The sequence below is a fragment of the Achromobacter sp. genome (assembly GCF_032102605.1).
In the GTDB taxonomy this organism is placed as follows: Bacteria; Pseudomonadota; Gammaproteobacteria; order Burkholderiales; family Burkholderiaceae_B; genus Achromobacter.
Map to the genome: position 1 here is coordinate 1 of NZ_DAMDGT010000014.1, position 113,370 is coordinate 113,370.

Consider the following 113,370-nt stretch of genomic DNA (forward strand, 5'->3'; position numbering starts at 1 on the left):
AATCGTACCCACGTTCACGTGCGGCTTGGTACGTTCAAACTTGCCTTTTGCCATGGCTGACTCCTGACCTGGATTGCGCTTCTGACTGAAGAAAAGAATTTGGAATTCGTGGTGCCCATGGCGCGGATCGAACGCGCGACCTCTCCCTTACCAAGGGAGTGCTCTACCACTGAGCCACATGGGCATTTAAAAATCTTGGAGCGGGTGAAGGGAATCGAACCCTCGTCGTAAGCTTGGAAGGCTTCTGCTCTACCATTGAGCTACACCCGCGGCAAACCCTTTCACCTTCTCTGTCCCAAACCTTTCAAATCCAAGGCTAAAGGAACCGTACCGCCTTCTTTGCGAAGGCCGCCTAGTTCCTCTAGGCCTTACATTGCAAATCCAGGCAAACCGCGCCTGGATTTAGGTATGGGTCTCTGGTGGAGGAGGTTGGATTCGAACCAACGTAGGCGCAAGGCCAACAGATTTACAGTCTGCCCCCTTTAACCACTCGGGCACCCCTCCAGCGGAGAACTTGAGATTATGAACACTTTCAAATCCGCTGTCAAACCATTCGGATGAAAAATTCAAAATTTCCGTTCCACCTCCGCCGCGTTTCCGCGCAGAGGGGGCGAAGCTTACAGGTTTCCGCGAATTGCTGCACGGAAAAGCTGAGAATATTTTTCGGCGGTGTAGTTGACGGGGTTGGTTCCGGCCGACGGATCCTCGCTTGCCATGCGCCCCACCCGCTCCGCCTGGGCGTCATCCAGACCGATTTCTGCCAGGGTGTGCGGGATGCCAACGGTCTGTCGCAGTGCCAGCACCCAATCCAGCACCGCGTCCGCCCCGGCTTGCGGCAATCCGAGGTAGCGCGCCAGCGCTTCCAGGCGCGGCGCCACGGCCTGCTGGTTGGCCTTGAGCACGTACGGCATGAGGATTGCGTTGAGCAGCCCGTGATGCGCGTCATAAAGCGCGCCTAGAGGATGCGCCAGTGCATGCATGGCGCCCAGCCCGCGCTGGAAAGCCGTGGCGCCCATGCTGGAGGCCACCAGCATCTGCTGGCGCGCCTGCAGGTCCGAGCCGTCGGCCACTGCCTGGGGCAGGTATTCCTTCACCAGGCGCATGCCTTCCAGGGCAATGCCCGCCGCCATGGGATGAAAGAACGGCGAGCAATAGGCTTCGAGGTTGTGCGAAAGCGCATCCATGCCGGTGGCCGCCGTGATTTTCGGGGGCAGTCCTACCGTCAGTTCGGCGTCCAGGATCACGATGGACGGCAGCATGCGCGCATGGAAGATGATGCGCTTGATCTGGGCCGATTCGTCGGTGATGACGGAGGCGCGCCCCACCTCGGATCCGGTGCCTGCGGTCGTTGGCACGGCCACCACGGGAGCCATGCCCGCGACGTTCACCCGCAGGTAGTTATCGCCTATGTCTTCGAAGTCCCAAAGCGGACGGCTCTGGCCTGCCATCAGGGCGATGGCCTTTGCGGCATCGAGCGCCGATCCCCCGCCAAATGCGATCACCCCATCGTGGCGCCCCCGCTTGAACGCCACCACCCCGTCTTCGACATTGCGGCCGGTCGGATTTCCCTTGATGTCATGGAACACGGCGCATTCCAGGCCAGCATCGCCGCAGGCTTTCACGGCGTTGGCGATCATCGGCAAGGCGGCGAGCCCCGGATCGGTGACGAGCAAAGGACGCGCCATGCCGAGTTCGCGGCAGCAGTCGGGCAGTTCCTTGACGCGGCCTGGGCCGGCCTTGATGGCGGTGGGGTAGTTCCAGTTGACGGAGGGCACGGACATGGTTTGGTTCCTGAAGGCGTGCGATCAGACGCTGCGCAAATGGAAAGATTTGGCGCGGGTGAGTTGCTCGTACCCGACGGCCGACAGCGACACTCCGCGCCCAGAGTTCTTGACACCCGTCCAGGCTAGCGCCGGATCCAGGTAATCGCAGCGATTCATGAAGACGGTGCCTGCCTGCAGCTGGCCGCCCACCTGCAAGGCCGCCTCTTCGTCCTGCGTGAACACGGCGGCAGTCAGGCCATAGGGGCTGTCGTTCATCAGCGCGACGGCCTGCTCGTCCGTGTCCACCGGCATGATGCCGACGACCGGCCCGAAGCATTCGTCATTCATGATGCGCATTCGGTGATCGACCTGGGTCAGCACGGCCGGCGCCACATAAGGCGAGCCTTCACTCGCTTCTCTAAAATGTGATGGATCAATCATGTTTCTCGCGCCGGCGTCCACGGCCTGCGATATGACGTCGCGTATTTCAGCGGCGGCTCGGGCGCGCACGACGGGCCCCAGCGTTGTCTCCGGCTGCAGGGGATTGCCCAGCACATAGCGATGGGTCAAGGCGACGGCGCGCACGACAAACTCTTCGTACAGGGAGCGCGCCACATAGATGCGCTGGATGCCGCAACACGATTGCCCCGAATTGAAGAAGGCGCCGTCCACCAGCGTATCCACCGCGACATCCAGCCTGGCGTCAGCGCGCACATAGGCCGGATCGTTGCCGCCGAGCTCGAGACCCACGCCGATGAACCGCCCGGCTGCGTTCTCTTCAACGACTCGGCCGCCGCGCACCGATCCCGTAAACGACACATAGCCGATCTCGGGCGCGCGCACCAACCGCTGTGCGATGTCGTGGCTGGCATGCAGGTACTGAAATACGCCCCTTGGCGCCCCCGCGTCGCGAAATGCGCGGTCGATGAGCTCCGCACACAAGGGCGTCTGGTCCGAATGCTTGAGGATGACGGCGTTGCCTGCCATCAACGCGGGCACGATGCTGTTCACGGCGGTCAGCAAAGGGTAGTTCCAGGGAGCGATCGTCAACGCCACGCCGATGGGCTCGCGGCTGATGAAGCGAGTGAACCCGGCCTGTTCGGGCGCGCGGATTGGCGCCAGGGCTTCGCCCGCGATCGCGATCATGTGGCGGGCGCGAGCTTCGAACCCGTCCACCTCCGACGGCGCGTATCGCAGAGGCCGCCCCATCTGGATGGTGATCGCGCGAGCGATCTCATCCTTGGCCGCCACGAAGCGGTCGACGGCGTCCGACACGATGCGCCCCCGCTCCTGGACGCCCAAGGCATGCCAGGCGGGCTGGGCGGCCTGCGCATTGGCCAAGGCCAGCGCAACCTGCGCTTCGGTGGCATAGGCTCGGCGGACGACTTCGCGTCCGTCGATCGGGCTGATGGTGATCAGTTCATCGGTCATGGTGGTTTGGCGCGGGGTTGGACGATCAGATGATTTCAAAGTAGCGCGCCAGCTCCCAATCGGTCACGTGGCGACGGAACTGCCGCTCTTCCCACTCGCGCGTTGCGGCGTAGTGGTCGACGAAGGCGTCTCCAAACAGAAGACGCGCGGCTTCGGATCCGCGCAGGCGCTGCGCGGCCTCCCACAGCGTTGCGGGCAGATGCAGGTGCGCGGGAAATTGCTGGGTGTAGGCATTGCCCTGCACCATCGGATCCGGAGAAAGCCCCTGCTCGATTCCGTAGAGTCCCGATGCCAGCGCCGCCGACAGCGCCAGGTAGGGATTGGCGTCAGCCGACCCGATGCGCACCTCCACGCGCTGCGATTTGTCGCTGCCCGGGATGAGGCGCAGAGCCGTCGTCCGATTTTCCATGCCCCAGGTCGCGTCCAGCGGCGCCCAGTACCCGGGCACCAGGCGCGAATAGCTGTTGATGGTTTGCGCATACAGCGCCATGAACTCGGGCAGGTAGCGCTGCACGCCGGCCATGAAGGACGCCTGCGTGGCGCTGATGCCGTGCGGTTGGGACTCGTCGTAGAAGGCGGAACGGCCGGTCTTGCGGTCGCGCAGCGACAGGTGGATATGGCCGCTCTGCCCCGGATGGTCGTGCGACCACTTGGCCATGAAGGTGGCCATCAGTCCGTTCTGCTGCGCCAGCGCCTTGGCGAAAGTCTTGAATAGAAAGGCCTTGTCGCCCGCAGCGGCGGCAAGGTCCACGGCGATCGCTGCCTCCAGGACGCCGGGGCCGGTCTCGGTATGCAGGCCCTCGATCGGCATGTCCATGCGTTCGCACATATCGAGCAGCTTGCGATAGAAGTCGCCCTCGACCGTGCTGCGCAGCACGGAATAGCCGAAATTGCCGGGCGTCCAGTTCTCCATGTTGCGGTAGTTTTTCGCGCGGACGGAGTGCGGCGTCTCGCGGAACATGAAGAACTCGTACTCCAACGCCGCATAGGCGTCATAACCCATGCCGGCGGCGCGATCGATCACCCGGTGCAGCAGGCGGCGCGGACAGATCGCGCTGGCGTCCCCTTCGAATTCCGCCAGGAACAGCAACATGTCTTCGCCGCCAGGGCCCTGCTCCAGCGGAAGCCGGCGCGCGCTCTGCGGCACGATCCTCATTTGCGCATCGGGGTATGCGGTGTGCCAGCCGGTGTACTTGGTGTTGTCGTAGAGCTGGTCGTCGAGATCCCAGCCCAACACCACGTCGCAGAATGCGAGGCCCGAGCGCAGGGCGCCCAGAAACTTGTCGCGCCGCAGGTATTTTCCGAGCATGACGCCGTCCACGTCGGACAATCCCACCTTGATATGCGAAAGCGGGCTGGACTGCACCAGACGCTCCGCATCTTCCACCGTTGCTACCCCTAGTGCATGCATGCTTGTTCACCTTATGGCTGAAGCGTTGCGTTGAACTGCGGGTGGGCGCGCCAATCAAGCCACGGCCGCTCCCAGCACCCGCATCGCCTGGCGATGCAGCTGCGGTGTGGCGGCGGCGATCACGCGGCCCTGCGATCCGAGGCCGAGCGGCTGCCCGGCCCAATCCGTGATGACGCCGCCCGCGCCTTCGATGACGGGCATCAGGGCCAGATAGTCATACGGCTGCAGGCCGGACTCCACGACGAGGTCGACATGGCCGCTGGCCAGCAAGCCATAGCTGTAGCAGTCGCCACCGTAGCGGCGCATGCGCGCGGCGGCGGTCAGCGCGTCAAAGGCGGCAAGCTCGCTGCCGCTGAAGATATCCGGAGACGTGGCGTAAAGAATGGCGTTGCGCAACTCGGAACACGTTGCGGCCTTGCACGCTTGTCCGTTTAGCCGTGTGGGCGCATTGCCCACCCCGATCCAGCGTTCGTCCAGCATGGGAATATCGATGAGGCCCAGCACGGGCCGCCCCCGGTGGAGCAAGGCGAGCAACGTGCCCCAAAGCGGATTGCCGGATATGAAGGCGCGCGTGCCGTCGATTGGGTCCAGCGACCACACGAATTCGGCTTCGGCATGGGACGCGCCGAACTCTTCACCGAAGATTCCGTGGTCGGGATGATGCTGCGCGATGGCGTCGCGCAGGGCGGCCTCGACTTCCCTGTCGGCCTGAGTGACGGGGCTTTCGTCGGCTTTGGTGTCGACGGCAAGTTCATGCCGGAACCACTTGCGCGACAACGGCCGGACCAGATCCGCCAGCGACTGGGCGAAGGAGGAGAACGCCGCCAGCTGCGGCGCGGACAAGCTAGAGGAAGCCTGCATCGATGTCCCCTCCCGGATCGGCGAAGGCGGGATGACTACGCCAAAAAAACGCCTGCATGCACGTTTGCCCCAGTCTAGACACGTTGCCACAAATTTGCAAACATGCTCAAAACTACAACCTCGCGCGACCCATGCGCGAGTCGCTTTCCGCATATCTGGCTTGCCACCGTTGCCGTGTATTCCCAACCGGAGTCCCATCATGCAATGTATGAAGAAGCTCAGTCTTGTGGTTGCAGTAATTTCCCTAGGTTATGCACAGGCCCACGCCGGCGCCATCACTGTCTACACCGCGCTGGAAGAAGATGAGATCGCGGCCTATCTGAAAGCAGCCAATGCGGCCATGCCCGATGTGAAGGTCAATGTGCTGCGATTGTCGACCGGCGACCTTGGCGCGCGCCTCATCGCCGAGGCCGCGAATCCGCAGCAGGACGTCATCTGGGGTTTCGCAGTCAGCAACATGCTGGACCCACGCCTGCAGAACCTGCTTGCGCCGTACGCCGCCAAGGGCATGAACGCCCTGCCCGCCCAATATCGCGGCGCGGACGACAAATGGTTTGCCGCCACGGGCTACGTCGCCGCCTTCTGTGTGAACACGGACAGGTTGAAGTCGAAGAATCTTCCGATGCCGACCTCTTGGGAAGACCTGACCAAGCCCGAATACAAGGGCGAAATAGTTATCCCCAGCCCTGCAGCGTCGGGCACCGGTTATCTCCAGATCGTGGCGCTGTTGCAGGGCCTGGGCCAGGAGAAGGGATGGGCGCTTCTGAAGGACCTGGACAAGAACGTGGCGCAATACACCCCGTCGGGATCGCGGCCCTGCAAGATGGCGCGCGCCGGTGAATACGCGATCGGCGTGTCGTTCGCTTTCCCCGCCATGCAATCCATCGAAGAAGGCTACCCCATCAAGATGGTGATCCCGTCCAAATGGGTGGGTTATGAGCTGGAAGCCTCGGGCCTGATGAAGACCGCGAAGAATCCCGAGGACGCCAAGCGCTTCCTGGACTGGACGCTATCGGCGCAGGCGGGCGGCCTGTACAGCAAGTACAAGGAGCTGGTCACCCTGCCCGGCTCCGCCCCCAACAAGGCCGCGGAAGCCGCCGGTCTGCCCAAGGACCTGACGGCCGTGCTGTACCCCGTGGATTTTCAGAAGTCCGCCGCCGAACGCGACGCCACGATCAAAACGTGGCAGAACACCATCAAGCGTTGATGTCGGCGGCAGGCGCCTGATACCGGGAGACGCCATGTATCTGGAATTGCGAGGGATACGAAAGACCTTCGATGGCGCCGTCGCGCTGGACGGCATCGACCTGTCGGTGGGGGAACACGAATTCGTCTGCCTGCTGGGTCCTAGCGGTTGCGGCAAGACCACCCTGCTGCGTGTGGTGGCGGGCCTCTTGCCGTTCGATGAAGGCGTCCTTACGCTGGGCGGCCGCGACCTGAGCGCGGTGCCCGCGCGAAAGCGCGGCTTCGGCATCGTGTTCCAGTCCTATTCGCTCTTTCCGAACATGACGGTGGCGGAGAACGTGGGATATGGCCTGCGCATACGCGGCGAAGCGAGCGAGCGCATCGCCACCCGCGTCCAGGAACTGCTGGCGCTGATCAAGCTGCCCGGATTCGCCCAACGTTATCCCCACCAGCTTTCCGGCGGACAGCAACAACGCGTCGCCCTGGCGCGGGCGCTTGCCGTGGACCCGGCGCTGATCCTGCTGGACGAGCCGCTATCCGCGCTGGACGCCAAGGTGCGCACGGAAATGCGCGCCGAAATCCACGACGTGCAGCGGCGGCTGAAAATTCCCACGATCATGGTGACGCACGACCAGGAAGAGGCGCTCACACTGGCCGACAAGATCGTCTGCATGAACGACGGGCGCATCGAGCAGGTGGGATCGCCGTCCGACTTGTACCTGAAGCCGCGCACGCGCTTCGTGGCGACGTTTGTGGGTCTGTGCAACCTGCTGCCAACCGACTGGGTGCGCGAAGCCATGCCGGAACTGCTGGCCTCCAGGCCGGACGGAGCCAGCGAGCGCTACGACGCCTGCCTGCGACCGGAAAACCTGCGTGTTGCGGCCGATGCGCAAGGCGCAGGCCGCGTGCAGGACCTGAGCTTCATGGGCAACCTCACACGCTTGCGCGTGGCCTGGAAGGGCCGCGAACTGACGGTGGAGCAACGTGGCGCCACGGGTCTGTCGCGCGGCGCGCCGGTAAGCCTGGCCCTGGAGCCCGGGCAATGCGCGTGGGTCAGCACATGAACACGCGGACAGGAGCGGCTGCGTGAGCGGCGCGAATGCAAGCATGCCGCTTGCCGCGCCGGCAGGCCGCGCCCCCTGGTCGGCGGACCGACTGCTGCTCTGGACGTGCGTCGCCATTCCCCTGGCGGGGCTGGCGCTGTTCTTCCTGTATCCGCTGGCCACCGTGGCGTGGCGCAGTCTGATTCAAAAGGATGGCGCCATTGGCTGGGACAACTATGCCGAGGTTTTTGCCACGCGCGGCATCCTGACGGCCACGCTGAACAGCCTGGTCATGAGCGCGTCGACCACCGTGATCAGCATTGGACTGGGTTTCTTCATCGCCTACGGCCTGGACCGCAGCTGCATGCGGGGCAAGACCATAGTGCAATTCGCGCTGGTGTTGCCGCTGCTGGCGCCGTCACTGGTGCAGGGGCTGGGGCTGATCTTTCTCCTGGGCCGCAATGGGCTGGTGCATCGCTGGACCGGATGGGACATCGATATCTACGGCTTCTGGGGGCTGCTGATCTCCAACGTGTTCTACGCCCTGCCCCAGGCGGTTCTGATCCTGCAGGCGGCGCTGCGCAACATGGACGCCCGCTACTACGACGCAGCCGAAGTCATGGGAGCTTCGGGCCCCCGGCAGTTCTTCGACATCACGCTGCCCAACTGCAAATTCGGCCTGCTCAGCGCGGCGTTCGTCGTGTTCGTCATCACGATCACCGACTTCGGCAATGCGGCGGTGATTGGCGGCAACTACCGCGTGCTTGCCACCGAAATCTACAGCCAGGTGTCTGGCCAGATGAACTTCGGGATGGGATCGGTGGTGGGTATCCTGCTGCTCCTGCCTTCGCTGATTTCGGTGCAGATCGAGCGCGTGGCCTCGCAACGCCAGTTCGGGTCAACAGCCGCCGGCGCCCTGCCGGTGACGCCGCAGCCCTCGGCGGCACGTGATTTGGCGTTTGGCGCGGGGGTGCTGGCGGCCGTTGGCATGATCATCCTCACTGTCGGCACCGTCGTCTTCGCCAGCTTCATGCGGCTGTGGCCCTACCGCATGGAATGGACGCTGAAGCACTACGACATCACGGTCAGCGGGGGCTACACGCCACTGTGGACATCGCTGTACCTGTCGCTTGCGGCGGCTGGCGGCGGCGTGTTGCTGTTGTTCTTTCTTTCGTTCGGCGTATGCCGGATTTCGCGCGCCTGGGCCAAGCTGATCTACATGGTGTCGGTGCTGCCGGTCGGCGTGCCGGGCCTGGTGCTTGGCCTGGCGTATATCTTTGCGTTCAATGCGCCGGACAACCCGCTGTACGTGCTGTATGGCAGCGCGGCATTGATCGCCCTGTGCAACTTCTACCACTACCACACGCAGGGATTCCTGACGATGATGACCGGCATGCGCGCCGTGCCGCAGGCCCTGGAAGAAGCCGTGAGCTGCATCGGTGGCGGCACGCTGCACGTGTTGCGCGACGCTGTGCTGCCGTACATCGCACCGACCGTGCTGGGCGTGTTCTTCTTTCTGTTCATGCGCTCGATGGTGACGCTGTCAGCGGTGATATTCCTGGTGACGCCATCGGTCAGCGTGGCGCCGGTATCCGTGCTGCGACTGGACGAGGCCGGCTTCGTGTCACAAGCCGCGGCCTATTCAACCCTTATCATGCTGGTCGTGGGGGGCTCCCTGCTGGTGATGCGAGCGCTGATAACAGCGGTCGCGCGCCGGCGGGCATAGATAGAACAGGAAGCATCGGATATGTGGCAAGAAGAGCGGCATCAAAGAATCCGCGCCCTGCTGTCTTCATTGCAGCAGGTATCGACCGACCGCATCGTCGGCGAGCTCGGGGTTTCCCGGGAAACCGTACGGCGCGATCTGCTGGAACTCGAAGCGCTGGGCGAATTGCGCCGCGTGCACGGCGGCGCCGTTCCCGTGCATAACGAACCGCCCATCGCCGAACGCGTGCATACCCGCGTGAAGTACAAGCGCGCGATAGCCCGCGCGGCCGCGGGCCTCGTCGCCAGCGGCCAGACGCTGTTCCTGGACGCCGGCAGCACGACGAGCGTGTTGGCCGATGAGCTCGCCAAGCTGTCCGGCCTGACGATCATCACGAATTCGTTCGACGTGGCCCTGAAGGTCGGCGCGGCCGGCAACGGCGCCAACCAGCTCATCATGCTGGGCGGATCGGTGGGCGGCCCGGTTTGCGCCACGGCCGGCGACATCACCGTTGCCGAAATCCACCGCTACCGCGCCGATCTGGCGCTTTTGTCACCCGTGGGCGTCGATGTGGACTGCGGCGCCACCAATTACGACCTGCGCGAGGCCGAGGTGGCGCGTGCGATGGCGGCCAACGCCAAGCAACTGGTGTTGCTGGCTGACTTCAGCAAGATTGGTCTTTGCAGCCGCGTTTCGTATTGCAGCGCTGACCGCATCGACCACCTGGTCACCAACGGCAGCGCGCAGAAGTCGCCGGCCTATGCGGCGTTGAAGTCGGCCGTGGGCAACACGCTGGCGGTGTGACCTCGGCCGGATCCGCGCTCAATCCAGCGAGACGCCTGCCGTCTTGACCATCTCGGCCCAGTACGCGGTGTCCTTCTGCAGACGCGTCTTGAACGCTGCGGGCGCACTACCCACCGGCTGGCTTCCGCCGCTGTTGATCTTGGCGATGACGGCGGGCGACTTCATGGCCCGGTCAACGGCCTGGGCCAGATAGGCGACTCGATCCGGCGGCGTCCCGGCCGGCGCGAACAAGCCGTACCAGTCGTCCGCGGTAATGCCATCCATGCCGGCCTGCTGCAAAGTGGGCGCGCTCTTGAAGACGCCCACACCGTCTCCATGGCTCATCGCGAGGATGCGCAGCTTGCCCGCCGCCACCATGGGTTCCGCCGACGCTGGCGAAGTAATCAACATGTCCACCGTTCCGCCCATCAGGTCCGTGATGGCGGGAGCCGCGCCGCGGTATGGCACGTGCACCAGCTTGACGTTTGCCTTCTGCGAGACCAGCGCGCCCATCAGGTGGCTCATGGTGCCGTTGCCGGGCGTCGCATAGGTGATGACGCCGGGTTGCTTGCGCGCGGCCGCCAGATAATCTTCCAATGTCTTGTACGGGCCCTCGCCGCGCGACACGAGGACAAGAGGCGCCGACGTGATCTGCGAGATCGGGACGAAATCCTTCAAGGGATCGAAACCTACGTTCTTGTACAAGCGCGGATTGACAGCCATGACGCTGGTCTGCGACATCACGAGGGTGTAGCCGTCGGGTTTGGCGCGCGACACCTGCGCCGTGCCCACATTGCCGCCCGCGCCCGAGCGGTTTTCAACGACGACGCTCTGTCCGGTGATGGTCCCGAGCTCTTGCGCAATCAGACGCGCCACGCCGTCGTTGCCGCCGCCCGGCGGGAACGGCGAGACCACGGTAATGGCCTGCTTCGGATAGTCAGCCAGCGGCGCAGGCGTCTGTGCCTGCGCCGCTGTTCCAAACATCAGAGCGGCTGACACTGCGGCGGTCGTCACCGCGGCGGCTCTGCAAGCGTGCAATGCGTAATGCTTCATCTGGATTTCCCCTTGGTATGGCGGCCGGATACTCGGCCGTCCTTTGCAATCCGGTTCGCCATGAACCGTCCGCACCCCGCCGGCATCGGCCGTCGGGGCGTAAAGATCAGGTTGAAGCGTCTGTCAGGCCGCGGGCAGCGCCGCAGCCGCGTCGTCAGCCGACAGGAAACCGGTACGCCGCGCGTTCCCGCTCGTCGATCTGCTTGACCAGGTTGGTTTCCCACGCCAGGTACTGGCGCGCGGCGGCCTTGTTGCCGTCGTGGCGGTCGTGGACGAAAAACAGGTAATCGATGCAATCGGCGTCGGCCGGTTCGGCGGGCGTCGATTCCAGCGCGATCCCGTGCGCCGACCAACTTTCGGGCGTGCCCGTGTTCATCTTGACGTCCGTGACGCCCGACGCGCGCAAGTCGCCGGCCGCCCAGGCGGCCGGCGCCGCATCTTCCGCAAGAAGCACCACTGGCCGCGCTGCGTCGAGCGCCAGGCGATTCAGGCGCGGGCGAACAGACCAGCGCGCACCGGCGATATGGCAGGCCCGGAAACGCATGCTGGGGCGGATATCCACGAGCTGCGCGCCTTGCGCAAGCGCGCGCGCCAGATCGGCGTCGGAGAGCGTCTCGACCTGCGGCGCATGCGTGACGCGCGCCATGTGCGGCAGCGCAGCGCGCACGCCTTCTTGCAGGGTATGGGCGTCCCAACCCATCTGCCTGAGCCAGCTGGCCACGACGGGTGCGCGTACGCCTTCGCCATCGAACACCACGATGCGCGCAGCACGAACCGCCACGTATTGGTCCGTTGCCTGGATCAGCTGCCCGCCCGGCGCGTGCTGCGCGCCTGGCAGCGAACCATCGGCGAACTCTTCGGCACTGCGCACGTCGCACAGAAACGTGGTGCGCAGGGGGTCCTGGAGCCAGGTTTCGAGCTCTTCGGCGCCAATGGCTGGCACGCCATGGCGCTGGGCCAGTTTCGCGGAGCGCTGCGCCAGCGCGGGGACGTCTTCCTTTGCGACATTCTCGGGATAGCGGCGTCGCGCCCCGTGCTCCAGCTGCAAGTCTTCCAGGTACCAGCCCTGCGTGCCATTTTCCAGCGCATAGACAGGATTGGGCACGCCCAGGTTGATGAGCGTCTGCGCGCCGATGATGCTGCGAGTGCGGCCCGCGCAATTGACCACGATGGTCGTGTCCGGGCGAGCCGCCAGCGTGTGGGCGCGCAGCGCCAGTTCGCCGTTGGGGCAGCAGATGCCGCCCGGGATGCTCATCTTCTGGTATTCGGTGAAGGGCCGGCCGTCCAGAATGATCAGATCGTCGCCCCGCTGCTGGCGTTCGGCGAGCTCACGTGCGCCGATGCGCGGCGTGTGGAAAACCTCTTCGGCCAGTTCACCGAACGTCTTGCTGGGCACATTCACGCCGGCAAATACCGCGTATCCGTCCCGCTGCCATTGAGCGAGGCCGCCGGCCAGGCAATGCACGTGTTCATAGCCCAGCGCGGCAAGCGCACGCGCCGCGCGGACCGCCGTATCGTCCGCGCCGCCATTGTCGTAGACGACGGTGCGCACGCTGCGGCGCGGCGCCAGGCGCACGACGTCGACCTCCAGCCTGCTGTAGGGCACGGGAGCCGCGTAGAAGAGGTGCGATTCGCCGTATTGGCCATGCTCGCGCACGTCCAGCAACGCGATTTCCCGGCCATCGTGCAGCCATTGCTTGAGGGTGTGCGAATCAACGTCGGCTTGGTTTTGGTCGTTATGGGACAGCATCATGAGATTCGGAGCGAGCGTAGGGGTTGAGACATCGCGGCCAGGCCACGTTCTAGGTCGGCGATCAGGTCCTCGGGATCTTCCAGGCCGACATGCAGGCGCAACATGGGGCCGCGCGCTTCGTTGCCGGGCAGCGAGCGAGACGACTGCAAGGAGACCGGAATCACCAGGCTTTCGAAGCCTCCCCACGATGCGCCGATGCCAAAGAGCTGGAGGCTGTCGATCATGCGTTCGGCATCGTCGGCCGAGCAGGCGTCGGACAGTTCGATGGTCAGCAGGCCATTGGCGCCGCGAAAGTCTCGCCGCCATATTTCGTGCGAGGGATCGCCGGGCAAGGCGGGACAAAGCACGCGCGCGACCTCGGTCCGCGATTGCAGGTATTGGGCCACCCGCATGGCGCTGCGGGCGTGCTGCGCCATGCGCAGCGGCAGCGTGCGCATGCCACGCAACACCAGGAACGCATCGTCTGCGCCCACGGTCTGGCCGAAGTCGATCGTCGCGCGTTCAAGCGCGCGCCAGGCGCGTGCATTCGTAATGACTGCTCCCATCATGACGTCGGCGTGCCCGCCCAGGTATTTGGTGGCCGCGAGAATGGAGATATCGGCGCCGAGCGAGAGAGGCTTATGCAGCAATCCGGACGCCCACGTGTTGTCCACAGCCAGCCAGCAATCGTGTTTGCGCGCAGTTGTGGATAACTTGGAGAGGTCCGGCATCTCGTAGGTCAACGATCCCGGCGACTCGGCGTAGATCATCCGGGTGTTGGGCCGAATCAGCGATTCGATGCCGACGCCATCGGGCCGGTAATACGTATGCTCGATCCCCAGGCGCGCCAGATGTTCCGAGCAGAACCTGCGCACCGGTTCATAGACGGCATCGGTCAGCAGGACATGGTCGCCGGCGCGCAGATAGGCAAGCAACACGGTCGCGATCGCGGCTTGGCCTGTGGGATACAGCTTGGCGCGAAAACCCTCTTCCAGTTCCACCAACGCGTCTTCTAGCGCGTGCGTGCTGTCGGTGCCGCGGGCGCCATAGGACGGCAACCGCTCTTCTTCGCGGCGCGCCCGCGTTTCGCGCCACGCCTGCACGCTGCCGAACACATAGGTGCTGGCGCGCGAGACGGGGGTGTTGACCCATCCTTCATGGGGACGCCCCGCACGCAGCAGGCGTGTCGTGGACCGATAGGGCTTGCTCATGATCAGCGCCGCGTCTGCACGCCGATGGGCATGATCTTGCACGTGCCGGCCTCGAGGTCGAAGCCCAGGCGCTCGTTCAGCGTTTCCAGCGCGCGTCCGTACATGTGGAGATGACGGATGACGCTGTCGCCCTGAATCTCCACGGCGTGGATGTCGTCGGGCATCAGCGCAATGCCGGCGCCGGGGCCCACGACAACGGTGCCCGTCTGTTCCAGCTTGCCCACGCCGGGCACGGAGCCATCGTCGACGCGGTCATAGACGTAATTGTGTTCGACGCCCTCCACTGCCGCGATACAGGCCCACGTCGTGTGATTGTGGGGCACGATCTTCTTGCCCGGGCGCATCACGTTCAAGTAAAGCGCATAGCTTTTGTCGGAATCTTCGGCGATGAGGTAGCGCGCCTGACGCTCGTCGCCTTCGGGCGCCGGATAACGGTCTGCGCTCCACCATTCGGTGTTGCCCGCGAGCGCCACCAGGTCATCTAGCACTGCCTGCAGGCTGTCGCGGGTCAGGCCCTTATTTCCTACAGTTTTTTTAATATTTTCAACCGTGCTGTCGATGCCGGATTGGTGGGGGTGTGCGGTGCTCACGTTGATTTTCCCTCTTGCTGGATGAGTTATTGCAATCACTGTATCGCCCGACGTACCCTCCAAACAATTTAAATTGCCTTAACATTCCATTAGCGATGCTAATGTGTCGGGTTATCCCTGAACTCCCAGACTTAAAACCAAATGCGCAATCTCGACCTGGATCTACTCCGCACGCTGACAGCGATCGCGCAGCATGACACGTTCTCGGAAGCCGCCAATCGGCTTCACAAGACGCAGTCGGCAATTACCCAACAGATGCAGCGGCTCGAATCCATGATCGGTTTGCCGCTGTTCGAAAAACAGGGGCGCAACAAGCTGTTGTCATCGCATGGCCGACGGCTGGTCGAGTACGCCCGGCACATGCTGGCCATCAACGACGAAGCGCTGCGCGCCTTGCAGGACGGCCCACTTGAGGGAGATCTAAGATTGGGCGCGCCGCTCGACGTGGCGGACACGATCCTGCCCACCTTGTTGACGCATATCGCCCGGGTCGCGCCGCGGGTGAAGCTGGAGATCCGCGTGGATCGCAGCCCGTTCCTGATGGATGCGTTGCGCGCCGGTGAAATCGACCTGACGATTTCGACGCGCTTCGACCAGGATTTCGAGGGCGTAGCCCTTCGCACGTCGCCGACCGTCTGGCTGGCTTCAGCGGACTATGTTCATGATGCGCATGCGCCGGTGCCGCTGGTGCTGGCGGATGATCCCAGCATCTTCCGCCGCCTGGCGCTCAATGCGTTGGAACAGGCGCGAGTGCGCTGGCACACGAACTACGTGGCGCCCAACCTGGTGGGGATTAAAGCCGCGTTGCGCGCCGGCCTGGGCGTGACGGCGCGCAGTGTGGAACTGCTGGGACCTGAAATGCGGGTGCTTGGGGAAAAGGAAGGACTGCCGCCCCTGCCGGATGTGACCTATTTCCTGTGGATAAGGCGTGATCTGATCAATCCGCTGACACGGCAGGTGTACGACATGCTGAAGACCAACCTGGGGCTGGCGCAACAGGCCGACGCCACGGCGCAGCCCGTGAGGCCGGGCGCTCAGTAACGGTCGAAGATCTGTTGCAGCGCGACGGGGTCGCGCGTGATCGTCAGCGCCAGCATCAGCAGGATGCGGGCCTTTTGCGGGTTCAGATCGCGCGCGGCGACAAAACCCTGGTCGGAGTCGTCGATTTCGACATTCGGCGCGACCAAGCCGCTGCCGGTGCGGCTGGAGCGCACGACCGCGACGCCGTCATCGGCAGCGCGGCGCAGGCCTTCAATGGCGAGGTCGGTGGCATTGCCGTCGCCCACGCCGGCAAGGACGATTCCATCGGCCGCGCTGGCCAGGAAATCGATCAGGTCGGCCTGCAGGTTGGCGTGCGCGTAGACGATGTCCACACGTGGCCATCCAGCCTTTTCCAGCAATGCGAGTGAAAACTCGCTTTGCGAGCCGTGCGTGGTGGCGTTGCGGGAATAGAAGCATGGCGCGCCGCCGTGCATGACGCCCGCGCGGCCGCGATTGGGCGATGCGAACGCGCACAGGCCGGCGCTGGCGACCTTCTGGATTTCGCGTGCATAGTGCACGTCTTCGTTCATGACGACCAGCGGCCCGCGACCGCGCGCGTCAGGATGAAGGGCGAGCGCGACCGCGTTGTAGAGATTGGCCGGGCCTTCTGCGCCCAGCGCCGTCGCCGGCCGCATGGCGCCTACCAAAACCACGGCCTTGTCGTGACGGTTCACCAGGCTGAGGAAATAGGCGGTTTCCTCGAGCGTATCCGTGCCGTGGGTAATGACGATGCCCGCCACCGACGCGTCCTGGCACAGGGCATCGACACGCGCCGCGAGCGCGCGCCATACGTCATGCGTCATGTTCTGGCTGCCGACATTGGCAACCTGCTCGGCGCGGATATCGGCGATGCCGGCCAGTTGCGGCACCGCCGCAAGCAGGTCGTTCACCGAAAATGCGCCGGCCTTGTATCCCGCAGCGGTGGCATCGGCTTGGGCGCCAGCAATCGTTCCGCCCGTAGCCAGCACCGCAATGACGGGCAAGGCGCGCTCAGGCATCCACGGCTCCGGACAGGCCTTGGCGTTCCAGCAGCGAATTCAGGTGCTCCCAGCCATGAAAATCGATGACGATCTGTCCCTTTTCCTTGGCCCCTACCTTCAGGGCGACGCGGGTGCCGAGATGGTCGGAAAGCGCTTCTTCGAGTCGAGTCAGATCGCGTGATACGCCGTTGGCTTTTTTCTTGGGCTGTGCCGACGCTTCGGCTTCCTTCGCGGTCTTGGCGACGAGCTTTTCGGCCTCGCGCACCGACAGACGGCGCGCGATGATCTGGTTCGCAAGCTGGATCTGCGTGGCCGCGTCGACGGCGAGCAGCGCGCGCGCGTGACCCATGTCCACGTCACCCGCCAGCAGCATGGTCTGGACGGGCGCAGCCAGGTTCATAAGACGAAGCAAGTTGCTGGTGGCCGACCGCGAACGGCCGATCGCCTGGGCGGCTTGTTCGTGCGTCAGGCCGAATTCGTCGAGCAGACGGCGAACGCCGTGCGCTTCTTCCAGGGGATTCAGGTCTTCGCGCTGGATGTTTTCGATCAGCGCCATCACGGCCGCGTTCTCGTCGGCCACTTCACGCACCAGCACAGGCACTTCTTTCAGGCCTGCCAGTTGCGCAGCGCGGAAACGCCGCTCGCCCGCGATGATTTCATAGTGGCCAGGCGCGGCCTCGCCAAGCGCGCGCACCAGAATGGGCTGCATGATGCCCTGTGTGCGGATCGATTCGGCCAATTCACCCAGGGCGCCCTCGTCCATGCGCGTGCGCGGCTGATACTTGCCGGCGCGCATTTTCGAGATGGGCAGGGTGGACGGGGGACCCTCGGGCTTGGCCGCGGCCTTGCCGATGTTGTCGATGGCAGGCGCGTCGGCGCCCAGCAAGGCGTCCAGTCCGCGACCCAATCCCTTGGGTTTCTTGGTGGCCATAATTAAATCCTCTTTCCTTCTGTCTTTGTATCCCGAGCCGAGGCTCAGGTGTCCGTCTGCTCGGCGGGCAAACGGTACCAATACGCGTAACAGTCTTTGAAACCGTAGCGGCCATACAAGGCCCGCGCGGCCGTGTTTTCCGGCTCAACCTGTAGATAAGCCGTGGTGGCGCCGCCGGCGGCGCCTTCGGCCAGCAAATGCTCGACCAGAACGGCGGCGTAGCCTTTACGCCGATGTCCGGGGTCGGTGACGATGTCGAACAGGCCGAGCAGGTCGCCGTCGCGAACGGCCAGGCCGCCTGCGACGCACTGCCCCGCCGCGTCGATTGCGAGGACCGGCTGCTTATCCACAGCCAGGCCTTGCAAGCGCGATTGGTGTTCATGAATATGCCCGGCGGACGAACCGCGCATGGCACCGACCGCCGCCGCGAAGCGATCGGAATCGACGATCCTGAAAAGCAGATCGCCCCCGACGCATGGCCGGGGGGCGAGCGGCATGCTCATGACTCGGGTCTCACCGGTGTAGATATAACCGCGGGCCTCCAGGTCGGCGTCGAGCGAAAAATCGGGGCCGATGGAGGTGACGCGCATGACCATGGGCAAGCCATGGCGCGCATACAACGTTGAACAATACGCCAGCCGCTCATCCAGGGGACGTGTGGATAACCCCAGCACATTCACGCTTCGGACGCGCTTGGCCGGCGAGCGCGCGAAGCGCACCAGCCAGCCATCATAGAGCACCTGAGAGCCGACCGCCGTGGCGTTGAGCGCCGCCTCTTCAAGCCGCACGTGCAGCGCACTACGCACGTCGGCGGGCGGCGTGGAGAGCGTGTTCTGTGTCGGAATAAAGAGCGCGGCGTCGGACATCTGAAGCGGCTAGTTCAAGTCCCTTTTGACGCGTTCGATCATTTCGGCGCCGAACGAAATGTACGCCTGCGCGCCGCGTGACGCACGGTCATAAACGACACCCGGCATACCGTAACTGGGTGCTTCGGCCAACCGCACGTTACGCGGTACGACCGTCTTGAAAACTTTGTCGCCGAAGTGCGATTCAAGTTGTGCGGACACTTGCTGTTGCAGCGTCATGCGCGGATCGAACATCACACGCAACAGCCCGATGACGCGCAGGTCATCGTTGATATTGCGATGCACGCGCTTGATGGTGTTGACCAGGTCCGACAGCCCCTCCAGCGCGAAGTATTCGCACTGCATCGGGATGATCACGCCATGGGCCGCGGCCAGGCCGTTCAGCGTAAGCAGGGACAGCGTGGGGGGACAATCGATCAGCACGAAGTCGTACTGTGTGGCGACGGTGTCGATCGCTGCCTTCAACTGGCGTTCACGCTCGTCCATCTGAACCAGGTCGATCTCGGCGCCCGACAGTTCCCGATTGGCTGGCAGCACGTCGTAGCCGCCGGACTCCGACTTCACACGGGCCTGCTCGATGGAGGACTCGCCGATCAACACCTGATACAGGTTCGATTCAAGCGAATTCTTGTCGATGCCACTGCCCATCGTGGCGTTGCCTTGCGGGTCCAGGTCCACCAGCAGCACGCGTTGGTTGTGCGTGGCAAGACCCGCCGCCAGATTGATGGCGGTCGTCGTCTTGCCAACGCCGCCCTTTTGATTGGCAATGCAGAATACGCGGGCGGATGTGCTGGGGGGTATGTTGTTCATAGGGTTCCTTGACTGCGGCGCATCCAGATCAGGCAGCGTTCTGCTTGCAGCTCCGGCACTTGGAGCGGCTGAATATGGTCGACTTGCCATTCCCCACGCGCATGCAGCGCCTGGATTTCTTCTTCGGGGACCTTGCCCTTCATGGCGACGAGGGTACCATTCTTGGCTACGTGCCGACCCCCGAGTTGCGCAAAATCATCTAATGATGCAAACGCTCGCGACGTGACGATGTTGCACTCGGCGGGAGCCAGTGTTTCGATGCGGGCGTGTCGCGACTGCAGGTTGGGCAAGGCAAGCGCGCCGCTCATCTGACGCACGAACGCGGTCTTCTTTTCGACTGCATCGACGCAGGTCACCGACCACTGCGGCCGCATGATGGCCAGGACGACGCCAGGCAGGCCACCGCCCGATCCGACGTCGTAGACCTTGGCTGCCGTGTCGGGCGCAGCCAGCGCCTCGCTGAAGGGCTTTACGGCTGCCAGACTGTCGAACAGATGCTGCACGAGCATCTGTTGAGGATCGCGTATGGCGGTCAGGTTGTACGTGCGATTCCAGCGCTGCATCTGCGCCAGGTAATTGAGCAGCTTGGCTACGGCCTCGTCGTCGGCGGGCAAGCCCAGTTGCTCGCATGCGCGAGTGAGTCGGCCGGCCATCTGCGTGCCGGCCTGATTGGCGGGCGCGCTCATGCCGCTTGCTTGCGCGAGCCGTAATGCAGGCGCTTCAGGTGAATGAGCAGGAGCGAAATGGCGGCTGGCGTGACGCCCGAGATGCGCGCGGCCTGGCCGATGGTTTCCGGACGGTGGGTCTTGAGCTTCTGGCGCACTTCGAACGACAGGCTGGTCACGGCGTCGTAGTCCACATCCGCCGGTATCGGCTGCTGTTCGTGCGCCAGGTGCTTTTGCACCTCGTCTTGCTGTCGGGCAATGTAGCCGGCGTACTTGACCTGGATTTCGACCTGTTCAGACAGGACCTCGTCATCCGACACGCCGGGACCCGCCAGCAGCGAGCCGTCGACGTTGCGGGCGGCCATGAGGGCTTCATAGGAAACACTCGGGCGCTTCAACAGATCAGCTAGTGAGTACTCACGTTCAATTGCCTTGCCCAGCAGAGGTTCAGAGACCTCGGCCGGCAGCAACCGCGGATTCACCCAGGAAGCCTTCAGGCGTTCGACTTCGGCAGCGACCGCGTCGCGTTTGCGGTTGAAGGCATCCCAGCGCATATTGTCGACAATACCGAGCCGGCGACCGATTTCAGTCAGGCGGAGATCGGCATTGTCTTCCCTCAAGCTAAGACGGTATTCAGCCCGCGACGTGAACATGCGGTAAGGCTCGGTCACGCCGCGCGTGACCAGGTCGTCCACCAACACGCCAAGATAAGCTTCGTCGCGACGCGGGGTCCACTGTTCGCGGTCCTGCGATTTGAGTGCGGCATTCACGCCAGCCAACAGGCCCTGGGCCGCAGCCTCTTCGTAGCCCGTGGTGCCGTTGATTTGGCCCGCGAAGAAAAGCCCGTTGATTGCCTTAGTCTCAAGCGTGCTCTTGAGTCCACGTGGATCGAAGTAATCGTATTCGATGGCGTAACCGGGCCGCATGATGTGTGCGTTCTCCAGTCCCGGCAGCGAATGGATCAGGTCGAGCTGAACATCGAACGGCAGGCTCGTCGACACGCCATTCGGGTAGACCTCGTGGGTGTCCAAGCCTTCAGGTTCGAGAAAGACCTGGTGCGACTGCTTGTCGGCAAAGCGATGGATCTTGTCTTCGATGGACGGGCAGTAGCGCGGGCCCACGCCTTCGATGACACCACTGTACATAGGGGACCGGTCCAGTCCGCCCCGGATGATGTCGTGGGTGCGCGCATTGGTGTGCGTGATCCAGCACGGCAATTGACGCGGGTGCATGGCCACGCTGCCCATGTACGAGAACACGGGAACCGGGTCCAGGTCGCCCGGTTGTTCTTCCAGGATGGCGTAGTTGATCGTGCGACCGTCAATGCGCGGCGGTGTGCCCGTCTTCAGGCGTCCTTGGGGCAGCTGCAGTTCCTTCAGCCGTTGGCCAAGGGAAATCGCCGGAGGATCGCCCGCGCGGCCGCCCGAGTAATTCTGCAGCCCGACATGGATCAGTCCGTTGAGGAAAGTCCCCGCCGTCAGCACCACGGTCTTCGCCCTGAACTTCAACCCGACTTGCGTCACTGCGCCTACGACGCGGTCGCCCTCCACCATCAGGTCTTCGACAGCCTGCTGGAACAGCCAGAGATTGGGCTGGTTTTCCAAGCGGCCACGGATGGCCTTGCGATACAGGACGCGGTCTGCCTGCGCGCGCGTGGCGCGCACCGCCGGGCCCTTGGAGCCGTTCAGGATGCGGAACTGGATGCCCGATTCGTCCGTGGCCAGCGCCATGGCCCCGCCCAGGGCGTCCACCTCTTTCACGAGGTGGCCCTTGCCAATACCGCCGATCGACGGGTTGCAAGACATTTGACCAAGGGTCTCGATGTTGTGCGTAAGCAGCAGCGTCTGTGCGCCCGTGCGGGCCGCAGCCAAAGCGGCCTCGGTGCCGGCGTGGCCGCCGCCGACGACGATGACATCGAATTCGCGGGGATAGTCCATGATGGGGGGAAGTGAAGAAGAGAGCGTTCGGCGCTCATTATAGAGGCAGGGGTTCCATGTTTCACATGAAACATTTTGGACTCAGTGCAGACCTGTGTAATTTCCACATCGTTCGGCGACCGATGCCCCGGTTGGCCGGGCGTCGTCAGAAGATACAGGCACGTGCCGATGTTGTGTTTCACGTGAAACAGGGGACGATGGGTCACTGGCGGATGTCGACCTACGATGTTTTTCGCCCGCCGGCCGCAACGCGCTATGTGTGTCTACCGCGCAGTCGCATGTTCTGCCTTAAAGCGACGTCACGGTGCGGCACTTTCCAGCAATTGTTGCTAACAGCGCTCCGTATCTTGTCGCGTCTACACCGTCCAGGCGGACTGGGTGATAGAGGAGCCCGGGTGCGAAGCCGGGCATGTTTCACGTGGAACGCACCGTGGTCGAGGAGGCAGCCTCCACCCAAGACTGGAGGACTTTCGTGTACTCCGCATTAGAGGCGTTTCGACCAGGCGTCTCAGTGTCTGTATGCCAGCAGTACTCAACAGCCGGACACGGAGCGCGGAGGTCACTGTTTCACGTGGAACATCAGGTCCTCCCCTGCCCGCTTCGGCGCCACAGATTGTCTGAACTCGATGTAGTAAACAAAGCACCGGCACGCGGGTCCTCGGTTGGGTCTATGCCCGGAACCGTTGGCAAGTAGCTGCGGATAGCCTCAACCGGGCCCCCTCTGCCCAGAGTAATTGCAGCAACGGATCCCGCTGGGCATCAAGATGAATCTGCAGCAACTGCCCGACGGGCTTTGATGTTTCACGTGAAACATGCAGACCCATTGGTGAGCCCGGCTGAATATGCGCCATCCGTAGTCGATGCCATGCACGACGCCCCAGCTCGCGGGTCGCACCAGCACAGCATCGAACTCGAATTCAATGGCGTGTCTGGCGGTGTCTATAGCGCCAACTGCACTGAGCTCGACTGTGGATGAGAATGAATTCGCTGAAAGCCGCGGCTGACCACGTCGCAGTCAGGCACCACACAGTTGGCGCAGCGACTGAAAGCCAGCACGTTGGAATATGGCACATCGGTGTCGGACTCGGACCGTCCTTTCACCTGCTGAAGAGTTGGTTTCACGTGGAACACCTCTTTCGCGTAACAATTAAAGGCCGCATGTCATCACGTTGGCTCGGCCCTCCTGCCCTAATTCCGATCTCACTTAGTCGCACGTAAAACACACAAGGCCGCCGTGACTCGCCCCTGTAAAGTTTCACGTGGAACATGCGCTTAGCTGAGCGCCGCGATTCGGGTGGCCTCGGTGTTTCACGTGAAACGTTGGCAGAGACACACGCCCTATCCGCCTCCCCGCGACGAGACGAGGACGCCGCTTGGACCACCTAAGCGCCGCCTAAGTCCCCGGATGTAGAAGTTTCGGAAAAGGTAAGAAAGCAGAAAAATATCGATTTATTCCACCCTGGCCTACCCCTAGGCCGAAAAAAACGAATTTTTTCTGAAACCAGTGAATCGACGAACGCGAACTTCAAGCCAGGCAAGGGCGGGATGAACCGAAGCAAGGACAGGCCAGGTGCAAAGATTCTTCACGTCCAAGACAACGCCGACTACGCGCCACAGCCCCGTTGCTTCGTTGGGCAATCATGTTCAGCACTTTGAGCGGCCGACAGAACGCGGCACTTGATACGCTGGGCGGTGCTCAGGCTACCGTCAGCCGCGCACTATGGCTTCGTCGTTATCCACAGGAAGCGAAGACCGACACAGCGCGTCTCTTCCTCTGAAAACCATCCTATCGACTACGGCGACGGGGAGGTTACGCACATTCTTATCAACAGGCGAAAACATCGACTCTTGGGCGACACCTGGTTTTCCACACTTCTGGGGCTTTTGCTTCGCATTAAGAAACCGCGCGACCACCATGAAATCCATGCGCGAACGACGGCAGATCTTTTTAGCTAGAAAACCGAGCCTCCCGCCAGCTGAAACGTTGGCTGCACAACTTGTCTTTATCCCCAACCCGAAACGGGATCGCCCTGTATGTTGCGTCCCAGTAACGCCCGGAGCCGCGAATACCAAAACAGTATTCGCGCATCGTTCAAGCCCTTCGCCAATGACGTGACTTCCGGAGGTTGCGTTATACACATCGTTGTCCCCACCGGTCCAATCAACGCGATCGCCAAGAGCGCACGTTGATTGTCACGTCAATTATCTTGCTCGCACTTTTCCGAAGACACCATCATCCATATGGCGGAGACGACGAGACTTCACGTGAAAGCCTGTGGAAAAGTCGCTGATCAACTTTTCAGGAATATCTCAAACCTGAGAATGGCGGACCCCGGCACGCAAACTGGCGCTGCGGTCCAAGGGGGAACGCATCCGCAATTTGCGTGCCCGACCCCAACTCCAGCTCTTGATATCCCCATTTCTATCCACAGGCTGACTCCCCGAATTTGGGCAGCTGAAGGACTAATTCTGTGCATAACAGGGGTGGGGATATCTTTGTGAACAATTACCCAACCATGCGTGCGGACCGGGGATAAAAGGCGGGGAATCAACCATCACTATTCCCGGCAGGCGCCCTGTGGAGGGGGCGGGGATACACGCAAAACGTGCCATTTCCCCCGGGAATAGCGACCAAAATGACTATTTGGATGATATGCGGCGTGTGTTGAGGAGATTCGTGCAGGAAACCGGCAGCACTCAAGTCGAACCCCAAAAAAATGTGCAAAACCGAGTAAGGACAATACCCTTTGCTTCATAACTGAGCAGCCGAATACTCATTCCCGAAAATAATTATCCACAGAGTTATCCAATGATCGAGAATAAGTTAGTGAATACTAACTTCCTCGATTGAATCCGTGGACGGTGCACCGCAAATAGGCGCGCCAAAAAACACAACGCCCCAGACCCGGGGGTCTTGGGGCGTTGTAGCCAGGCCTAACCTGGCTAACGGGAAATTGGGATTTCCCGATTCAGAGCGGGCGAATTTCGGCCGCTTGAGGTCCTTTCGGACCATCTTTGACTTCGAATTCGACTTCCTGACCTTCATTCAGGCTGCGATAGCCGCGACCCTGGATGGCGGAAAAGTGTGCGAACACATCGGTGCCGCCCACGTCCGGCGTAATGAAACCGAAACCCTTGTCAGCGTTGAACCACTTGACTTTGCCCTTCTGAGCCATTTTTTCTAGCGTCCTGTAAATAAATCGAAATGCAATGAATCAAGGACGCCGTGCGAACTGAACGATCGGTGCAAAACCTGTGTTCCCGCTTGTCGCCAGCGCGGCAGAACGAGTCCGCGCGCTGCTTGAATCAACTGCGGAATCAGCATACTCATCCGGCATTACAGAGTCATATAGTTGTTTACCCCAATGTGGCGTTTTTTTCACTGGAACGGCAATACCGCTACGCGGAATTCGCCTGCCGCCGCACCAGGAACGCATAGATGGGCCCGGTCACAATCACGACAAAAACCATGCGGGTAACGTGAAACGCCGTTACCACCGGCACGCCTAACTGCAGCAGCTTGGCGGTAATGGCCATTTCTGCGATGCCGCCAGGCGTGGTGCCGAGAATCAGGGTGGGTATGGGAGCCGCAGACCACCACGAAAGAAGCGCTCCGACGCCGAATGCAAGCGTCAGGGCCAACATCGTGAAACCAGCGACCGCCGCCATGAAACGTGGCGCGGCCCTGAAGAAATCCGGCCGATAGCGATCCCCGAGAGACCACCCGATCAACAGCTGGCCCGCCTTCGGCACGTAGTCGGGCAATGCGGACAGCTCGATACCATTCGCGGTAAGCACCATCGCCACAAGCATCGGCCCCAACACCCACGGATTGGGCAACCGCCATTTCACGAACACCGCGCCGCCGATGATGGTCAAGGCGATAAGGCCGGCCAAGCCCGGGCCATGTACGTCTCTGGGACCCGGCACGGTGGGATCCAGGCCGGCAACACCCCACCACTGGAAGATGAAGGGCACCGTGACCACGACCAGAAGCACGCGAACGCTGTGAGCCGTTGCGACGCGGTCGATGCGCGCCCCGTGCCGCTCGGCCAGATTCGCCATTTCACTCGCGCCGCCAATGGCCGACGAGAACCACGCCGTCTTGAAGTCGACGTCGGTGTAGCGGCGCAGAATGGCGGTGCCCATGAACGCCAGCACCAGCGCGAACAGCATGCCGACAATGATGGGGCCGGCATTGCCGCCGATGTGGCCGAGCACCTGCGGCGTGAAGTACAAGCCCAACGACGTCCCGATGACCCATTGCCCCGCATTGCGCGCGGGCCGGGGGCACGCGGTTCCCACGCCGGCTATGCGCGTGGCTGCAGTCAGCAGCAGCGCTCCAAGCATCCAGGGCAGGGGCATGTGCGCCCGTACCGCCAACAACGCACCGATCAGCGCAATGGCAAAGCCGCCGATCACCCGCAACAACATGTTCTGGCCCACAATCTTGTCCGCGTTAGAAGCTCATGAAAAATGAATTATGAGTTAGTGGGATACTTACGAGAACTTTCCTTGCCTACCCGCGTTCATCCTTGCGTCCAACATGATCCGATCCAAACTTCCCGACGTCGGCACCACCATATTCACCGTGATGAGCCGCCTGGCCATCGAGCACAAGGCCATCAACCTGGGTCAAGGCTTTCCTGACTTCGATCCGGACCCCGCGTTGTGCGCGCTGGTCACCAAGGCCATGGCCGAAGGCCACAACCAGTATCCCTACATGCCCGGCGTGGCGCCCCTGCGCGAAGCCATCGCGGCCAAGACGCGCGAACTGTACGGGCATTCCTACGACCCCGAGACCGAGATCACCGTCACCAGCGGCGCCACCGAAGCCTTGATGGCCACGGTGCTGGCCGCTGTCGGAAGCGGTGACGAAGTCGTGGTCATCGAGCCCTGCTACGACTCCTACCTGCCCGCAATTCGCCTCGCGGGCGGCACCGCAGTGCCTGTGCCGCTGCGCGCGCCTACGGAAGCCGACCCGTACTACCGCATCGATTGGCAGCGCGTGCGTGACGCCATCACGTCCAAGACGCGCCTGTTGATGTTGAACTTCCCGCACAATCCCACGGGAGCCGTGCTGGAAGACAGCGACCTGGATGCGCTGGAAGCCATCGTGCGCGATACGGGCGTGCTGCTTGTGTCCGACGAGGTCTACGAACACATCGTGTTTGACGGAAAACCGCATGCCAGCGTGGCGCGCCGTCCTTTGCTGGCCGAGCATGCGTTCGTTATCTCTTCTTTCGGCAAGACCTACCACACCACCGGCTGGAAGATCGGCTATTGCTGCGCGCCTCGCCACCTGAGCGCCGAGCTGCGCAAGGTGCATCAGTTCATGGTGTTCACGGTTCCTTCGCCGATGCAAATCGCACTGGCTGAATTCATGCGTGATCCCAAGCCCTACCTGGAATTGCCGGCCTTCTACCAGGCCAAGCGCGACCGTCTTTCGCAAGGCCTGGCCCAGACGCGTTTCCGCCCCCTGCCCAGCCCCGGCACGTTCTTCCTGTTGGCCGACTACAGCCAGATATCCAAGCAGAGCGAAGCGGATTTTGCGCGCGACCTCACGGTCAAGCACGGCGTCACCGTGATCCCGGTATCCGCGTTCTATCGCCAGCCCGACGCGCCCGAATCCAATCATCGGATCGTGCGTTTCTGCTTTGCCAAGAAAGACGCCACGCTCGATGCCGCACTGGAACGGCTGAAGCAGGTGTGATTTTGTAATATACGAGCAAAGACTCACATATTTGAAAGACCGGCTCGCATCATCATCGCTTAAAAAAAAGGGGCGCCAAATGGCGCCCCTTCAAGTTCCGGCTTGGACTACATCCCCGACCGAACGCCCTCCGGCGTTTCGATCCGCGCGTCATCAAACCGGACCAGCGGCAACCTTTCTTGCAGCGCGCAACCGGCGCAGAAGCTGCGGCACGATCACCACCGCTGCCGCCCCCGACCACAATGCGATCGACACCGGGCTGGCGAACAGCACACCGACGTCGCCGTCAGTCATGGACAGTGCGCGGCGCAGGTTCTGCTCCATCATGTTGCCCAGCACCACGCCCAGCACCAGCGGCGCCATCGGCACGCCGAACTTGCGCAGGAAATATCCCAGGGTTCCGATGCCTGCAACCAGCAGAAGATCGAACGTACCGGCGTTGATCGCATAGACCCCGATGTAGCTGATGCAAAGAATGCCCGGAACCATCAGCCACCCCGGCACCGACAGCACCTTTGAAAAGAACCGCACCAGCGGCACGTTCATCACGAACAGCAGGACGTTGGCCACGAACAGCGAGGCGATCAAGCCCCAGACAAGTTCCGGCTTGGTGTCGAACAGCACCGGACCCGGCGTGATGTTGTAGAGCGTCAATGCTCCCATCATCACTGCCGTAGTGCCCGAGCCCGGCACGCCCAGCGTCAGCATCGGCACGAAGGAGCCGATCGCCGAGGCGGTTGCGGCGGCTTCCGGCGCAACCAGTCCGCGCATGTCGCCCTTGCCGAACTTCGCTTCCGGATCCTTGGCTTCGATGATGCGTTTTTCCTGCGAATACGCCACTGCCGCCGCGACGCTGGCGCCCGCGCCCGGCAGCACGCCCACGCCGAAGCCCACCAACGCGCTGCGCACGACGCTCCACCACGTGTACGCCAACTCTTTCAGGTTGAACAGTTTGCGGCCGCTGGGCTTGACCTCGACGCTGTGGCCGGCCATCACCTTCTCAAGCATTTCCAGCATCTCGCTGACCGCGAACAAGGCGATCACGACGACGACGAAATCAATGCCATCGGCCAAGTGCACGGATTCGAAGGTATAGCGATAGACGCCCGAATTGGCATCGACGCCCACGACCGAGATCGACAACCCGATCATGGCCGCCAACACTCCCTTCACGGGTTGTTTGCCCAACAAACTGGTCAGGCAGCAGAACGCAAAAATCATCAGCACGAAGTACTCGGCCGGACCGAAGGCAAGCGCCCATTTCGCGAGCATCGGCGCCAGCAGGATGATGCCCACGACAGATACGATCGCGCCGAAAAACGCAGACCACGCCGAGAGCGACAGTGCGACGTTCGCGAGCCCCTGGCGGGCCAGCGGATAGCCGTCCAGCGTCGTCATGATCGCGCTGGCCTCGCCCGGCACGTTCAACAGAATGGCAGTGATGCGGCCACCGTACTCCGCCCCTACGTACACGGCGGCCAGCAGGATGAGCGCCGTCTCCGGCGGCAGGTTCATCGCGAATGCGATGGGAATCAGCATCGCCACGCCATTGACGGGGCCCAGGCCCGGCAACACGCCCACCATGGTTCCGATGAAAGAACCAATGGCCGCGACCAGAAGATTCGTGAGCGAAAAGGCAACGCCAAAGCCAATCGACAGATGATCGAGAATGCCGCTCATATCAGGTTCTCCAGCAGTCCGCCGGGCAGGACCACGTCCAGCACCTTGTCGAACAGCACGAAAAAGAAAAGGCTCATGACGACGCCGCCGATGGCGCACTTGACCCAGCTACCACCGAACAGGCGGCCCACGAAGACCGTCATCAGGGATGTGGCGATCACAAAGCCCAACCACTGGAACAGGAAGGCATACGCCGTGACGAACACCACCATCAACGCGATGCGGCCATTTGCGCCCGCGGGATTCGCCTCGACGGCGTGCCCGCCCTTGTAGACCAGCCACAGGCCGCACAGGCCGATGATCAGCGCAACCAGCAGGGGAAAGGCGCGCGGCCCGACAGGTTCATAGGCGAATGGCGCCTCGATGCTCCAGCCGGCGGCCGTCATGAAGACGGCAAGCGCCAGGGCGGCAATGCCCAGGATTCGATCATTCATGATCCAGGTTTCCGTAGTAGTCGGATCGCGCGGCGCGTCACGCCCCGCCGCCGGCAAGACTGGCGGCGGGCATTCCCTTTCGGGCGCGCGATCGGGTGGGGTTGGCCGGGGGCGGCCGGCTTACTTTTTGATCAGGCCGAACGTGTCGGCGAGTTCGCCGTACTGCTTGACCTGGTTCTTCACGTAGGCGTCCAGCTCGGGCCCGGTCTTGTTGAACGGGAACAGGCCTTGTTGCTGGCGCAGCTTTTCGAACTCGGGGGCGGCCGTCGTCTTGTTGAACGCGTCGACCCAGAACTGGTAGTCGGTATCGGAAACCTTGGGTCCCACGTAGAAGCCGCGAATGATGGGCCAGACGATGTCGTAGCCCTGTTCCTTGGCCGTGGGCACCGTGCCCAGCTTGCCCGGCAGCCGCTGGTCGTTGAATACGGCCAGCACGCGAATGGGCGCGCCGCCTTCCAGCATCGTGAATGCCTCGGCCGCATCGCCCATGTAGGCCTGGATATGGCCACCGCGCAATGCCGTCACGGCCTCGCCGCCGCCCTCGAACGCCACGAAGCGCATTTTCTTGAAATCGACGCCGGCTGCCTTGGCGGTCAGCGCTGCCTTCATCCAGTCCTGGCTGCCCACGGTGCCGCCCGCGCCAAGCACGATCTTGGTGGGATCCTGCTTGAAGGCGTCCATCAGGCCCTTCAGGTCGGTATAGGGGGAGTCATTGCGCACCACGGCCACGCCGTAGTCCGTGCCGATGGCGGCCAGCCAACGCACGTCATTGACGTTGTACTTGCCGAACTTGCCCTGCGCCAGGTTGAGCAGCGACCCACCGGAGAACGCGACGATGGTGCCGGGTTCGTTTGGATGCTGCGCAACGATGTTGTTGTACGCGACGGCGCCGATGCCACCGGGCATGTAGACGATGCGCATGGTGTTCTTGAGCGCCCCGCTTTGTTTGAGGCCTTCGGTGGCCAGGCGGCACGTCAGGTCAAAACCCCCACCTGGCTGTGCCGGTGCAATGCACTCCGGGCGGCGGGGTTCGTCGGCGGCGCGGGCCACTCCGAAGGACAGGGTAATCGCGCCAAGCGCCGCCACGGCGGCAATGCGCAGCTTCAGGCTCGTCTGCATTCTTGCGTCTCCAGAATTTCTAGGTCTTGGTATGGCTGGCAGCATCGATCGGGCACGGATTGCGCGTCGGCAGCACCAGTGGACGCCACCGTACAAAACCGAACCTTTCCGTTAGCTTTCAATTGCCGTCGTTTTCGTGACGCGGCGCAGCATCACGGCGCTATTTCAGGGAAAACACCAATGCGGCACGCAGGCCTGGTTGCCCTGCCCGGTTCTCCAGCACCAGACGCGCACCCAGGATTTCGGCAATGGTGCCTACGATCGCAAGCCCCAGCCCGGCGCCGGAGGTGTTCTTCCCCGCCGCTCCCCGGCGAAATCGGACACATGCCCGGGCAATATCCTCTTCCGACATGCCGGGCCCGTCGTCTTCCACGGCCAAACGGGCTTCATCGGGAGTCGATCCGATCCGGACCGTCACCACGCCGCCCGGCGATGCGTACCGGATGGCGTTGTCCACCAGGTTGCTGACCGCCTCGCGCAGCAGCCACTCGGCGCCGCTGACCGCCACGGGACGATTGTCCGCCTCCAGGCCGATGTCCAGCTGCCGGGCGCGAGCGTTGGGCAACAGGGTGCGGATCACCCCGTCGGCCAGGTCCACGAGGTCTACCGGCTCCGGGGTGAATCCGCCTTCGGCCAGCGAGGCGTCTTTAGCGCGCGCCAGAGCGAGCATCTGGTTGGTGGTGCGTACGGCCCTGTCCAAGCCTTCTTGCATCGCCTGAAGGGCTGTACGGACCTCCTGGGGGTCTGTTTCGCGCAAGGCATAGGCCGTCTGGGTCCGCAAAACCGACAACGGCGTGCGCAACTGATGCGATGCGTCATCCAGGAACTGGCTTTGCACCCTCCCCAAGGCCGCAAAACGGGCCATGTGGAGGTTTACCGCCGCAACGAGGGGTAGGACCTCTCCTGGCATCTCGGACGCGCTGACGGGGCTTAAATCGTCTGCAGACCGGCTTTTGACCTCTTGGCGCAGCCGCTCCAGGGGGCGCAAGGCCATGATAACGCCCAAAACGATCACCAGGACGCTGATCAGGATCACGGCCAGATCGCGCTCTACCGAGCGCACCAGCGCCTTGTGGAGAAACGCCTGGCGGCTTTCCAGGCCTTCGGCGACCTGCACGATAACCCGTCCCCCTTTGTTGGCATACAGCGGAGGATCCATGGGGCGCGCCAGCGCCGCAAGACGTACCGGCGTGCCCTGGTAGGTCGCGTCGAAAAAACGCGGTTCCCCGGAAACCAGGGGTTGTTCAGGCAGCGGCAGGTCGGGATGGCCAATTTCAGCCAGCCCGTCCTCCGTCGCCACCCGGTAGAACACGCTTCCATTGGCCGTCAGTTCGAAAAATTCCAGCATCAGGTACGGCTGTTCCATGGCTAATCCACCGCTGGCTGTGGATATGTTGTGGTCGATGGCGCGCAGTGCTCCGGAAAGGGATCTGTCGTACGCAATGTCGACCTGGTTGCGCAGTTGGTGGTTCGACAGCCACAGCGCGCCCATCATCACCAGAACCAAGGTGGGGATCAGCCACCAGAGCAACTGCGCTTTCAGGGTCCGGCTGCGCTTTTTTCCCGCGAAAACCGAGTTTTTTTCCGAACTTCTAGTTGTCAACAAGGTTCTCCAGGCAGTAGCCCATGCCCCGCATGGTCACGATCTGCACACCGGTTTCCGCCAATTTTTTACGTAGCCGGTGAACCAGGACTTCGATGGCTTCCAGGTTGATGTCCGCATCGTCCGTCAGGATCCGGTCGAGGATTTGCTGCTTGTTGATGGGTTCCCCGCTTTTCTGGATCAAGACCCGAAGCACCGCATGTTCACGTGGGGATAACTGCAAAGGCTGTCCGTCGACCGTGAATTTTTGCGCGGAAGTTTCGAAAACCAGGTTTCCAAGAGCCAGCCGAGGGTGTTCGCGTCCCCGGCTTCGTCGGATGAGCGCAATCAGTCGCGCTTCCAACTCTTCCACAACAAAGGGTTTTGGCAGGAAATCGTCCGCTCCTTCGTGAAGTGTTCCGATTCTCTCGGCCAGGGAATCGCGCGCGGTCAAGACCAGCACCGGCGTACGGTCGTCCCGCGCGCGAATCTTCGCCAGCAAAGTATGGCCATCCATGCCCGGAAGTCCGAGATCCAGGATGACCGCATCGAATTCTTCGACGGCAAGTCTTCTTTCGGCGATCAATCCGTCATCAGCCCACTCAACGACAAAGCCAGCATGTCTGGCCAGGCTTCTTGAAAGCCAACGGGCAAGTTCAGCTTCATCTTCGATCAGGAGGATACGCATGGACGCAGTCCGGGGGGCGGTGGATGGGCGGGATAGGAAAGCATGTTTGGCTTTTCCTTTATTTCTCTTTATATAAAGACTAATGATTAATAAGGGCTGTGGATAACTACCTTAACCTTGAAAACCTCTTTTTTTTCATCACCTTGCAGCCGTTTTTGCCTGTGCAAGAACTCTGTGTGGGAAAAAAGTTGAAGTTGGACAAGATTTTGGACCCTGTCTGAAACCCCTGCTTGTTCAACATGCCTCCACAACATGTGCACAAGCGCGCTGCTTAGGAGTTATCCACAGGCCCTTTCTGGCAATCGGACCCTGAAAAGCGCACTTTTACTCCGAAAATTGGCTTGGCGGCACCCGAGTTTTTTGCCTCTCCAGAGGGGTAAAACGGGCCTGTGAGGCGCTGGCGAGAGTGGCCATTCGGGGGGAGATGTTCAGGCTTTCATTACAGGGGACTGAACAAAAAGTGAGCAGAATTCGCCGTAGAATTCGGCCATGGACAAGGACTTGAAAATCCGGAAACCCGCCTGGGCCAGGCGGGCAAGAAGCGCCCTTTTGGCTGAAAATCTGACAGTCACGCTGTGCGCCGTAGGCGTGATAGGCGTGCTGGGCGCCCTGGCGACGGTGGTGTTCCGCGAGCTGTTGGGCTGGACGCAAATGGTGCTCAGCGGTGGGGATATCCCGCAAGGCATGGTGTCGCTCGCTCGCGGACTGGACGCCTGGCAACGTTTCCTGATGCCGGCCGTGGGAGGCGCGATTGCGGGCGTCATCCTGCAGTCCGCCACCAGATGGCTGCCTCGACGCGGCGCCGCCGACTATATGGAAGCCATTTCGATCGGTCGTGGCGTCATCGGCTTTCGCCAGACCGTTGCCCGCAGCCTGTCGTCCATTTTTTCGATCGGGTCCGGCGCATCCATTGGGCGTGAAGGCCCGATGGTGCAACTGGCGGCCATGTGTTCCTCGCTGACGGGCCGTTATCTGGTGTTGCCGCCCAGACATCTGAGGCTGCTGGTGGCCTGCGGGGCGACGGCGGGCATTACGGCCGCCTATAACGCACCCATCGCGGGTGCGCTTTTCATTTCGGAAATCGTCTACGGCGTCATTTCAACGGCCACCCTGGTTCCCCTGGCCGTGGCTTCCGTGGTTGCCAATATCGTCACCCGGCAAGTGCTGCACTATGACGCGGTCTTTCATATGCCCCATTTCGATTTCGTGTCCGGGTGGGAGGTCGTCAATTACCAGGGACTGGGTTTGATCGCCGGCCTGGTCGCGCCCCAATTCCTGCGATTCCTGGATCTGTCCCGCGCGGCATTTCGGCGGCTGCCGTTCCGGCTCTGGGCCAGGATGGCTTTGGGCGGGCTGATCGTCGGCGCACTGTCCGTGCTGAATCCCGCCGTTTGGGGCAACGGGTATAGCGTCGTGAACAGCATGCTGCATACGCAATGGGCGTGGCAGGCCATCGCGGCCATCCTGTTTCTCAAGGTTCTGGCCACCGCGGCCAGCGTCGGGTCGGGCGCTCTGGGCGGCGTCTTCACGCCGACGCTTTTCGTGGGCGCCGCGCTGGGCGCGTTGTATGGGAACGCGTTGCAGGGGCTATTTCCGGCGGGCAGCCTGTCGGCGGTGTCGAGTTACGCCGTCGTGGGCATGGGGGCGCTGCTGGCGGCAACCACCCACGCGCCGCTGATGTCGATTCTGATGATTTTCGAAATGACGCTGAGCTATGAGGTCATGTTGCCGTTGATGCTTGCCTGCATGACGGGGTATGTCATCGCGCAGCGCATACGGCCGGAATCGGTGTACGCGAAATCGCTGGCAAGCAACCGGATGGCAAGAAGAATGACCGACCTGAAAGACGTTCGTTCAAAAATATGAGTAAATGCTCGTGTAGTTGAACGAGCGAATAAGGCGCGGTCGGAAGGTGTCTGAATGTGCGTCTGAAATGCTGGAAAGTCCCTTATTCAAGGGGTTTTTGCATGAATACCCGATTGAGACCGATCTCCGTGGCGCGATGGGTTTCGACGTAACCGTGCCGCATATAGATGGCGATGTTCTCAACCATCACTTCCTGCGTGTAGAGCCGGATACTTGAAAAACCTGCCTTCCGGGAAATCTCTTCGGCCCAGTCGAGCAACGCCCGGCCAAAGCCGTTGCCCTGCGCCGACGGTGAAACCGCAATGTTGTCCAACAGCATGCAGCCCGCGTCGGGTTCGGGAATCAGCACGGTCAGCCCCTGGATGACGCCGTCCGATTCCAGCACGTAAACCGCACCCTGCGCCACGCGAGCCGGATAGTCGTCGCGCATAGGACCGGGCGTGGCGCCGTTACGCGCGATATAGGGCGAGTAGGCCTCGCGAACGATGCGTTCGATGTGGGCCACATCGCGGGAAGTCGCGGGCCGGATACGATGGGGGGCGGGTTTCGTATTCACGGCGGCGCGCCCTCTTCCTATTTGCCGATGCAGAAACTGGAGAAGATCTCGCCCAGCAAATCGTCGCTGGTGAACTTGCCGGTGATGCTGGACAGGCTGTCATGCGCCAGCCGCAGCTCTTCGGCGAACAGGTCCAGCACCCGGTCGTCCTGGCTGGCGTGCGCGCCGGCCAGTTCCAGGTGTTCGGCCGCATCCTGCAATGCATGCAGATGTCGCTCGCGCGCCAGCCACGGCGACTCGGCGCCAGGATTCCAGCCTGCGATGCGCAGCAATTCCGCCCGGAGCTGATCCAGTCCGCCCCCGCGCTTGGCCGAAATACCCAGTTCGCCGGGGCCGCCGGCAAACGGCGCAGGCAGCAAATCGACTTTGTTGAAAACCTTGAGCACCGGCGTTCTGGCCGGCAGGCGCGCGGTGATCTGGGCGTCGAGTTCGTCGCCCGGCTGGGTGGCGTCCTGCAGGTGCAGGATGACGTCAGCCCGTTCGATTTCCTGCCAGGTGCGCGCGATACCGATGCTTTCGACGGTGTCTTCCGTTTCACGCAGGCCGGCCGTGTCGACAATATGCAAGGGAACGCCATCGATGTGGATTTCCTGCACGACTTTGTCGCGTGTAGTGCCGGCGATGGGCGTGACGATGGCGATGTCGTCGCCGGCCAGGGCATTCAGAAGGCTGGACTTGCCCACATTGGGCTGGCCGGCAAGCACGACGTGAAGTCCTTCGCGCAGGATCACGCCCTGGCGGGCTTGCGCGATCAACGCGCCAAGGTCGGAAGTCAACGCGTCCAGTGTGGGACGGGCCTGGTACTTTTCGAGGAAATCGATCTCTTCTTCCGGGAAATCCAGCGTCGCCTCTACCAGCATGCGCAAATGGATGATGCGGTCGGACAGATCGTTGACCCGCGACGAGAATTCGCCAGACAGGGAGGCCATCGCGCCGCGCGCGGCCGCGACCGACGAGGCTTCGATCAGATCGGCGACGGCTTCAGCCTGAGCAAGGTCCATGCGATCGTTCAGGAAGGCGCGGCGGGTGAATTCGCCGGGTTCGGCCAGCCTGAGGCCCAGGTCCCGGCCGGCGGCCAGACAGCTGTCCAGCACGCGCCGCAGCACGGCCGGGCCGCCATGGCCCTGCAGTTCAAGCACGTCTTCGCCGGTGTAGGAATGCGGCGCCTGAAAGTAGATGGCGAGGCCTTCGTCCAGCAATTCGCCTTCCGTGGACTTGAAAGGCAGATAGTGCGCGTGACGCGGCGTCAGGTCGCGCTGGAACAAGCGCCGCGCCAGTCCGGACAAGTCCGCGCCAGATATGCGCACGACGCCGATGCCACCTCTTCCAGGGGCGGTGGCAATGGCGGCAATGGGGGCGTGGGCGGACATAACGGAGGGATGGCGATGCTAGGACAATAGGGGAATATAACTGTTGCGCGGCGCGTTGTTTGCTGGTTACTGTGGCCCGGAGGTTCAAAACCCGAAACAACTCTGGGAGATCACAATGGCATCTCGGTTTTCGCGTGTCTTGGCCTGCGGCGCAGCCGCGGTAGTGCTGGCCTGTGGCGCGTTCAGTTCGGCCATGGCTCGCGACCTGGTGATTGGCCTGAAGACCGAACCGTCTTCAATGGATCCGCAATACCACGCGTTGACGCCCAACACGCAGATCTCCCAGACCATCTTCGACACGCTCGTCGCCACCGACGCGCAGCTCAAGCCGCAGCCTTCGTTGGCGGAATCCTGGACCGTGGACGGCAAGGTCTGGACATTCAAGCTGCGTCCGAACGTGAAATTTTCGGACGGCACGCCCTTTACCGCCGAAGACGTCGTATTCACGTATGACCGCGTGCCGAAGGTGCCGAACAGCCCGTCGCCGTTCACGCTGTACCTGGGCTCCGTGGCGAAGACCGAAGCTGTCGACCCGATGACCATCCGGATCACCACCAAGGATGTCGCGCCGAATCTGCTGGTGAATTTGGCGCAGTTGCCGATCATGTCGAAGAAGGCGGCTTCCGGCCCCGCGGCGGAAGGCAAGACGACGACGGAACTGAACAGCGGCGACGGCCTGATCGGCACCGGGCCTTACAAGTTCGTGTCCTGGAAGCGCGGCGCCGAATTCGTGCTGGCGCGCAACGACAATTACTGGGGCAAGAAGCCGGAATGGGATCGGGTGGTCTACCGCCCCATCAGCAATGCCGCCGCCCGCGTGGCCGCGCTGCTGGCGGGTGACGTCGACATGATCGAAGATCCTCCCACCGACGACCTTCCCAAGCTCAAGTCCGACAAGAAACTCTTTGTCGAGGAAACGCCGTCGGTGCGCGTGGTGTACGTGGCGCTGGATCAGTATGCGGAGCCCTCGCCCGGCGTCCAGGGCACCGACAAGAACCCGATGAAAGACAAGCGCGTGCGGGAGGCGCTGTCGCTGGCCATCAACCGCGACGCCCTGGTTGAGCGTGTGATGGGCGGCGTGGCGCTGCCGGCGGGCAACCTGTTGCCGTATCCGATGTTCGGATCCAGCAAGGAGCACTCCAAGGCGCCCAAGGCCAATGTCGAAAAGGCCAAGGCGTTGCTGAAGGAAGCGGGCTATCCCAACGGATTTTCGATCACGCTGGGTTCTCCGTCTGGCCGCTACGTCAATGATTCCAAGGTGGCGCAGGCGATCGCATCGATGTGGACGCGTGTGGGCGTGAAGACCAGCGTGGACGCCATGGCGCCCCCGGTGTTCTTCAAGAACCGCGACAGCTATTCTTTCTCGGCTTATCTGGCGGGCTGGTCCGTGACCAGTGGTGAAATGTCCAATGCGCTGACCTCCTTGCTGATGACGCGCAATCCGGAAGCGGGCCAGGGCACCACCAACCGCAGCCGCTACTCCAATCCCAAGATGGACGATCTGGTGAAGGAAGCGTCCGCCACCATGGATGACGCCAAGCGCGCCGAGCTGCTGGCCAACGCCAGCAACATTGCCATGGATGATTTCGCGATGCTGCCCGTCCATTTCGAGCTGTCGGTATGGGCCATGAAGAACGACATCCGATATCAGGGTCGTCCCGACCAGGTCACGCTGGCGCAGAACGCAACGCTGAAGAAGTAAGCGCGCAGCGGGCGATATCTCGTGCTTGCAACCATCGTCAGAAGGCTGTTGCAGACCATCGTCGTCATGCTCGTCATGTCGGCGTTGGTCTTCGCCGGCATCTATATGGTCGGCGATCCGGTGTCGATGCTGGCCAGCCCGGAAGCCACCGAAGCGCAGCGGGCCGCGATCAGCGCGTCGCTGGGGTTGGACCAGCCTTTGTGGCGCCAGTACCTGATCTTCATGAGCCAGGCCGTGCGCGGGGATTTCGGCAACAGCTTCCTGACTGGCGAACCGGCCATGCATCTGATCCTGGAGCGCATGCCGGCCACGGTCGAGCTCGCCTGTGTGGCCATGCTGCTGTCGGTGCTGATCGGCGTGCCACTGGGAATTCTTGCGGGCTTGAAACCGGTGGCTGCCGGGTCGCGCGCAATCATGACGGGTTCCGTGTTGGGCTTTTCGCTGCCCAATTTCTGGGTCGGCCTGATGCTCATCATGGTGTTCGCGGTGATGCTGGGGTGGGTGCCTGCCGGGGGGCGCGGCGCGACTGTCAGCATCGGTTCCCTGCAATTGAGCGTGCTGACGTTCGAGGGCTGGCGGAGCCTAGCGTTGCCTGCCGCCACCATCGCAATCGCCAAGTGCGCAATGATCATCCGCGTCACGCGGGCCGCGACGCGCGAGGCGCTGCCCATGGACTACATCAAGTTCGCGCGCGCCAAGGGGCTGTCGGAAAAGCGCGTGCTGGGCGTGCATCTGCTCAAGAACATCCTGATTCCGGTGGTGACTGTCGCAGGCCTTGAGTTCGGCCAGGTGATGGCGTTCGCCGTCGTGACGGAGACCGTGTTTTCCTGGCCCGGAATGGGCAAGCTGCTGATCGATTCCATCATCAACCTGGACCGGCCGGTGGTGGTGGCTTATCTGCTGCTGATCGTTTTCTTCCTGGTCATGTTGAACCTCGTGGTGGACATCATCTATACGGTGCTCGATCCCCGCGTACGACTGGATAGCCGCCGATGAATACGCCCGCCGCCGCTGCGTCGTCCGCCCCCACGAAGGAACAATCGCCCTGGCGGCGGTTCGTGTCGGATTTCTTTGCCAGCAAGCTGGCCACGCTGGGCCTTGTGATGCTGATCGCGATCGTCGGGGCCGCACTTCTGGCCCCCTGGATCGCACCGCAGAACCCATATGACCTGGCAAGCTTGGACATCATGGATTCGAAGCTCAAACCGGGCAGCGAAAGCGGTGATGGTTCCATGCGGCACTGGCTGGGCACCGACGGCCAGGCGCGGGACCTGTTTTCCGCCATTCTCTATGGCATGCGCACCAGCCTCATGGTTGCGACGGTTTCAGTGCTGACCGCCTTTGGAATCGGCGCCACCGTGGGGTTGATCGCCGCCTACTTCGGCGGACGCATCGATGCGCTGCTGATGCGGGTTGTGGATATCCAGCTTTCGTTCCCCGCGATCCTGGTGGCGCTGATGCTGCTGGCCATCCTGGGCAAGGGTGTGGATAAAGTGATCATCGCGCTGATCGTCGTGCAATGGGCCTATTTTGCGCGGGCGGCGCGGGGCGCGGCGCTGGTGGAGCGCGGCAAGGAATATGTAGAGGCGGCGCGCTGTATGTCGCTATCGTGGTCTCGCGTGTTGTTTCGCCACGTGTTGCCCAACTGCATGCCGCCGCTCATCGTGATCGCCACGATCGATCTGGCGCATGCGATCGCACTGGAGGCCACGCTGTCATTTCTTGGAGTGGGCGTGCCGGTGACCGAGCCGTCGCTGGGCATGCTGATCTACAACGGTTTTGAGTACTTGCTGTCCGGCCAGTACTGGATTTCCTTCTTTCCCGGCATCGCGCTGGCGCTGGCCATCATCGCCATCAACCTGGTGGGCGACCATCTGCGCGATGTGCTCAACCCGCGGCATGCGAACTGAGGGCGCGATGCTGACACAAGCGGAAAGACCCGCCATGCCCGCGTCCCGGCCGTTGCTGGAGGTGCTGGGGCTGAAGACGCATTTCTTCACGCGCAATGGCGTGGTGAAGGCCGTCGATGGCGTGGATCTCGACCTGGCGCAAGGCGAAATCCTGGGGCTGGTCGGGGAATCCGGGTCAGGCAAAAGCATTACCGGTTTTTCGCTGATGGGACTTCTGGATGCGCCGGGGCGCATCGTGGATGGCCGGCTCCTGTTCAATGGCGAGGACCTGCGCGCAGCCTCGCCCGCGCGTTGGCGCCAGATCCGGGGGAAGGAGATCGCCATGATCTTCCAGGACCCGATGATGACGCTGAACCCCGTGCTGCGCGTCGATACCCAGATGATCGAGGCGGTGCAGGCGCACAGCGCCGCATCGCGCGAACAGGCGCGCCAGCGGGCGTTGCAGACCTTGACGATGGTCGGCATTCCCGCGCCCGAGGAACGCCTGAGGTCCTATCCGCACCAGCTTTCAGGCGGCATGCGCCAAAGAGTAGCGATCGCCATCGCGCTGCTCAATTCGCCAAGCCTCATCATTGCGGACGAGCCTACGACGGCGCTGGACGTCACCATTCAGGGCCAGATTCTTTTTGAAGTTCAGAAGCTCTGTCGCGAAACGGGCACCGGCCTGATCTGGATCACGCACGATCTGGCCGTCGTGGCGGGACTGGCCGACCGTGTGTCGGTGATGTACGCGGGACGCATCGTGGAAACGGGCACGACAGAAGCGGTGATCAGCCATCCGATGCATCCGTACACGCATGGTCTTATCGCTTCCATTCCCACACCGCAATCGCGCGGCAAGCCGCTGGTGCCGATCCCGGGCATGACGCCGTCACTGTTGAATCTTCCACAGGGCTGCGCGTTCCGCGGTCGCTGTCCGCGCGCGACGGACGCCTGTCTGATCGAGCCGAAGCCCGTGGAAGTCCGCCCGGCGCAATGGGTGCGCTGCTGGCATGCTGGGGAGCCTGACGCTAAATGAGCGCAGTGGAGCACAACCCCACTCCCATCCTTGCCTTGCGCGGGGTCGAGCTGCGCTTCGTGCAGCCGGTGGACCTGGCCGGCCGCATTGCGAACCTGCTGGGGGCCGGGCTGAAAACCCAGGTCGTGCATGCAGTCGCAGGCGTGGACTTGTCGGTCAGGCCTGGCGAAGTGATCGGCATCGTGGGTGAATCGGGCTGCGGAAAATCCACGCTGGGCCGCATCGTCTCCGGCATTCTGCCGCCCACCGCCGGCGAAGTGCATTACCGGGGCGAGGCCGTGCACGCCATGAAAGGCCCGGATAGGCGCGCCTACGAACTGGGTGTGCAGATGATCTTCCAGGACCCGTATGCGTCCTTGAATCCGCGCATGCGCGTGCGCGAGATCATCGGCGAGGCGCCCGCCGCGCATGGCCTGGTCCGGTCGCGCGACAAGGCGGAGTACGTGGCCGGGCTGATGCGACAGGTGGGGCTGGACCCGAGCTTCGCGCAGCGCTATCCCCATCAATTTTCCGGCGGCCAGCGGCAGCGCATCGGCATTGCACGGGCCCTGGCGTTGAAGCCTTCGGTCATCGTCTGCGACGAGGCCGTGGCGGCGCTGGACGTGTCGATCCAGGCGCAGGTGCTGAATCTGTTCGAACGCCTGCGCGCAGACCTGGACCTGACCTATCTGTTCATCAGCCACAATCTGGGCGTGGTCAGCCACATATCGGATCGCGTCGCGATCATGTATCTGGGACGCATCGTGGAGCTGGCGGCGACGGACACGGTTTTCACGCGCGCCAATCATCCCTATACCCAGGCGCTGCTTAAGGAGTTGCCGTCGCTGGTGCCGGGGCGCCGCGCCTATCAGCCCATCAAGGGCGAGCTGCCCTCCCCCCTGGATCCTCCCAGCGGCTGCGCATTCCACCCGCGTTGTCCCCATGCCATGCCGCGCTGCAAGATAGAACGTCCTCTGCTGCGCGAAATCGCGCCGGGCCAGTACAGTGCATGCCATTTGAACGACTCCGCCTGAGCCTGCGCCGAAAAAGGGCTGGACGCGGAACCGGGGGCGGCGCGAGAATTCCTGCACCAGCAGGCCATTCAAGCGTGCGCAATCCATCAACCTACACAGCTTATCCACAGCCATGAAAACCATAGCCGAAATCGAACGCGTGCACGGCGATCTCACCGCGTTGCGCCGCGATATCCACGCGCATCCCGAACTGGCGTTCCAGGAAACGCGCACCTCGAACCTGGTGGCGGAGCGTCTGCGCAGCTGGGGACTGGAAGTCCACACCGGGCTGGGGAAAACCGGCGTGGTCGGCGTCTTGCGCGCGGGCAGCGGCACAAAGACGATAGGCCTGCGCGCCGACATGGACGCGCTGCCCATGCCGGAGCACAACCGTTTCGCTCACAAGTCGACGATCAGCGGGCGCATGCATGGCTGCGGGCATGATGGGCACACCACGATGCTGCTGGGCGCCGCGCAATACCTGTCCACGCATCGCAATTTCGACGGCACCATCGTGTTCATTTTCCAGCCGGCCGAAGAAGGCGGCAATGCGGGCGCGCGGGCCATGATGCAGGACGGGCTGTTCGACAAGTTTCCTTGCGATGCCGTGTTCGGCATCCACAACATGCCTGGCATGCCCGTGAACCAATTCGGCTTCCGGTCCGGTCCCACCATGGCTTCCAGCAACCGTTGGGACATCGTGATCAAGGGCGTTGGCGGCCACGCCGCCCAGCCCCACGCGTCGGTGGACCCGATCATCGTCGCGGCCGACATGGTGCATGCGCTGCAGACGGTCATTTCGCGCAGCAAGAATCCGCTGGAGCAGGCGGTGCTTTCCATCACGCAGATTCACGCGGGCGATGCTTACAACGTCATCCCGGGCGAAGCCGTGCTGCGCGGCACGGTGCGCACGTACTCGGTGGAAACACTGGACAAGATCGAGGCGGACATGCGCCGCATCGCGACCACGCTGCCGCAAGTCTATGGCGGCACGGGCGAACTGGACTTCGTTCGGGCCTATCCGCCGCTCGTGAACTGGGAAAATGAAACCGCCTTTGCCGCCAAGGTCGCGGAAGATGCATTCGGCGCCGAGAACGTGCTGCGCGACATGCCGCCCTTCATGGGCGCCGAAGACTTTTCGTTCTTCCTGGAAGCCATTCCCGGTTCGTACCTGTTCCTGGGCAATGGCGATGGCGACCATCGCATGGAAAGCTATCACGGCATGGGACCTTGCCAGCTGCACAACCCGAACTACGACTTCAATGACGCGTTGTTGCCGGTGGGCGCCACGTATTGGGTAAAGCTGGTGGAAGCATTCATGCCCGCCCGGTAAGGACCGATTCGCTATTTGCTTATATGCAAGGGCTCATGAAGCCGCGGGAGGCTCCCCGCGGCTTCCTGCTATATGACGTAAAGCTTTGATCAAACGCCGATAACTTCGTTTGAGATAGATGGCGCGTTTTTCATAATCGATCGTTCCTGCAATGCCGCAAGGCGAACCGGAGCGATCGATGTCCCAGAGCAATGCCTTGCGGCGCGAAACGCACGCCGCCCCCCTGCCCCAGGCGCAGTCCTTCGACGTGCGTCCCCTGCCCGGCCCCCTGGGCGCCGAGATCACGGGCCTGGACCTGTCCCGCGAGTTGACTCCCGCCGATTTCGCGCGCGTCCACAAGGCGCACCTGGACCATCATCTGCTGGTGTTCCGCGACCAGCGCATCACGCCGCAACAGCACATCGATTTCAGCAGGCGTTTCGGACGCCTGATGATCCACGTACTGCATCAATTTCACCTGCCGGGCCATCCCGAGATCCTGACCGTGTCCAACATCGTGGAAGACGGCAAGCCGATCGGCCTGGGTGACGCCGGCAAGTACTGGCATTCGGACATCTCGTACAAGGAACTGCCCAGCCTGGGGTCCCTGCTGCACGCACAGGAATTGCCCGCTGAGGGCGGCGACACCTTGTTCGCGAACATGCATCTTGCGTACGACACGCTGCCGGCTGCGCTGAAAAACGCGATCGAGGGCAAGCGCGGCGTGCATTCCTATCTGGCGCAGTACGGACAGCTGCAAAAGGAAGGGAACTGGCGCCCCAACCTGAGCGCGCAGCAGATCGCGCAGGTGCAGGAAGTGGTGCATCCGGTGGTGCGCACGCATCCGGAAAACGGGCGCCGCGCACTCTTCGTGAGCGAAGGCTTCACGACGCGGATCGAAGGCCTGCCGGATGACGAAAGCCGCGCCTTGCTGAGCGAACTCTTTGCCCACAGCGTTCGGCCCGAGCACGTCTATCGCCACAAATGGCAGCCGCACGATCTGGTGTTCTGGGACAACCGATCGCTGATCCATCTGGCTGGCGGCACGCCCGACCACCTGCGACGCAAGCTCTACCGCACGACGATCGAAGGCGACACGCCCTTCTGAGATTGCACCCGTCGACCGTCATCACGACTTATCCACAAGGAACGCCATGAGTTTGTCTTCCACGCTACGGGATCGACTGGTCCGGACCGCCACGGGCGCCGGCCTGGCGCTGATTCTTGCGGTGCTCGCGCTGGCCTCGCCCACGCCGGCGATGGCCGAAGGCCGCATCCGCATTGCCGAGCAATACGGCATTGTGTATCTGCTGTTGAACGTGGCGCGCGACCAGCAACTGATCGAAAAGCACGGCAAGGCCGAGGGTGTGGATATCTCGGTTGAGTGGGCCAAACTGTCGGGCGGATCCGCCGTGAACGATGCGTTGCTGTCCGGCGCTGTGGATATCGCGGGGGCGGGCGTCGGACCGCTTCTGACCATCTGGGATCGGACGCACGGCAAGCAGAATGTGAAAGGCGTGGCGTCGCTGGGCAATTTTCCCTATTACCTGGTGACCAACAATCCCAATGTGAAGACGATCGCCGATTTCACGGAGAAGGATCGCATTGCCGTGCCGGCAGTGGGTGTGTCCGTGCAATCGCGCGTGCTGCAGCTGGCATCCGCCAAGCTGTGGGGTGATGCGCAGTTCAACAAGCTGGACAAGATTTCGGTGGCGCTGCCGCACCCCGACGCAGCGGCGGCGATCATTGCCGGCGGCACGGAGATCACGGGTCATTTCGGCAACCCGCCCTTCCAGGAACAGGAGCTGGCCGAAAATCCCAAGGCCCGCATCGTGCTCAATTCGTACGACGTGCTGGGCGGCCCCAGTTCGTCCACCGTGCTGTTCGCCACCGAAAAATTCCGGCGCGAGAATCCCAAGACGTACAAGGCCTTCCAGGAAGCGCTGAAGGAGGCGGCCAGCTTTGCGTCCGCCAATCCCGAAAAGGCCGCGGACATCTATCTGCGCGTCACCGGCGCCAAGCAGGACCGCGATTTCCTGATCAAGGTCATCAAGAATCCCGACGTGCAGTTCAAGCTTGAGCCGCAGAACACGTTCGCGCTGGCCGAGTTCATGCACAAGGTGGGCGCGATCAAGAATGCGCCTGCAAGCTGGCGCGACTATTTCTTTGACGACGCCGTCACCGCGCAGGGTAGCTGACCATGGCGCTGCACACCGCCAGCCCTGTGGATAACGTCGACAAGGCCACGCCATTGCTGGCTGTGGATAAGGTGTCGATCGAATATAAGACGCGCGAACGGCGCGTCCGAGCGACCCATCAGGTCAGTTTTGACGTGCACGGCGCCGAGCGGTTCATCCTGCTGGGACCGTCCGGGTGCGGGAAATCGACGTTGCTCAAGGCGGTTGCCGGATTCATCGAACCCACGGAGGGACGGATCGCCATCGATGGCAAGCCGGTGCAGGGGCCGGGGCCCGACCGCATCGTGGTGTTCCAGGAATTCGACCAGCTGCCGCCCTGGAAGACGCTGCGCCAGAACGTTGCGTTTCCGCTGGTGGCTTCGCGCAAGCTCAAACGCCGCGAGGCCGACGAGCGGGCGATGCACTATCTGGACAAGGTGGGGCTGTCGGCGTTTGCCGACGCCTATCCCCATACCCTGTCGGGCGGGATGAAGCAGCGCGTGGCCATCGCGCGGGCGCTGGCCATGCAGCCGCGGGTGCTGCTGATGGACGAGCCCTTCGCCGCGCTGGACGCGCTGACGCGTCGACGCATGCAGGAAGAGCTGATGACGCTGTGGGACGACGTGCGTTTCACGCTGTTGTTCGTCACGCACTCGATTGAAGAGGCGCTGGTGCTGGGCAGCCGCATCTTGCTGCTGTCGCCGCACCCGGGTCGCGTCCGCGCGGAATTGAACGCGCAGGGGTTCGATCTGCATAGCCAGGGATCCGCCGCTTTCCAGGCGGCGTCGCGGCGCATCCACGATCTGTTGTTCGATTCCCCGCCGATTGCTCAAGCCGAGCGCGCGGCCGCTTGAGAGGACGCGCATGAACACTACCCACGCCGGGGCGGCAGTCATCCGTCCCGATATCGAGTACGAGCTTGCGCCCCTGCCCCCGCAGGCAGCCGAGACTCCATTGCCCTGGCACGAACGCCTGTGGCAGCACGCCAGCCTGCGCAAGCTGGTGATCCTGGCGATGCTGGCCGGGCTATGGGAGTTGGCGGCGCGATATACCGACAATGATTTGCTGCTGCCCGGCGCCTGGCAGACCGCCCAGGCGTTCGTGCAGGGCATCGCCAGCGGCGAGCTGCTGGCCCGCGCCGGGCAGTCGCTGCGTGTGCTGGTGCAAGGCTATGTAGCCGGGGTCGCCCTGGCTTTCGTGCTGACGACACTGGCGGTGTCGACGCGCTTTGGCCGCGACCTTCTGTCCACGCTGACCGCCATGTTCAATCCGCTGCCCGCCATCGCCCTGCTGCCGCTGGCGCTGTTGTGGTTCGGCCTGGGCGAAGGCAGCCTGGTGTTCGTGCTGATCCACTCGGTGTTGTGGGCGTTGGCGCTGAATACGTATGCGGGCTTTCTGGGTGTGTCGGAAACCCTGCGCATGGCCGGACGCAACTACGGACTGACCGGATTGCGTTACGTGCTGCAGATATTGGTGCCGGCGGCCCTGCCTGCCATCCTGGCCGGCCTGAAGATCGGCTGGGCGTTTGCCTGGCGCACGCTGATTGCCGCGGAACTGGTGTTCGGCGCGTCCAGCGGCAAAGGCGGGCTGGGGTGGTACATCTTCCAGAATCGCAACGAGTTATACACAGACCGGGTGTTCGCTGGCCTGGCCGCCGTGGTCATCATCGGCCTTCTTGTGGAAAACCTGTTGTTCGATACGCTGGAGCGCATCACGGTTCGGCGTTGGGGCATGCAGCGCTGACGCTTTCGTCGCGGGCGGCCAATAAAAAAGGGGCGGCATCATGCCGCCCCTTTTCATTGGCTGCCTTCCGGATGGATTACAGCTTCAATCCCAGCGCCTTGGCGACGCCTTCGGCATAGGCCGGGTCGGCCCTCCGGAAGTGGTCCAGCTGGCGGCGCTGGATGGCCTCGGGCACGCCCGCCATGTGGCGGCCGATGTTGCCGAACAACAGTTCCTGCTGGGCCGGCGTCATCAGGCGGAACAAGGCGCCCGGCTGCGAGTAGTAGTCGTCGTCGACGCGATGGTTCCAGCGTGCCGCGGCCTGGCCGTCGAGCGGCAGGGGCGGTTCAGCGGCCGAGGGCGTTTCCTTCCATTCACCCGCGCTGTTGGGCTCGTAGTTCAACGTCGAGCCGGCGTTGCCGTCCACGCGCCCCGCCCCGTCGCGGTGGAAGCTGTGGAACGGGCATTTGGGCGCGTTCACCGGGATCTGGTGGTGGTTGATGCCCAGGCGGTAGCGATGGGTATCGCCATAGGAAAAGATGCGGCCTTGCAGCATTTTGTCCGGCGAGAAGCCGATGCCTGGAACGACGTTGGCCGGCGTGAAGGCGGCCTGCTCGACTTCCGCGAAGTAGTTTTCGGGATTGCGGTTCAGCTCCAGCACGCCGACTTCGATCAGCGGATAGTCGCCGTGGGGCCAGACCTTGGTCAGGTCGAAGGGGTTGATGTGGTAGGTTGCGGCCTCCGCCTCGGGCATGATCTGCACCTTCAGCGTCCACTTCGGGAAGTTGCGTTCTTCGATGTTGTTGAACAGGTCGCGCTGGGAGCTTTCGCGGTCGTGCGCGACGACCTGCGCGGCCTCCTCGTCAGACAGACAGGCGATGCCCTGCTGCGACTTGAAGTGGAACTTCACGTAGAAGCGTTCGTTGTTGCTGTTGATGAAGCTGAACGTGTGCGAGCCGAAGCCATGCTGCTGGCGCAGGTTCGCGGGTATGCCGCGGTCGCTCATCAGGGTGGTGACCTGGTGCAGCGATTCCGGGTTCAGGGACCAGAAGTCCCAGGCGGCCGTGGCGTTGCGCAGGTTGGTCTTGGGATCGCGCTTCTGGGTGTGGATAAAGTCGGGGAACTTCAGGGGATCGCGGATGAAGAACACCGGCGTGTTGTTGCCCACCAGGTCCCAATTGCCTTCCTCTGTGTAGAACTTGATGGCGAAGCCGCGCACGTCACGTTCCGCGTCGGCCGCGCCGCGCTCGCCCGCCACGGTCGAAAAGCGCAGGAACAGGGGGGTCTGCTTCCCGACCTTCGAGAAGATGTTCGCGCGGGTGTAACGGGTGATGTCGTGCGTGACGGTGAAGGTGCCGTAGGCGCCGGAGCCCTTGGCATGGACGACGCGTTCGGGGATGCGTTCGCGGTCGAAGTGGGCAAGTTTTTCAATCAGCCAGAAATCTTCCAGCAGCGCCGGACCGCGGGGGCCCGCGGTCAGCGTGTTGTTGTTGTCTGGCACCGGCGCGCCCGAGGCGGTGGTCAGAGGCTTCTTGTCGGTCATGGCACACTCCCTTAGTAATCCTGGATGCGCGGGCCGCTGGATGGGCCGCGTGGCGTTGCAGCCAACCGTCGGCGGAAAGCAGCCGGCACGGCAAGCGCAGAGCCATCATAGGAGCCATGGGGGGCTATGTGAAGTTGATTGATCTAGCTTCTCCGATAAATATTTACTATCGAAGCGGCGCTCAGGCATAGAAAATGCTGAGCGTACCCTTCGCGCTGCGTTTCGCGCAGGCAAGAAAAAACCGGCCCAATGGGCCGGTTTTTTTGCGTTCGAAGTGCGATCAGCGATTGGCCGCAACTTCCGCCTTGCGCTGGATGGCGCGCGTGATGGACCACTGTTGTGCGATCGACAGGATGTTGTTCACGCACCAGTAGAGCACCAGGCCGGCCGGGAAGAAGAACATCATCCCGCCGAACACCAGCGGCATGATCATCATGACCTTGGCCTGGATGGGATCCGGAGGCGTGGGGTTCAGTTTGATCTGCAGGAACATGGTGGCCATCATGATGGCGGGCAGAATGAAGAACGGATCGCGGACGGACAGGTCGTGCACCCACAGGATCCACGGCGCGCCGCGCATTTCCACGCTGGCCAGCAGCACCCAGTACAGCGAGATGAACACCGGGATCTGCACCACCATGGGCAGGCAGCCGCCCAACGGGTTGATCTTCTCGGTGCGGTACATCTCCATCATGGCCGCATTGAGCTTCTGCTTGTCGTCGCCGTACTTTTCCTTCAGGGCCTGCAGGCGCGGGGCGACCTGCTTCATGCGGGCCATCGAGCGGTAGCTGGCGGCGGCCAGCGGGTAGAACACGGCCTTGATCAGGACGGTCAGCGCCACGATCGTCCAGCCCCAGTTGCCCAGGATGGAATGCAGCCAGGTCATCAGCGTGAACAGCGGCTTGGCGATGATGGTCAGCCAGCCGTAGTCGACCACCAGTTCCAGGCCCGGCGCGAGCGCGGCCATGGCCTTCTGGTCTTGCGGACCGACCCACAGGTGGGAATCCACGCGAGCGGCGGCGCCCGGGGCGATTTCCCCGACGGCTTCGATGCTGCGGCCGGCGTACAGATTCTTTTGCACCTCGAGCAGTTCGTTCGTGCGCGGCTTGCCTTGCGGGGGCACCCAGGCCGTGGCGAAGTAGTGCTGCACGACGGCGATCCAGCCGTTGTCAGCCTGCTTGATGTAGTTGGCCTTCTTCTTCTCGATGTCGCTGAACGTGCTCTTTTGGAACTTGTCCTGTTCGGAGTAGACCGCGAAGCCGGTGAACGTGTGATAGAAGCTGGACGTGTCGGCCGGATCGTTGCCGTCGCGCTCGATCTGCAGGTACAGCGAAGGCGACACGGGGGCGGCGCCGACGTTGGCCAGGTCATGGCGCACGTCGATGTCGTAGCGGCCGCGGTGCAGCGTGAACGTCTTGGTGACCTTGACGCCGCCGGATTCGCCTTCGAACGTGACGACCAGGTTGTCGCCGGTCAGTTCGCGTTCCTGGGAGACCAGGCGGAAAGGCGTCTGGTGGGTGGGGAAGCTCTGGCCGGCAGCCGCGCCGACCACGCCGGTCTGCACCACGTAGTTCAGGCCCGCGGAGCGGTCCAGCAGGACGGTGGGCTTGTCGGGCTGGCCGGTGGCCGGGTACTTCAGCAGTTCAGCGCGCACCAGTTGGGCGCCCATCGTGTCGAAGGTCAGGCGCAGAACGTCGGTCGTGATGACGACTTCTTCGGAGCGCGCAGGTGCGGGGGCGGCGGCGCCGGGCACCGTGGAAGTGGGGCCGGCGGCAGCAGAAGGCGCACTGGGCACCGACGGCGTCGCATTGTTTGCGGCCGCCGGCGATTCGGTCGTGCTGGCCGCGGGCGGCGCACCGAACAGCGACGGCTTGCCGTTATGGATTTGCCAGTTGTTCCAAAGGAGCAACAGCGAAAAGGAAAAAATCATCCAGAGGACGGTTCGTCGGATATCCATGGTGCCTACTGAAGTGAATACGGGCCAGCAAAGCCCGCCAGTTTAGCGTCAATCGTGCTCAATGCGGTGGCTGTGGGAGCAGCACCGGGCGTCATTGGTTCCCTTGGACGGCGGAACCGGGTCCAACCCGCCCGGAGACCACGGGTGGCAACGGCCTATACGCCGCACCGCCAGCCAGAAACCGCGCCAGGCGCCGTGACGTTCGATCGCTTCGATCGCGTACGCCGAGCAGGTCGGGGTAAAACGGCACTGCCTGCCTATCCAGGGACTCAGGAAAAACCTGTAGAACCGGATGGGGGCAATGAGCAGCGCCTTGATCATCGCGCGATCCGATCAAAGTGAGCGTCCACTTCGGCTCGCGCTGCACGTTTCAGTGCAGTGAGGGTGGCCGGAGCGACCTTGCTTTGCAGGCGCACGACGTAATCTTTCGCCGGCAGCGCAAGGCGCCGGTGGCGGAAAGCTTCACGAATGACCCGCTTTAAGGCATTGCGTGTGCTGGCGTGGGGGGCGAAGCGTTTGGCAATCACCAGCCCCAGGCGCGCACAGGCCTCCTGGCCCGCAGGCAGATCATTGGGAGCTGCGCTCACAATGAAAAATGCCCCTCGGGCAAGACGCCGGCCTTTGAGGGCGGCGGCAAACTCGGAGGGGCGATGCAGCCGCGCCTCTGGAGGAAGCGTGGAGCGCGGCATGGACTGCGGGTCAGGCGTATGCGCGGAACCGGAACAGGATTGCGAGAGGTCTTGCAATATGGCCGGTCCGTGCAGGAGTCAGGTTTCCGGAAAGACCGGAAAACCAGGACTTAGACGGCCAGACGCTTGCGGCCCTTGGCGCGGCGGGCGCTCAGGATGGCGCGGCCAGCGCGGGTTTTCATGCGCACGCGAAAGCCATGGGTGCGCTTGCGGCGGGTAACGGAAGGTTGGTAGGTACGTTTCATGGACGATCCACAAAAAGAACAAAAGTCAGAAGGGACCTGCCCGGAGGGTTCCAAGTTGCAAAAGCAGAAGCGGGTATCTGGCGCACTTTTGCAATTTATGCAAAAAACAACGCTCAGACGGGGCTCTGGACCGGGAATTTCTTCCCGTGCAACCTATTCAGCAAAGCTAAAAACCGGACAAATGCTCGGTAATAGAGCGAGCCCGGGCAAGCTTTCTGCGAAACCTTCTGACAGACAGAATTCGGAAAAGCCCACCATTTCATCAAGTTTTCCCTGTCTTGTCAAACAGTTAAGGCGGACCGCTGTAGATGCTTATGTCCCTCCCTGTGGATAACCCCAGCCCAGGCAAGGTAGAATCGAGGTTTGATTAAGAGCGACATGAAAGAATTCTGGCAGACCTGCGTCAGTCGTCTTGAGCAGGAACTCCCCCCCCAACAAATCAGCGCGTGGATACGACCGCTGGTCCCGCTTGCGTACGACGAAACGCAGGCGGTGCTGCGCGTGGCCGCGCCCAACCGCTTCAAGCTGGATTGGGTGCGCAAGAACTTCTCCCACCAGATCGAAGCGTTGGCCGCGGAGTGGTTCAAGCGTCCGGTGCAGGTGCTGTTCGAGCTGCCTTCGCAAGGCGCCGCGCCGCGCATGCCCGTCGCGCCCGTGCGCGCGCAGCAGCCTTCCGCGCAAACACACCTGTCCGCCGCGCCGCCCTCCGGGGCAGCGCCGCCATTGAACGTCACGGTGACGACGGCTGCCGCCCCGGCTGCGCCGGCCACCACGGTGGCCGCACAGGCAGTCAACGCGGACGCAGCCAATATCGTGTACGAGCGTTCGCGCCTGAACACCGACCTCACGTTCGAGAACTTCGTGACCGGTAAGGCCAACCAGCTGGCGCGCGCCGCCGCGCTGCAGGTCGCCGAGAATCCGGGCACCTCGTACAACCCGCTGTTCCTGTATGGCGGCGTGGGCCTGGGCAAAACCCACCTTATCCACGCCATCGGCAACGCGATGGTGGCTGCGGGCACCGGCGTCCGCGTGCGCTACGTGCATGCCGACCAATACGTGTCCGACGTGGTCAAGGCGTACCAGCGCAAGGCATTCGACGATTTCAAGCGCTACTACCATTCGCTGGATCTGCTGCTGATCGACGACATCCAGTTCTTCTCGGGCAAGAACCGCACGCAGGAAGAATTCTTCTATGCGTTCGAAGCGATGGTCGCGCAGCGCAAGCAGATCATCATCACAAGCGATACCTACCCGAAGGAACTGTCGGGCATCGACAGCCGCCTGATCTCGCGTTTCGACTCCGGCCTGACGGTGGCGATCGAGCCGCCGGAGCTGGAGATGCGCGTGGCGATCCTGTTGCGCAAGGCGGAATCCGAAGGCGTGCCCATGCCCGAGGAAGTGGCTTTCTTCATCGCCAAGCATCTGCGCAGCAACGTGCGCGAACTGGAAGGCGCGCTGCGCAAGGTCCTGGCCTACGCACGCTTCCACGGTCGCGACGTGTTGACGGTGGACGTCTGCAAGGAAGCGCTGAAAGATTTGCTGTCGGTGTCCAACGGCCAGATCACTGTCGAGAACATCCAGAAAACGGTGGCCGACTTCTACAAGATCAAGGTCGCCGACATGTATTCGAAACGCCGGCCGGCCAATATCGCCTTGCCGCGTCAGGTCGCTATGTACCTGGCGAAGGAGCTGACTCAGAAAAGCCTGCCGGAAATCGGCGATTTGTTCGGCGGCCGTGATCACACCACGGTGCTGCACGCCGTTCGCAAGATTTCCGATGCCCGCGCCAAGCAAGCGGAGCTCAACCATACCCTGCACGTGTTGGAACAAACTCTAAAAGGATGAACATGCAACTCGTACAAACCACACGCGATGCATTGCTGAAACCGCTGTCGACTGTGGCGGGCATCGTCGAAAGACGCCATACCCTGCCCATTCTTGCGAACATCCTGATGCGCAAAGAGGGCAACAAGGTTGCCTTCATTGCGACCGACCTGGAAGTGCAGATCACCACGCACGCCGACTTTGGCGTGGGCCAGGACAACGAGTCCACCACGGTGGCCGCGCGCAAGCTGCTGGACATCCTGAAGGCCCTGCCCGACACGGGCGACGTGCGCCTGGCCCTGGCCAGCAACAAGCTTTCCGTGCAGTCGGCCAAGAGCCGCTTCGCGCTGCAGACGCTGGCCGCCAGCGAGTTCCCCACCGTGGCCCAGCCCGAGCAATGGGACGTCTCGCTGACCATGCCGCAGCGCACGTTGCGCCACCTGTTCAACATGGTGCATTTCGCCATGGCCCAACAGGACATCCGCTACTACCTGAACGGCATGCTGCTGGTGTTCGAACCGGGCCGCGTGCGCGCCGTCGCCACCGACGGCCACCGCCTGGCGCACTGCTCGACGGAAGCCGACGGCATTGCCGAGCGCCACGAAGTCATCGTGCCGCGCAAGACCGTGCTGGAAATGCAGCGCCTGCTGGAAGACTCCGATGAGATCGTTTCCATCGACGTGGCGCCGGGCCAGATCCGTTTCCGTTTCGGCGACGTCGAGCTGGTGTCCAAGCTGGTCGAAGGCAAGTTCCCCGATTTCACGCGCGTGATTCCCACGAACTACACGCGCCACTTCCTGGTCGGGCGTGAAGCGCTCCAGGGCAGCCTGCAGCGCGCGGCCATCCTGACCACCGACAAGTTCAAGGGCGTGCGCCTGCAATTGGCGCAGAACCAGATGAAGATCTCGTCCTCCAACGCCGAGCAGGAAGAGGCTCAGGAAGAAATCGACATCGACTACGGCCATGAAGCGCTGGACGTGGGCTTTAACGTTGGATATCTACTCGATGTGCTGTCCAACGTGAAGGTCGACAACATCCAGTGGTCGGTCATGCCCGATGCCAACGCGTCGGCGCTCATCACCCTGCCCGAAGACGACCAGTTCAAGTACGTCGTCATGCCCATGCGGATCTGATCCGCATCCCCATTGTGGGTTTGTGCCGCTTGCGGACCGGATGGTCCGTGGGCGGTCCGGCCGCCAGGCCGTTCTTTAAAGCGTTATCGATACAGACATGTCAGATCAGCAGAACACCACTCCCGAGACCAGCGGCTACGGCGCTGACTCGATCAAGATGCTCAAGGGGCTGGAGGCCGTGCGCAAGCGCCCCGGCATGTACATCGGCGACACGTCCGACGGCACCGGCTTGCACCACATGGTGTTTGAAGTTGTGGATAACGCCATCGACGAAGCCCTGGCCGGCTATTGCGACGACATCGTCGTCACGATCCACACCGACAACTCCATCTCCGTGACCGACAACGGCCGCGGCATCCCGACCGACATCCACAAGGATGACGAATTCCACCGCAGTGCGGCCGAAATCGTCATGACCGAACTGCATGCGGGCGGCAAGTTCGACCAGAACTCGTACAAGGTGTCTGGCGGCCTGCACGGCGTGGGCGTGTCCTGCGTGAACGCGCTGTCCGAATGGCTGCGGCTGACCATCCGCCGCAACGGCCAGGTGCATCAGATGGAATTCCGCCAAGGCGAGCGCGTTGCGCCCCTGGCAGTGACCGGCACGACCGACAAGCGCGGCACCGAAGTGCGCTTCCTGGCCGATCCGATCATCTTCAACAACATCGAATACCACTACGAGATCCTCTCCAAGCGCCTGCGCGAGCTCTCGTTCCTGAACAACGGCGTGAAGATCCGCCTGATCGACCAGCGCCAGGGCAAGGAAGAGAACTTCGCCTTCTCGGGCGGTGTGAAGGGCTTCGTCGAATACATCAACCGCGCCAAGACCGTGCTGCATGCCAACGTGTTCTCGGTCACCACCGAGTCCTCGGCTGGCGGCGTGCCGGTGGGCGTGGAAGTGGCGATGCAGTGGAACGACAGCTACAGCGAAAGCGTGCTGTGCTTCACCAACAACATCCCGCAGCGCGATGGCGGTTCGCACCTGACCGGCCTGCGTGCCGCGATGACGCGCATCATCAACAAGTACATCACCGACAACGAACTGGCCAAGAAGGCCAAGGTCGAAACGTCCGGCGACGACATGCGCGAAGGCCTGGCCTGCGTGCTGTCCGTGAAGGTGCCCGAGCCCAAGTTCAGCAGCCAGACCAAGGACAAGCTGGTTTCCAGCGAAGTGCGTCCGGCCGTCGAAGAAGCCGTGGCTCGCACGCTGGAAACCTGGCTGCTCGAACATCCGAACGACGCCAAGGCCCTGTGCGGCAAGATCGTCGAAGCCGCCCGCGCCCGCGAAGCCGCGCGCAAGGCGCGCGAAATGACGCGTCGCAAGAGCGTGCTGGAAGGCGCCGGCCTGCCCGGCAAGCTGGCCGACTGCCAGGAAAAGGATCCCGCGCTGTGCGAGCTCTACATCGTCGAGGGTGACTCCGCAGGTGGATCGGCCAAGCAGGGCCGCGACCGCAAGTTCCAGGCCATCCTGCCGCTGCGCGGCAAGGTGCTGAACGTCGAAAAGGCGCGCTTTGACCGCCTGATCGCCAGCGAGCAGATCGCGACCCTGATCACGGCGCTGGGCACCAGCATCGGCCCCGATTTCAACGTCGACAAGCTGCGCTATCACCGCCTCATCATCATGACCGACGCGGACGTGGACGGCGCGCACATCCGCACCCTGCTGCTGACGCTGCTGTATCGCCAGATGCCGGAACTCGTCCAGCGCGGCTATGTGTATATCGCCCAGCCGCCGCTGTACAAGGTCAAGGTCGGCCGCGAAGAACGTTATCTGAAGGACGACCAGGAAGAAGCGCAGTTCATGCTGTCGCTGGCGCTGAAGGACGCCGAGATCATCTCGGGCGGCAACATCATCCGCGGCGAAGAACTGAACGATCTGGCCCGCCAGTACGTGGCCGCCGACGGCGTCATTGCGCGCCTGTCGCGCGTGTTCGACGTGGGCGCGCTGTCGGCCATGGCGGAAGGCGTGGAGATCAACCTGGAATCGGCCGAGTCCACCGCGGACTCCGCGAAGCGCCTGGCCGACGCCATGCGTGATCCCGTCAACGGCAACGGCGTGGAAGTCGTGCCGCAGTTCGACGAAACCACCGAACGCCACCGCCTGTCGGTGCAGCGCATGCACCACGGCAACGTGCGCGTCAGCATCATCGACGCCGACTTCGTCAACGGTTCCGACTACGCCATCCTGGCCAAGGCGGCCAAGAGCTTCTTGGGCAAGGTCGGCTCGGGTTCGCTGGCCGCTCGCGGCGAAGGCGACAAGCGCAAGGAACAGCAGGTGTCCGACTTCCGCGAAGCCATGCAGTGGCTGCGCAGCGAAGCCGACCGCAGCATCTCGAAGCAACGCTACAAGGGTCTGGGTGAAATGAACCCGGAACAGCTGTGGGAAACCACGATGGACCCGAAGGTGCGCCGCCTGCTTCGCGTGCAGATCGAAGACGCCATCGCGGCCGACGAGGTCTTCACCACGCTGATGGGCGACGACGTCGAACCGCGCCGCAACTTCATCGAAACGCACGCGCTGTCGGCGGGCAATATCGACGCCTGACCGGCTAGCAGCTTGCACATTGAAGGCCAGCCCCGAAAGGGCTGGCCTTTGACTTTCTGGATCTTGGAAACGGACGCCGTTCGCTCGTCCGTGTTTGTCACAAGGAAGCAAAGATGGGAAATCGAGCCTGGTTGTATTTGTGCTCGGATCAGGATCAGGGCGAGCCGCCCGCGGAACTCGCCAGTGCGAATGGAAACCTGCCCACGTTGTGGCAGGTGCTGTTGGCGCAGGGTGAGCAAGGGGCGGCGCTCGACGTCCAGGACATCTTCGGCGAGGGCGGCACGGCGGGCATTGCCGTCGAAGCGCGCGCTGCTCATGACCGCCTGTGCGAACTGGCGGCATTCATGCGGTCGCACGCGGCTCACGACGATGCGCCGCACGTGCTGCAATTCGACGCCGCCACGCAGTATCTGGGCGAGCTGATCGATGAACACGACGGCGAAGGCGATTTGTGGATAAGCGCCAATCTGAATGAACTGTCGTGGCTGCATGCGGGCGGTGCGGCGGCCTACGTCCACCAGGTGCGTGCCCTGTGCGACGAACGTTGGCGGGCGGTGCGGCAAGGCATGCAGGTGGGCGACCTGGCCGCCGTGTGCCCGTTGCTGGACGTGCAGGATGCCGGCGACGCGTCTGGCTGGGCCTGGCGCTTTGGCTTCGGTGGGCTGTCGCATGCCTACTTTCACGAACAGGAGCCGGCCCGAACGGTCAGCTTCGAGGATTACGTTGCCGAGGACGACGACGATGCGTGGCTGGGCGGCGGTCTGTACCGCTACCGTGTGGACAAGTTGTGGGGGCTGCGAGCGGTCGATCCGGAATCCGAGTCCGACGACGATTGCTGGCTCCCGGTGATGGCGCCGCAGTGGGATGCGATCTGGTCCAGTGGCGCGACCGATGAAGGCGTGCTGTGGATAAGCCGCGAGGGTCGCACCGGGCTGCTGGGCGTGACGGAGAACGTTGCACGCGTGCTGGTGGCGCCGCGCTTTGACGCGGTGTGGCAATTTGAAGAAGACGTGGCGAGCGTCCAGGTGGGGGACAAGGTCGGTCTGATCGCCGCGGATGGCCGCGAAATTTTGCCGCCGTCGCTGGACGAGGCCTGGAACTGCGCGCAAGGTCTGGTGGTGGCGCGCGTGGGAGATCTGCTGGGCTTTGTGGACAAGTCGGGTGGCTGGGCGATCACGCCGCGCTTCGAGGATGCGGGGGCGTTCTGCCCAGGGGGCCTGGCGCCCGCGTTCGAGGCGCAGGCCTGGGGGCTCATCGACCGGACCGGTGGATGGGTGGCGGCGCCCGAGTGGGAGGACGTTTATTGGGACGAGGACCTGCACGCGTTCATCACCGAGCGCGATGGAAAGCAAGGGCTGATCGACGCGTCGGGGCGCCCCGTGCTGGATGCGTGCTTTGCTGCGCTAGCGCCGCTGGACACTGCGGCGGATGCGGCCGAGCTGTGGAAAAGCGGTCTGATGCGGATCAGCGTGCTGACGCAAGATGAGCGGCGCGGTGTGGTGGATGGCCAAGGGGCCGTGTGGGTGCCGATCGTTTACAGCGATCTCGGCGAGGTGAGCTGGCTGCCGTCGGAACTGCCTGGCATCCCGGAGCCCGCGCCTGAGGGCCAGGCGGGGCGGTATGCGCGGATCCTGGCGAATGCGGGTCGCGATGACGATGGCGACGAGACGTGGGCAGAAGGCGTCTATGACATGGCCGAGGGACGCGAGGTGCTTGCGTGCCGGCATGTGCTGACGTTCGGGTTGGCGTGGGACGGCGGGTATGGCTGGCTTGCGCTGCAAACGGCCGAGGCGCCCTGCCCTCACAACGTGGACGGCCTCTATGTGGGCGTAGCGCGGGCCGGCGGGGACTGGCTACACGAGCCCGTCTACGCCTGGATCGGTTCGCCGGAATCCCTGCAGACCGCGGCGGGCGTCTACAACGGCCCGCCGGCGATTGCGGGGCAATGGAGCCAGGGCGACCCGGTGCGGGCCATGCGGGGCGATACGGGAGCGCTGGTGATGCTGCACCGTGATGGCCGGGTGACGCCGGCGTGACGCGGCCGGGGCGGCGCGCGTCGCTCCCAAGGCCTCCAGGCTTGCGCAACGGTGCCGCAGCAAACGGCTACCTTTGCGCCCGCGCCTTCAGATCCCCCATTTCTTCCTGCATGAGCTGATGCGCATAGCGTGAGAAGACGGTGACCAGGCGGGTTCGGGTGTGATACGGCGGATAGAGCAGCGCGACCGTGACCGCGACCGCCGGGCTGAATGGACGGACCTCGACCCCGTTGGCCTCGTATTCCTCGCGCGCGGCCAGCGGGTTGATCAGCGCCACGCCCAGCCCGGCGCCGACCAGCGCGCAGACCGATGAGCCCAGCCCCGCTTCGGCCACGGTGTGGCGTTCGACCTTGGCGGACTTGAAGACGGCGTCGATCCGTTCGCGCAGCGGCGTGCCGCTGGGGAAGGCGATGAAGGGTTCGCCCGCGAAGTCGGCGGGCTTGAGCTTTTTCAGCTTGGTCAGGCGGTGGCCGCGCGGCAGCACCGCCACGCAGTTCATCGTAAGGACCGGTTCGACCTGGATGCCGGGCGCCTCGCCCGACAGCATGGCCAGCCCCGTGTCGCAAAACCCCGAACTGATCCAGTTGTGGACCGCGCTGGCGTTGCCGGAGTGGATGGCCACCATGACATCGGGGTATTCCGTCTTGAAGGCCGCGACGATGCGCGCCAGCAGTCCGCCGGCCAACCGCGGCATGGCCGCCACGCTCAAGCGGCTGGCGCTGAACGAGCGGATGCTGGCCGCGGCCGATTCCAGGCCGGCCAGGCCGATGAAGGTCTTTTCGACCTCCTGGAAGAAGCGCGATCCGTCCTGGGTGGGGCTGAGCCGGCTGCCATTGCGGTCGAACAATGGGAATTGGGTGATTGCTTCCAATTGCGCGATTAAGCGGCTAACGTGCGGCTGCGAGGTATGCACTCGCCGGGCCGCGGCCGTCATGGATCCGGTCATCATGACGGCGCGGAACGCCTCGATGTGTCGCAAGCCCATCCGTGGAATGGCCATATCAAATCCGTATAGAGGAATACCTGATTGGAACTGGATAAAACCATACTGCTAGTTGATACTTTTTGCCAGCCGCGGGGCTCATCGCGGGACGCGGCGGTTGCCAACCAGTCTGGAACCGTCGATCGTGAACATAAATACGCGCCGCACGCACGGCGCCAAGGGAATCAGATGAAAGCACTTGCCGCGATGTCCGTCGCCGCCGCCCTCCTGGGCAGCGTTGCAACGGCTCATGCCGAAGGTCCCAGCCGCCTGGACAAGATCCGCGAGACCGGCGTCCTGACGATCGGCCATCCCGAAACTTCCGTGCCGTTCGCCTACCTGGACGGCAACCAGAAGCCGATCGGATACACGGTCGAAATCTGCCAGGAAGTGGCGAATTACGTGAAGGACGCGCTGAAGCTGCCCAAGCTGGAAGTGCGCTACAACCCCACGACGTCCGCCACGCGCATTCCGCTGCTGGCCAATGGCACGATCGACCTGGAATGCGGCAACACCACCAACAACGAAGCGCGCCACGAGCTGGTGTCCTTCGCGCCCACGACCTTCGTGGCGCAGGTGGTGCTGGTCGCGCGCAAGGACGGGGGCGTGAACCCCAATGACCTCGCGTCGTTCCGTGGCAAGACTATCGCCGCGCAAGCGGGCGGCCAGACGTTCAAGCTGATTTCGCAACTGAACGCGCAAGGCAATCTGGGCATTTCCATGGCGCCCACCAAGGACACGGCCGAGACCATCCTGATGGTGGAATCGGGCCGCGCGGCGGGCTCGGCCAACGATGACGGCATCGCCTATGGCGCGGTCGCCTCGTCCAAGAACCCCGACGCCTTCGTGATCGGCACCAAGGGCCTGGAAATGGCGCCTTACGGCATCATGCAGCCCAAGGATGATCCGGCCTTCAAGAAAGTCGTGGACGACGCCGTGCTGGACCTGATCAAGACCGGCAAGGTCGCGGCGCTGTACGACAAGTACTTCAATTCGCCGATCCCGCCCAAGCAGATCAACCTGAAGTACCCCATGAGCGACGCGCTCAAGCGCGCCCTGGCCAAGCCCACCGATTCGGGCGACCCCAAGGCCTACGAGTAAGCAGGTGGTGCGCGGGACGCGGTCCGTCCCGCGCCGCATATCGGGGTAAGGATGCCGCCCGCCAGGCGCGGCCGGCGTCGCGATCAAGGGCGAGGGCATGAATTACAACTGGAGTTGGAGCGTATTCCTGGAGATGTCGCCGGATGGCGTGCATACCTTCCTGGAAACGATCCTGATCGGCGTGGGCTGGACGCTGGCGCTGGCGTTGACGGCGTGGGTCTTTTCGCTATTGCTCGGGTCCTGCCTGGGCGTGATGCGCACGGCAAGTTCGCGCCTCTTGAACCTTGTCGGCGCGACCTATGTGGAGCTCTTTCGCAACATCCCGCTGCTGGTGCAGATGTTCCTGTGGTACTTCGTCCTGCCTGAACTGCTGCCCCACGGGTGGGGCCTGGCGATGAAGCAGATGTCGCAGCCGTGGGGGCAGTTTCTGCCCGCCGTGCTGTGCCTGGGATTCTATGGATCGGCGCGCGTGGCCGAGCAGCTGCGGGCGGGCATACAGTCGCTGCCGCGCGGACAATTTCAGGCCGGCACCGCGCTGGGCCTGACCGAGGCGCAGGTGTACCGCCACATCATCCTGCCCGAGGCCTACCGCATCGTGCTGCCGCCCCTGACGTCGGAATTCATGGGCACCATCAAGTATTCGTCCGTGGCGCTCACCATCGGCCTGCTCGAACTGACCGGACAGGCGCGCTCCATGGCGGAGTTCAGCTTCCATATCTTCGAGGCGTTTTCGGCCGCGACGGTGATCTACCTGATCATCAACGGCATCGTCGTGCTGGGCATGCGCATGCTGGAACGCCATGTCGCGGTTCCGGGCCTGATCGGGTCGGCGTCGCGGAACGTCCCCGCAGGATTGGGGCGCTAGCATGGGCAAATTCGATTTCGACGTCATCTGGAGCGCGTTGCCGTACCTGTTCCAGACCGGCATGACGTTCACCCTGACGCTGACGGTGCTGGCGGGCGTGATGGGGCTGGCGCTGGGCACTCTTCTGGCGATGATGCGGCTGTCGCGCTTCAAGGTGCTGTCGGTGCCGGCTGGCATCTACGTGAACGTGATGCGCTCGATCCCGCTGCTGCTGGTGATCTTCTGGTTCTACTTCCTGATGCCCTACATCGCCGCATGGGTGGTCGGATCGAACACGCCCCTGCGCGTTGGCGCCTTCAATTCGGCGGTGATCACCTTCACCCTGTTCGAGGCCGCGTACTTCTGCGAAATCATGCGCGCCGGCATCCAGTCGATCGCGCGCGGACAGGTGTCGGCCAGCATGGCGCTCGGCCTGAATCACTGGCAGGGCATGCGCTACGTGGTGCTGCCGCAGGCCTTGCGCAACATGGTGCCGGCGCTGCTGACGCGCGTCATCATCCTGTTCCAGGACACCTCGCTGGTGTATGTGTTGTCGCTTACCGACTTCCTGGGCGCCGCGGCCAAGATCGGCCAGCGCGACGGGCGGCTGGTGGAGCTCTATCTCTTCGTGGCGGTGGTGTATTTCGTGATCTGCTTCACGGCATCGCGTCTGGTCAAGCGGCTGGAAAAGCGCACGCGGGTGCTGCGCTGAGCGGTCCGCGGCGCATTTCTGGTTATCCACAGGTTCAACGATGCAACTCTCTTCCAATCCCCCGATGATCGAGATCAGGCAGGTCAGCAAGTGGTACGGCGACTTCCAGGTGCTGGACGATTGCTCCACCACGGTGCGCCGCGGCGAGGTCGTGGTGGTCTGCGGCCCGTCCGGGTCCGGCAAGTCGACACTGATCAAGACCGTCAATGCGCTCGAGCCCTTTCAGAAGGGCGAGATCGTGGTCAACGGCGTGTCCGTGGGCGACCCGCGCACCAACCTGCCCAAGCTGCGCTCCGTCGCCGGCATGGTGTTCCAGCACTTTGAACTGTTCCCGCACCTGTCGGTGACGGAGAACCTGTGCCTGGGACAGATCAAGGTGCTCAAGCGCGGCAAGGAAGAGGCGCGCCAGCGCGCCTTGGCGCTGCTCGAGCGCGTCGGGCTGTCCGCGCACAAGGACAAGCACCCCGGCGAGCTCTCGGGCGGCCAGCAGCAGCGCGTGGCGATCGCGCGGGCGCTTTCGATGGACCCGGTGGTGATGCTGTTCGATGAGCCCACGTCGGCGCTGGACCCGGAGATGGTCAACGAGGTGCTGGACGTGATGACCGACCTGGCTGGCGAAGGCATGACCATGATGGTCGTGACCCACGAGATGGGATTCGCGCGCCGCGTCGCCGACCGGGTGATCTTCATGGACGGCGGCAAGATCGTCGAGGACTGCCCCAAGGACCAATTCTTCGGCAACGTCGAGGAGCGTGCCGCTCGCACGCGCCAGTTTCTTTCCAAAATTCTTCAGCACTGAAAGTCATGACCCAGCGAAACCTCGCCGACCCTGTCAGCACGCCCGTCGACCTGCGCAGCGATACGGTCACCCATCCCACCGCAGCCATGTACGAGCGGATGCGCACCGCCCCGATCGGCGATGACGGCCTGGATGGCGATCCCACCGTACGCGAACTGGAAGCCTCTGTGGCCGATCTCCTGGGCAAAGAGGCCGGCCTGTTCGTGCCCAGCTGCACCATGGCCAACCTGCTGGCCGTCTTGGCGCAGACCCAGCGCAGCGAGCAGGTGGTGCTGGAATCCACAGCCCACATGTACACGTCGGAACGGGGCGCGGCCACGTTCACCGGCTTGTTCTACCAGGGCGTGTCGGGAACTGCCGGGGCGATGGATCTGAACCGTCTTGAAGACGCGCTGCAGGCCGGCGGGCACAAGCTGAAGACCTCGCTGGTGGCGATGGAGACGTCGCACAACAACGCCGGGGGCGCAGTGCTGCCGCTGGACCACATGCAGGCCGTGCATGGCATGGCGCGCGCGGCCGGCGTGCCCTTGCACCTGGATGGCGCACGCCTGTTCAACGCGGCGGTGGCGCTGGGCGTGCCTGCGGCCGATATCAGCCGCTACACCGACACGGTGTCGCTGTGCCTGTCCAAGGGCCTGAGCGCACCCGTGGGCGCCGTGCTCGCGGGCAGCCAGGCCGTGGTGGCCAAAGCGCGCACGCTGCGCCGCATGCTGGGCGGTACGCAGCGCCAATCCGGCATCATGGCCGCCGCGGGACTTGAGGGCGTGCAGCACATGGGCGACCGCCTGGTCGAGGACCACGTCCGCGCCCGGCGCCTGAGCGACGGCATCAACCGGCTGGCGCCGGCCCTGACGGCGACGGTGCCCCAGACCAACATCGTCCAGGTCGAGACCGCGGACACCGGCATGAGCAATGCGGAGTGGGTCGCGGCCTTGCAGGCGCAAGGCGTCCTGACCCGCCCGTGGGGCCGCACGAGGCTGCGCTGCGTGACGCACCGGCACATCGGCGACGCCGACATCGACGCGGCCGTGCAGGCGTTTGCGACGGTGCTGAACGGCCGCTGATTCAGGCTGTTTTGGGGTGGGCGATGCGATAATGCCGCATGTCCACCACCCACCTTTCCCGAAAAGACTATTTCTGCGCATTGGCGGTGGTGGTCATCTGGGGCCTGAACTTCGTCGTCATGAAGGTCGGCATGCGGGGCTTGTCCCCGATGATGCTCGGCGCGCTGCGTTTCGCGCTGGCGGCCTTTCCCCTCATCCTCTTCGTGCGCATGCCGCGGCTGCCGTGGCAATGGGTTGCCGCGTACGGGCTGGTGCAGGGCCTGGGCCAGTTCGGCCTGCTGTTCACCGCGCTGAAATTCGGCATGCCGGCGGGCATGGCGTCGCTCGTCATCCAGACCCAGGCTTTCTTCACGTTGCTGCTGGCGGCGCCCGTGCTCCATGAGCGCGCGCGCCGTCATCACTGGCTGGGACTGGGCGTGGCCGCGCTGGGCCTGGCGGTGATCGCCGGCGGACGCGGCGACGGGCCGGGGCAGATGACGACGGCCGGCTTCGTGCTGACTCTTGGCGCCGCTTCCATGTGGGCCGTGTCCAACATGATCGTCCGGCTGGCCAGCCGCAAGGCGCCCGGCTACGACCCCTTTGCCTTCATTGCCTGGAGCAGCGCCGCCCCGGTGCTGCCGTTCCTGCTGCTGGCGATCCTGATCGACGGCTGGGAGCCCGTGGTGGGCATGGTGACGGGCATGGGCTGGGGCGAGGCGTTGTCGGTGATCTACCTGGCCGTGCTGGCGACGCTGCTGGCTTATACGCTGTGGACGCAACTGCTCACGCGCCACCCGGCCGCGAAGGTCGCGCCTTTCTCGTTGCTGGTCCCCGTGGTGGGGCTGTGGGCCGCTTCCATGGCCTTTGGCGAAAGGCTCCAGCCGTTGCAGTGGCTGGGCGCTGCGTGCGTGCTTTCCGGCCTGGTCATCAACCAGGTTGGCGGACGCTGGATGCGTTCGCGCTGATCCATTTCGACTCGGGCGCGGCCCGTTTTCTCGGTGGATCGAACTACATCGTGCTGCCTAGGGCCTTGCCCGCTTACAGTTGCTCGAAGCGGATGTAACGCTTATCGGTGTACTCCCGGCGAGTGATGATTTCCTGCACCGACGCGCCCGGCGGGCCGCGGCGCAACCATTCCAGCATGTGATCCACCTGGTCGGGCGTGCCCTGCACCAGGGCTTCCACCGTGCCGTCCAGCATGTTCTGCACCCAGCCTTTTACGCCCAGCATATGCGCGCGCCGCACGGTCGCGTGCCGGTAGCCCACGCCTTGCACCGTGCCGCGGACGGTGACGTGAACGGTTTCGATATGGGAATCGGCCTTAGGGTCTTGCATGGTTTTTCCTTCGGATGATGCGTCGCGACGCACGGCTAGCGTAGACGGAATCGACTACAGAAGATGGTCTATAGGCCCGGCAGGCATCGAAGCGATACGTTAGAGCACATGTCAAAACGTGGCAGCGAGAACATCAATTACCAGAGCTGGGAGAGGCCATTATGGAAGAGACAAGTTTGTTGTCGGAAGTCGAGACAGCGCGCTACAGGGACCAGGGGTACCTGGCCTTGAAAGAGGTGTGCCCGCAGGATGAGGTGGGTTACATCCGCAGGACGCTGCTGGACATGTTCGCGAACAAGACCGGCTACAACGAAGGCGCGCAGTACGACTTCGTCAGCCGCGACGATCCGACCAAGCCCGCCAAATTTCCGAGCCTGCACGATCCGCGCCATTATGCCCCGGGCCTTCTGAAGACGGTTTACCACGAACGCACGCTGGAGCTTGCCCGCCAGTTGCTGGGTCCGCAAGCCGCGTTGTACGGCGAGCACGCCCTGCTCAAGCCCGGCCCGCACGGACCGGAAACGCCGTGGCACCAGGACGAGGCGTTCCGTTCGCCCGACTTCATCTACAACGAGCTGAGCATCTGGCTGGCGTTGCAACCGGCCACCCTGGAGAACGGTTGCATGCAGTTCCTGCCCGGCTCGAACAAGTGGGATGTGCTGGAGCATCGTTCGCCCGGTGGCGACAAGACCCTGCATCCGTTGGAGTGCTGCGGCGACTTCCCGCGCGAGCAGGCGGTGGCCGAACCGCTGGACCCGGGCGGCATCACCGTGCATGACGCCCGCACGCTGCACTTCACGGGGCCGAACACGTCGCAGTCGCCGCGGCTGGCGTACATCCTGATCTACAACACGCCGCCCGTCTACAAACCCGGGCGTCGGGAATTCCCGTGGCTGGAAGGCCGCTGGACGGATAGCCAGACGCGCAAGAAGCAATGGCACAAGCGCGGCGGGCTGGCGGTGGACGTGATGCGGCGCCTGCCGGGCGCTCGGCTCACCAGCCCGCGCTGGGTGGCATGGGCCACGATCCGCGCGGTGAGCAAAGTGTGGCCAAGATAGGGTTGGGCGTGCAGGGGACGTAGAGTCCTTGCGCAGGGGGGCGAACGGGGCCGGCAAGCGACGCTTGCCGGCCTCGGCGCGTATACTGGGCGGCGCCGCGCGGCGTTCACGCCTGGCGCGGCGGCAAGGCTGCCCAAGGCTGGCGGCCCCAAAAGCACAATAAAACGAGTCGCAGCTGGCGCACCCCTATCACTCCACAGACCACTCCATGACCGCTAACCTTTCTACGATCACCTGCATCGAAGATCTGCGCGTTGTCGCGCAGAAGCGCGTGCCGCGCATGTTCTACGACTACGCCGATTCCGGCGCCTGGACCGAAGGCACCTATCGCGCGAATGAAAGCGACTTCCACAAGATCAAGCTGCGCCAGCGCGTGGCGGTGAACATGGAAGGCCGGTCGCTGCGCACCACCATGGTGGGGCAGGACGTGGTCATGCCGCTGGCGATCTCGCCTACCGGCCTGACGGGCATGCAGCACGCCGACGGCGAGATCCTGGCGGCCAAGGCCGCCGCCGATTTCGGCGTGCCGTTCACGCTGTCCACGATGAGCATCTGCTCGCTGGAAGACGTGGCGCAGGCGACGAAGAAGCCCTTCTGGTTCCAGCTCTACGTGATGCGCGACCGCGAATTCGTGGCCAACCTGATCGATCGCGCCAAGGCCGCCGGCTGCTCGGCGCTGGTGCTGACGCTGGACCTCCAGATCCTGGGCCAACGCCACAAGGACATCAAGAACGGCTTGTCGACGCCGCCCAAGCCCACCCTGCGCAACCTGATCAACCTGGCCACCAAGCCGCGCTGGTGCATGGGCATGCTGGGCACCAAGCGCCGCACCTTCGGCAACATCGTGGGCCACGCCAAGGGCGTGAGCGACCTGTCGTCGCTGTCGTCCTGGACGGCCGAACAGTTCGACCCCCGCCTGAGTTGGGACGACGTGGAGTGGATCAAGCAGCGCTGGGGCGGCAAGCTGATCATCAAGGGCATCCTGGACGTCGAAGACGCGCATTTGGCGGCCAACAGCGGCGCCGATGCGCTCATCGTCAGCAACCACGGCGGACGCCAGCTCGACGGCGCGATGTCGTCGATCGCGGCCCTCCCGTCGATCGCCGATGCCGTGGGCTCGAAGATCGAAGTGTGGATGGACGGCGGCATCCGTTCCGGCCAGGACATCCTGAAGGCCGTGGCGCTGGGCGCCCGCGGCACCATGATCGGCCGCGCCTTCCTGTATGGCCTGGGCGCCTACGGCCAGGCCGGCGTGACCCGCACGCTGGAGATCCTGTACAAGGAAATGGACACGACGATGGCGCTGTGCGGCCGCCGCTCGATCGAGCCCGGCGACCGCAGCATCCTGCTGCCGGGCACGTACCCGAACTAAGCAACGCCAAGCGTCTTGCGACGGCCCGGACAACTCTGTCCGGGCCGTTTTTCTTTGGGAGGCGGTTGCCGCGCCTATCCGCCGTTGCCGGTGCCCAGGAATTGGCTTGGGCGGCGCAGCGCGGGGTCGAAGGGGTTGATCTGTGCGCCTACGGCGTCGGCCTCGCGCCGCAGCATTTCCACGATCAGCGGCAGTCGTTCATCGCTGATGCGTTCCAGCGGCGCGGCCACGCTCAGCGCGGCGACCGTGACGCCGTTGGGGTCGTAGACCGGCACGGCCAGCCCCGCGATGTTGGGGAATACGCCCTGGCCCTGGCTGCGCGCGTAACGCAGTTCCTGGCATTCCTTGATGCGCACGCGCATCGAGATCTCGTCCACGAAGCCAAGATGGTGCAGGCGGGGGATGTTGAAGCGCATGACCTCTTCGCGCTCGGCCTCCGGCAGGCTGGCCAGCAGCACCAGGCCGCCCTGCCCCATGCCCAGCGGCACGCGCCCGCCGATGTCGCCCGTGTGTGAACGCACCGGAAACGCGCCGTCCACGCGGTCGACGCAGACGGCGTCGAAGCCGCTGCGCACCAGCAGGAAGATGGTGTCGTTGAGCATGCCGGACAGCCGCAGCATGGCGGGCCGGTACAGGCTGCGCAGGCTGGATTGATGGGTGCCGGCGGCGGCGGCCAGCGAAAAAAAGGCCACGCTCAGCTGATAGCCCTTGCTTTGCGCCGGCTGCTCCACCACGCCTTCCTGCATCAACCCCTGCAGCACGCGGTGCACGGTGGCCTGGGCCTGGCCGGTGCGCGCGGCGATGTCGGTCAGGCGCAGCTTTTCTCCCTTTGCGTCCGCCAGCACGCGCAGGACGGCAAACGCGCGCTGCAACACGCCCTGGCCGCTGGAGTCGTCAGGCGTTTCTGATTTCTTCATTCTTGGGTTCCGATAATCAAAATAATCTGACGCTTTTTTAACAAGAAATTCAGCCTAACGGAAATTTGAAATGAAAAATTCGATTCTTCGGAAAACCCTAATTGACCCTCGGTTTTGGCGGCTCCTAGACTGCGCCATCAAATAAGCCGTCTGGCCCCCGATGGGGATGGGCCGGCGACGCAAGGCCCGCACGGGCCACGGGGTTTGGAAAATGGCATTTCTGCGGCTGGACAACGTCTCCAAGAACTACGGCGACCTGCGGGTCGTCTCGGACCTGAACCTGGCGGTGGAAAAGGGAGAGTTCGTTTCCCTCCTCGGCCCCTCGGGCTGCGGCAAGACCACCACGCTGCAGATGATCGCCGGGTTCGCCGACGTGACCTGCGGCACGATCTCGCTGGACGGACGGGACATCACGCACGCCAAGCCGAACACGCGCGGCCTGGGTATCGTGTTCCAGAGCTATGCGCTGTTCCCGCACCTGACCGTCGCCGACAACGTGGCCTTCGGCCTGAAGATGCGCAAGGTCGAACGGTCTGAGCGCCAGGACCGCGTGCGCGAGGCGCTGGCGCTGGTGAAGCTGGACAAGCACGCGGACCGTTTCCCCCGCGAGCTGTCTGGCGGCCAACGGCAACGCGTGGCGCTGGCGCGTGCGCTGGTGATCCGGCCGCCGGTGCTGCTGCTGGACGAACCCTTGTCCAACCTGGACGCCAAGCTGCGCGAAGACATGCAGTTCGAACTGCGCGCCATCCAGCGCAAGATCGGCACCACCACCGTCATGGTCACGCACGACCAGGCGGAAGCGCTGTCCATCAGCGATCGCGTGGTCGTCATGCAGGACGGGCGTGCGACGCAGGTGGACGCGCCTTACCGCATGTACGAACACCCGCAGAGCGAGTTCATTTCCCGTTTCGTGGGCAAGACGAACCTGCTGCCCGGGCGCGTCACGCGATGCGGCAGACAGGCGGAAGTCGAGACCGGCGCGCTTCGCCTGCTGGTCGATGGCGAAGGCCTGCGTCATGGCGACAACGTGCAGCTTTCGCTGCGCCCCGAAAAACTGGTGCCGGTGCCGTCGGGGCAAGGCAAGCTCGCCTGCGTCGTCAATACGCGCTACTTCCTGGGCAGCCAGTGGATGTACGACCTGGATTCCCCCGTGGGCGCGCTGACCATCCTGACACCCAACGATGGCCGCCGCCCGCACGACGACGGCGAGGCGATCGGGCTGGATTGGGCGGACGGCGTGCTGCGTGTCTTGCGCATGACGGCCACGGCAACGGCGACGGCGGACTGACATGACGACCCTGACCCAACACGGCGCCGCCGGCAGCCCGCCCAAACCGCGCAACGACGGCCTGCTCGCCATTCTGGGATCCCTGCCGCTGGCCATCGTGTTCCTGGCGCTGGTGCTGACGCCTCTGGCGCTGACCTTCGCGCTGTCGTTCCGGCCGTTCGACTACGCCACGGGCATCCAGCCGGGCCACACCCTCGAACACTACCTGGCGGTGGTGACCGACAGCTACTTCATCGAGATCTTCTGGCGCACGTTCTGGATCGCCGGCGTCACCACGCTGATCTGCGTGCTGATCGGCGCGCCCGAGGCCTACATCCTGTCGCGCATGGGCAAGCCCTGGCGCTCTATTTTCCTGCTGGTGGTGCTGTCGCCGCTGCTGATCTCGCTGGTGGTGCGCGCGTTCGGATGGAGCATGCTGCTGGGGCCGGGGGGCGCCATCGGCAAGGCGGCTGCGGCGCTGGGGCTCGGGCCTTTGCTGTACACGCCCACCGCCGTCATCATCGGCCTTGTCCACGTCATGCTGCCCTTCATGGTGATTCCCGTGTGGACGTCGCTGCAGAAGCTTGACCCCACCGTCGAGCACGCCGCGCTGTCGCTCAACGCATCGCGTTTCCAGACGCTTACGCGCATCGTGCTGCCGCAAGCCATGCCGGGCATCCTGTCCGGCAGCCTGATCGTGTTCGGCCTGTCGGCCAGCTCGTTCGCCATCCCGGCGCTGCTGGGCGGACGCCGCCTGAAGATGGTGGCCACTGTCGTCTACGACGAGTTCCTTACCGAGCTGAACTGGCCGCTGGGCGCAGCCATCGCGATCATCCTGCTCCTGGTCAACGTGATCGTCATGATGGCGTACAACCGCGTCGTCGAACGCTCTTACCGCCGCAGCCTGGGCTGACCCGCGAGGAATCGAACATGCAGAAGAACGGTACCTTCGCGCTGGCCTTCAATTTCCTGGTGGTGGCGTTCGTGCTGGCGCCGCTGGTCATCGTGTGCCTGGTGGCGTTCACGCCGGACTCCACGCTCACCGTTCCCACCACCAGCTTTTCGCTGCGCTGGTTCTACGCGGTATTCGAGCATCCCAATTTCATGCAGGCGTTCAATAACAGCCTGTGGCTGGCGTTCATGTCGGCCAGCATCGCGGTGACGCTGGCGGTCCCCGCCGCCATCGCGATCACGCGCTATCGCTTTCCGGGGCGGGATGTCCTGAACGGCCTGTTCCTGTCGCCCCTGATGATCCCGCACCTGGTGTTGGGCGTCGCCTTGCTGCGCTTCTTTGCGTTGATGGGCATGACGGGCAGCTTCCCGTGGCTGGTGGCCAGCCACGTCGTCGTCATCACGCCGTACGTGATGCGCCTGGTCATCGGCGCGCTGGTCGGCTTTGACCGCTCCATCGAGCACGCCGCCCTGTCTCTGGGCGCCAGCCGCGCCACCGTGTTCTTCCAGGTCACCCTGCCGCTCATCATTCCTGGCGTGTCGGGCGGCTGGCTGCTGGCCTTCATCAACAGCTTCGACGAACTGACGATGTCGGTATTCATCACGGCGCCGACCACGATCACGCTGCCGGTTCGCATGTACATGTACGCCACGGAATCCATCGATCCCATGATGGCGGCGGTGTCGGCGCTGGTGATCGCGCTGACGGCCGTGACCATGCTGCTGCTGGACCGTGTATACGGGCTGGACCGCGTCCTGGTGGGACAGAAATGAAGCTGCTGCCGACAAGCGCAAAGGAGGCGCGGGCGCCATGGCAATCCTGAAACGGCTGGCCGAGACCGGCCGCCCCGCGTTGACGTTCACGCTCGACGGCCAGGCCTGCACGGCCCTGGCCGGCGACACCGTGCTGACCGCCGTGCTGACGCAGGCCGAGCGCCTGCGGTTCTCGGAATTCGGCGGCGGTCCGCGCGCGGGATTCTGCATGATGGGCGCGTGCCAGGACTGCTGGGTGCAGCTCGAGGACGGCGAGCGCGTGCGTGCCTGTTCCACTTTCATCGAACCCGGCATGCGGCTGCAAAGCATCGCGCTGGCGCCGGCGTCGGTTCCTGGCACCCTGTCGGCCACTGCCTGGCCCGAGGACGCATCATGAGCCTGGTGCTGCCTGTGATTGTCGGCGCCGGTCCCGCCGGCATACGCGCCGCCCAGGCGCTGGTGGCGCAAGGGTTGCGCCCGGTGATCCTGGACGAAGGGCTGCGCCCCGGCGGGCAGATCTATCGGCAGCCGCCGCCCGGATTCTTGCGTCCCAAGTCGGCGCTTTATGGCTTCGAACACCGCAAGGCCGATGCGGTGCACCGGACGATGGAAGGCCTGCTGGAAAAGGTGCAATACCGGCCCGGGTGCCTCGTGTGGAATGCCGATGACAAGACGCTGGACGTGCTGCGCGACGGCGTCAGCACGTCGGTGCCGTACACCCACCTGATCCTTGCCACCGGGGCCACCGATCGCGTGCTGCCGTTCCCGGGCTGGCTGACTCCCGGCGTCTACACGCTGGGCGGCTCGCAGGTGGCGTTGAAGCACCAGGGATGCGCCATCGGCGCGCGCGTCGCGTTCATGGGCACCGGGCCGCTGCTGTATCTGGTGGCCTACCAGTACGCCAAGGCGGGCGCCAAGGTCGCGGCCGTGCTGGACACGTCCCGCTTCAGCGACCGCGCAGCCGCGCTGCCGGGCATGCTGCGCGCGCCTGCGCTGCTGGCCAAGGGCCTGTACTACATGGCCTGGCTGCGCGCCCATGGCGTGCCGATGAAGAGCGGTGTGCGCCCTGTCGCCGTGCAAGGCAATGAACGTGCGACGGGCCTGGCCTACAGTCAAGGCGGACAGACACGCACCGTGGAGTGCGACGCGGTCGGCTTCGGCCTGTCGTTGCGGTCGGAAACGCAGCTTGCCAGCCTGGTCGGCTGCGAATTCGAATTCAACGAACGCGACCGCAACTGGACGCCGCGGCGCGACGCCGCGGGGCGCAGCAGCGTGGCCGGCGTGTACGTGGCCGGAGACGGCGCGGCGATCGGGGGCGCCGACGCGGCGGAGATCGCGGGCGAGCGCGCGGCGCTGGCCCTGCTTGAGGACACAGGACATCCGCACGACCTGCGGCGCGCACAGGCGCTGGAAGCCCGCCTGGCCGCCAACGGCCGCGTGCGCGACGCGCTGGAACGCGCCTTTCCGTTTCCGCAGGACTGGGCCGCCGGTATCGCCGACGACACCGTCGTCTGCCGCTGCGAAGAGGTCACCGCGGGAACCATTCGTGACGCCGCGCGCGTCAACGAGGTGCGGGAAATGAACCGGCTGAAAGCGCTGACGCGCGTGGGCATGGGACGTTGCCAGGGCCGCATGTGTGGCGTCGCCGCCGCCGAGGTCCTCGCACACGCCGTGCACTGCTTGCCGCAAGAGGTCGGCCGGCTGCGCAACCAGCCGCCCGTCAAGCCGATCCCCGTCGGCGTGGTGTGCCTGGAACGGCCGAAGAAAAAGGCGGCATGATGCAGCGCGTGGATACGGAAGTGGCCATCATCGGCGGCGGCATCGTTGGCGGCAGCGCCGCGCTGTTCCTGCGCCGCCAGGGCGTGCCGGTGGTGCTGCTGGAAGCCGCATTGTGCGGCGCCAAGGCCAGCGGCGTGAACTATGGCGGGGTGCGCCGGCAGGGGCGCGGGCTTGAACAGATGCCGCTGACGCGGCGCGCTCATGAGCTATGGGCCCAGTTGTCGGAACTGATCGGCATCGATGGCGAATACGTGCGTTCGGGACACCTGAAACTGGCCATGTCGGAAGCGGACCTGGCGCAGTTGCAGGAATACCGCGACCGCACGCGCGGTTTCGGCTTGAATCTGGAAATTCTGGGGCGCCGTGAACTGTCGCGGCGTTACGGTTGGCTGGGACAGGGCGTGGCGGGCGGCTCGTTCTGCCCTGAAGACGGCCATGCCAATCCGCGGCTCGTGTCGCCGGCCTTCGCGCGCGCGGCCAGCGCCCTGGGCGCCGACGTGCGCGAAGGCGCGCGTGTCACCGCCGCCGAACACGACGGATCACGCTTCATCGTGCGCGCGGGCGATGCGCTGGAAGTGCGTTCCCGTTACCTCTTGAATTGCGCGGGGGCCTGGGCCGGCCGCATCGCCGAAGGATTCGGCGAAAGCGTGCCCGAGACCTCCATTCATCCCCTCATGATGGTGACCGAGCCCCTGCCGGTGTTCATGGACGTGAGCCTGGGCATGCAGGGTGGCGGCATCTATGCGCGCCAGGTTGCGCGCGGCAACTGCGTGATCGGCGGCGGCCGTGGCGTGTCGGCGGACCCGGACTTCGCGCGTCCCGGCCGGGCCAACCTGGCCCCGCTGATGGCCAACGCCGTGAGGCTGCTGCCGGCGCTGCGCGGCACGCAGGTCATCCGCTTCTGGACGGGGGTGGAGGGCAACATGCCCGACCACAATCCGGTGCTGGGACCGAGCGCCACCGTTCCTGGACTGTTCCACGCCTTCGGGTTGTCGGGCGCCGGCTTCCAGATCGGCCCCGCGGTGGGCGAAGTGCTGTCAGAACTGGTCGTGCATGGCCGTTCCTCCATTCCTATCGATGCCTTCCGCATTGAACGGTACACGGCCGCCGCTCACGGCGCCGCGTCCCGGCCTGAGAGTGTTCGTGAGCAAACGCTGGAGTCACCATGATGGACAAGAAACAGGGCGCGATGCGCCTGACCAAGGGGAAGCGCCTGCTGGGCGCGACGGTGCTGGCGCTGCTGTCGGCCGGCGCCATGGCGCAGCAGAAAACGCTGTACGTCGGCATGAACGGCGGCGACATGGAACGCGCCTTCACGCAACACGTGTTCCCGGACTTCGAAAAGGCCAACAACGTAAAGATCGTCGTGGTGCCCGGCACCTCGACCGACGTGCTGGCCAAGGCCCAGGCCTACAAAGACAAGCCGCAGATGCACGTCATGTTCCTGGATGACGGCATCATGGCCCGCGCCATTTCGATGGGCCTGTGTGAACAGCTCAACGACGACCCCGTCCTGAAAGAGCTCTACCCCACCGCGCTCATGAAGGACCGCATGGCGGCGGGCATCGACATCGGCATGACCGGCCTGGGCTACAACACCAAGATGTTCGCCGACAAAGGCTGGGCCCCGCCCACCTCCTGGATGGACCTGGCCGATCCGAAGTACAAGGGCAAAGTCGTGTTCCAGTCCGCCTCCGGCAGCACCTTCGGGCTGCACGGCTTCCTGATGTTCAATCGCATCGAAGGCGGGAACGACCAGAACTACGAACCGGGGTTCAAGAAGTGGCCGTCCACCATCGGCCCCAACGTGCTGGAATACATCCCGAACTCGGCCAAGCTGGCCGAAATGATCCAGTCCAACGAAGCCGCGATCTTCCCGCTGACCCCCACCGCCATTGCCCGCCTGAAAAAGCGCGACATCCCGGTGGAATACGCTCAGCCCAAGGAAGGCTCCGTCATCCTGATGGTCGGCGAATGCGTCATCGCCAAGAACAGCGAGCCCGAACTGTCGCAGAAGCTGGCGCTGTACCTGCTGTCGGCCAAGGCCCAGGCCAAGGCGCTGGAAATGGGCGGCCACTTCCCGTCCAACAAAAACGTCCAGGCGCCCGCCGACAACGCCGAAGCGCTCAAGCGCTTCCAAGGCTACATGGCGAACGCTAAGATCCTGGACTGGGACCAGATCAACGCGGCCCGGCCGGCCTTCAACGCCCGCTGGAACCGCACGGTCGAACGTTGAAGACAGCGCGCAGGCGCACCTGTGGACAACCCGCAGGCGCGCCGCGCGCGGCATATCGGGCGCACGCGCCCGTAAACCAGGAAGCACCAGCATGCGGCTCATCATCAATTCCGGCGGCCCCCAGGCGATCGACGAATGGCGCGCTCAATTCCGCACCTTCGCGCCGGAACTGGACGTCGCAGGCTGGCACGAAGACATCGACCCCGCCAGCGTCGACTACGCCCTGGTCTGGGCGCCCGACCCCGGCCGCCTGGCCACCTTCAGCAACCTCAAGCTCATCATCAGCGCCGGCGCCGGCGTCGACCACATCCTGGCCGACCCAGCGCTGCCACGACACCTCTCGATCGCGCGCATGGTCACCGCCCGCACCCAGACCGAAATGGCCGAGTTCGTGCTCACCAGCGCCCTCATGATCACGCGCGGCGTAAAGCGAATCGTGGACAACCAGTCGCGCCGCCATTGGGAAGTCATCGACTCCCTGCGCGTCGCCGCCGACGTGCGCGTGGGCATCATGGGCCTCGGCCACCTGGGCGTCGCCTCCGCCCAACTGCTATCGCGCGTAGGCTTTCCCGTCAGCGGCTGGTCCCGCGGCGCCACCAGGCTACCCGGCCTGCCGTCCTACGCCGGCCAGGAACAGTTCGGCCAATTCCTGGCCAACACCGACCTCCTGGTCTGCCTCCTGCCCGCCACCGACGCCACCCGCGGCATCCTCAACCGCGCCACGCTGTCGCAGCTACCCCGAGGCGCCAGCCTCATCAACGCCGGCCGCGGCTCGCACATGGTCGCCCAGGACCTCCTGGACGCCCTGGACAGCGGCCAACTAGACCAGGCCATCCTGGACGTCTTCGACCCCGAACCCCTGCCGCCGGAATCCCCCCTCTGGTCCCACCCCGGCATCATCATCACCCCCCACTGCGCCGCGATCCCCGACCGCAAGGAACGCGCCCGCCACACCGCACTACTGATCGCCGCAAACGAACGCGGCGAATCGCTGCCAAACATCTACGATCCGCTGCGCGGATACTGAGCCAAGACAGATCGGCACCCATACGCGCTTCGCAAACGCCAAGCGAAGCGCGCAGCGCAAACCCACGACGCAAGACTCCGCGTAAGCTCCACAAGGCCGCCCGCGCGGCCGCCGTGGAGCGGGCAATGCAAGATCCTCCAACCCCCCCGCTGCTTGCGAGAACGCCAAGCACACAGGCCTGCCTGGTGCCGGTAAAGATTCAACAAAACGAGCATGGTGCGGCTGCGGCCCGGGTGCGCGGGGCGTGTAGATGCGCCCGAGGGAATCCGAAGGAACCGCCGCAGGCGGTGACGAGGATGACGAAGGGGAAGTCCGGAGCGAAGGCTCCGGACCGCAATCGTAGCCCCGCGCACCCGGGCCGCAGCCGCACCATGCGTCTAAAGAACCCAAATCTCCAACGCACCAAGCACACCACAACAAAAAAACCGCAAAATCTGCAAACAAGCAAAAGCTACATTGCCCTCCAAGGAGCAAGCATGAAGCCCGCAACGCGATCCCTCTACACCCAACGCCTCGACCCCGTCCTGCGCTGGCTAGCCGCCAACCCCGACGCCGATCCCGACCTGCACCGGCTCGCCGACCTGGCCTGCCTGTCGCCGTACCACTTCCATCGCGTCTACCGCGCCATGATGGGAGAAACGGTCAACGCCACCGTCCAGCGCATCCGCATGCATCGCGCCGCGGTCGCCCTGGCCGGCACGCAGACCGCGCTGCGAGACGTCGCACAACGCGCCGGCTACGAATCCGACGCTGCCTTCAACCGCGCCTTCGGCGCCGTCTTCGGCATCTCGCCCGGACGGTACCGCGCTGCTCGCTCCCAATCCCCCACCTCAAAGGAGCTCGCCATGTACCCAGTCGTCATCGAAAACTTCCCCGGCGCCACCCTCGCCGTCCTGCCACATCGCGGCAGCTACCAGGACATCGGACCGGTCTTCTCGCGCGCCTTCATGCTCGCCATCGGCCGGGGCATTGCCGCGCCCGACACCATCGGCTTCGGCATCTACTTCGACGACCCCGAACAGGTGCCCGAAAACCAGTTGCGCTCGCTTGCCGGCATGCCCGTGGCGCCCGACGCCGACCTCGGCGGTGAACTGGAGCGCTTCGAAATCCCCGCCGGCCGCTGCGCCATCCTCACCTACACCGGCCCCTACAACGAAATGCGCAAACCGTACGACTGGCTCTTCTCGGAATGGCTGCCCGCCAGCGGCATGGCGCCGGCCGACTTCCCCATGTTCGAGCAATACCTGAACGACCCGCGCACGACGCCGCCCGCGCAGTTGCAGACTCGCATCTGCCTGCCGCTCAAGTAAAAGCACGAGCCCCGCGCAATCCCTCGCGGCAACGGGTTCGGGCGCGGCGGCCGGGCGCAAGGACCACAATGTCCTCGCCCGCCGCGCCCCGCCATCAGCTCACATTCAGCGTCATCGAATACTTCATCTTGTCGTGCGGAAAAGTCGTGATGGTGGCCAGCAGCAGCACGCCACCATCGCCGTAATAGCGGCGCGTAATCACGAAGCCCGGCGTGCCCGATTCCACCTGAAGTTGCCGCGCGATCGCCGCGCTGATCGGCGTGGCCGAAAACTCCTGATTGACCTCGGTGATGCGGTCGCCGAAATGGTCCTCGATCAATCGCAATAGCGAAATCCGCGACTTCACATCCACGCTCACCTCCGAATGCGCCGGGTCCGCATAGATCAGCGTGCACGCTGCCGCGGTATCGGGGTCGTCCAGCGTTTTGATGGAGTTGATGTGCAGCCATGACTCGCCCGGCTCGCAGCCCAACGTCTCCGCCAGACGCCGCGTCAGCTTCACCGTGCGCACATCCTGCACCAGCAGCGCCGCGTTGCGCGCGTACTGCAGAAGATCCGGGAACTGCGAGATCCGCTGCGTAAAGCGCGTGGTCGCGCGCGCCGTTTCCACGCGCGTCCCCACGCCGGGCCGGCGCGACACCACGCCCGCCACCGTCAGCATGCGGATGGCCTCGCGGATCGTGTGGCGGCTGGCGCCGAACTGCTCGCAGAGCTCGTGCTCCGTGGGAAGCAACGTCATGACGGGATAGCGCCCGGAGCTGATGTCCTGGGAGAGCGTCTGATAAATGCTCTTGTAGCGCGGTCCGCCGGCGGCGCCTGCCGGGACTACGGCGCCGGGCCGGCCACGCGCTTCCCGCTCCCCGCCTGGGCTGGCGGCGCGCTCGGAGGATCGGGTCATGGGGATGGCTCCTTGATCGTTTTATAGGGTTTGTACGGAAAATAACCGATTGACAAGGCAGTCTTGCCGGATTCATTATTTGTCCGGACATTCATGTACGGACAAATTGTACGGCGGACATGAAGTTGCCGGGCAACAAATCAGCAGTTCTTGCAGTTCTCTTCCAATATTCGGGGGTTCTCATGGGCAAGGTACTTGCAGTGCTCGCGGCGGCGGCGGTGGCCGCCGGACTGGGCGCCAATGCACAGGCGCAGCAGAAGCTGGTGGTTGCCGGATACGGCGGCTCGTTCGAAGACATCATGCGCAAGGACATCTTCCCGCCCTTCGCCAAACAGCATGGCGTCGAGCTCGACTATGTGGCCGGCAACTCCACCAACACGGTGGCGCGCCTGCAGGCGCAAAAGAGCAACCAGCAGATCGACGTGGCCATCATCGACGACGGCCCCATGTACCAGGCCATCGCGCTGGGCTTCTGCGAACCCATCAAGAACCTGCCCGGCGACGACATCTACGGCACCGCCCGATACAAGGACGACAAGGCCGTCGCCATCGGCATCGTCGCCACCGGCATCATGTACAACAAGAAGGTCTTCGACGAAAAGAAGTGGGCGCCGCCCACCTCGTGGAAGGACCTGAAGGATCCCAAGTACAAGAAGCAGCTCGTCATTCCGCCGCTGAACAACACCTACGGGCTGCACACGCTGGTGGAATACGCCCGTGAAGGCGGCGGCGGCGAGAAAAAGATCGATCCCGGATTCGCCACGTTCAAGAACGAGGTCGGCCCCAACGTGCTGGTCTACGAGCCCTCGCCCGGCAAGATGACCGAACTGTTCTCCAGCGGCCAGGCCACCATCGCGGTGTGGGGCAGCGGACGCGTGAAAGCCTTTGCCGACACCGGTTTCCCGGTGGGCTTTGTCTACCCGCAGGAAGGCGCCTATGCGCTGCTGTCGTCCGTGTGCCCGGTCGCCAAGCCCAACGCAAATCCGAAGGCGCAGGCCTTCGTCGAATACCTGGTGTCGCCCGAGGTCCAGGAAAAGCTGGCGTCCGCCTACGGCTATGGCCCGGTCAACAAGAAAGCCAAGGTCACGGACGATCCCCGCGTGCCGCTGCCCATCGGCAAGCGCGCGGCGGACCTCATCGTGATCGATTGGGACACGGTCAACCAGAACCGGGATGACTGGAACAAGCGCTGGACGCGGGAAATCGAGCGCTGACCGCCTGCGGCAACGGGCGGCGCACGCGCCGCCACCGGGAGCATTCATGACCTATCTTGTGCTGGACCGCCTGAGCAAGCGCTACGGCGAAACCACCGCCGTCGAGAACCTGAGCCTGTCCGTCAGCCAGGGCGAGTTCATCTCGTTGCTGGGCCCGTCCGGCTGCGGCAAGACGACCACCCTGCAGATGATCGCGGGGTTCGTCGAACCCTCCGGCGGCCGCATCGTGCTGAACGGCAAGGACGTCAGCAAGGTGCCCGCCAACAAGCGCGGCCTGGGCATGGTGTTCCAGAACTATGCCCTGTTCCCGCACATGACCGCCGCCGAGAACGTGTCCTTCGGCCTGGAAATGCAGCGTGTGAAAAAAGACGAGCGCGAGGCGCGCGTGGCCGACGCGCTCAAGCTCGTCGGCCTGTCGCACCTGGCCGACCGCCACCCCGCGCGCATGTCCGGCGGACAGCAGCAGCGCGTGGCTTTGGCGCGCGCGCTGGTCATTCGGCCCAGCGTGCTGCTGCTGGACGAACCGCTCTCCAACCTGGACGCCAAGCTGCGCGAGGAAATGCAGCTGGAACTGCGCAGCATCCAGCGCACGGTGGGCACCACCACCATTCTCGTCACGCACGATCAGTCCGAGGCCCTGGCGCTATCGGACCGCATCGTCGTGATGAACCAGGGCCGCGTTGAACAGGTGGCCGAACCGTTCGAAGCCTACGAAGGACCGGCCAGCCACTTCGTCGGCGGCTTCCTGGGCAAGGCCAACGTCTTCACGCCCCAGGCCGAACAATACGAAGGCGAAACGCGCGCGCGCATCGGCGAGGCCCACGTGGCCATGGACGGCGCGCCCGTGCCGCAAGGCGCCGTGATTGTGCGCCCCGAAAAAATCCTGTTTTCCGAGCCGGCCGCCTGTGCGCTGCCCGGCCGCATGAAGACGCGCGTGTTCCAGGGCAACCACTGGCTCTGCCAGGTGGAAACATCGGTCGGCGAAGTCATGGTGATACGCCAGAACGACGGCGTTCCCGTTCCCGCGGAAGGTGAACCTGTGCACCTGCGCTGGCGCGCGCAGGACATGTGCGACGTCAACCCGGCAGGCGGGCGCGAAGGCCTTCCGTCATGAGCACGCGCACCAATCCGTGGGTGTTGAGCGCGCCCGCGCTGACGGTATACGCCACGTTCCTGGTGGTGCCGATGGCGCTGGTTGTCCTGATCAGCTTCTTCGATTTCCAGTTCTACGGCGGCATGCAGGCCACCTTTACGTGGAAGAACTACGTCGAAATCTTCACGGACGGCTACTACTACGAAATCTACGCGCGCACCTTCGGCGTGGCCGCTGCCGTGACGCTGGCCTGCCTGGTGCTGGGCACGGCCGAAGCCTACGTGCTGTCGCGCATGGCCAATCCCTGGAAGGGGCTGTTCCTGATGGTGGTGCTGGGCCCGCTGCTGATCTCGGTGGTGGTCCGCACGCTGGGGTGGGCGCTGCTGTTCGGTTCGACCGGCCTCATCAACAAGGCGCTGATGGGGATCGGACTGATCTCCACGCCCATCGACCTGATGTACAGCAACCTGGGCGTCGCCATCGCGCTGACGCACGTGCTGGTGCCGTTCATGGTGATTTCCGTGTGGGCGTCGCTGCAAAGAATCAACCCGGCCACCGAGGCCGCGGCGCTGTCGCTGGGCGCCAGCCAGTTCACGGTGATCCGGCGCGTCATCGTGCCGCAGGTGATGCCGGGCATCCTGTCCGGCGCGATCATGGTCTTCGCGATGGCGGCCAGCTCGTTCGCGACGCCGGCCATCATCGGCGGGCGCCGCCTGAAGAACGTCGCCACGGCCGCATACGACGAATTCCTGAACACCTTGAACTGGCCCCTGGGCGCCGCGCTGGCGGTGGTGCTGCTGGTGGCGACTGTCGTGGTGCTGCTGTCCGCCAACCGCTACATCGAACGCCGCTACGGCGCCGTGTTCAACCAGGCCGGAGGCTGACATGCAATTTCGCAACGGCCCCATCGGCCTGCTGTTCCATACCCTGTTCATCCTTTTCATCCTGGCGCCCATCGTCATGGTGTGCGCGGTGGCGTTCACGTCCGAAGGCTTCATCTCGCTGCCATCCGGCGGATTGTCGCTGCGCTGGTTCCGCGCCATCCTGGACAACCCGCGGTTTGTCGACGCCTTCTGGTTCAGCCTGGGGTTGGGCACGCTGTCTGCGACGCTTGCGATCGGGCTGGCGGTGCCCAGCGCACTGGCGATCGCACGCAACCGCTTTGTCGGACGCGAGGCGCTGGTGGCGTTCTTCCTGTCGCCGCTGATGATTCCGCATGTGGTGCTGGGCCTGGCGTTCCTGAAGTTCTTCACGACGGTGGACCTGGCCGGCACGTATTTCGGCCTGGTGGTGGCGCACGTGATCCTGATCATGCCGTACGCCCTGCGGCTGGTGCTGGCGTCGGCCACGGGCATCGACCCTGCGCTGGAGCGCGCCGCGCTGTCGCTGGGCGCCTCCAACTGGACGGCGTTCCGCCGCGTGGTGCTGCCGCTGCTGTTGCCCGGCGTGGTCAGCGGCTGGGTCATCGCGTTCATCACCAGTTTCGACGAACTGACCATGTCGATCTTCATCGCATCGCCGTCCACCACGACGCTGCCGGTGCGGATCTTCCTGCACATCGAAGACACCATCGATCCGCTGGTGACGGCCGTATCGGCGGTGCTGATCTACGTGACGATCATCGCGATATTCATCCTGGACCGCGTCGTCGGCCTGGAGAAGCTGTTTGTAGGAAAAGGACGCCAATGATGGACGAAAAAGAAGTGGCGCCGCGCGCGCCCGCGCACCGGGGCATCTACGATGCGGCGGTGATCGGGGGCGGGTTGGTTGGGTCGGCCGTGGCCTACGGGCTGCGGCGCGAACTCGACCACGTGGCCGTGCTGGACGAAGGCGACGTGGCTTACCGGGCCTCGCGCGGCAACTTCGGGCTGGTGTGGGTGCAAAGCAAGGGCATGGGACTGCCGCGCTATGGCGTGTGGACCATGACGTCGGCCACGGGCTGGCCGCGGCTTGCCGCCCTGCTGCAGGAAGAGACCGGGGTGGATGTCCACCTTGAACAGCGCGGCGGTCTGCACGCGTTGTTGAGCGACGAGGAAGTCGAGGCCCGCAAGCAGTTCATGAACACACTGCTGGCGCAGCCCGGTATGGCGCAGTACGAATGGAAGATGCTGGACCGCGCGGAGGTCGCGGACCTGGTTCCGGGTATTGGCCCCGACGTGCGCGGCGCCACGTGGACGCCGGTGGACGGCATCGCCAATCCGCTGAAACTGCTGCGCGCGCTGCACATGAGTTTTGCACAGCGGGTTGTGGATTACCTGCCGGGTCGTCCCGCGCAGAATATCCGCCAGCGCGACGGCGTGTTCGAGATCGCCACGCCCGAGGGCACGGTGCGCGCGCACAAGGTCGTGCTGGCATCGGGGCTGTCGAACAAGCAACTGGGCGAGCAGGTTGGCCTGGATGTGCCGGTGCGGCCTCAACGCGGCCAGATCGTGGTGCTGGAACGCACGCGCCGCATGCTGGAGACCCCGTTGTCTACGTTGCGCCAGACCGACGAAGGCACGTGGCTGATTGGCGATTCGCAGGAAGAGGCCGGGTATGTGGACAACCTGGTGGGCCTGCCCATCCTGGGCACGTTGGCCGACCGCGCCGTGCGCACGCTGCCTGCCCTGCGCGAGGTTCGCGTGGTGCGCAGCTGGGCTGCGCTGCGCGTCATGTCCAAGGATGGCTTTCCCATCTACCAGCAATCCGAGACTTGCCCGGGGGCGTTCGTCGCCACCTGTCACAGCGGCGTGACGCTAGCCGCCGCGCATGCACTCAATCTTGCGCCCATGATCGCCGCCGGCAGGCTGGCCGACGACATGGCGCCCTTCTCGACCCGGAGGTTCCATGTTCAAGCGGCTTGACGAGGCGCAGCGGCAGGCGCAAGGCGCGCCGGTGCGGGTGACGGTGAATGGCGTCGAGCTGCAATGCCGGCAGGGCGACTCCGTGGCGGCGGCGCTCTTTGCAGGCGGCGTGCAGGCCTGTCGCGACACCGCGGTCAACGAAGTCCCGCGAGGCCCCTATTGCATGATGGGCGTCTGCTACGACTGCCTGGTCACCATCGACGGACAGGCGAACCAGCAGGGTTGCATGACCGCGGTGCGTGATGGAATGAAGATCGAGCGCCAGTTGGGCGCACGCAAGGTGCAGGCATGATCGACACGATGCAATGCGATTTGCTGGTGGTGGGCGCCGGACCAGCCGGCCTGGCGGCGGCGACGCTGGCCGCGAACCTGGGCGTGGACACCATTCTGCTGGACGAGCAGCCCGCGCCTGGCGGCCAGATCTACCGCGCCATCACCACCACCCCGGTCACCGACCGCGGCATCCTGGGCGAAGACTACTGGCACGGCGCCACGCTCGTGCCGCCATTCCAGCAGTCCGGCGCCCGCTACGTGCCGGGGGCGACCGTCTGGGCCGTGGCGCAGCACACCGCGCCCGATCCCGCCGAGGGATTCGAGGTGGCGTATTCGGTGGCGGGCGAAGCCCGCATCGTGCATGCCCGCCGCCTGCTGCTGGCCACCGGCGCGCAGGAACGACCCTTTCCGATTCCGGGTTGGACGCTTCCGGGCGTCATCACCGCGGGCGCGGCGCAGATCCTGCTGAAGTCGTCCGGCGTGGTGCCGTCCGACCGCACGATCCTGGCCGGGTGCGGCCCGCTGCTGTACCTGGTGGCCTGGCAGTACCTGAACGCCGGTGTGAAGGTCGATGCGTTGCTGGAAACCACCCCGCCCGGACGCATGGGCCAGGCGCTGCCCAAGATCTGGGGCTTCGTGCGCTCGCCGTACCTGGGCAAGGGGTTGAAGCTGCTGCGCGCGGTCAAGGCCGCCGTGCCCATCGTGAAGGGCGTCACGGCGCTTGAAGCGCTTGGCGACGACAGACTGCAAAGCGTGCGCTACACCGCCGGCGGCGTCACCAAGACCCTGCCCGCCGACCAGCTCATGCTGCACCAGGGCGTGGTGCCGAACGTGAACCTGTCGCGCGCCGTGGGCGTTGCGCATCGCTGGAACGACGCGCTGGATTGCTGGGAGCCTCAGGTCGATGAATGGGGCGCCACGTCGGTGGACGGCATCGGCATGGCGGGGGATGGGGCCGGTATCGCCGGCGCGCTGGCGGCCGAGCACCGCGGCCGGCTGGCGGCGTTGCAGGCGGCGCACCTGCTGGGCCGCATCGACGCCCGCAAACGCGACAGCGAGGCCGCGGCGCCGCGCGACGCATTGGCCAGGGCCGTGCAAGGCCGTGAATTCTTCGACACGCTCTACAAGGCGCCAGAGGCGTTCCGTCGCCCCACCGGCGACACCATCGTGTGCCGCTGCGAGGAAGTGACCGCCGCGCAGGTGCGCGAGACCGTCAAGCTGGGATGCAGCGGGCCCAATCAGATGAAAGCCTTCCTGCGCTGCGGGATGGGGCCGTGCCAGGGCCGGTTCTGCGGTTTGACGGTGTCGGAGATCATCGCCGAAGAGCGCGGCGTGCCGACGCAGGAGGTCGGCTATTACCGGCTGCGCTTCCCCACCAAGCCGCTGACGCTGGGCGAACTGGCATCCCTGCCCCAGACCGACGAGTCGCGCCAGGCCGTCGTGCGCCTGAAGAAGTGATGGGTGGCCACCATGACCGTTCAATCGCGGGCGGCTGAAGTCATCATCATCGGCGGCGGGCTGCATGGCAGTTCCGCCGCGCTGCACCTGGCGCGCGTGGGCGTGCGCGCCCTGGTCATCGAAAAGAACTACGTGGGGCGCCACGCGTCCGGCGTCAACGCGGGCGGCGTGCGCACGCTGTCCCGCCACCTGGCCGAGGTGCCGCTGGCGCTGGCCTCGCGCGAGCTCTGGTACCGCATCGGTGAACTGGTGGACGACGACTGCGGCTTTGAACAGCACGGACAGGTGCGCGTGGCTGAAACCGCCGCCGACGCCGACACGCTGCGAACCCGCCTGCAAACCATGACCGATCATGGCTACACGCACGAGCAGTGGATAACCCGCGAAGACCTGCTGGACCTGATTCCGGCGCTTGCGCCGACGGTGCATGGCGGACTGATCGCGCGCGAGGACGCGGCCGCGGATCCTTATCGCACCACCCTCGCCTTCCGCACCAAAGCCGCCAGCCTGGGCGCGCAGTTCCTGGAGGGCGTGCGGGTGCAAGGCGTGGAGTGGCGCGATGGACAGTGGCGCGTGGATACCGACGCGGGCGTGTACACCGCGCCGCAGGTGCTGAACTGCGCGGGCGCCTGGGCCGACCGCATCGCGGCGCAATGGGGCGAGCCGGTGCCGTTGATCCCCATCAGCCCCATGATGTTGGTGACGCTGCGGATGGACCACTTCCTGGACCCGGTGGTGCTGGGAACGGGCCGCGCCCTGTCGTTCAAGCAGCGCACCAACGGCACCGTGCTGATCGGGGGCGGCCGGCGCGCCTGGGTAGACCGCGACGCCGAATGGACCGAGCTGGATTTCCGTTCACTGGCGGAAGGCGCGCGGACGGTCGTCGACCTGTTTCCGCACATGCGGGATGCGATCGTGAACCGTGGCTGGGCGGGCATTGAAGCCGCCATGCCCGACGAGATTCCCGTCATCGGACGCAGCAGCCGGCACGAAACCGCCTTCCACGCTTTCGGGTTTTCGGCCCACGGCTTCGAACTGGGACCCATCGTCGGCCGCATCATGGCCGACCTGATCACGACCGGCGCGACGGACATGCCGATTGCGCCATTCAGGATCGACCGATTTTCGGATGCCGCGCAGGCCTCCGGACCATCCGCAAAGGAGCAAGACAAATGACCGAAATCGTGCGCAAGGATTCCAACGAGCGTCTGTCCCGCATCGTGATCCATGGGGATACCGTGTATGTGGCCGGGGTGACGTCGACGGCAGAGGGCGGCATTGCCGCGCAGACGCGCGACGTGCTGAACAAGATAGACGGCTATCTGGCCCGGGCCGACACGGACAAGACGCGGCTCTTGTCGGTGCAGATCTGGCTGAAGGACATTGAGCGCGACTTCGCCGGCATGAACGAGGTGTGGGCGGAATGGGCGCTGCCGCGCGCGATGCCTACGCGCGCAACGTGCGAGGCCAAGCTGGCCGCGCCGGAGCTCCTGGTAGAGATCATCGTCACGGCCGCCAAGCGGCCCGGATTCGTCAGCGGGCCGGTGTCTGAAAGCTGACTTCGCCGGGGCGACCGGGCAGGTTCAGCGTGGCGGTGGCGGGCGGCGTGGTCGCCACTACCTGGCCGGCGCGCAGCACCATCAGGCGGGTGGCGCGCAGGCGCAGCGCCTCGACGGCGTCGCGCGCCTGCAGCAGCACCAGGTCGGCGCGCTTGCCGACGGCAAGCCCGGTGTCGTCCAGGCCCAGTATCTTGGCGGGCGTGGTGGTCACGGCCTCGAAACAGGCGCGCATGGCGTCCTGGCCCGTCATCTGGCCCACGTGCAGGCCCATGTGCGCCACTTCCAGCATGTCGCCAGAACCCAGGCTGTACCAGGGGTCCATCACGCAGTCATGGCCGAAGGCGACCGGCACGCCCGCCGCCATCAGTTCCGGCACGCGCGTCATGCCGCGGCGCTTCGGATAGGTGTCGTGGCGGCCTTGCAGCGTGATGTTGATCAGCGGGTTCGCGATCGCGGACACGCCGGCTTCGCGGATCAGGGGGATCAGCTTGGACACGTAGTAGTTGTCCATGGAGTGCATGGACGTCAGGTGCGAACCCGTCACGCGGCCCTGCAGGCCCAGGCGCTGCGTGTGATAGGCCAGCGTCTCGATGTGGCGCGACAGCGGGTCGTCGCTTTCATCGCAGTGCATGTCCACGCGCAGGCCGCGTTCGGCGGCCAGCTCGCACAGGATCCGCACGGATTCCGAGCCGTCCTGCATGGTGCGTTCGAAGTGCGGAATGCCGCCCACCACGTCCACGCCCATGTCGAGCGCGCGCTTCAGGTTGTCCAGGGCGCCCGGCGCGCGCAGCACGCCGTCTTGCGGGAAGGCGACCAGCTGCAGGTCGAGGTAAGGCTTCACCTTTTCACGCACGTGCAGCAGCGCCTCGGTGGCGAGCAGGCGCGGATCGCACACGTCCACGTGCGAGCGGATGGCCAACAGCCCGCGGGCCACGGCCCAGTCGCAATAGGCCAGCGCCCGTTCGACCAGCGCTTCCTGCGTCAGCAGGGGCTTGAGCTCGCCCCACAGCGCGATGCCCTCGAGCAGCGTGCCCGACTGGTTCACGCGCGGCAGCCCGAAGGACAGCGTGGAATCCATATGGAAGTGTGCGTCGACGAAGGGCGAGGTCACCAGCTGACCGCCGGCATCCACCGTTTGCGCGGCCTCGGCCTTCAACGCGGGTTCCATCGCGACGATGCGGCCCTGCGCCACGCCGATGTCGATGTTCTTGCGGCCGTCGGGCAGCGTGCAGTTCTTGAAAATCAGATCGAGCATGCGAATTCCTTGCAAAAAATACGATTGCCAACGCAACCCGGCCGCATAAGGGCGTTGCCGCTCCATCGGGGTCGCACGGATCCGGCTCCGCCGGTCCGTAGCGACGCCCCCTTGAGGGGGAAGCGCGAAGCGCTTCGGGGGTGGTCCACGACCTTTAGCGTTCGCCTTTGCGATACGGCTTCATCAAGGCCTGCGGATAGGCGGCGCGACGCGCCATGAACACCAGCGCCAGTATGGACAGGATATAGGGCAGCATCAGGTATACCTGATACGGCAGTTCAGGCAGGCCGGGCAGCGACGCCCCGCCCTGCTGCAGGCGCAGTTGAAGCGCGTCGAAGAAAGCGAAGATCAGTGCGCCCAGCAGCGCCTTGCCGGGCCGCCACGACGCGAACACCACCAGCGCCACGCAGACCCAGCCGCGCCCATTGACCATGTTGAAGAAGAACGCGTTGAAGGCCGCCAAGGTGAGGAAGCTGCCGGCGACGCCCATCAGCGCCGATCCGGCCACGATGGCGCCGATGCGCAGGCGCGTGACCGACAGGCCCTGGCCTTCGGCGGCGGCGGGGTTTTCGCCCACCATGCGAATCGCCAGGCCGACCGGCGTGCGGTTCAGCACCCAGGCCAGGATAGGCACCGCGGCCAGCGCGATCAGGGTCATGGGCGTCTGCCCGGCCAGCACCGGCCCGATGACGGGAATGCCGTCCAGGAATTTCATTTCGGCAAAGGGCGTGATGGTGGGCGGCGTGGTGACGCTGGGGAACGTCACGCGGTACGCAAAGTAGCTCACGCTGGTGGCCAGCAAGGTCACGCCCAGGCCCGACACGTGCTGCGACAGTCCAAGCGGCACAGTCAGCACCGCGTGCAACAGGCCAAACACGGCGCCGGCCAGCGCCGCCGCCAGCACGCCCACGTACAGCGGCGCGCCCAGGTAGACGACCAGCCAGCCGGTGAAGGCGCCGGCCACCATGATGCCCTCGATGCCCAGGTTCAGCACGCCGGCGCGTTCACACAGCAGCACGCCCAGCGTGCCCAGTATCAGCGGCGTGGCCAGGCGCAGCACGGCCACCCAGAAGGCCGAGGAACTCATCAGATCCATCCATTCCATGGGGTGCTCCTCAAGCCCGGTTGCGACGCAGGCGGTACTGCGCAAACAGCGTCGCGACCAGCATGGCGAGCAACGACGTGGCGACGATGACGTCGGCGATGTAGTTCGGCACGGCGATGGCGCGGCTCATGCTGTCGGCGCCGACGAGCATGCCGGCCACGAAGATGCTGGCCAGGATCACGCCCAGCGGATGCAGGCCCGCCAGCATGGCGACCACCACGCCGGTGTAGCCGTAGCCTGGCGACATGTCGAGCGTGACGTAGCTGCTGCGGCCCGCCACCTCAATGGCGCCGGCAAGCCCGGCCAGCGCGCCCGACAGCATGGCGGTGCCCAGCATCACGCGGTTCACCGGCAGGCCCAGGAAGCGCGAGGCGTGGGCATTGGCGCCCACCGCGCGCATCTGGAAGCCGAATACCGTGTAGCGGTTCAGCAGCCACAGCCCCACGGCCAGGCCCGCGGCCCAGAGCAGGCCCGTGTGCGCGCGGGTGCGTTCGATCAGCTTGCCCAGCTCCAGGTCGCCGTTCAGCGCCACGGACTGCGGCCAGCCCATCGCCATGGGGTCTTTCATTGGACCGTCCAGCATCATGGACACGAACAGCAGCACGATGAAATTGCCCAGCAGCGTAGTCACCACCTCGTCAACGCCAAGGCGGGTCTTCAGGATGGCCGGAATCAGCAGCAGCAAGGCGCCGGCCAACGCAGCGGCCAGCATCATGCCGGCGAACAGCATGGGCACCGGCAGGTCGAAGCCGGTGCCGTCGTGCATGCCGCCCACCGCAACGGCCGCCAACGCACCCAAATACAGCTGGCCTTCGGCGCCGATGTTGTAGAAGCGGGCGCGGAACGCCACCGCGCAGGCCAGGCCGGTCAGCATCAGCGGCGTGGCGCGGGTCAGCGTTTCGGACAGTGCGAATCGTGTGCCGAACGCGCCTTCGAACAGCAATGCGTAGGTGCGGCCCACGGGGGCGCCGGCCCAGGCCACCAGCAAGGTGCAGACCGCCAGGGTGAAGAGGATGGCCGCGATCGGGGCCAAAGCCAGCGCCAGGCGGCTGGGCTCGGGGCGGCGTTCCAGGATCAGTTTCATGCGAGGGATGCTCAATAGTGAAGAAAGCCGGGAAAGACGGATGAGTCCGTCATGCCCGGGTTCCCGTCATGGCCAGGCCGACGGTGGCGGGCGTCCAGTCGGCCACGGGCTTGACCGCCACCAGCTTGCCGCCGCACAGCACGGCGATGCGGTCGGCCAGGGCAAAGATTTCTTCCAGGTCCTCGGACACCAACAGCACGCCGGCGCCGCGCGCGCGGGCAGCCAATAGCTGTTCGCGCACGTAGGCCACCGCGCCGATGTCCAGGCCCCAGGTGGGCTGGTCGGCCACGATGAAGCGCGGCTCGCGCGCCAGCGTGCGGCCCAGGATCAGCTTTTGCATGTTGCCGCCGGACAGGCTGCGGGTGCGCACGTCGAGCGAGGCGGCGCGCACGTCGAACTGCTTGGCCAGCGACGCCGCGTATGCCTTGCCCGCGCGGGCGCGGATCAGGCCATGGCGGGCGAAGCGCTTGTCCTTCAGGTCTTCGACGATGGCGTTTTCCCACAAGGGGCTGTCGCCGATCATGCCTTCGCCGTGGCGGTCTTCCGGGATGCGGCCGACTCGCGCGGCGGTCCAGCCGGCCGGGGTGGTGGGCGCGGCGGCGTGTTCCGGCCCCAGCCGGATCGTGCCGTCGGAAGGCTGGCGCAGGCCGGTCAGGACCGATACCAGCGCCTGCTGCCCGTTGCCGGCGACGCCGGCGATGGCCACGATCTCGTGCGTGTGGACCACCAGGTCCAGGCTGTCCAGGCGAGGCGCGGCGTCGCGGCTGTCGCGCACCGTCACCTGGGACAGGGTCACGACGGGGGCGGCCTGCTCGGCAGCCGTCGCGGCCTGGACGCGCGGCATGACGACCTTGCGGCCCACCATCAGTTCAGCCAGTTCCGCGGGGCTGGTGCCCGCGGTGTCGCGTTCGGCGACCAGCTTGCCTTGCCGCAGCACCGCCACGCGGCGCGACACGGCCATCACTTCGTCCAGCTTGTGCGAAATGAAGATCACGGCCAGGCCTTCGTCAACGAAGCCGCGCAGCGTGGCGAACAGATCCTGCACTTCCTGCGGAGTCAACACGGCAGTGGGTTCGTCCAGGATCAGGACCCTGGCGCCGCGATACAGCGCCTTCAGGATCTCGACGCGCTGCTTTTCGCCGACCGACAGCGTGCCCACGCGCGCATCCGGATCCACGCCCAGGCCGAAGCGCTGGCCCAGTTCGACCAGGCGGCGGCGCGCCTGCCCGCGGCCGGAGGCCAGCTTCCAGAGCGATTCCGTGCCGACCATGATGTTGTCCAGCACGGTCAGGTTGTCGGCCAGCGTGAAGTGCTGGTGCACCATGCCGACGCCCGCCGCCAGCGCGGCGTCAGGCCGGCCGGCGGGCAAGGGCTTGCCGAAGACTTCGATACTGCCGGCGTCGGCCACATAGTGGCCGAACAGGATCGACACCAGGGTCGACTTGCCGGCGCCGTTCTCGCCCAGCAATGCTAACACTTCGCCCTGCCGGAGCGTGAGCGAGACATCGTCGTTGGCCGTGAGGCTGCCGAAGCGTTTGGTGATCCCCGTCAGTTGCAGGGCGAGAGGCGCTTGGTTCATCGTGCCGAAGACTTGGGTTCTTTGTCGTTGACCTTCACGGTGAAGCTGCCGTCCAGGATGGCCTTCTGCTTGGCTTGGACCTTGGCGACGAGGTCAGCCGGGATCTTCTGCTCGAAGGTGCCCAGCGGCGCGAGCGACGAGCCCTTGTGCTTCATCAGCGAATACTGGCCGAAGTCGTCGGCCTTGAACGTGCCCGCCTTGACCTGCTTGAGCGCTTCGTCGATGGTGGGCACCATGCTCCACAGGGCCGAGGCGACCACCGTCTCGGGATACTGCGGCTGCGTGTCGATCACGTTGCCGATGGCCAGCTTGCCGCGTTCCTTGGCGGCATCCGACACGCCGAAGCGTTCGGCGTACAGCACGTCCGCACCCTTGTCGATCATGGCGAAGGCGGCTTCCTTGGCCTTCGGGGGATCGAACCACGAGGCGATGAAGGTCACGGTGAACTCCGCCTTCGGGTTCACTTCCTTGGCGCCTTCCATGAAGGCCTGCATGAGGCGGTTCACTTCGGGGATGGGATAGCCGCCGACCAGGCCGATCTTGCCGGTCTTGCTCATGCCGCCGGCGATCATGCCGGTCAGGTAGGCCGGTTCCTGGATGTAGTTGTCGAACACCGAGAAGTTGGGCTGCTGCGGCTTGCCCGACGAACCCATCAGGAAAGCGGTCTGCGGATAGTCCTTGGCGACCTTGCGGGCCGCGGCTTCAACCGCGAAGGCCTCGCCCACGATCAGCTTGTTGCCCTGCTCGGCGTACTGGCGCAGCACGCGTTCATAGTCGGCGTTGGTGACGTTTTCCGAGAACGTGTAGTCGATCTCGCCCCGATCGCGCGCGGCGGACAGCGCAATGTGGATGCGCGACACCCACTGCTGTTCGACCGGCACCGTGTAGACGGCGGCGACCTTGATCTTGGCGGGCGCCTGCGCCTGGGCCGCGCCCGAGAACAGCAGCGCGCCGGCAGCGGCCATGGCCAGCTTGAGCAGGCCGCGGCGGGCGATGCCGCCAGCGGTCGAGAGGGTATGGGATTTCATGCGGAAGACTCCTACGCGGGGAAGGACAGGTAATGGAGATGAAGGAACGGCGGGCGCCGTGCAGACGGGCGCGGTGCACGCGGGCGCGTTGCGTACCGGCGCGGTGTTTGCAGGCGCTTTGCATGCCGGCGCCATGTCGGACGTCAGCAACGCGCACGCGGCGCCGTCAGAGCGGCCGTTGGCGACGCGATCGCCACGCAGGCTGCCGGTTTCACGGTTGCCACGGCCGGCAGGCATGCCGGGGCGAGCGTACGGAAACGAGTGCGTGGGATCGGTCATCGGATGGGAGCGCCAGGAGGCGCACCCATCCGAATGGTCGGGTTCGCAGCCAGTCCTGGCGAAGCAATTTGTATGCCACGGGGCATTCCTGCGACAAGTCGGGGAAACCTGATGGCCGGGCAGGATTATAGGCACCTCGGCGGGGAAGCGTGGCACCAGATTGGTGCGTTGTCTTCCAATGCGCCAGACGCATGGCGCATGAAACGCACCGTTGCCGCGCCGCGGGCAGGGTCTATGGCGCTGGCGCGCGGCCGCCCGCCTAAAATTCCGTCCATGCGCCGACTGGCGCGGCAAGCAGGAAAGACCATGCAAGATATTCAATTGCTGCTCGAACAGTACGGTGGGTGGCTGGTGTTCGCCAACGTCCTGATCGAGCAGGCCGGCCTGCCGGTACCCGCCTATCCCATGATCATCGCGGCGGGCGCGCTCGGGGGCGCGGGCGGATGGCTCGTGCCCCTGCTGGCGGCCACGGCCGCATGCATCCTGGCCGACACCCTCTGGTATTTCGCCGGGCGCCGCTATGGATCGCGGCTCCTGGGCGTGGTCTGCAAGCTTTCCCTCTCGCAGGATTCGTGCATCCGGCAGACGCAGCGTCTGTATCTGCGGATCGGCGTGCGCGCGCTGCTGGTGTGCAAGTTCCTGCCGGGCGCCGGCGCGCTGTCCACCGTCATGGCGGGCCTGACGAACACGCCCTATCGACGGTTCTTTGTCTACGACCTGGTTGGCGCCTTGATCTGGGTGGGCTCGGCCCTGTTGCTGGGCGGCTTGTTCCACAGCGTGGTCAACGACGTGCTGGACGTCCTGGGCACGTACGGCCCGATGGGACTGGCGGTGCTGGCCGCCGTGCTGGGTCTCTATATTGCGGCGCGCTTCCTGCGGCGGCGGATATTGCTGCGCAGCCTGCGGGTCATTCCGCGTCTGTCCGTGGACGAGCTGATGCAATGGCGCCAGGATGGCCGCGACGCGCTGGTCTTCGACGTGCGGCCGGAAGCCATGCGCGAGGCGGCGCGCATCCCGGGCGCCGTAGCCGTGGACCTGAAGCAGCCGCTGCCCGCGCTGGACCCGGCCGCACTGGATTCCGACATCGTGGTGTATTGCGCGTGCCCGAACGAAGTGTCGGCCGCGCTGCTGGCCTCGCGTCTGCGTGCCGCCGGTTATCGCAAGACCTGGGCTTTGCGCGGCGGATATGGCGCCTGGGCCGAGCACGAGCATCAGGCCTGAATCGGTTGCAGAAGCAATGACGCACCTTGTCCGCACGCGTGTCCGGCGCATGGGCGCCGCCGCGTTCCGCGTGGCGGCGTTGCGGCGGTCGAGGCGCATAATTCCCTCATCGGCCCGCGCCTGACGCGGGCAGCCAACAGGAGACAGGCATGCGGTTGTTGTTCTTGGGCGCCGGCGGAACCGGCGGATACTTTGGCGGACGCGCGGCGCAGGCGGGCGCCGACGTCACCTTCCTGGTGCGCGAGCCTCGGGCGGCGCGGATCCGCGAACAAGGACTGCGCATCCAGAGCCCGCTGGGCGACGCGACGCTGCAGCCCAAGCTGGTCACGCAGCAAACGCTGCAGGACACCTACGACGTGGTCGTGCTTAGTTGCAAGGCCTATGACCTGGACAGCGCGATCGAGGCCATCCGTCCCGCCGTCGGGCCGGAAACCGCCGTGCTGCCCATCATGAACGGCGTGCTGCAGTACGACGTGCTGGACCGCGAATTCGAGCCCCATCGCGTGCTGGGCGGACTGTGCCAGATCAACGCAACGCTAGGCCCGGAAGGTGAAGTCGTCCATCTGGGCAAGCACGCCAACATCGTCTTCGGCGAACGCGCCGGTCCCGCTCGCAGTGAACGCTGCGTCGCGCTGGAACAAGCACTGGCCGGCGGTGAATACGTCAGCCGCCTCAGCGAAAACATCTACCAGGACATCTGGGAAAAGTACGTCATGCTGACGACGCTGGCCGCCGCCACCTGCCTGATGCGCGGCTCCATCGGCCAGATCGCTTCCACCGACGATGGCGTGGACATCCTGCACAGCCTGCTGCAGGAATCGCAGGCGGTTGCGGCCGCCTCCGGCCACGCCGTCCGCCCCGAAGCGGATGCGGCCGTGCAGAAGCTGCTGAGCGACCGCACCCAACCCATGACGGCTTCCATGTTCCGCGACCTGCGCCAGGGCCTGCCAGTCGAGGCCGACCATATCGTGGGCGACATGGTCCGGCGCGCCCGCTCGCTGGGCGTGGATGCCACCTACCTGCGCGTGGCGTATTCGCATCTGCAGGTCTACCAGGCGCAACGCGCCGCAGCGTGACCCCTCACGGGTGGCCCTGTTCAAGCGGGGCCGCCCGGCGCACACTGGCAGGGCGGGCCGCGCCGCGCCGCGTGCAAGCGTCGGGCCGGTCGCGCCTTTCCGGCTGCATCCCACTGATTGGTGCATGAATTGCAAAAAACTCATCCGGTTTCATGGGTTTTTTGATCGGATCTGGCCGAATAGTATGGCTTTGCCTGAGCCGGGACGTCGTCTGCCGCAATGGCGCGGCGGCCGTTCCGGCCTATTCCTGCAAGGAGCAAGACCATGAAAATCGCATTGATCGGAATTACCGGCCGCGTGGGTTCCCGCGTGGCGGACGAGTTGCTCAAGCGCGGCCACCAGGTGACGGGCATCGCCCGCAACCCCGCCGAGGTGAATGAACAGCCCGGTCTTGCCGTGCGCCAGGGCGACGCCACCGTCCCCGAAGGACTTACGCCGATCCTGGTCGGGCATGACGCCGTGATCAGCGCCACGCGTTTCGTGTCGGCGGACGCCAAGCCGCTGCTGGCTGCCGTGAAGAACGCCGGCGTCCCCCGGCTGTTGGTGGTGGGCGGCGCGGGCAGCCTGCTGGTGGCGCCCGGAAAAATGCTGATCGACACCCCTGAATTTCCGGATGCCTACAAGCCCGAGGCCCGGGCGGGCGTCGTGTTCCTGGATACGCTGCGCCAGGAAAAGGTGGTGAATTGGACGTTCCTGTCGCCGTCGGCGATTTTCGAACCGGGCGAGCGCACGGCCAACTTCCGCGTGGGCGACGACCACCTGCTGGCGGACGAGGAAGGCAAGAGCTGGATCTCGATGGAAGACTACGCCATCGCCCTGGTCGACGAGGTCGAATCGCCGCGGCATTCGCGTCGCCGTTACACCGTCGGCTACTGACGCCAGCCGCCTTGGCGGCCCATGATGCAAGCTTGTTGGAGCCCGTCAAGGGCTCCATTCCAATTGTGCAACAAGGCCGAAAACGGCCGCTTTGTTTTGTAAACTGGCAGACCGCCAGCCGGCGTTACCTGAGTTGTCCCGTATGCGTATGAAGTGGAAATCGTTGGCCGCATGTTTGCTGGTCGCGTCGAGTTGCCTGGCGGCTACGCCCGGGCTTGCGGCCGCGCCTCAGTCGAACAAGGAAATCGTCGTGGCGTTCTTCCGCATGATGTTCCAGGACCGGGACGTCGAAGAGGCCGTGCGCCGCTACGTTGGCCCGAACTACACGCAGCACAATCCGTACATGCGCGACGGCGTGGGACCGGTGGTGGATTTTTTCCCGGCGTATTTCGAACAGCATCCGCAGGCCATCGTCGAGATCAAGCGCGTGATCGCCGAAGGCGATCTGGTGATGATCCACAACCTGTGGCGCGATTCACCTGAAGACCGCGGTCAGGCCGTGGTCGATATCTTCCGCGTCGAAAATGGCAAGATCGTCGAACACTGGGACGTGAGCCAGGAAATTCCTGAGAACCCCGCCAACAAAAACGGCATGTTCTAGCGTTGTCCATGATCGAACCCGTCGACCTGCCCCGCGCCTACCTGCTTCTGAACCACGGCCCCACCGTGCTGGTCACCAGCGCTCACGGCGAGGCGCGCAACGTCATGGCGGCCGCCTGGGCCATGCCGCTGGACTTCAGCCCGCCCAAGATGCTGGTGGTGGTGGACAAGAACACGTACACGCGTCAGCTCATCGAAGCTTCGGGCGAATTCGCGCTGTGCATTCCGTCGCGGGCGCAGGCGCGCGCCACGATGGTCGTGGGTTCGCAGTCCGGCCGTGACGAAGACAAGTTCCAGGCCAGTGGCCTGTCCACCTTTCCGGCCAGCAAGGTCGGCGCGCCGCTTATCAGCGGCTGCTTGGGATGGCTTGAATGCAAGGTCGTGCCCGAGCCGCACAACCAGCAGGCCTACGATCTGTTCATCGGCGAGGTCGTCGCGGCCTGGGCCGAACCAGAGGTGTTCTCCAACAATCGCTGGCATTTCCCGGACGACGATCGCCGTTCGGTGCATTACCTGGCTGGCGGATCCTTCTTCGCCACGGGCGAAGCCTTCAACGTTTCCGATCCGGAGTAAGTGCCATGCGCAGCGTCTACCTGGCGGGTTTCGATGTCTTTCTGCCGGATGCCGTCGCGCACGGCGAGCGGCTCAAGAAGCTGTGCGCAACCTACGGCTTCGAGGGCATGTTTCCGCTGGACAACGCCGTCCCGCGCGACCTGTCTGGCCCCGAACTCGCGCAATGGATCTATCGCGCGAACATCGCGCTGATCCGTCGCGCAGACATGGTGATGGCAAACCTGAACCCGTTTCGCGGCGCCGAACCCGATTCCGGCACGGCGTTCGAGGTCGGCTACGCGATTGCCTGCGGCAAGCCTGTCTGGGGTTATACCGGCCAGCAGGGTTCGCTCATCGACCAGGTGGCGGTGGGCGCTTCGGCGGACGATGGCGTGTCGCGCATGGTCGATGCGCAAGGCCACACCGTCGAGGATTTCGGTTTGAACCTGAACCTGATGCTGGCGTGCAGCGCGCGCATCGTGAAGGGCGGCGCGGCCGATTGCCTGGCCAGCATGGCCCGCGCGCCCCTTTGACGCACTCGCGCTAGTCGCGCGGCGCCCTGGCCTTTTTCGCAGGGCGGGCGGCAATTGCGGCCTTTGCCGCGCGGCGCGGCGCGGCCTCGGCCGGCGTGCCCAGGTATCCCATTACGGCATCCACGACCGCCCCTTCCAACTGCTGCGGCGAAAAGCCCGCCGGCGGTTCCAGCGCCGCGGCATGCACCAGCGATTCCGTAATACGTAGAACCACATAGGTCGCCAGGTCGCGGTCCTGCTGCGCGATTTCGTCCCGGTGCAGCTCCAGCAAGTGGCGCATGCGGCGATGGATGTCCTGATCGGCGCGGCTGTGCTCGTGCGGCAGGTCAAACAGCGGAAACTCGCGTTCAAGCACGCGATGCAGCGCGGGCTCCAGCAAATGGGCATGCAGCATCGCCTGGACGATGGCGGCCACGCGTTCACGCAGGGTGGCTGCGGGATTGCTGTTCAGCACATCGTCGATCACGTCCAGCATCTGGTTGTCGTGCCGGTTGTGCAGGGCGGCGATCAGCGCATTCTTGTTGGGAAAGTACTGATACAGCGAACCCACGCTGACGCCGGCCGTTTCCGCGATCAGGTTCGTGTTGGTGCCGGCATAGCCGTGCGTGGCCAGAATGCGAGCCGTGGCCTGAAGAATGGTGTCGACGGTGTGCTGGGACCTGAGCTGGCGTGGCGATTTCCGGGGCTGCGGGATGGCGGTCATGGGTGTGGCGAAAGGCGAGTATCAAACGTGAGCAATGGCTCATAAAATTTGAGGCGGGCAATGCGACGGCCGGCGTATCGGCCTACCGGAATCCGGGCATACCGGCATACCGGCATTCGGGCGGCTGACGCTCCGGCGACCGGCGTTGCAATTCGTTCTCCCGCCGTGCGCGGATTATGCCATCGCCTGGATGTGTCCCGACGCCAGGCTGCGACTCACCCTTTCAAGGAAACATCATGTCGAACTCTTCGGCCGCGGCGATGCCAGCGGCCCAGGGAGCCGTGCGCTCCGTATTTTTGCGGATACTGCCGTTGACCCTGGCGGTATTCATCGGCTTTTTCATGGTCGGCTTACCGATGCCGGTCCTGCCCCTGCACGTGGACGGAACGCTGGCGATGGGCGCGCTTGCGGTCGGCGTCGTCGCCGGCGTGCAATTCGCAGCGGCGTTGTTGTCGCGCGCGGGCGCCGGGGCGATGGCCGATCGCCGTGGCGCCAAGCGCGCGATGACCTGCGGCTTTGCACTGGGGGCGCTTGCAGGCCTGTTCTACCTGCTGGCCGACGGACTGGGGGATCAGCCCCAAGCCGCCTATAGCGCCCTTCTGGCGGGACGCGCGGTGATGGGATGCGCGGAAAGCCTGATCGTCACCGGCGCGCTCAGTTGGGGCGTTGGCCTGGTAGGCCCGCAGAACTCGGGCCGCGTCATGGCGTGGGTGGGCGTGGCCATCTACGCGGCTTTCGCGCTCGGCGCGCCTGCGGGGATGCGGCTGTACGGTGCGTCCGGGTTGGCGGGCATCGCGTGGGCCACGGTGCTGATCCCCGTGGCGGCGTTGGCGCTGGTGCTGCCGCAACGCGCGCCCCACGTGGGAGTTGCAGGCGCGATGCGCCCACCGTTCTATCGCGTGCTGGGCCTGGTATGGCTGCCCGGCCTGGGGCTGGCCCTGTCCAGCGTCGGATTCGGCATGATCACCGGCTTCGTCAGCCTGTTGTTCGATGCGCGCGGCTGGAGCGGTGCGGCGTGGATGTTCACGGCATTCGGGGTGGGCTTTATTCTGGCGCGGGTGTTCTTTGCGGGCTTGCCTGACCGGTTGGGCGGCGCCCGGGTCGCGTCGGTCTGCGTATTGATTGAAGCGTTCGGCCAGGGGCTGATCTGGAGCGCGGCCACGCCAGCATGGGCCTATGCGGGCGCGGTGTTGACCGGCGCCGGCTACTCGTTGGCGTTTCCCGCGTTTTGCGTGGAGGCAGTACGCCGCGTTCCCGCGGCAATCCGCGGCACGGCAATGGGCGCGTACGTGGCCTTCCTGGATGTGGCGCTGGGATTGGGCAGCCCCGCCGCCGGTTGGGTGGCGGGCCTGCGCGGCTATGACGCGGTGTTCGCGCTGGGCGGGGCGTGCGCGCTGGCCGCACTGGCAGTGGGCGTCGCGTTACGGCGCAAAGGCTAAAAGCCGCGCCCGCGGTGCGCGGGCGCAAGCATCAAGCCGGGATCAGACGGTTGCCGCCATCTCCAGGACTTCGTCGTCGATGGCCTCTGCCTGGCCATCCTTCAGCTTTTGCAGATGATCGGCCAGTTCCGCGATGGTCAGCGCAACCAGGCCGTGCTGGGCGGCGTAGCGCTCGAGCGCCGCGCCCCGCATCATCGTGCCGTCGGCGTTCATCAATTCGCAAAGCACGCCCGCCGGACGCAAGCCAGCCAATACGGCCAGATCCACCGAGCCTTCGGTGTGGCCGCGGCGGGTCAGCACGCCGCCGGGTTGGGCGCGCAGCGGGAAGACGTGGCCGGGGCTGACGACGTCGTCGGCCTGCGCCGACGGCGAAATCGCGGCGCGGATGGTGGTGACGCGATCCACGGCCGACACGCCGGTGCTGACGCCTTCGCGGGCCTCGATCGACACGGTGAAGGCCGTGGCAAAGCGGCTCTGGTTGCGCTGGACCATCGGGGGAAGTTCCAGCCGGTCCAGCGTGTCGCCGGGCAGGCACAGGCAGACGATGCCGCTGCCGTCGCGGATCAGTTGCGCCATGACGGGCACGGTCAGCTTGTCGGCTGCGACGATCAGGTCGGCTTCGTTCTCGCGGTCGAAGTCATCCATGAGGATGATCGGGCGGCCCAGGCGCAAGTGATGCAACGCGCGCTGCAAACGGGCGGCGAAGGGTTGCGACGCAAGACTGGGAATGGGGGACTGCTGGGTAAAAGCAAGGTTGGACATTGAAACGCTCTCGCAGGTTGTAGGGGCGAAAAACGTTTCAGGGCTAATCGACAGCCGAACGCAATACGGCCTGGCGGGCGCAAGCGCGCCCGGGCAGCCGAGTATGTGCCGGCACATCTTCTCTCATCCGGACTATGACCGTCGGCCCTGGCTTCTCACCAGGTCTGCTGACCCCGGCTTCCTGGAGGAAACCGGGCGCTCGCGGGCTCGCCACATTGCATGGCATACCGCCGGTGGGGAATTGCACCCCGCCCTGAAGACGTACTGCATGTCGTGTTAACGACCGAATGATTGTACGCCTGTCCGGCGGGCCGGATTGAATATGCTTATTGCAGTTGTGGTCTTCGGAAAACGAGAGACTGGCCCTCGTTCCGGGTTCAGGCGGCTTTTGCAGCGTCGGCCGGGGCGGCCTTCTTGCTCTTCTTGGCCGGCAGCGCCAGCATCGTTCCACGGCACGGCGGCGTGCCGCAGAGGCAGCGGTAGCCTTCCTTGAGCGCCTTGGTGATGCGGCCGTCCAGGACCAGGCCGTAGTCGTACGACAGTTCCGTGCCGCGCGGGATGTCCTGCAGCGCCACGATGTAGACGCGCTTGCCGTGCCGGCCTTCCTGGGCCTCGCAGTTGGGCTGGCAGGAGTGGTTGATCCAGCGGGCGTCGTTGCCGTTGTCGCCGCCGTCGATCACGCGGCCGGAGCTGAGCGCAAAGAAGAAGGTGTGGAACGGATCGTCCGGATTGGTGGGATGGCGCCGGTCGGCTTCCTTGGCGCTGATGCGTTCACCGCCGTATTCGATGATGCGCGTGCCTGCGGGGATCTTGCGGGCGGCGAAGACGCCGTTGCCGTGCAGCTTGGAGCGGCGGACGACATACCAGGGCTTGATCAGGGTGTCTTCGGTGGTCATGTGGCGTTGAGTGTGGCGATGAGACGAAACAGAATTATATCGACGGCTTTTTTGCGCGATGACAGGCGTATAGTGAGCGCCGCCTTGTCCCTCGCTTGATATTCATCATGATTGTCCGTCCGCGGCCTTCCGCGCTGGCTTTGTTCTTTGTACTGCGCGGTTCCATCATCCCGCGCATCCTCAGCAGGATCATCGTCATTACGTTGCTCTCCTGCGTGGTCGTGTGGATGTACCACCGACAGCTTTTCTCCCCCGCTCACCTCACCGCAGTGCCCTTCTCGCTGTTCGGGCTGGCGTTGTCCGTCTTCATGGGGTTTCGCAACAACGTCTGCTACGACCGCTGGTGGGAGGCCCGCAAGCAATGGGGCGACCTGATCGTGCAGGCGCGCAGCCTGGCGCGCGAAAGCGCCGTGCTGCTGGCGGCCAGCACCGCCAATCCCGTTCAGGAACGGCTGGTCAGGCGCTGCATCGGTTTTGGGTATGGCCTGGCGGCGCGCCTGCGCGGCCAGGATATGGTCGAGGCGGTGCGTCCGTGGGTGCAGGCGGATGAGCTGGAAACGCTGGCTGGTTGCCGCAACGTGCCCGACGCCCTGCTCATGGCGATCAACCGCGATCTGGCGACCTGCCTGCGCCGCGGCGAACTCAGCGACATTCTTTACCAGGGCCTGACCCAGCGCGTGGCGCAATGCGCCGCCATCCAGGCCGCCTGTGAACGCATCAAGTTCACGCCCTGCCCGTTCGCCTATTCCCTGCTGCTGCATCGCACGGCGTGGCTGTTCTGCCTGCTGCTGCCTTTCGGGCTGGTGGGCACCCTGGAATTCCTGACGCCGGTGGCGGTGACGATCGTCGCCTATACCTTCTTCGGCCTGGATGCGCTGGGCGATGAACTGGAAGACCCCTTTGGCGCGGAAGAAAACGACCTGCCGCTGTCGGCGCTGGCGCGGGTGATCGAGATCGACCTGCTGGAAGGCCTGGGAGTGCGGCCCTTGCCCGAACCCGCGGTGCCGGTGGACTACGTCCTGCGCTAGCGCCAGCTCGGCCGCCTTATCCGGCCGGTCCGGTCAAGGGCAGCTTGGTTTCCTTCAGCCGGCGCAGCACGAAGCATGACTTGCTGTGCCGGATGCCCGGGATGCGGTAGAGCTGCTCGCGCAGCAGGCGTTCGTAGTCGCGGGTGTCGCGCACGGCGATGCGGATGTAATAGTCGTAGTCGCCCGACACCAGGAATGCCTCCAGCACCTCGGGTATCTGCGCCAGCGCGCGGCCGAATTCGTATAGCGTCTCTTCGCTGTGGCTTTCCAGTGTGACGTGGACGATGACCGTGTCCATGAAGCCCAGGCTGGCCGGGTCGATGTCCACCGTGTAGCCCCGGATCACGCCGGCGCTCTCCATGCGCTTGATGCGGTTCCAGCACGGCGTGGACGACAGGCCGACCGCCGCGCCGATGTCGTTCAGGCTGGCCCGCGCGTTGTCCTGCAATACCTTCAGAATGGCCAGGTCAAACTTGTCCAGGTTCATTTTCTTTGATTCCTCCAAATCAAAGATGAATTTACTGCTTCCGCCCGTTATTTGTGGAAAAGAAGATAAAAATTCTTCAGGTCTACGAATAAGATGGATAGCATGAACGATCGCCTGCACCCCACCGCCGCCGCCGCGCTTGCCGCCACCGAATCCCACCCTGAAAACGGGGCGAAATTTCTGCTCGACACGCTGATTGCGCACGGCGTGGACACGGTTTTCGGGTATCCGGGCGGCGCGGTCCTGCCTTTGTACGACGCGCTTTACGCCGAGCCCCGCCTGCGTCACGTCCTGGTGCGGCACGAGCAAGCCGCCGTACATGCCGCCGAGGGCTATGCCCGCACCACCGGCCGCACGGGCGTCGTGTTCGTCACGTCGGGTCCCGGCATGGCTAATACGACTTCCGGCCTGCTGGACGCCATGTGCGACTCGATCCCGGTGCTGTGCATCAGCGGCCAGGTGGCCACGGCGGCCATCGGCACGGACGCCTTCCAGGAATGCGACGCCATCGGCATCTCGCGCTCGGTGACCAAGTGGAACACCCAGATCCGCGCCGTCGACGACGTGGGCAGCGTGGTAAGCCGAGCCTTTGAGCTGACGCGCCAGGGCCGTCCCGGTCCCGTGCTGGTCGACTTTCCCAAGGACGTGCAGCTGGCCGTGCCGCGCGACAGCGACGACGAAGGGCTTGGCCTACCTTCGCAGCAAAAGCTGGCCGCCCTGCGGGCGCGCCGCCAGTCGGGAAAGCTGGCGCCCAAACTGCCGCAGTCGGCCGTGCGCCGTGCGGCCGCGCTGATCGCCCAGGCCAAGCGCCCCATCTTCTATGGCGGCGGCGGACTGGTGAACGCCGGCCCCGAGGCTTGCGAGGCATTCACGGACCTGGTGCGCCACACCGGCGCGCCCTGCACCCTGACCTTGATGGGCCTGGGCGCCTTCCCCGCGTCGGATCCGCAGTTCGTGGGCATGCTGGGCATGCACGGCACGGTGGAAGCCAACCTGGCCATGCACAACGCCGATCTGGTGGTGTGCATCGGCGCCCGCTTCGATGACCGCATCACCGGCAAGCTGTCCGAATTCTGCCCGCACGCCCGCAAGATCCATATCGATATCGATCCCGCGTCGATCAACAAGGTGGTGCGCGTGGATGTGGCGCTGGTCGGCGATTGCCTGCCGCTGGTGCGCGCACTGCGCGCCGAGCTGGGCGACACGCCGCTGGAGCCCGCGCGCCTGGCGCCGTGGTTCAAGCGCATCGACGCCTGGCGCGCCCAGGATTGCCTGGGTTATCAGCCCGCGCCCGACGCCATCCTGCCGCAGCATCTGATGTCGCGCCTGAACGCCGCGCTGACGGGCCGCGACGCCATCGTCTCGACCGACGTGGGCCAGCACCAGATGTGGGCCGCGCAGTACCTGCGCTTTGAAAAGCCGAACCGCTGGCTGACCTCCGGCGGTGCGGGCACCATGGGTTATGGCGTGCCCGCCGCCATCGGCGCGCAGGTCGCGCATCCCGACAAGACGGTGGTCTGCGTCAGCGGCGACGCGTCGGTGCTGATGAACATCCAGGAACTGTCCACCGCCATGCAGCACCAGACGCCCGTGAAGGTCGTGCTGTGCAATAACGGCTACATGGGCATGGTGCGCCAGTGGCAGGAACTGATCCACGGCGGCCGCTACAGCCACAGCTACAACGCGTCGCTACCGGATTTCGTGGCCTTGGCCCGCGCTTTTGGTTGGGGCGCGGCACGGGTGGAAGACCCCGCCCAGCTGGACGCGGCGCTGGCCGAATGCCTGGCGCACGACGGCCCCTACTTCCTGGATGTGGCGGTGACGGCGCAGGAAAACTGCTTCCCGATGATGCCTGCGGGGCACGGGCATCAGAAGATGATGCTGGCCGAAGGGGTCTGGTACCAGGACGAGACGACCTGAGCAGCTGCGTTAGACGTCCTAAAACTGTATCGACAACCCGCCGTCCACGACCAGCACGTGGCCGTTCACATAGGACGCGGCCGGCGACGCCAGAAATACGGCCGCGCCGGCGATTTCTTCCGGTTCGCCCCAGCGCCCGGTCGGGTTGCGCGCGGCGATGCGCGCGCCGAACTGCGGGTCTGCAACCATCTCTGCGTTGGTTTCCGTGGCGAAGGTGCCGGGAGCGATGGCGTTGCTGGTGATGTAGTGCGGGCCGAATTCCGCCGCCAGCGCGCGCACCATGCCCGTCAGGCCCTGCTTGGCCGCGGGATACACCGCGTCGCCGGCGCGCGCCAGTTCGCCTACCACCGACGTGATCGCAATCAGCCGCCCGCCGCCCTGGCGCATCATGCGTTCCGCGGCAAACTTGGCCAGCAGCATGCCGGCCACGAGGTCGGTGTCGATCAGTTCACGGATTTCCGCGGGACTGGTGTCGCGCAGGGTCTTGCGATTGCGCGCGCCCACGTTGTTGACCAGCACATCCAGGCGGCCGTGTTCGTCGTCGATGCGGCGGAAGGCCTGTTCCATGGCGGCGTCGTCGCTGACGTCGAAAGGCAGCGCATGCGCGTCCAGGCCGGCGCCAGTCAGATCGGCCACGGCGGCGTCGACTGCGTCGGCGTTACGGCCGTTGATCAGCACGCGCGCACCGCAGCCTGCCAGCGCGCGCGCGATACAGAAGCCCAGCCCGCGGGCCGAGCCGGTCACCAGCGCAACCTGTCCCGTCAGGTCGAAATTGCGCAGATACGGAAGTGTCGTCATCGATGGGTCTCGTTCATTCCCTGAATTCCGGCGCCCAGTGCAGCAGCCGCCGTTCCAGCCAGGTCACACAATAAACCAGCGCAATGCCGACGATGGACAGCAGCGTCACCGCCGCGAACATGTCGGTGGCGTTCAACGTGGCCAGCGCGGTGATCATCAGGTAGCCCATGCCCGTGGTGGATCCCACGAATTCAGCCAGCACCACGCCGATCAGCGCAAAGCTGATGGCGTTGGGCAACGCCGCGAAGGTCCAGGCCGCGGCGGTGGGAATGCGCACGCGCCACAGGATCTGGCGCGGCGAGCCGCCCAGCGTGCGGCAGAAATCGACAAGCTCGCGCTCCACGCTGCGTCCGCCCTTGTAGGTGTTGAAGAACACCAGGAAGAATACGACGAACCAGGACGTGACCACCTTGGACGCCAGGCCCAGCCCGAAGAACATGGTGATGAGCGGCACGAAGGCGATGCGCGGCATGGAATTGAACGCCACGATGAAGGGGTTGAACACGTCGGCCAGGAAGCGGCTGCGGCTGAGCGTCATGCCCACCACGAAGCCGCTGCCCACGCCCACCACCAGGCCCACCATCGTCGCCTGCAGCGTCAGCCACAGATGCGGCCAGACCGAACGCGGACCGGGTTGCAGCCATTCCCAGAGCCGCACGGCGACGCGCGAGGGCTGGCTGATGAAGAAAGGATCGAACAGCGTGTTCTGCGTAAACCACGGAATGCGCGTGAGCGTTTCCCACGATCCCAGGATGACGGCAAGGATAAGCACCTGCCAGAAAGTGATGCGCAGCCGGCGCGCGACGGCGGCGCGGCGGTCCAGCCGCAGCTGGTCCTGCAGATTGTCGGCGGTATCAATCGAAGTCATGGCGCGTATCGGTTCAGGCGGCGGCGCGGAACTGCTGGCCCAGCACGCTCCAGAGGCTTTGCACGTGGGAGACGAACTGCGGCGTTTCGCGCAGCGTGAAGACATCGCGCGGATGCGGGATCTGGATGCGCTCGTCCAGCAGCACGCGGCTGGGCGGGCCGGACAGCACCACCACCCGGTCCGACAGCAGGATGGCTTCGTCCAGGTCGTGCGTGACCATCACGATGGTCTGGCCCAGCTTGCGCCAGATCTCCATCAGTTCACGGTGCAGGTGCGTCTTGGTGTGCGTGTCCAGCGCGCCGAACGGTTCGTCCAGCAACAGGATGCGGGGCTCCACCGCCAGGCTCATCAGCAGCGCCACGCGCCGCCGCATGCCGCCGGACAACTGATGCGGGAACGCGTCGGCGAAGGCGCTCAGGTGGCCCAGTTCCAGCAGTTCGGCGACGCGGCGTTCGATCCGGTCGGCGGGCACGCCCTGGAACTTCAGGCCCAGCGCCACGTTCTTGCGAACGCTGAACCAGGGCAGCAGCGTGTCCTTCTGGAAGATGTAGCCCAGCGCCGGCGGCACCTGCCCGTCCACGACGCGCCCGTCCACGCGGATCGTGCCGGTGGTGGGGCGCAGGAAACCCGCAATCATGTTCAACAACGTGCTCTTGCCGCAGCCCGACGGCCCCACGATGGAGACGAACTCGCCTTCCTGGATGGCAAGGCTGATTTCGCCCACCGCGTGCGTCGTGCCCTGGCGCGACTGGTACGCCTTGCCCACCTTGTCCAGCGTGATCATCAGAGGCCCCGGGCCTTGCGCACGAAGCTCATGTTCACGCACTTGGCGTACGGCACGGTCTTGATCTCGTCGTTGGAGAACTGGCGGCCGTCGCCCATGATCGCCGTCATGCGGTTGTACGCGTCCTCGGTGATGATGTTGTCGTTGAGGAACACCGTTTCCTTGTAGACGCCCAGGGTTTTCTCAATGGCGGCGCGGGGGAACGCGCTGAGGAAGTCGTCGAAGATCAGGTCGGTGATGGCCGCCGCGCTGTTGGCGGTGATGAAGTCCTGCGCCTTGACCATCGCGGTGACGAAGGCCTGCACCACTTCCGGCCGCTTCTGTATGGTGTCTTCAAGCGTCAGGGCCGCGATGCCGGGGACGTCGCCGCCCATGAACTCGTTCCACGAGCTTTCGGTGGTGGCGTCGAAGATGGGCACGCCCCAGCCTTCCTGGCGGGCCTGTTCCATCATGGACATCGTGGCCATGCTGGCGGCCACCGAACCCGTCTTGAGCGCGCCCAGCATCGTCGCCAGGTCGCCCAGGGGGCGGATGTCGACCTTGTCGGCCACGCCGGCCTTCTGCATCAGGTACAGCGCCATCAGCCACGTGCTGGACTGCGGCTGCGTCGCCCCGACGCGCTTGCCCGCCAGGTCCTTCAGCGACTTGATCTTGCCGCTTTCGTAGTCGTCCCGGCGCACGATGACGTTGGCGTAGGTGAGCTTGCGGTCGAAACCAAAGATCAGCGTGGCCGGCTTGCCTGCAAGGGTCAACGCGGGCGCCGCGGTAGCCGCGGTGGCGCCGAAGGCGATCTGGCCGGCGGCCAGCAATTGGTTGGTGCGCGGGCCGCTTTGCGAATTCAGGTATTCGACCTCCAGGCCGCCTTCGCCGAAAAATCCTTTCTTTAGTGCAACGTAGCCGGCCGCGAAAAAGGGGTCGATGCTGCCCTGGCCGTAGACGACCTTGCCCAGCTTGGGCTGCGCAAACACGACGCGCCCATTGAAGAGGCCGATGCCGGCCAGCGCGGACGCGGCGGCCAGAACGCGGCGGCGGGTGGTGAAGTCGGAGCTACGGGTCATGTCGTCCTCGGTGTGATCGGGTTGCAGCTGTTTGGCGTAAACAATACCCCAGCGCATGCCGCCCAACAATGTAAAACGCCCGGTTTCCCGGGCGTTCGTGACTGCGGCGCGTATCGGACTACGCCGCCGTCTTCTTGGGCGCGGCCTTTTTCACGGCCTTCTTGGCGGCGGTTTTCGTGGCCGTCTTGGTCGCGGTTTTCTTCACCGCGGCCTTCTTGGCCGGCGCCTTCTTTGCCGCCGTTTTAGTGGCTGTCTTTGTGGCCGTCTTCGCCGCCGTCTTGCCCGGCGCGCGGCCGGGCTTCTCGGGACGCGGCTCGAACTCGAAGCCGATCTTGCCGTCCGGCTGGCGCACCAGGAACGCCTTGAACTTGCGGTTCGTGCGGCTGGAGACAAAGCCGTCGAGAAGATCCGTGCGGCCGTTGGTCAGCAGCTTTTCCATCTGCTCGCGCGAGATTTCCTGCTGCAGGATGACCTTGCCCGAACGGAAGTCGCAGGTCTTTTCCGGACCGACGGACTTTTCGCAGACGTAGCTCATCCCGTGCTCGAAGACGCGCGACTGGCATTTCGGGCACGAGCCCACCGGCGTGTGGCCGGTGAAGTCCACGGCTTCGTTGTCGTCCTCGTCGTTCTGGCCGAAGTCGAACTCAAGCTTGTATTCGTCGCTGATGCGCAGGATGGCGGCGAACGGCCGGCCCATCTTGCTGATGAAGCCCTGCAGCGGACCGATCTCGCGCTTGGCCAGCAGCTCTTCGACTTCAGGCAGTTCGAACGTGCGTCCGCCCGGGTGCTTGCCGATCGAGAAATCGCAGGCCGTGCAGGCAAAGCGCCGGTAGTTTTCCTTGACGACGCTGCCGCACTTGGGGCACGGCGTCTGCAGCGTGGCGTAGTCGCCCGGGACCGTGTCGCGTTCGTATTCCTTGGCGCGCTTGACGATGACCTGGGTCATCTGCGCGATTTCGCGCATGAAGGCCTCGCGGTCGAGTGCGCCCTGCTCGATCTGCTTGAGCTTGTGCTCCCATTCGCCGGTAAGTTCGGGCGAGGTCAGTTCGGAGACGTCCAGGCCGGACAGCAGGGTCATGAGCTGACGCGCCTTGGCCGTGGGCACCAGGTCGCGACCTTCGCGGCGCAGGTAGACCTCGTTGAGCAGGCCTTCGATGATGGCCGCGCGCGTGGCCGGCGTGCCCAGGCCGCGCTCGGACATGGCTTCGCGCAGTTCTTCGTCGTCCACCAGCTTGCCGGCGCCTTCCATGGCCGACAGCAGCGTGCCTTCGTTGAAGCGCGCCGGCGGCTTGGTCGACAGGCCGACGGCTTCCACGTCCTCGGTGCGCACGGTTTCGCCGTCCGCCACGGGCACCAGGTTGGCGTCCTCGCCCTGGGCTTCCTTGCCGTAAACGGCCAGCCAGCCCGGATTCACCAGCACCTTGCCGTCGGTGCGGAAGCGATGCCCCTGCACTTCGGTCAGGCGGGTCGTGACGCGGTATTCCGCGGCGGGGAAAAACACCGCCAGGAAGCGCTTGAGCACCAAGTCGTAGAGCTTGGCCTCGGCCTCGCTCAAGTCATGCGGAATCTGCAGCGTGGGAATGATCGCGAAGTGATCCGACACCTTCTTGTTGTCGAAAATGCGGCGATTCGGCTTGACCCACTGCTGGCTGACGACGGTGTCCGCGTGGCGCGACAGGCCGCCCACGGCGTTGGAGCCGCCCTTGGCCAGCGCGCGCATGGTTTCCTGCACCGTGGTGATGTAGTCCTCGGGCAGGTAGCGGGAATCGGTACGCGGATAGGTCAGCGCCTTGTGGCGTTCGTACAGGGTCTGCGCCAGCGCCAGCGTGGTCTTGGCGGAAAAGCCGAAGCGGCCGTTGGCCTCGCGCTGCAGCGACGTCAGGTCGTACAGGGCCGGCGACATCTGGCTGGACGGCTTGGATTCCTCGGTGACGTTGCCCGGCTGATCACGGCAGGCCGCAACCACGCTTTGCGCGGCGGCTGCCGACCACAGGCGCGATTCGCGCTTTTCGGGGTCGCGTTCGTCCTTCTTGAATTGCGGATCGATCCAGCGGCCTTCGTAGAGGCCGGCGGCCGCGACGAACGAGGCGCGCACTTCCCAGTAGTCGCGCGGCACGAAGCGGCGGATGCGCTCTTCGCGTTCGGCCACGATGGCCAGCGTGGGCGTCTGCACACGGCCGACCGGCGTCTTGAAGAAGCCGCCGTCCTTGCTGTTGAAGGCGGTCATGGCGCGCGTGCCGTTGATGCCCACCAGCCAGTCGGCTTCGGCGCGGGAGCGCGCGGCCGCTTCCAGCGGCTTGAGCTGCGTATCGTCGCGCAGGTTGGCGAAGGCCTCGCGAATGGCGGCCTGCGTCATGGATTGGAGCCACAGGCGCTGGATGGGCTTTTTCACGCCCGCGTACTGAATGATGTAGCGGAAGATCAGTTCGCCTTCACGCCCCGCGTCACAGGCGTTGATGATGGCGTCCACGTCCTTGCGCTTGGCCAGCCGGACGAGGAGCTTAAGACGTTCGGCGGACTTTTTGTCAGTCGGGCCCAGTTCGAACGCAGGCGGAATCACGGGCAGGTGCGTGAAGCTCCACTTTCCCTTGACCGGATCGTTGGGCGCGACCAAGCTGAGCAGATGGCCGATGCTGGAAGCGAGCACGTAACGTTCGCTTTCAAAATAGTCACCCTCGCGCGCGAAGCCTCCCAAGGCGCGTGATATATCCAGGGCAACCGAGGGCTTCTCGGCAATAATCAGCGTTTTATTCATGTGTATCCAGTGGCGGTAGTCCCGCCGTAGTAGCGCGGATAATAAGATC

The 113,370-nt window shown here is 64.6% G+C and carries 103 protein-coding genes, 3 tRNA genes and 1 riboswitch; of the genes, 57 read left to right on the top strand and 49 right to left on the bottom strand.

What is annotated here, in order from left to right; all coding sequences use genetic code 11:
• Positions 1–109: 109 nt before the first annotated feature.
• From RT614_RS23665 to hisN, 7 genes are all read right to left on the bottom strand, one after another.
• A tRNA-Thr gene (locus tag RT614_RS23665) sits at positions 110–184 on the bottom strand.
• Positions 185–196: 12 nt separating this feature from the next.
• Positions 197–270, bottom strand: a tRNA-Gly gene (locus RT614_RS23670).
• A gap of 147 nt (positions 271–417) precedes the next feature.
• A tRNA-Tyr gene (locus tag RT614_RS23675) sits at positions 418–504 on the bottom strand.
• A 113-nt stretch (positions 505–617) separates the two neighbouring features.
• Entirely contained in the window at positions 618–1,781 is a 1,164-nt protein-coding gene (locus RT614_RS23680) for an iron-containing alcohol dehydrogenase (protein WP_313624613.1), read from the bottom strand.
• A 24-nt stretch (positions 1,782–1,805) separates the two neighbouring features.
• Complete coding sequence (locus RT614_RS23685) at positions 1,806–3,194, bottom strand: aldehyde dehydrogenase family protein (protein ID WP_313624614.1); 1,389 nt, start codon at positions 3,192–3,194, stop codon at positions 1,806–1,808.
• A gap of 25 nt (positions 3,195–3,219) precedes the next feature.
• Positions 3,220–4,605 (bottom strand): glutamine synthetase, encoded by a 1,386-nt coding sequence (locus RT614_RS23690; protein ID WP_313624615.1) that lies wholly within the window; start codon positions 4,603–4,605, stop codon positions 3,220–3,222.
• Positions 4,606–4,659: 54 nt separating this feature from the next.
• The gene (gene hisN, locus RT614_RS23695) at positions 4,660–5,466 is read right to left on the bottom strand and encodes a histidinol-phosphatase (protein ID WP_313624616.1); all 807 of its coding nucleotides are present in this window, start codon (positions 5,464–5,466) and stop codon (positions 4,660–4,662) included.
• Between the two features lie 199 nt (positions 5,467–5,665).
• On the opposite strand from hisN, the gene RT614_RS23700 reads away from it, so the two are divergent.
• Genes RT614_RS23700 through RT614_RS23715 form a run of 4 tightly spaced genes read left to right on the top strand, consistent with a single transcriptional unit; the run spans position 5,666 to position 10,203 of the window.
• Positions 5,666–6,673 (top strand): ABC transporter substrate-binding protein, encoded by a 1,008-nt coding sequence (locus RT614_RS23700; protein ID WP_313624617.1) that lies wholly within the window; start codon positions 5,666–5,668, stop codon positions 6,671–6,673.
• Between the two features lie 34 nt (positions 6,674–6,707).
• The gene (locus RT614_RS23705) at positions 6,708–7,715 is read left to right on the top strand and encodes an ABC transporter ATP-binding protein (RefSeq protein WP_313624618.1); all 1,008 of its coding nucleotides are present in this window, start codon (positions 6,708–6,710) and stop codon (positions 7,713–7,715) included.
• Positions 7,716–7,758: 43 nt separating this feature from the next.
• Positions 7,759–9,420, top strand: coding sequence for an ABC transporter permease subunit (locus RT614_RS23710; protein ID WP_313624724.1), 1,662 nt, complete (start codon positions 7,759–7,761; stop codon positions 9,418–9,420).
• A gap of 21 nt (positions 9,421–9,441) precedes the next feature.
• Positions 9,442–10,203, top strand: a complete 762-nt coding sequence (locus RT614_RS23715) for a DeoR/GlpR family DNA-binding transcription regulator (protein WP_313624619.1) — start codon at positions 9,442–9,444, stop codon at positions 10,201–10,203.
• Between the two features lie 18 nt (positions 10,204–10,221).
• Here the strand turns inward: RT614_RS23715 and RT614_RS23720 are convergent, their stop codons facing one another.
• The 4 genes from RT614_RS23720 to RT614_RS23735 all read right to left on the bottom strand — a co-directional run bounded on the left by RT614_RS23720 (position 10,222) and on the right by RT614_RS23735 (position 14,768).
• Positions 10,222–11,235: a Bug family tripartite tricarboxylate transporter substrate binding protein gene (locus RT614_RS23720; RefSeq protein ID WP_409558514.1), complete on the bottom strand. Its 1,014-nt coding sequence runs from the start codon at positions 11,233–11,235 to the stop codon at positions 10,222–10,224.
• A 154-nt stretch (positions 11,236–11,389) separates the two neighbouring features.
• The gene (locus RT614_RS23725) at positions 11,390–12,985 is read right to left on the bottom strand and encodes a rhodanese-like domain-containing protein (protein WP_313624725.1); all 1,596 of its coding nucleotides are present in this window, start codon (positions 12,983–12,985) and stop codon (positions 11,390–11,392) included.
• Positions 12,985–14,178: a cystathionine beta-lyase gene (metC, locus tag RT614_RS23730; protein ID WP_313624621.1), complete on the bottom strand. Its 1,194-nt coding sequence runs from the start codon at positions 14,176–14,178 to the stop codon at positions 12,985–12,987. The genes RT614_RS23725 and metC overlap by 1 nt, the downstream gene beginning before the upstream one ends.
• 2 nt (positions 14,179–14,180) lie before the next feature.
• The gene (locus tag RT614_RS23735; protein WP_313624622.1) at positions 14,181–14,768 is read right to left on the bottom strand and encodes a cysteine dioxygenase family protein; all 588 of its coding nucleotides are present in this window, start codon (positions 14,766–14,768) and stop codon (positions 14,181–14,183) included.
• A 141-nt stretch (positions 14,769–14,909) separates the two neighbouring features.
• Here RT614_RS23735 and RT614_RS23740 point away from each other — a divergent pair, with 141 nt between their 5' ends.
• Positions 14,910–15,809 carry a LysR substrate-binding domain-containing protein gene (locus RT614_RS23740; protein ID WP_313624623.1) on the top strand — a complete coding sequence of 300 codons (900 nt, stop codon included), beginning with the start codon at positions 14,910–14,912 and terminating at the stop codon, positions 15,807–15,809.
• Here the strand turns inward: RT614_RS23740 and RT614_RS23745 are convergent.
• The 8 genes from RT614_RS23745 to RT614_RS23780 all read right to left on the bottom strand — a co-directional run bounded on the left by RT614_RS23745 (position 15,803) and on the right by RT614_RS23780 (position 26,432).
• Positions 15,803–16,807, bottom strand: a complete 1,005-nt coding sequence (locus RT614_RS23745) for an asparaginase (RefSeq protein ID WP_313624624.1) — start codon at positions 16,805–16,807, stop codon at positions 15,803–15,805. The two genes, RT614_RS23740 and RT614_RS23745, sit on opposite strands and share 7 nt — an antisense overlap.
• The gene (locus tag RT614_RS23750) at positions 16,800–17,720 is read right to left on the bottom strand and encodes a ParB/RepB/Spo0J family partition protein (RefSeq protein ID WP_313624625.1); all 921 of its coding nucleotides are present in this window, start codon (positions 17,718–17,720) and stop codon (positions 16,800–16,802) included. The genes RT614_RS23745 and RT614_RS23750 overlap by 8 nt, the downstream gene beginning before the upstream one ends.
• A gap of 44 nt (positions 17,721–17,764) precedes the next feature.
• On the bottom strand, positions 17,765–18,586 hold the full coding sequence (locus tag RT614_RS23755; RefSeq protein ID WP_313624626.1) for a GNAT family N-acetyltransferase: 822 nt from the start codon (positions 18,584–18,586) through the stop codon (positions 17,765–17,767).
• 9 nt (positions 18,587–18,595) lie between these two features.
• Positions 18,596–19,396 (bottom strand): AAA family ATPase, encoded by an 801-nt coding sequence (locus RT614_RS23760; RefSeq protein ID WP_313624627.1) that lies wholly within the window; start codon positions 19,394–19,396, stop codon positions 18,596–18,598.
• The gene (gene rsmG, locus RT614_RS23765; protein WP_313624628.1) at positions 19,393–20,082 is read right to left on the bottom strand and encodes a 16S rRNA (guanine(527)-N(7))-methyltransferase RsmG; all 690 of its coding nucleotides are present in this window, start codon (positions 20,080–20,082) and stop codon (positions 19,393–19,395) included. Before rsmG ends, RT614_RS23760 begins: the two co-directional genes overlap by 4 nt.
• Positions 20,079–21,998 carry a tRNA uridine-5-carboxymethylaminomethyl(34) synthesis enzyme MnmG gene (gene mnmG, locus RT614_RS23770; RefSeq protein ID WP_313624629.1) on the bottom strand — a complete coding sequence of 640 codons (1,920 nt, stop codon included), beginning with the start codon at positions 21,996–21,998 and terminating at the stop codon, positions 20,079–20,081. The genes rsmG and mnmG overlap by 4 nt, the downstream gene beginning before the upstream one ends.
• Before the next feature lie 2,969 nt (positions 21,999–24,967).
• On the bottom strand, positions 24,968–25,174 hold the full coding sequence (locus RT614_RS23775) for a cold-shock protein (protein WP_008157480.1): 207 nt from the start codon (positions 25,172–25,174) through the stop codon (positions 24,968–24,970).
• A gap of 223 nt (positions 25,175–25,397) precedes the next feature.
• Positions 25,398–26,432: an AbrB family transcriptional regulator gene (locus tag RT614_RS23780; RefSeq protein ID WP_313624726.1), complete on the bottom strand. Its 1,035-nt coding sequence runs from the start codon at positions 26,430–26,432 to the stop codon at positions 25,398–25,400.
• A gap of 112 nt (positions 26,433–26,544) precedes the next feature.
• On the opposite strand from RT614_RS23780, the gene RT614_RS23785 reads away from it, so the two are divergent.
• Positions 26,545–27,711, top strand: a complete 1,167-nt coding sequence (locus RT614_RS23785) for a pyridoxal phosphate-dependent aminotransferase (protein WP_313624630.1) — start codon at positions 26,545–26,547, stop codon at positions 27,709–27,711.
• Between the two features lie 153 nt (positions 27,712–27,864).
• On the opposite strand, the gene RT614_RS23790 is transcribed toward RT614_RS23785, so the two are convergent.
• The 5 genes from RT614_RS23790 to RT614_RS23810 form a co-directional block, all read right to left on the bottom strand.
• Complete coding sequence (locus RT614_RS23790; RefSeq protein ID WP_313624631.1) at positions 27,865–29,391, bottom strand: tripartite tricarboxylate transporter permease; 1,527 nt, start codon at positions 29,389–29,391, stop codon at positions 27,865–27,867.
• Complete coding sequence (locus RT614_RS23795) at positions 29,388–29,825, bottom strand: tripartite tricarboxylate transporter TctB family protein (RefSeq protein ID WP_313624632.1); 438 nt, start codon at positions 29,823–29,825, stop codon at positions 29,388–29,390. Before RT614_RS23795 ends, RT614_RS23790 begins: the two co-directional genes overlap by 4 nt.
• A gap of 120 nt (positions 29,826–29,945) precedes the next feature.
• Positions 29,946–30,944 (bottom strand): tripartite tricarboxylate transporter substrate binding protein, encoded by a 999-nt coding sequence (locus tag RT614_RS23800; protein ID WP_313624633.1) that lies wholly within the window; start codon positions 30,942–30,944, stop codon positions 29,946–29,948.
• A 160-nt stretch (positions 30,945–31,104) separates the two neighbouring features.
• Positions 31,105–32,547, bottom strand: a complete 1,443-nt coding sequence (locus RT614_RS23805) for a sensor histidine kinase (protein ID WP_409558515.1) — start codon at positions 32,545–32,547, stop codon at positions 31,105–31,107.
• Positions 32,537–33,214 carry a response regulator gene (locus RT614_RS23810; protein ID WP_313624634.1) on the bottom strand — a complete coding sequence of 226 codons (678 nt, stop codon included), beginning with the start codon at positions 33,212–33,214 and terminating at the stop codon, positions 32,537–32,539. The genes RT614_RS23805 and RT614_RS23810 overlap by 11 nt, the downstream gene beginning before the upstream one ends.
• Positions 33,215–33,703: 489 nt before the next feature.
• Here RT614_RS23810 and RT614_RS23815 point away from each other — a divergent pair, with 489 nt between their 5' ends.
• Positions 33,704–35,080 (top strand): ClcB-like voltage-gated chloride channel protein, encoded by a 1,377-nt coding sequence (locus tag RT614_RS23815; RefSeq protein WP_313624635.1) that lies wholly within the window; start codon positions 33,704–33,706, stop codon positions 35,078–35,080.
• Between the two features lie 82 nt (positions 35,081–35,162).
• Here the strand turns inward: RT614_RS23815 and RT614_RS23820 are convergent, their stop codons facing one another.
• The gene (locus tag RT614_RS23820; RefSeq protein ID WP_313624636.1) at positions 35,163–35,585 is read right to left on the bottom strand and encodes a GNAT family N-acetyltransferase; all 423 of its coding nucleotides are present in this window, start codon (positions 35,583–35,585) and stop codon (positions 35,163–35,165) included.
• A gap of 68 nt (positions 35,586–35,653) precedes the next feature.
• Positions 35,654–37,006: a tRNA uridine-5-carboxymethylaminomethyl(34) synthesis GTPase MnmE gene (gene mnmE / locus RT614_RS23825; RefSeq protein ID WP_313624637.1), complete on the bottom strand. Its 1,353-nt coding sequence runs from the start codon at positions 37,004–37,006 to the stop codon at positions 35,654–35,656.
• 115 nt (positions 37,007–37,121) lie between these two features.
• Between mnmE and RT614_RS23830 the strand changes: the two genes are divergently transcribed.
• The 10 genes from RT614_RS23830 to RT614_RS23875 all read left to right on the top strand — a co-directional run bounded on the left by RT614_RS23830 (position 37,122) and on the right by RT614_RS23875 (position 47,860).
• Positions 37,122–38,708, top strand: coding sequence for an ABC transporter substrate-binding protein (locus RT614_RS23830; protein ID WP_313624638.1), 1,587 nt, complete (start codon positions 37,122–37,124; stop codon positions 38,706–38,708).
• A 21-nt stretch (positions 38,709–38,729) separates the two neighbouring features.
• Entirely contained in the window at positions 38,730–39,704 is a 975-nt protein-coding gene (locus RT614_RS23835; RefSeq protein ID WP_313624639.1) for an ABC transporter permease, read from the top strand.
• Positions 39,701–40,618 (top strand): ABC transporter permease, encoded by a 918-nt coding sequence (locus RT614_RS23840; RefSeq protein ID WP_313624640.1) that lies wholly within the window; start codon positions 39,701–39,703, stop codon positions 40,616–40,618. The genes RT614_RS23835 and RT614_RS23840 overlap by 4 nt, the downstream gene beginning before the upstream one ends.
• Positions 40,619–40,652: 34 nt before the next feature.
• Entirely contained in the window at positions 40,653–41,636 is a 984-nt protein-coding gene (locus tag RT614_RS23845) for an ABC transporter ATP-binding protein (protein ID WP_313624641.1), read from the top strand.
• Positions 41,633–42,649: an oligopeptide/dipeptide ABC transporter ATP-binding protein gene (locus tag RT614_RS23850; protein WP_313624642.1), complete on the top strand. Its 1,017-nt coding sequence runs from the start codon at positions 41,633–41,635 to the stop codon at positions 42,647–42,649. Before RT614_RS23845 ends, RT614_RS23850 begins: the two co-directional genes overlap by 4 nt.
• A 112-nt stretch (positions 42,650–42,761) precedes the next feature.
• Entirely contained in the window at positions 42,762–43,961 is a 1,200-nt protein-coding gene (locus RT614_RS23855; RefSeq protein ID WP_313624643.1) for a M20 aminoacylase family protein, read from the top strand.
• Positions 43,962–44,139: 178 nt separating this feature from the next.
• Positions 44,140–45,048, top strand: coding sequence for a TauD/TfdA family dioxygenase (locus tag RT614_RS23860; RefSeq protein ID WP_313624644.1), 909 nt, complete (start codon positions 44,140–44,142; stop codon positions 45,046–45,048).
• Positions 45,049–45,094: 46 nt separating this feature from the next.
• Positions 45,095–46,138 carry an ABC transporter substrate-binding protein gene (locus RT614_RS23865; RefSeq protein WP_313624645.1) on the top strand — a complete coding sequence of 348 codons (1,044 nt, stop codon included), beginning with the start codon at positions 45,095–45,097 and terminating at the stop codon, positions 46,136–46,138.
• A gap of 2 nt (positions 46,139–46,140) precedes the next feature.
• Entirely contained in the window at positions 46,141–46,971 is an 831-nt protein-coding gene (locus tag RT614_RS23870) for an ABC transporter ATP-binding protein (protein WP_313624646.1), read from the top strand.
• A 10-nt stretch (positions 46,972–46,981) separates the two neighbouring features.
• A complete protein-coding gene (locus tag RT614_RS23875) occupies positions 46,982–47,860 on the top strand; it encodes an ABC transporter permease (protein WP_313624647.1) in 879 nt (292 codons plus the stop codon).
• Positions 47,861–47,936: 76 nt separating this feature from the next.
• Here RT614_RS23875 and RT614_RS23880 read toward each other — a convergent pair whose 3' ends face one another.
• The 5 genes from RT614_RS23880 to rpmH all read right to left on the bottom strand — a co-directional run bounded on the left by RT614_RS23880 (position 47,937) and on the right by rpmH (position 52,273).
• Positions 47,937–49,382, bottom strand: coding sequence for a catalase (locus tag RT614_RS23880; RefSeq protein WP_313624648.1), 1,446 nt, complete (start codon positions 49,380–49,382; stop codon positions 47,937–47,939).
• A gap of 280 nt (positions 49,383–49,662) precedes the next feature.
• Positions 49,663–51,339, bottom strand: a complete 1,677-nt coding sequence (yidC, locus tag RT614_RS23885; protein ID WP_313624649.1) for a membrane protein insertase YidC — start codon at positions 51,337–51,339, stop codon at positions 49,663–49,665.
• A 48-nt stretch (positions 51,340–51,387) separates the two neighbouring features.
• Positions 51,388–51,660: a membrane protein insertion efficiency factor YidD gene (yidD, locus tag RT614_RS23890; RefSeq protein ID WP_313624650.1), complete on the bottom strand. Its 273-nt coding sequence runs from the start codon at positions 51,658–51,660 to the stop codon at positions 51,388–51,390.
• On the bottom strand, positions 51,657–52,028 hold the full coding sequence (locus RT614_RS23895; protein ID WP_313624651.1) for a ribonuclease P protein component: 372 nt from the start codon (positions 52,026–52,028) through the stop codon (positions 51,657–51,659). Before RT614_RS23895 ends, yidD begins: the two co-directional genes overlap by 4 nt.
• A 110-nt stretch (positions 52,029–52,138) precedes the next feature.
• The gene (gene rpmH / locus RT614_RS23900; RefSeq protein ID WP_006228069.1) at positions 52,139–52,273 is read right to left on the bottom strand and encodes a 50S ribosomal protein L34; all 135 of its coding nucleotides are present in this window, start codon (positions 52,271–52,273) and stop codon (positions 52,139–52,141) included.
• Between rpmH and RT614_RS23905 the strand changes: the two genes are divergently transcribed.
• The 5 genes from RT614_RS23905 (at position 52,272) to RT614_RS23925 (ending at position 59,811) form a co-directional block, all read left to right on the top strand.
• A complete protein-coding gene (locus RT614_RS23905) occupies positions 52,272–52,607 on the top strand; it encodes a hypothetical protein (RefSeq protein ID WP_313624652.1) in 336 nt (111 codons plus the stop codon). The genes rpmH and RT614_RS23905 overlap by 2 nt on opposite strands.
• A 44-nt stretch (positions 52,608–52,651) precedes the next feature.
• Entirely contained in the window at positions 52,652–54,118 is a 1,467-nt protein-coding gene (dnaA, locus tag RT614_RS23910) for a chromosomal replication initiator protein DnaA (protein ID WP_313624653.1), read from the top strand.
• Between the two features lie 2 nt (positions 54,119–54,120).
• On the top strand, positions 54,121–55,230 hold the full coding sequence (gene dnaN / locus RT614_RS23915; RefSeq protein ID WP_313624654.1) for a DNA polymerase III subunit beta: 1,110 nt from the start codon (positions 54,121–54,123) through the stop codon (positions 55,228–55,230).
• 97 nt (positions 55,231–55,327) lie between these two features.
• Entirely contained in the window at positions 55,328–57,775 is a 2,448-nt protein-coding gene (gene gyrB, locus RT614_RS23920; protein ID WP_313624655.1) for a DNA topoisomerase (ATP-hydrolyzing) subunit B, read from the top strand.
• 113 nt (positions 57,776–57,888) lie between these two features.
• The gene (locus RT614_RS23925; RefSeq protein ID WP_313624656.1) at positions 57,889–59,811 is read left to right on the top strand and encodes a WG repeat-containing protein; all 1,923 of its coding nucleotides are present in this window, start codon (positions 57,889–57,891) and stop codon (positions 59,809–59,811) included.
• 67 nt (positions 59,812–59,878) lie between these two features.
• Here RT614_RS23925 and RT614_RS23930 read toward each other — a convergent pair whose 3' ends face one another.
• Positions 59,879–60,811, bottom strand: coding sequence for a LysR substrate-binding domain-containing protein (locus tag RT614_RS23930; RefSeq protein WP_313624657.1), 933 nt, complete (start codon positions 60,809–60,811; stop codon positions 59,879–59,881).
• 171 nt (positions 60,812–60,982) lie between these two features.
• On the opposite strand from RT614_RS23930, the gene RT614_RS23935 reads away from it, so the two are divergent.
• The 6 genes from RT614_RS23935 (at position 60,983) to RT614_RS23960 (ending at position 66,257) form a co-directional block, all read left to right on the top strand.
• A complete protein-coding gene (locus tag RT614_RS23935) occupies positions 60,983–61,894 on the top strand; it encodes an amino acid ABC transporter substrate-binding protein (RefSeq protein ID WP_313624658.1) in 912 nt (303 codons plus the stop codon).
• Between the two features lie 97 nt (positions 61,895–61,991).
• Positions 61,992–62,759 (top strand): amino acid ABC transporter permease, encoded by a 768-nt coding sequence (locus RT614_RS23940; protein WP_313624659.1) that lies wholly within the window; start codon positions 61,992–61,994, stop codon positions 62,757–62,759.
• Position 62,760: 1 nt separating this feature from the next.
• Positions 62,761–63,450, top strand: a complete 690-nt coding sequence (locus tag RT614_RS23945; protein WP_313624660.1) for an ABC transporter permease subunit — start codon at positions 62,761–62,763, stop codon at positions 63,448–63,450.
• A gap of 64 nt (positions 63,451–63,514) precedes the next feature.
• Complete coding sequence (locus RT614_RS23950) at positions 63,515–64,249, top strand: amino acid ABC transporter ATP-binding protein (protein ID WP_313624728.1); 735 nt, start codon at positions 63,515–63,517, stop codon at positions 64,247–64,249.
• Between the two features lie 5 nt (positions 64,250–64,254).
• Complete coding sequence (locus tag RT614_RS23955) at positions 64,255–65,313, top strand: GntG family PLP-dependent aldolase (RefSeq protein WP_313624661.1); 1,059 nt, start codon at positions 64,255–64,257, stop codon at positions 65,311–65,313.
• A gap of 38 nt (positions 65,314–65,351) precedes the next feature.
• Positions 65,352–66,257 carry an EamA family transporter gene (locus tag RT614_RS23960; RefSeq protein ID WP_313624662.1) on the top strand — a complete coding sequence of 302 codons (906 nt, stop codon included), beginning with the start codon at positions 65,352–65,354 and terminating at the stop codon, positions 66,255–66,257.
• A gap of 73 nt (positions 66,258–66,330) precedes the next feature.
• Here RT614_RS23960 and RT614_RS23965 read toward each other — a convergent pair whose 3' ends face one another.
• Positions 66,331–66,627 carry an acylphosphatase gene (locus RT614_RS23965; protein WP_313624663.1) on the bottom strand — a complete coding sequence of 99 codons (297 nt, stop codon included), beginning with the start codon at positions 66,625–66,627 and terminating at the stop codon, positions 66,331–66,333.
• Between the two features lie 161 nt (positions 66,628–66,788).
• Here RT614_RS23965 and RT614_RS23970 point away from each other — a divergent pair, with 161 nt between their 5' ends.
• Both RT614_RS23970 and RT614_RS23975 read left to right on the top strand, forming a co-directional pair.
• Positions 66,789–67,685 carry a phytanoyl-CoA dioxygenase family protein gene (locus RT614_RS23970; protein ID WP_313624664.1) on the top strand — a complete coding sequence of 299 codons (897 nt, stop codon included), beginning with the start codon at positions 66,789–66,791 and terminating at the stop codon, positions 67,683–67,685.
• A gap of 208 nt (positions 67,686–67,893) precedes the next feature.
• Positions 67,894–69,057, top strand: coding sequence for an alpha-hydroxy acid oxidase (locus RT614_RS23975; protein ID WP_313624665.1), 1,164 nt, complete (start codon positions 67,894–67,896; stop codon positions 69,055–69,057).
• Between the two features lie 74 nt (positions 69,058–69,131).
• Here RT614_RS23975 and RT614_RS23980 read toward each other — a convergent pair whose 3' ends face one another.
• Positions 69,132–69,974: an IclR family transcriptional regulator gene (locus RT614_RS23980; protein WP_313624666.1), complete on the bottom strand. Its 843-nt coding sequence runs from the start codon at positions 69,972–69,974 to the stop codon at positions 69,132–69,134.
• A gap of 211 nt (positions 69,975–70,185) precedes the next feature.
• On the opposite strand from RT614_RS23980, the gene RT614_RS23985 reads away from it, so the two are divergent.
• The 9 genes from RT614_RS23985 to RT614_RS24025 all read left to right on the top strand — a co-directional run bounded on the left by RT614_RS23985 (position 70,186) and on the right by RT614_RS24025 (position 79,297).
• The gene (locus RT614_RS23985) at positions 70,186–71,262 is read left to right on the top strand and encodes an ABC transporter ATP-binding protein (protein ID WP_313624667.1); all 1,077 of its coding nucleotides are present in this window, start codon (positions 70,186–70,188) and stop codon (positions 71,260–71,262) included.
• Between the two features lies 1 nt (position 71,263).
• Complete coding sequence (locus tag RT614_RS23990) at positions 71,264–72,154, top strand: ABC transporter permease (RefSeq protein WP_313624668.1); 891 nt, start codon at positions 71,264–71,266, stop codon at positions 72,152–72,154.
• 17 nt (positions 72,155–72,171) lie between these two features.
• Positions 72,172–72,966 carry an ABC transporter permease gene (locus tag RT614_RS23995; RefSeq protein WP_313624669.1) on the top strand — a complete coding sequence of 265 codons (795 nt, stop codon included), beginning with the start codon at positions 72,172–72,174 and terminating at the stop codon, positions 72,964–72,966.
• 37 nt (positions 72,967–73,003) lie between these two features.
• Complete coding sequence (locus RT614_RS24000; protein ID WP_313624670.1) at positions 73,004–73,342, top strand: (2Fe-2S)-binding protein; 339 nt, start codon at positions 73,004–73,006, stop codon at positions 73,340–73,342.
• Positions 73,339–74,724: an NAD(P)/FAD-dependent oxidoreductase gene (locus RT614_RS24005; protein WP_313624671.1), complete on the top strand. Its 1,386-nt coding sequence runs from the start codon at positions 73,339–73,341 to the stop codon at positions 74,722–74,724. Before RT614_RS24000 ends, RT614_RS24005 begins: the two co-directional genes overlap by 4 nt.
• Positions 74,721–75,893 (top strand): FAD-dependent oxidoreductase, encoded by a 1,173-nt coding sequence (locus tag RT614_RS24010; RefSeq protein WP_313624672.1) that lies wholly within the window; start codon positions 74,721–74,723, stop codon positions 75,891–75,893. The genes RT614_RS24005 and RT614_RS24010 overlap by 4 nt, the downstream gene beginning before the upstream one ends.
• A complete protein-coding gene (locus RT614_RS24015; protein ID WP_313624673.1) occupies positions 75,890–76,960 on the top strand; it encodes an ABC transporter substrate-binding protein in 1,071 nt (356 codons plus the stop codon). The genes RT614_RS24010 and RT614_RS24015 overlap by 4 nt, the downstream gene beginning before the upstream one ends.
• A gap of 91 nt (positions 76,961–77,051) precedes the next feature.
• The gene (locus RT614_RS24020; RefSeq protein ID WP_313624674.1) at positions 77,052–77,987 is read left to right on the top strand and encodes a glyoxylate/hydroxypyruvate reductase A; all 936 of its coding nucleotides are present in this window, start codon (positions 77,052–77,054) and stop codon (positions 77,985–77,987) included.
• 476 nt (positions 77,988–78,463) lie between these two features.
• Entirely contained in the window at positions 78,464–79,297 is an 834-nt protein-coding gene (locus tag RT614_RS24025; protein WP_313624675.1) for an AraC family transcriptional regulator, read from the top strand.
• 94 nt (positions 79,298–79,391) lie between these two features.
• Here RT614_RS24025 and RT614_RS24030 read toward each other — a convergent pair whose 3' ends face one another.
• Entirely contained in the window at positions 79,392–80,195 is an 804-nt protein-coding gene (locus RT614_RS24030; RefSeq protein WP_313624676.1) for a GntR family transcriptional regulator, read from the bottom strand.
• Between the two features lie 182 nt (positions 80,196–80,377).
• Between RT614_RS24030 and RT614_RS24035 the strand changes: the two genes are divergently transcribed.
• The 9 genes from RT614_RS24035 to RT614_RS24075 are packed head-to-tail and all read left to right on the top strand — an operon-like array spanning position 80,378 to position 88,635.
• Positions 80,378–81,409: an ABC transporter substrate-binding protein gene (locus tag RT614_RS24035; protein WP_313624677.1), complete on the top strand. Its 1,032-nt coding sequence runs from the start codon at positions 80,378–80,380 to the stop codon at positions 81,407–81,409.
• Positions 81,410–81,455: 46 nt separating this feature from the next.
• Positions 81,456–82,523: an ABC transporter ATP-binding protein gene (locus RT614_RS24040; protein WP_313624678.1), complete on the top strand. Its 1,068-nt coding sequence runs from the start codon at positions 81,456–81,458 to the stop codon at positions 82,521–82,523.
• Complete coding sequence (locus RT614_RS24045) at positions 82,520–83,386, top strand: ABC transporter permease (RefSeq protein ID WP_313624679.1); 867 nt, start codon at positions 82,520–82,522, stop codon at positions 83,384–83,386. Before RT614_RS24040 ends, RT614_RS24045 begins: the two co-directional genes overlap by 4 nt.
• A gap of 1 nt (position 83,387) precedes the next feature.
• On the top strand, positions 83,388–84,191 hold the full coding sequence (locus RT614_RS24050; protein WP_313624680.1) for an ABC transporter permease: 804 nt from the start codon (positions 83,388–83,390) through the stop codon (positions 84,189–84,191).
• Positions 84,188–85,345: an FAD-dependent oxidoreductase gene (locus tag RT614_RS24055; protein WP_313624681.1), complete on the top strand. Its 1,158-nt coding sequence runs from the start codon at positions 84,188–84,190 to the stop codon at positions 85,343–85,345. The genes RT614_RS24050 and RT614_RS24055 overlap by 4 nt, the downstream gene beginning before the upstream one ends.
• A complete protein-coding gene (locus tag RT614_RS24060) occupies positions 85,329–85,637 on the top strand; it encodes a (2Fe-2S)-binding protein (RefSeq protein WP_313624682.1) in 309 nt (102 codons plus the stop codon). Before RT614_RS24055 ends, RT614_RS24060 begins: the two co-directional genes overlap by 17 nt.
• Positions 85,634–87,076 (top strand): NAD(P)/FAD-dependent oxidoreductase, encoded by a 1,443-nt coding sequence (locus RT614_RS24065; protein ID WP_313624683.1) that lies wholly within the window; start codon positions 85,634–85,636, stop codon positions 87,074–87,076. The genes RT614_RS24060 and RT614_RS24065 overlap by 4 nt, the downstream gene beginning before the upstream one ends.
• Positions 87,077–87,088: 12 nt before the next feature.
• Positions 87,089–88,252 carry an FAD-dependent oxidoreductase gene (locus tag RT614_RS24070; protein ID WP_313624684.1) on the top strand — a complete coding sequence of 388 codons (1,164 nt, stop codon included), beginning with the start codon at positions 87,089–87,091 and terminating at the stop codon, positions 88,250–88,252.
• Entirely contained in the window at positions 88,249–88,635 is a 387-nt protein-coding gene (locus RT614_RS24075; protein WP_313624685.1) for a RidA family protein, read from the top strand. Before RT614_RS24070 ends, RT614_RS24075 begins: the two co-directional genes overlap by 4 nt.
• Here the strand turns inward: RT614_RS24075 and RT614_RS24080 are convergent.
• From RT614_RS24080 to RT614_RS24100, 5 genes are all read right to left on the bottom strand, one after another.
• A complete protein-coding gene (locus RT614_RS24080; RefSeq protein ID WP_313624686.1) occupies positions 88,610–89,890 on the bottom strand; it encodes an amidohydrolase family protein in 1,281 nt (426 codons plus the stop codon). The two genes, RT614_RS24075 and RT614_RS24080, sit on opposite strands and share 26 nt — an antisense overlap.
• Positions 89,891–90,044: 154 nt before the next feature.
• Entirely contained in the window at positions 90,045–90,995 is a 951-nt protein-coding gene (locus RT614_RS24085; protein ID WP_313624687.1) for an ABC transporter permease, read from the bottom strand.
• Positions 90,996–91,005: 10 nt separating this feature from the next.
• Positions 91,006–92,079, bottom strand: a complete 1,074-nt coding sequence (locus tag RT614_RS24090) for an ABC transporter permease (RefSeq protein ID WP_313624688.1) — start codon at positions 92,077–92,079, stop codon at positions 91,006–91,008.
• Between the two features lie 49 nt (positions 92,080–92,128).
• The gene (locus tag RT614_RS24095; RefSeq protein WP_313624689.1) at positions 92,129–93,658 is read right to left on the bottom strand and encodes an ABC transporter ATP-binding protein; all 1,530 of its coding nucleotides are present in this window, start codon (positions 93,656–93,658) and stop codon (positions 92,129–92,131) included.
• Positions 93,655–94,686, bottom strand: coding sequence for a BMP family protein (locus RT614_RS24100; RefSeq protein ID WP_313624690.1), 1,032 nt, complete (start codon positions 94,684–94,686; stop codon positions 93,655–93,657). The genes RT614_RS24095 and RT614_RS24100 overlap by 4 nt, the downstream gene beginning before the upstream one ends.
• Positions 94,687–95,271: 585 nt before the next feature.
• Here RT614_RS24100 and RT614_RS24105 point away from each other — a divergent pair.
• The 6 genes from RT614_RS24105 to RT614_RS24130 all read left to right on the top strand — a co-directional run bounded on the left by RT614_RS24105 (position 95,272) and on the right by RT614_RS24130 (position 99,823).
• On the top strand, positions 95,272–96,186 hold the full coding sequence (locus tag RT614_RS24105) for a DedA family protein/thiosulfate sulfurtransferase GlpE (RefSeq protein ID WP_313624691.1): 915 nt from the start codon (positions 95,272–95,274) through the stop codon (positions 96,184–96,186).
• A 149-nt stretch (positions 96,187–96,335) separates the two neighbouring features.
• The gene (gene panE, locus RT614_RS24110) at positions 96,336–97,262 is read left to right on the top strand and encodes a 2-dehydropantoate 2-reductase (RefSeq protein ID WP_313624692.1); all 927 of its coding nucleotides are present in this window, start codon (positions 96,336–96,338) and stop codon (positions 97,260–97,262) included.
• A 264-nt stretch (positions 97,263–97,526) separates the two neighbouring features.
• A complete protein-coding gene (locus RT614_RS24115) occupies positions 97,527–98,138 on the top strand; it encodes an NAD(P)-dependent oxidoreductase (RefSeq protein ID WP_313624693.1) in 612 nt (203 codons plus the stop codon).
• Between the two features lie 142 nt (positions 98,139–98,280).
• Positions 98,281–98,739, top strand: a complete 459-nt coding sequence (locus RT614_RS24120) for a nuclear transport factor 2 family protein (RefSeq protein ID WP_313624694.1) — start codon at positions 98,281–98,283, stop codon at positions 98,737–98,739.
• Between the two features lie 2 nt (positions 98,740–98,741).
• On the top strand, positions 98,742–99,311 hold the full coding sequence (locus tag RT614_RS24125; protein ID WP_313624695.1) for a flavin reductase family protein: 570 nt from the start codon (positions 98,742–98,744) through the stop codon (positions 99,309–99,311).
• Positions 99,312–99,316: 5 nt separating this feature from the next.
• Positions 99,317–99,823: a nucleoside 2-deoxyribosyltransferase gene (locus RT614_RS24130; protein ID WP_313624696.1), complete on the top strand. Its 507-nt coding sequence runs from the start codon at positions 99,317–99,319 to the stop codon at positions 99,821–99,823.
• A 10-nt stretch (positions 99,824–99,833) separates the two neighbouring features.
• On the opposite strand, the gene RT614_RS24135 is transcribed toward RT614_RS24130, so the two are convergent.
• The gene (locus RT614_RS24135) at positions 99,834–100,526 is read right to left on the bottom strand and encodes a TetR/AcrR family transcriptional regulator (RefSeq protein WP_313624697.1); all 693 of its coding nucleotides are present in this window, start codon (positions 100,524–100,526) and stop codon (positions 99,834–99,836) included.
• A 236-nt stretch (positions 100,527–100,762) separates the two neighbouring features.
• On the opposite strand from RT614_RS24135, the gene RT614_RS24140 reads away from it, so the two are divergent.
• Positions 100,763–101,965, top strand: a complete 1,203-nt coding sequence (locus RT614_RS24140) for an arabinose transporter (RefSeq protein WP_313624698.1) — start codon at positions 100,763–100,765, stop codon at positions 101,963–101,965.
• A 42-nt stretch (positions 101,966–102,007) separates the two neighbouring features.
• Here RT614_RS24140 and ribB read toward each other — a convergent pair whose 3' ends face one another.
• Complete coding sequence (gene ribB / locus RT614_RS24145) at positions 102,008–102,727, bottom strand: 3,4-dihydroxy-2-butanone-4-phosphate synthase (protein WP_313624699.1); 720 nt, start codon at positions 102,725–102,727, stop codon at positions 102,008–102,010.
• Positions 102,728–102,838: 111 nt separating this feature from the next.
• Positions 102,839–102,992: riboswitch (FMN riboswitch) on the bottom strand.
• A gap of 112 nt (positions 102,993–103,104) precedes the next feature.
• Positions 103,105–103,623 (bottom strand): SET domain-containing protein, encoded by a 519-nt coding sequence (locus tag RT614_RS24150; protein WP_313624700.1) that lies wholly within the window; start codon positions 103,621–103,623, stop codon positions 103,105–103,107.
• Positions 103,624–103,730: 107 nt separating this feature from the next.
• Here RT614_RS24150 and RT614_RS24155 point away from each other — a divergent pair, with 107 nt between their 5' ends.
• Entirely contained in the window at positions 103,731–104,651 is a 921-nt protein-coding gene (locus RT614_RS24155) for a bestrophin family protein (RefSeq protein WP_313624701.1), read from the top strand.
• 16 nt (positions 104,652–104,667) lie between these two features.
• On the opposite strand, the gene RT614_RS24160 is transcribed toward RT614_RS24155, so the two are convergent.
• Positions 104,668–105,138, bottom strand: coding sequence for an Lrp/AsnC family transcriptional regulator (locus RT614_RS24160; protein ID WP_313624702.1), 471 nt, complete (start codon positions 105,136–105,138; stop codon positions 104,668–104,670).
• Positions 105,139–105,231: 93 nt separating this feature from the next.
• On the opposite strand from RT614_RS24160, the gene ilvB reads away from it, so the two are divergent.
• Positions 105,232–107,058, top strand: coding sequence for a biosynthetic-type acetolactate synthase large subunit (ilvB, locus tag RT614_RS24165; RefSeq protein WP_313624703.1), 1,827 nt, complete (start codon positions 105,232–105,234; stop codon positions 107,056–107,058).
• A gap of 18 nt (positions 107,059–107,076) precedes the next feature.
• Here the strand turns inward: ilvB and RT614_RS24170 are convergent, their stop codons facing one another.
• The 5 genes from RT614_RS24170 to RT614_RS24190 form a co-directional block, all read right to left on the bottom strand.
• The gene (locus tag RT614_RS24170; RefSeq protein ID WP_313624704.1) at positions 107,077–107,856 is read right to left on the bottom strand and encodes an SDR family oxidoreductase; all 780 of its coding nucleotides are present in this window, start codon (positions 107,854–107,856) and stop codon (positions 107,077–107,079) included.
• A gap of 13 nt (positions 107,857–107,869) precedes the next feature.
• Entirely contained in the window at positions 107,870–108,724 is an 855-nt protein-coding gene (locus RT614_RS24175) for an ABC transporter permease (RefSeq protein ID WP_313624705.1), read from the bottom strand.
• A 13-nt stretch (positions 108,725–108,737) separates the two neighbouring features.
• Positions 108,738–109,508, bottom strand: coding sequence for an ABC transporter ATP-binding protein (locus tag RT614_RS24180; protein ID WP_313624706.1), 771 nt, complete (start codon positions 109,506–109,508; stop codon positions 108,738–108,740).
• Positions 109,508–110,566 carry an ABC transporter substrate-binding protein gene (locus RT614_RS24185; RefSeq protein WP_313624707.1) on the bottom strand — a complete coding sequence of 353 codons (1,059 nt, stop codon included), beginning with the start codon at positions 110,564–110,566 and terminating at the stop codon, positions 109,508–109,510. Before RT614_RS24185 ends, RT614_RS24180 begins: the two co-directional genes overlap by 1 nt.
• A 118-nt stretch (positions 110,567–110,684) precedes the next feature.
• A complete protein-coding gene (locus RT614_RS24190) occupies positions 110,685–113,321 on the bottom strand; it encodes a DNA topoisomerase III (protein WP_313624708.1) in 2,637 nt (878 codons plus the stop codon).
• Positions 113,322–113,370: the final 49 nt, after the last annotated feature.

Excerpts from the sequence above, each read along its gene's own strand:
- RT614_RS24000 (WP_313624670.1), top strand. The coding sequence starts at position 73,004 with ATGGCAATCCTGAAACGGCTGGCCGAGACCGGCCGCCCCGCGTTGACG.
- metC (WP_313624621.1), bottom strand. The coding sequence starts at position 14,178 with ATGAGCAAGCCCTATCGGTCCACGACACGCCTGCTGCGTGCGGGGCGT.
- RT614_RS24175 (WP_313624705.1), bottom strand. The coding sequence starts at position 108,724 with ATGACTTCGATTGATACCGCCGACAATCTGCAGGACCAGCTGCGGCTG.
- RT614_RS24025 (WP_313624675.1), top strand. The coding sequence starts at position 78,464 with ATGAAGCCCGCAACGCGATCCCTCTACACCCAACGCCTCGACCCCGTC.
- RT614_RS23945 (WP_313624660.1), top strand. The coding sequence starts at position 62,761 with ATGGGCAAATTCGATTTCGACGTCATCTGGAGCGCGTTGCCGTACCTG.
- RT614_RS24030 (WP_313624676.1), bottom strand. The coding sequence starts at position 80,195 with ATGACCCGATCCTCCGAGCGCGCCGCCAGCCCAGGCGGGGAGCGGGAA.
- RT614_RS23745 (WP_313624624.1), bottom strand. The coding sequence starts at position 16,807 with ATGCCTGAGCGCGCCTTGCCCGTCATTGCGGTGCTGGCTACGGGCGGA.
- RT614_RS23790 (WP_313624631.1), bottom strand. The coding sequence starts at position 29,391 with ATGAGCGGCATTCTCGATCATCTGTCGATTGGCTTTGGCGTTGCCTTT.
- RT614_RS24150 (WP_313624700.1), bottom strand. The coding sequence starts at position 103,623 with ATGACCACCGAAGACACCCTGATCAAGCCCTGGTATGTCGTCCGCCGC.
- RT614_RS24045 (WP_313624679.1), top strand. The coding sequence starts at position 82,520 with ATGAGCACGCGCACCAATCCGTGGGTGTTGAGCGCGCCCGCGCTGACG.
- ilvB (WP_313624703.1), top strand. The coding sequence starts at position 105,232 with ATGGATAGCATGAACGATCGCCTGCACCCCACCGCCGCCGCCGCGCTT.
- RT614_RS24135 (WP_313624697.1), bottom strand. The coding sequence starts at position 100,526 with ATGACCGCCATCCCGCAGCCCCGGAAATCGCCACGCCAGCTCAGGTCC.
- RT614_RS23960 (WP_313624662.1), top strand. The coding sequence starts at position 65,352 with ATGTCCACCACCCACCTTTCCCGAAAAGACTATTTCTGCGCATTGGCG.
- RT614_RS23965 (WP_313624663.1), bottom strand. The coding sequence starts at position 66,627 with ATGCAAGACCCTAAGGCCGATTCCCATATCGAAACCGTTCACGTCACC.
- RT614_RS24070 (WP_313624684.1), top strand. The coding sequence starts at position 87,089 with ATGACCGTTCAATCGCGGGCGGCTGAAGTCATCATCATCGGCGGCGGG.
- RT614_RS23995 (WP_313624669.1), top strand. The coding sequence starts at position 72,172 with ATGCAGAAGAACGGTACCTTCGCGCTGGCCTTCAATTTCCTGGTGGTG.
- RT614_RS23760 (WP_313624627.1), bottom strand. The coding sequence starts at position 19,396 with ATGAACAACATACCCCCCAGCACATCCGCCCGCGTATTCTGCATTGCC.
- RT614_RS24190 (WP_313624708.1), bottom strand. The coding sequence starts at position 113,321 with ATGAATAAAACGCTGATTATTGCCGAGAAGCCCTCGGTTGCCCTGGAT.
- yidD (WP_313624650.1), bottom strand. The coding sequence starts at position 51,660 with ATGATCAAGGCGCTGCTCATTGCCCCCATCCGGTTCTACAGGTTTTTC.
- yidC (WP_313624649.1), bottom strand. The coding sequence starts at position 51,339 with ATGGATATCCGACGAACCGTCCTCTGGATGATTTTTTCCTTTTCGCTG.
- RT614_RS24160 (WP_313624702.1), bottom strand. The coding sequence starts at position 105,138 with ATGAACCTGGACAAGTTTGACCTGGCCATTCTGAAGGTATTGCAGGAC.
- RT614_RS23740 (WP_313624623.1), top strand. The coding sequence starts at position 14,910 with ATGCGCAATCTCGACCTGGATCTACTCCGCACGCTGACAGCGATCGCG.
- RT614_RS24015 (WP_313624673.1), top strand. The coding sequence starts at position 75,890 with ATGATGGACAAGAAACAGGGCGCGATGCGCCTGACCAAGGGGAAGCGC.
- RT614_RS23680 (WP_313624613.1), bottom strand. The coding sequence starts at position 1,781 with ATGTCCGTGCCCTCCGTCAACTGGAACTACCCCACCGCCATCAAGGCC.
- RT614_RS24060 (WP_313624682.1), top strand. The coding sequence starts at position 85,329 with ATGTTCAAGCGGCTTGACGAGGCGCAGCGGCAGGCGCAAGGCGCGCCG.
- dnaN (WP_313624654.1), top strand. The coding sequence starts at position 54,121 with ATGCAACTCGTACAAACCACACGCGATGCATTGCTGAAACCGCTGTCG.
- RT614_RS23880 (WP_313624648.1), bottom strand. The coding sequence starts at position 49,382 with ATGACCGACAAGAAGCCTCTGACCACCGCCTCGGGCGCGCCGGTGCCA.
- RT614_RS24085 (WP_313624687.1), bottom strand. The coding sequence starts at position 90,995 with ATGGAATGGATGGATCTGATGAGTTCCTCGGCCTTCTGGGTGGCCGTG.
- RT614_RS23700 (WP_313624617.1), top strand. The coding sequence starts at position 5,666 with ATGCAATGTATGAAGAAGCTCAGTCTTGTGGTTGCAGTAATTTCCCTA.
- RT614_RS23775 (WP_008157480.1), bottom strand. The coding sequence starts at position 25,174 with ATGGCTCAGAAGGGCAAAGTCAAGTGGTTCAACGCTGACAAGGGTTTC.
- RT614_RS24075 (WP_313624685.1), top strand. The coding sequence starts at position 88,249 with ATGACCGAAATCGTGCGCAAGGATTCCAACGAGCGTCTGTCCCGCATC.
- RT614_RS23755 (WP_313624626.1), bottom strand. The coding sequence starts at position 18,586 with ATGTCCGACGCCGCGCTCTTTATTCCGACACAGAACACGCTCTCCACG.
- RT614_RS23970 (WP_313624664.1), top strand. The coding sequence starts at position 66,789 with ATGGAAGAGACAAGTTTGTTGTCGGAAGTCGAGACAGCGCGCTACAGG.
- RT614_RS23725 (WP_313624725.1), bottom strand. The coding sequence starts at position 12,985 with ATGCTGTCCCATAACGACCAAAACCAAGCCGACGTTGATTCGCACACC.
- RT614_RS23950 (WP_313624728.1), top strand. The coding sequence starts at position 63,515 with ATGATCGAGATCAGGCAGGTCAGCAAGTGGTACGGCGACTTCCAGGTG.
- mnmG (WP_313624629.1), bottom strand. The coding sequence starts at position 21,998 with ATGGACTATCCCCGCGAATTCGATGTCATCGTCGTCGGCGGCGGCCAC.
- RT614_RS24050 (WP_313624680.1), top strand. The coding sequence starts at position 83,388 with ATGCAATTTCGCAACGGCCCCATCGGCCTGCTGTTCCATACCCTGTTC.
- rpmH (WP_006228069.1), bottom strand. The coding sequence starts at position 52,273 with ATGAAACGTACCTACCAACCTTCCGTTACCCGCCGCAAGCGCACCCAT.
- RT614_RS23895 (WP_313624651.1), bottom strand. The coding sequence starts at position 52,028 with ATGCCGCGCTCCACGCTTCCTCCAGAGGCGCGGCTGCATCGCCCCTCC.
- RT614_RS23870 (WP_313624646.1), top strand. The coding sequence starts at position 46,141 with ATGGCGCTGCACACCGCCAGCCCTGTGGATAACGTCGACAAGGCCACG.
- RT614_RS24065 (WP_313624683.1), top strand. The coding sequence starts at position 85,634 with ATGATCGACACGATGCAATGCGATTTGCTGGTGGTGGGCGCCGGACCA.
- RT614_RS23795 (WP_313624632.1), bottom strand. The coding sequence starts at position 29,825 with ATGAATGATCGAATCCTGGGCATTGCCGCCCTGGCGCTTGCCGTCTTC.
- RT614_RS24155 (WP_313624701.1), top strand. The coding sequence starts at position 103,731 with ATGATTGTCCGTCCGCGGCCTTCCGCGCTGGCTTTGTTCTTTGTACTG.
- RT614_RS24020 (WP_313624674.1), top strand. The coding sequence starts at position 77,052 with ATGCGGCTCATCATCAATTCCGGCGGCCCCCAGGCGATCGACGAATGG.
- RT614_RS23980 (WP_313624666.1), bottom strand. The coding sequence starts at position 69,974 with ATGAAGAAATCAGAAACGCCTGACGACTCCAGCGGCCAGGGCGTGTTG.
- RT614_RS23810 (WP_313624634.1), bottom strand. The coding sequence starts at position 33,214 with ATGCGTATCCTCCTGATCGAAGATGAAGCTGAACTTGCCCGTTGGCTT.
- RT614_RS24120 (WP_313624694.1), top strand. The coding sequence starts at position 98,281 with ATGCGTATGAAGTGGAAATCGTTGGCCGCATGTTTGCTGGTCGCGTCG.
- RT614_RS23715 (WP_313624619.1), top strand. The coding sequence starts at position 9,442 with ATGTGGCAAGAAGAGCGGCATCAAAGAATCCGCGCCCTGCTGTCTTCA.
- RT614_RS23710 (WP_313624724.1), top strand. The coding sequence starts at position 7,759 with ATGCCGCTTGCCGCGCCGGCAGGCCGCGCCCCCTGGTCGGCGGACCGA.
- RT614_RS24095 (WP_313624689.1), bottom strand. The coding sequence starts at position 93,658 with ATGAACCAAGCGCCTCTCGCCCTGCAACTGACGGGGATCACCAAACGC.
- RT614_RS24010 (WP_313624672.1), top strand. The coding sequence starts at position 74,721 with ATGATGCAGCGCGTGGATACGGAAGTGGCCATCATCGGCGGCGGCATC.
- RT614_RS24185 (WP_313624707.1), bottom strand. The coding sequence starts at position 110,566 with ATGACCCGTAGCTCCGACTTCACCACCCGCCGCCGCGTTCTGGCCGCC.
- RT614_RS24100 (WP_313624690.1), bottom strand. The coding sequence starts at position 94,686 with ATGAAATCCCATACCCTCTCGACCGCTGGCGGCATCGCCCGCCGCGGC.
- RT614_RS23800 (WP_313624633.1), bottom strand. The coding sequence starts at position 30,944 with ATGCAGACGAGCCTGAAGCTGCGCATTGCCGCCGTGGCGGCGCTTGGC.
- RT614_RS23935 (WP_313624658.1), top strand. The coding sequence starts at position 60,983 with ATGAAAGCACTTGCCGCGATGTCCGTCGCCGCCGCCCTCCTGGGCAGC.
- RT614_RS23845 (WP_313624641.1), top strand. The coding sequence starts at position 40,653 with ATGCCCGCGTCCCGGCCGTTGCTGGAGGTGCTGGGGCTGAAGACGCAT.
- dnaA (WP_313624653.1), top strand. The coding sequence starts at position 52,652 with ATGAAAGAATTCTGGCAGACCTGCGTCAGTCGTCTTGAGCAGGAACTC.
- RT614_RS23840 (WP_313624640.1), top strand. The coding sequence starts at position 39,701 with ATGAATACGCCCGCCGCCGCTGCGTCGTCCGCCCCCACGAAGGAACAA.
- RT614_RS23985 (WP_313624667.1), top strand. The coding sequence starts at position 70,186 with ATGGCATTTCTGCGGCTGGACAACGTCTCCAAGAACTACGGCGACCTG.
- RT614_RS24035 (WP_313624677.1), top strand. The coding sequence starts at position 80,378 with ATGGGCAAGGTACTTGCAGTGCTCGCGGCGGCGGCGGTGGCCGCCGGA.
- RT614_RS23940 (WP_313624659.1), top strand. The coding sequence starts at position 61,992 with ATGAATTACAACTGGAGTTGGAGCGTATTCCTGGAGATGTCGCCGGAT.
- mnmE (WP_313624637.1), bottom strand. The coding sequence starts at position 37,006 with ATGTCCGCCCACGCCCCCATTGCCGCCATTGCCACCGCCCCTGGAAGA.
- RT614_RS23815 (WP_313624635.1), top strand. The coding sequence starts at position 33,704 with ATGGACAAGGACTTGAAAATCCGGAAACCCGCCTGGGCCAGGCGGGCA.
- RT614_RS24080 (WP_313624686.1), bottom strand. The coding sequence starts at position 89,890 with ATGCTCGATCTGATTTTCAAGAACTGCACGCTGCCCGACGGCCGCAAG.
- RT614_RS23975 (WP_313624665.1), top strand. The coding sequence starts at position 67,894 with ATGACCGCTAACCTTTCTACGATCACCTGCATCGAAGATCTGCGCGTT.
- RT614_RS23685 (WP_313624614.1), bottom strand. The coding sequence starts at position 3,194 with ATGACCGATGAACTGATCACCATCAGCCCGATCGACGGACGCGAAGTC.
- gyrB (WP_313624655.1), top strand. The coding sequence starts at position 55,328 with ATGTCAGATCAGCAGAACACCACTCCCGAGACCAGCGGCTACGGCGCT.
- RT614_RS23750 (WP_313624625.1), bottom strand. The coding sequence starts at position 17,720 with ATGGCCACCAAGAAACCCAAGGGATTGGGTCGCGGACTGGACGCCTTG.
- RT614_RS24055 (WP_313624681.1), top strand. The coding sequence starts at position 84,188 with ATGATGGACGAAAAAGAAGTGGCGCCGCGCGCGCCCGCGCACCGGGGC.
- RT614_RS23905 (WP_313624652.1), top strand. The coding sequence starts at position 52,272 with ATGGACGATCCACAAAAAGAACAAAAGTCAGAAGGGACCTGCCCGGAG.
- RT614_RS24130 (WP_313624696.1), top strand. The coding sequence starts at position 99,317 with ATGCGCAGCGTCTACCTGGCGGGTTTCGATGTCTTTCTGCCGGATGCC.
- RT614_RS24140 (WP_313624698.1), top strand. The coding sequence starts at position 100,763 with ATGTCGAACTCTTCGGCCGCGGCGATGCCAGCGGCCCAGGGAGCCGTG.
- RT614_RS23705 (WP_313624618.1), top strand. The coding sequence starts at position 6,708 with ATGTATCTGGAATTGCGAGGGATACGAAAGACCTTCGATGGCGCCGTC.
- RT614_RS23785 (WP_313624630.1), top strand. The coding sequence starts at position 26,545 with ATGATCCGATCCAAACTTCCCGACGTCGGCACCACCATATTCACCGTG.
- rsmG (WP_313624628.1), bottom strand. The coding sequence starts at position 20,082 with ATGAGCGCGCCCGCCAATCAGGCCGGCACGCAGATGGCCGGCCGACTC.
- RT614_RS23925 (WP_313624656.1), top strand. The coding sequence starts at position 57,889 with ATGGGAAATCGAGCCTGGTTGTATTTGTGCTCGGATCAGGATCAGGGC.
- RT614_RS23855 (WP_313624643.1), top strand. The coding sequence starts at position 42,762 with ATGAAAACCATAGCCGAAATCGAACGCGTGCACGGCGATCTCACCGCG.
- hisN (WP_313624616.1), bottom strand. The coding sequence starts at position 5,466 with ATGCAGGCTTCCTCTAGCTTGTCCGCGCCGCAGCTGGCGGCGTTCTCC.
- RT614_RS24090 (WP_313624688.1), bottom strand. The coding sequence starts at position 92,079 with ATGAAACTGATCCTGGAACGCCGCCCCGAGCCCAGCCGCCTGGCGCTG.
- RT614_RS23930 (WP_313624657.1), bottom strand. The coding sequence starts at position 60,811 with ATGGCCATTCCACGGATGGGCTTGCGACACATCGAGGCGTTCCGCGCC.
- RT614_RS24105 (WP_313624691.1), top strand. The coding sequence starts at position 95,272 with ATGCAAGATATTCAATTGCTGCTCGAACAGTACGGTGGGTGGCTGGTG.
- RT614_RS24040 (WP_313624678.1), top strand. The coding sequence starts at position 81,456 with ATGACCTATCTTGTGCTGGACCGCCTGAGCAAGCGCTACGGCGAAACC.
- ribB (WP_313624699.1), bottom strand. The coding sequence starts at position 102,727 with ATGTCCAACCTTGCTTTTACCCAGCAGTCCCCCATTCCCAGTCTTGCG.
- RT614_RS24170 (WP_313624704.1), bottom strand. The coding sequence starts at position 107,856 with ATGACGACACTTCCGTATCTGCGCAATTTCGACCTGACGGGACAGGTT.
- RT614_RS24180 (WP_313624706.1), bottom strand. The coding sequence starts at position 109,508 with ATGATCACGCTGGACAAGGTGGGCAAGGCGTACCAGTCGCGCCAGGGC.
- RT614_RS23990 (WP_313624668.1), top strand. The coding sequence starts at position 71,264 with ATGACGACCCTGACCCAACACGGCGCCGCCGGCAGCCCGCCCAAACCG.
- RT614_RS23720 (WP_409558514.1), bottom strand. The coding sequence starts at position 11,235 with ATGAAGCATTACGCATTGCACGCTTGCAGAGCCGCCGCGGTGACGACC.
- RT614_RS23690 (WP_313624615.1), bottom strand. The coding sequence starts at position 4,605 with ATGCATGCACTAGGGGTAGCAACGGTGGAAGATGCGGAGCGTCTGGTG.
- RT614_RS24115 (WP_313624693.1), top strand. The coding sequence starts at position 97,527 with ATGAAAATCGCATTGATCGGAATTACCGGCCGCGTGGGTTCCCGCGTG.
- RT614_RS23850 (WP_313624642.1), top strand. The coding sequence starts at position 41,633 with ATGAGCGCAGTGGAGCACAACCCCACTCCCATCCTTGCCTTGCGCGGG.
- RT614_RS23780 (WP_313624726.1), bottom strand. The coding sequence starts at position 26,432 with ATGTTGTTGCGGGTGATCGGCGGCTTTGCCATTGCGCTGATCGGTGCG.
- RT614_RS23875 (WP_313624647.1), top strand. The coding sequence starts at position 46,982 with ATGAACACTACCCACGCCGGGGCGGCAGTCATCCGTCCCGATATCGAG.
- RT614_RS23865 (WP_313624645.1), top strand. The coding sequence starts at position 45,095 with ATGAGTTTGTCTTCCACGCTACGGGATCGACTGGTCCGGACCGCCACG.
- RT614_RS24005 (WP_313624671.1), top strand. The coding sequence starts at position 73,339 with ATGAGCCTGGTGCTGCCTGTGATTGTCGGCGCCGGTCCCGCCGGCATA.
- RT614_RS23830 (WP_313624638.1), top strand. The coding sequence starts at position 37,122 with ATGGCATCTCGGTTTTCGCGTGTCTTGGCCTGCGGCGCAGCCGCGGTA.
- RT614_RS23860 (WP_313624644.1), top strand. The coding sequence starts at position 44,140 with ATGTCCCAGAGCAATGCCTTGCGGCGCGAAACGCACGCCGCCCCCCTG.
- RT614_RS23955 (WP_313624661.1), top strand. The coding sequence starts at position 64,255 with ATGACCCAGCGAAACCTCGCCGACCCTGTCAGCACGCCCGTCGACCTG.
- panE (WP_313624692.1), top strand. The coding sequence starts at position 96,336 with ATGCGGTTGTTGTTCTTGGGCGCCGGCGGAACCGGCGGATACTTTGGC.